Source organism: Kribbella sp. CA-293567 (assembly GCF_027627575.1).
Classification (GTDB): domain Bacteria; phylum Actinomycetota; class Actinomycetes; order Propionibacteriales; family Kribbellaceae; genus Kribbella.
This window is the reverse complement of record NZ_CP114065.1, coordinates 3,879,910-3,994,163: the sequence shown is the minus strand read 5'-3', so window position 1 is coordinate 3,994,163 and position 114,254 is coordinate 3,879,910. Positions and strand designations below refer to the sequence as shown.

Sequence of the window (114,254 nt, the reverse complement as noted above, 5' to 3'; positions counted from 1 at the left end):
ACGGCCCCTGCGCATACTGCGGCTGCGGCTGCGGCGGCGCGTACTGCTGCTGGTTGTACTGCTGCTGGTTGTACGGCGGCGGCGCGTACTGCGGCGGCTGTTGCGGTTGCCCGTACTGCCCACCCGGCCCGTACTGCGGGAACTGCTGCGGCTGACCCGGTTGCGGCTGCCCAGGCTGCGGCTGACCCTGCTGCGGGTACTGAGGCTGCTGGTACTGCGGCTGGCCAGGCGGGGGAGTGAAGCCGCCACCGCCCGGCTGGAACGGAGGCGGCTGCGGCGGCTGCGGGGGCGTAGTGGTCACGAAGGATCCCGTTACTCGATTTTGGGCAGAACCGAACACCGCACCCTACTCATCCGAAAAGGCTTCACCGCCCCGCCGGTATGAAACGGTGACCAAACCACCAGGGTCGCCCACCAACCGTCATCGACCAGTCCGCATGCGTCACCGATTCCAGCGGGAGCATCTTTGTCCGGCCCCACCAGTCTCACCATCGGCTCGCTCCAGCGCGGCGACCGCAGTACCTGGCAGCACCTCTTCGCGGGCTACAACGAGTTCTACGGACGCACGATGCCGGACGAGTTCTTCGACCGATCCTGGGCAGAGTTCACCGCCGCCACCCGAATGCACGCACTGGCCGCCAGGATCGACGGCAAGGTGGTCGGCATCGCCCACTTCCTCACCCACCCCAGCACCACCTCGGCCGACTCCTGCTACCTCCAAGACCTCTTCACCGACCCCGAAGCCCGCGGCCGAGGCGTCGGCCGCGCCTTGATCGCCGCAGTCACCGACTGGGCCCGAGCGCAGGACTGCGGGCGCGTGTACTGGGCGACACACGAGTCCAACACCACCGCGCGCCGGCTCTACGACCAGGTCGCCGAGAACCGGGGATTCATCATCTACACCGCGCCGCTGTAACGGGTCGCCAGCTCGGTCCCGAGGCGCGCGAGCTCGGCCTGCACCGACGGCGGATCCAGTACCTCGATCATGCCGCCCCAGCCGGCCAGGTGCTGCGCGATCATCAGGGGAGTGGGCGCGGTCAGCCGCAGCTCGATCCGGCCGTCGGCGATCGGCCCGACCACCTCGACATGGCGGCCGTGCCGGTCCTGCATCACCCAGACGAACCGCTCCTCGATCAACAGCGTCGCCGCCAGCAACGACCGCTGCTGCTCCATCTCCTCCACCACACGACTCCACGCCCGCGACAGATCGAAGTCCGCGGGTCGCACAGCCGCTACGTCGGTGATCTCGGCCGCCGTGACCCGCTCGACCCGGAACGTCCGCTGCCCCTTCTCGGTCCCGGCGATCAGATACCAGATGTCGTCCTTGTCGACCAGGCCCAGCGGATCGACCAGCCGCTCCGACTCGACCCGCCCGCGACCGGCGTACCGGAGTCTGACCTTCACCCGGCGCACGACGGCGTCCTGCAGCCGCCGAACCATCTCGGGCCGCTCCTTCACGTGCTCACCCCAGCGCGCCGGATCGATCACCACCGCCTCGGCAGCGGCCTCCGCATCGGCCCTGAACGTGTCCGGCAGCGCCCGCACTAACTTCCGCAACGCCGCCTTGGCCTCCGGCGCCACCGAGGCCGCCGGCCCGACCAGCAAGAACAACGCCTGAGCCTCGGTCGCGTTCAACCCGCTGAGATCGGTCCGCGCCCCACCGAGCAACGACCACCCACCATTGCGCCCCGGCTGCGGATACACCGGAATCCCCGCTGTCGACAACGCCTCCAGATCACGCCGTGCGGTCGCCACCGAGATCTCCAGCTCCGCCGCCAACTCCGCCGCGGTCACCCGCCCCCGCGCCTGCATCAGCAGCAAGGTCGCCACCAACCGATCAGCCCGCATCCCGCCATCCTCCCAAACAAACCGCTCACCCCCTGACTACTTTCGGACTTATTGTCGGTGCGGGTTCCTAGGGTTGGGGTCGTTGGCAATCGAGTGGCGAGGGAGACCGTGATGACGACGCTGGACGGGCGGCCTGGGTCGGCGCTGGTGGTGATCGACGTGCAGAACGACGTGGTGAGCGGCGCGCACGAGCGGGATGCCGTGGTCGCGAACATCACCGCGCTGGTCGACCGGGCCAGGGCCGAAGAGGTGCCGGTGATCTGGGTGCAGCACTCCAGCGAGGGGATGCCGATCGACAGCGACGGCTGGCAGTTCGTGCCCGAGCTCAAGCTGGGGGAGTCGGAGCCGGTCGTCCACAAGCGCTACGCGGACTCCTTCGAGGAGACCGACTTCGAGTCGGTCCTCGCCGAGCGTGGCATCGGCCGGCTGATCGTCACCGGCGCGCAAACCGACGAGTGCATCCGCTCGACCCTGCACGGCGCCCTCGTCCGCGGGTACGACGCACTTCTGGTCAGCGACGCCCACACCACCGAGGACCAGTCCGAGTGGGGAGCGCCGACACCCGACAAGGTCGCCCACACCAACCTTTACTGGACCTACCACACAGCACCCGGCCGCCAGGCCGGCACCGCCACCACAGCCGAGGTAGACCTCCGTGGAGCTGGCTAAGTGACGCTGGATCAACGGCAACAAGAGCTACTGACGAGCTGGCTCCCGCGGGCGGAGGTCGTCAAGGACCACAGTTGGGGGCTGGTCGGCACCACCGTTCTCGAGATGCTGGACGACGGCGTCCGCTACATCGTCAAGGCGGGCGACGCCGCCGACACGCACATCGCGCGCGAGTTGCAGGCGCACCGCGCGTGGTTGGGTCCATGGACGCGGACAGGTTCCGCGCCCGAACTGGTGAACGGTGACGACAACGCCAAGCTGATCGCGACTCGCTACCTGCCGGGGGAGTTGGTGGAAGGGACCGATCACGAGCACCGTCCGGACACCTACCGTCAGGCCGGCGAGCTACTCGCGCGGTTTCATCGCCAGTTGTCGATCGAGGACGCCGACTACGAGGCGAACGAGAAGGCGAAGACACTCGGCTGGCTGGCGAAACCACACCGGATCGCCCCAGAACTCACCGAGCAACTCCGGGCGATGGTCGAGGTCTGGCCCACCGATCCCGTCCTGCTGGTACCGACGCACGGCGACTGGCAGCCACGCAACTGGCTCTGCCATGAGGGCATGGTCAGAGTGATCGACTTCGGGCGAGCCGCCCTGCGACCGGCGTACACGGATCTCGGGCGCCTCGCGGCCCAGCAGTTCCGCACCGATCCAGCTCTGGAAGCGGCGTTCCTGGCCGGGTACGGCGCCGACCCTCGCGATCCCGCGTCCTGGAAACGTCAACGCCTCCGCGAAGCCATCGGCACGGCGGCGTGGTCGTACCAGGTGGGCGCCGAAGATTTCGAGCAACAAGGCCATCGGATGATCGCCGAGGTTCTGGCGGAGGACACCCCCAGGATCTAATCGTTTGCGTCCAGGGGGAGCGGGCCTCTAGCGTCGCTGGATGAGTTCTCACCTGGTTTCGCTGTCCTTCGATGCGAAAGATCCCGTCAACCTGGCCAGGTTCTGGGCCGGCGTACTGCGTCGCGAGGTCGCCGCCGACGGCACCACGATCCTGCCGGCCGAGGGCACCGGCTTCCCGATCCGGTTCCTCTCCAGCACGGCGGAGAAGACCGGGCCGAACCAGATGCACTTCGACCTGACCAGCCAGTCGCCGGAGGAGCAGGACGCGACGGTGGCCCGGGCCCTCGAGCTCGGCGGCCGCCACCTCGACATCGGGCAAGGCCCGGACGAGACGCACGTGGTGATGGCTGACCCGGAAGGCAACGAGCTCTGCGTCATTGCTGCGGGCAACAACTTTCTGGCCGGCACCGCGGCGATCGGCGCGCTGTCGTCGGACGGCACCCAGGCGGTCGGCTATTTCTGGAGCAAGGCGCTCGGCTGGCCGCTGGTCTGGGACCAGGACGAGGAGACGGCGATCCAGTCACCGGCGGGCGGCTCGAAGATCAGCTGGGGCGGTCCGCCGGTGAACCCGAAAACCGGAAAGAACCGCCTGCGCCTTGATCTCGCCGCCGACGGTGACCGGGACGCCGAGCTCGACAGGTTGATCTCGCTGGGAGCCAAGCGGCTGGACAACGGGTCACAAGACGGGGAGTGGATCGAACTCGTCGACCCTGACGGCAACGAGTTCAACCTCTCCGAGCGGGGTTGAATCCGCAGTAGTTGACATAATGTCAGTTATCGGACATTCGCTGTAAGACTCAGAAGAGGGGTCGCAAGCGCGGATACCGGGCGTCTGCAGATCAGATCTGTCAACGAACAACGGTTCTGTCAGCGGCATCCTAAGCGAGCTGGAGAATCAGCGGCCCGGCGAGAATCTGCTCGCCGGGCTCCTGATGAGGGTCAAGATCGGCTCCGCCGGCCCATTGAACGAAACTCGCGCGAGACTCCGGCGATGCCGCCTGCCAGGTAACACTAAGTGACGACGTGCGCGTCAGCGTCCCGACGACTCGCTGGCGTCACCCTGCCGAGGCGACGATGGGCTAGCCGTACGGGCAATCAGCTCCCGACGGGATGCCGCGAAGCCCCTTAGATCGCCGCTGACAGAACCGATTGCTCCAGGCATCCCCCAAGGTCTCCGCCCCTCCTCCCAGCCCAGCCCGGTCATGCATAATCACCATTATGCAGCAGTCGTGAAATACGGCAGTTGCTAGAGGCAACTAAACGCATCGGGGGAGTCGACCACCCTGCCGGAAACTGTCGGTGGCTCTCGATACAACTCCCCTATGAAGGTTCTCGCAGCTCAGTCGGCGTTCTTCGCTGCCCGGCGTCCCCGCAAGGACTCCCCCCACACCACCGACGCCTACCGCCGCGACCTGGCCGGCATCACCACCCTGCTCTGCGCCAACCTCGCCGTCGACCTCGAAGAGCTGACCGTCGACGATCTCACCGCCCATGCCCTCCGCGCTGCTTTCGGTGCGTTCGCCGACGACCACGCCAAGAGTTCCGTACTGCGCGCCTGGTCCACCTGGAACCAGTTCCTCACCTTCTGCGTGTCCGACAACCTTCTGGCCGGCAACCCGATGGGAGCAGTGGCCAGACCCAAGACCCCTCCCCTCTCCCCCAAGCCCCTGCGCGGCGACGACACCCCGGAGGTCCTGCTGCGCTCGGTGGCCGACGGCGCCCGGCAAGCCCGCGATCCCTGGCCGGAGCGCGACGTCCTGGTCATTGCGCTCGGCCTCGTCGCCGGGCTCAGATCGGCCGAGATGCGCACCCTGACAGCCGATTCGCTGGCCGGCCGCCCGGGCGAGATGCGTCTGCACATCCACGGCAAGGGCAGCCGTGATCGCTCGATCCCGGTCGAGCCGATCATGGAGCGCATCATCGACACGTACGTCGAATCCTGCGCGCAACGCTTTCCCCGGAAGCGATTCGGCCGGTCCACCAAACTGCTGGTGGACCGCAACGGTGAGCCGATCGGCCGTGGCGGCCTCGAGTATCTGGTGAAGTCCTGCTACCGCTGGGCCGGCCTGCACGACCGGGTGCCGGTGGGCGCCAACCTGCACGCCTTGCGGCATACGTTCGCCACCAGGCTGGCCGAGGACGGCGCCACCGCGTCGGAGATCATGAGGCTGCTCGGTCACGCCAGCCTCGCCACCAGCCAGAACTACATCGAAGCCACCGGCCGGGAGCAACGTGCCGCCGCCGCCAGCAACCGCACCTACCGCTCACTCGACCAGGTGATCGGTCCACCTTCTGACAATCAGCTGCCAGTGGACTGATCAATCGGTCCCGACTCTCCGAGCAGCCGGACCGACTGACCGCCGTACTGCGTACGCTGGCCCGGCGGGCGCTGGGGGCTCAGTGCGATCACCAGATGGTCGCCGCCTGCGGACCAGTGCTGTGAGGAGACCCGATGTACCGAAGGCTTGTCATGAAGTTGTCCGGTCAGGCGATCGCGGGATCGGCCGAGTTCGGATTCAACAGCGACAGCCTGACGCATCTGGCCCGTGAGGTGCTGGCCGTGCACGACACCGGAGTACAGGTCGCCGTGGTGGTCGGCGGCGGCAACGTGTTCCGGGGAAACCGGTCCGAGGACTGGGGTATCGACCGGGTCGAGGCCGACAACATCGGCATGCTCGGCACGGTGATCAACGCGGTGCTGCTCCGCGGCCGGCTCGCGGCGCTCGGCGCGGACGACGTCCGGCTGATGACCGCGATCCCGATCAACAACCTCGCCGAGCCGTACATCCGGCTGCGAGCGATGCGGCACCTGGAGAAGGGCGGCATCGTACTGCTGGCCTGCGGCAACGGTCAGCCGTTCCACACCACCGACTACCCGTCGGTGCAGCGCGCGGTCGAACTCGGCGCGGACGCGTTGCTGGTCGCGAAGAACGGCGCCGACGGCGTGTACGACGCCGACCCGAACAAGGTCACCGACGCCCGGCGGTTCGACCACCTCAGCTACCAGGAAGTGATCGACAAGGGCCTCGGCGTGATGGACCAGAGCGCCTTCATCCTCGCCCGCGACCACGCCCTCCCCCTGCACGTCTTCGACATCGAGCGCCAGGGCGCCGCCGCCGCCATCAGCTCCGGCACCCACATCGGCACCCTCATCAACTGACCCGATTTAGTTGCCCCAGGCATAGATCTCCTGGGCACTCCCCCACATCCACACTCCCCCGATGCCGCGGCCCCCCGAGCCCGTGCTTTCAACCGCACTCAAGCGGACTCAGCCTCGACGGGCCCGGCGTTGACAAGCTGGTCCGCGTCGGCGGTACCGAAGATCTCGTCGTTCTTGCCCCCACCCGACGAGGCCACGGCTGCCCGCTCAGGTCTGGTTCTCGCCTCCGTCGACGGAGAAGTTCGCGCCGACGACATAGCTGCTCTGCTCGGTGGCGAGGAAGGTCGCGACGGCGGCGGCCTCTTCGGGCCGGCCCATGCGTCCCTTGGGCACTGTCGCGGCGACGTGCGCCTTGATGGCCCGAGCGGACTCCTCGTCGCCGAACGCCGCAGTGCCTCCCGGCGTTTCGATCCAGGCCGGTGAGACGACGTTGACCCGAATGCCGCGGCCCTTCAGCTCGGCGGACCACGTCCGTGCGAACGAGCGCACCGCTGCCTTGGATGCGGCGTACGCGCCGAACCCCTCCATTCCGCGTTCAGCGGCGGTCGACCCGACCAGCACGATCGAGGCGTCGTCGTTGAGCAGCGGCAACGCCTTCTGCACGGTCAGCAGCGTGCCACGGACATTGATGGCGAAGGTGCGGTCGAAGTGCGCCTCGGTGGTCTGCTCGAGGGTCGCGAACTCACCGATCCCCGCGTTCGCCACCAGGATGTCCAGACCCTTCCCATGAGCGCGGACCGAGTCGTAGAGCTGGTCCAGGTCCTCAGGGTCGGAGACGTCCCCGACGATGCCGGTCGCCTGATCCGCCCCGATGGTCTCGACGGCGGCCTTCACCTCGGCCTCGCGACGGCCGGTCACGAAGACGTGCGAGCCCTTCTCCGCCAGTTTTACGGCCGTCGCCAGACCGATCCCGCCGTTTCCTCCTGTGACGACCGAGGTCTTGCCATCCAGCTCTCGCATGCGTGCTTCCCTCTTCTGTGCTCATGTGGAACTTCTCGACCTCGGGTGCTGCTCCACGTGCGGCTCGTGCGACCTGTGGTCATCGAGACCCGACGCGATGTTGCGGCCAGCGGTGTGGGTCGTCCTCCAGGCTGTGCCGGTCCCAGCCACCGAGGTCGGCGGCCGCGCGGTAGGTGCTGTGCAGGAACGCCGCCAGGTCCTGGTCGGGGTTCTCGGCCTCGGCCACCGCCTCGTACGGCAGCAGGAACTGGCCGTTCTCGACGCTGTAGTACGCCGCGTCCGGTCCGATCGGGTACTCGGCGAAGCTGGGGGGCTCCGGGTAGGCGTAGGCGTAGAAGGCGCCCTCTTCACCTCCGCCGGGCCAGAACCCGGCACTGCTCAGCTCGCGGGAGTACCCCTCGACCATCACCCAGTCCCCACAGTTGGGCGCACCGCCGGGGTGTGCTGGGGCCGCGCGCCCGGAGAAGCGAGTGCACGCCAGGTCCATCGCACCCCAGAAGAAGTGCACGGGACTGACCTTCCCGACGAAGTGAGAGCGGAACTCACCCATCACCCGCTCCGCCTGCACGAGCTGGCGCCAGAAGAGCTGCGCCGCCTCGGAATCGTAGCTGCCGTGCTGGTGGTCCTCGGCGAACGGGATCGCCGGCTCCACCTCGTTGGGCCGAGGGTCGATCGTCACCTCGATGCCCAGCTCCTGCAGCGCCCTCATCGTCTCGCCGTAGAAGTCGGCGACGGGCCGCGACGACAAGGGCACGAGGCGCTCGCCGCCGTCGCTGCTGCGTACCCTGAGACGGTGCTCGACGAAGTCGAGTTCGAGATCGAAGAGGCCGCCGCGGTGCGGGACGGCGCCGGTGGTCAGGCCGCGTGGGCCGACGTAGAGCGTGACCTGCCACCAGTGGTTGAGCAGCGGCGCCTGTGAGAGCCGGATCTTGCCGACGATCTGGGTCCACATGTGCACGGTGTCGCGGGTCTCGGTCCAGTCGTCCACTCGCAGCCGCGGCCACGGGTTCTGTGCACTGAGGTGCTTCGTCACGCGTTCTCCATCTCGGCAGAGAGCTACCGGTACTCGGGGTTGGTCTGGTCAGGGGCGCAGCCGGCGTCCCACTCGCTGCGCCTGTTGCCGTACGCCGGTACGCCGCCGGCGGCGCGCAGCATCTGCGCGAGGTGCATCAGGTTGTAGGTCATGAACGTGATGTTCCGGTTGGTGAAGTCGCTTTCGGGGCCGCCCGAGCCGGGATCGAGGTAGGACGGTCCTGGCCCGACCGGCCCGATCCAGCCCGCGTCGGCCTGCGGCGGGATGGTGAAACCGAGGTGCTGCAGGCTGTAGAGCAGGTTCATGGCGCAGTGCTTGATGCCGTCCTCGTTGCCAGTGACCACACAGCCGGCGACGCGGCCGTAGTAGGCGTACTGACCCTCTTCGTCGAGCGTGCCGGAGCAGCCGTAGAGCCGTTCGACGACCCGCCTCATCACCGAGCTGTTGTCTCCCAGCCAGATCGGCCCGGCAAGAACCAGGATGTCCGCGGCCAGGACCTTCGCCAGGACCGGGGGCCAGTCGTCGACCTCGGCGCCGTGCTGGGTCATGTCCGGCCACACCCCGGTGGCGATCGCGTGGTCGACCGCCCGGATGATCTCGACCTCGACCCCGTGCTCCGCCATGATGCGAGTGCTGACACGCATCAGCCCGTCGGTGTTGCTGGGCTCCGGCGAGCGCTTCAGCGTCGCATTGACGAAGACGGCCTTCAGTCCGTCGAACCGGGGCGGAGCCGCGCCGTCCATCGTTGCCTTCGGCATGTCTGCCCCTAGTCGCTGACCTTGGACGGGGGCGCGTTGAAGAGCAGATCCTGGTACTCGGGGTGCTTGCGCAGCCAGCCGAAGATGAAGGGGCAGAGCACCAGCGCCTTCTGCCGACGCTCGCGGATGTCGTCCAGGGCAGCGCGGGCGAGTGCGCTGCCGATCCCCCGGCCCTCGTAGGTCGCGCCGACCTCGGTGTGGGTCAGCACGACCAGCTCGCTGGTCTCCTGGTACTCGACGTAGCCGGCGACTGTCGCCTCGTCGACGACCGCCTCGTAGCGCTGCCGGTCCGGGTTCTTGGTGACGGTGACGTCGGTCGACATGGAAACTCCTCTGTGTAGGTGCGTACAGCATCGCCGGTCCTCGAGCGGAACGACGGCCTACAACACGTTGCGAACGACCCAATACTGCGGTGGCAGGCAGTGCCTTCGCGTCGGTGAACATCACTGAGTGCCGACGAACCGGGGTGGAGTCGGTGGTGGTACTGCGCGCCGATGGCCTTCAGGCGAGCCGTAGATCCTTCAGCTGGCGACGCGACGTGATACCGAGCTTGCGGAAGATGTTGCGCAAGTGGGTCTCGATCGTGCGGGGACTGAGGAACAGTTGCGCGGCCACTTCCCGTGTGGTGGCACCGGTGGCGACGAGACGGGCGATCTGCAGTTCGTGAGGGGTGAGGGCGTCGGTGGGCTGCGCGGAGCGCTTGCGGGGGTGTTCGCCAGTGGCGCCCAGTTCACGGGCGGCGCGTGCGGCGAACGCGTGCGCACCTATGTCGGTCAGCAGTACGTGGGCGGTGCGGAGCTGTTCGCGGGCGTCCTGGCGGCGGCCCTCGCGGCGCAGCCACTCGCCGTAGACGAGGTGCGCCCGAGCGGTCTCGCCCCTCATCCGGGACTGGCCGAGCTGCTCGATCGCCTCGCGGTAGTTCTTCTCGGCGACGGCCTCCGCGCTTGTCAGCGCGCGGGATCGAGCAGCGAGACCTAGCGCCCAAGGGGTGTCGCAGGCGAGCGCAAGCGCGTTGAACTGTTCGAGCGCACTCATCGCGACGTCCGGGTCGTCGGCACGGACCGCCGCCTCGATGAACTCCGGCAGGGCGACGCTGGGAAGCCCGAGCTCATCGCTGTGACAAGCGCGTGCAGCCGCTGCCTGAGCCTGTGCATAGTTACCGAGCCCGTTGTGCAGCACCGCCATCGCGTACTGCGCCACGGCGACCTCTCCGCCGCCGTCGGGGTTCGCGACGTCCTGGAGCGTGAGGTCCTTCAGGTGGGCGGCGACGGTCCGGTCACCGCACCAGGCAGCGAGCATGACGGCGCCGTGTCGTAGCTGAACCGCGCCGATGGCCTCGCTGATCGCCGTCGACTCCGCGGCCAGCTCGCCGGCGCGGGCGAGCTCGCCGGTAAGGGTCAGGACGGAGGTCATGAAGCTCAGGGCCGCGGGTAGCGTCGCCAGCGCGCCGGTCTCGCGAGCCAGCCGGACGTGACGGCTCGCCAGGACGTACACGAGCTCGTCGTCGAGAAGCCCGACGGCGTTACGACCCGCCAGCCACAGCCACCGGTTGCTCTGGCCATCAGCCAACCGGCCGCTGTCCGGCTCGTCGCGGAACGCCCCGAGAGCGACTCGGAGCATCGGTACCCCCGCCTCGTAGCCCGCCGTGAACGTCTTCACCAGGCCGTCAAGGAGGAGGTCCGAGGGCCGCGGTGGTGAGGCCGCGTCGGGAGCCGCCTGTGCAGTGCGGGCAACAATGACCGCCTGCCCGCCGGTGATGAGCGCGGCATCGAAGGCGTCCAGGTAGGTATCGCGGGCCAACGCAGGATCCAGCGGGGCCAGTGCCTCGGCCGCATCGAGCAGCATCCGCGGCACCTGGCCGCCGCGTGAAAGGTGGAAACTGATCTGGGCGCGCAGCAGCTCGGTGCGGGCGTTCCGCAGGGCGTCCAGTGGTCCGGAGTCAGCGGTCGTCAGCAGCTCCAGGGCCGTCTCGGACGCACCGGCGGCGTGTTTGGCTTGCGCGGCGCTGAGTGCCCGGCTCGCGCGGTGGGCAGGGTCGGGAGTCAGTTCGGCTGCCTGCTGCATGAACGCCGCCGCGGCGGCTTGGCCACCACGACAGCGCGCCCGGTCGGCCGAGCGTTCGAGCTCGGCGGCAACTTCCTCGTCGGTGCCCAGCACTGCCCGCGCGCGGTGCCAGGCGCGCCGGTCAGGGTCCGACTGTGGATCGGTCGCGGCGGCGAGCGCGCCGTGAACGCGCCGCCGGTCCGGCTCCGTGCAGGCCCGGTAGACCGCCGAGCGCACCAGCGGGTGCCGGAACCGCACTCGGTTGCCGATCTGCAGCAACCCGGCCGTCTCCGCGGGGCCGGCTGACTCAGGATCGATTCCCAGTATGGCCGCCGCGCGCCACAACATAGCCGCGTCGCCGGTCGGCTCAGCGGCCGCGAGCAGCATCAGCAACTGCGTCTCAGTGGGCAGATCCTTGGAGCGCTGTCGAAAGCTGTCCTCGACGCGGCGCGGCACGCTCAGCGCGTCGGGCGACTCGAAGCCGCCGGCAAGACGCGCGGGCGGCGTACTCCGAGGCAGCTCCAACAGCGCGAGCGGGTTGCCCCGCGCCTCGGCGACGATCCGATCGCGTACGTCGTCGTCGAGCGGCATGGGTACTGCTGCGCCCAGCAGCGCCCGGGCATCGCTCTCGGTCAGCCCGCTCAGCCGGACCTCGGGCAGTCCTGCGAACGTGCGGAGATCGCCGCCGTCGGGGTCGCGCAAGGAGAACACCAGCGCTGCTTCCTCCGCCGACAGGCGACGCGCCACGAAAGCCAGCACCTGTGCGGACGCCTCGTCCAGCCACTGGGCGTCGTCGACGATGCACAGCAGTGGCTTCTCCTCGGCGGCCTCGGCCAGCAAGCTCAGGACGGCCAGCCCGATCAGGAAGCGGTCCGGCGAGGCGCCGGCCTGCTGCCCGAACGCCACCCGGAGAGCGCTCTGCTGGGGCTCGGGCAATGCGTCCAGCCGGCTCAGGAGCGGCGTACACAACTGGTGGAGAGCGCCGAGTGCGAACTGCGTCTCGGCCTCCAGCCCGACCGAGCTCTCCACCCGGAACCCCAACAGCTCCGCCGTCGTGCGGGCATGCTCGAGCAGCGCCGTCTTCCCGATTCCGGCCTCGCCGACGATCGCGAGCGCCCCGCTTCGACCGGCGCGCGCTTCGGCGAGCAGCTGTTCGATCGTCTCGCGCTCGCCGCGCCGGCCCACCAGCTCCGCCACTGCTCCTCCGATCCCACTTCAACCGGACCAGGTGACAGTCACCGATGCAGACCACCTCCGGCTGGCCTGGACACAGTACCGAAGCGTGCCGCGAGGGCTGGAGATCAGTGCATTTCACCGACGCGAGGGCGCCGCGTCCTGCGCGAACCTGAGGACACGGCACGATCCGCCGACCGGTCTGCCGGCCCTTCGGCCGAGGAGCGGACCACCCGCGAGACACCTGCGCTCGTGAGCGCGAAAGGAACTTGTCCATGTCTACGTCGCCCATCATCGACGTCGAAGGGCTCTTCGTCACCTACGGTGAGTTCACGGCCGTCCGGGACGTGTCCTTCCAGGTCCAGCCCGGTGAGCTCTACGCGCTGCTCGGTACGAACGGTGCCGGAAAGACGTCCACGCTCGAGGTCGTCGAAGGGCACCGCCGGGCCACCTCAGGCACGGTGCGGATCTTCGGGGAGAGCCCGCGCGACGGGCGCGCTGTGCGCGCACGGATGGGGATCATGCTGCAGGAGAGCGGCTTCTCCCCGGACCTGACGGTCCGGGAGTCGGTGGGTCTGATCGGCTCGCTGAGCGGCCGGCGCGATGACGTCGACCGCGTGCTCGGTATCGCCGGACTCTCCCGCAAGGTCGACACGCTGGTCTCCCAGCTGTCCGGTGGCGAGAAGCGCCGGCTGGACTTCGCCACCGCCGTCTACGGCAGTCCCGAGCTGGTGATCCTCGACGAGCCCACCACAGGGCTGGACATCCAGTCGCGCGACGCACTGTGGGCCGCTGTGGACAGACTGCGCGAGGAGGGGTCCACCGTCGTGCTCACGACCCACTACCTCGAGGAGGCGCAGCAACGCGCCGACCGCATCGGACTCATGCACGGAGGGACGCTCCACCGCGAAGGCACTGTCGCGGAACTCACCCGGACCCTGCCGTCGGTGATCACCTTCGCGTTGCCGCCCGGCGCGCCTGAGCCGCCGACCGTGGGAGCGCTGAACGGCGCCTTCCACGTCGAGACCTTCCATCTTCAGGAAGACCTCCACCGGCTGCTGGCGTGGGCCCACGACCGCGGCGTGGAGCTGCGGGACCTGCAGGCCGGACCGACCCGCCTCGACGACGTCTTCCGCGCCCTCGACGCCACCTGAACCACGAGCCGAGCCGACCACGGCGCCCGCGAACGAAAGGAACCACGACCATGTTGGCGATCGCTCGCAGTGAGCTGATCCAGATCTTCCGGAACCGGTTCGTCCTGGTCACCGGTCTCGTCATCCCGGTCGCCATCAGCGGCTACTTCGTCCACCAGCACGACAGGTTCGCGGACCTGGGCAGCCTCGGCTACATCGCGGCGATCGTGATGTTCACCGTGCTGGCCTTCGGGCTCTACACCACCGCGGTCACCACCCTCGCCTCACGCCGGCAGACTCTGTTCCTGAAGCGGTTGCGTTCCACCGCCGCGGGCGACGTCGGCATCCTCACCGGGCTGGTGCTTCCAGTCACGGTCATCGCACTCGTCCAGGTGGTCGCGATCCTGGTGGTGCTGAGTGTTGTCACCACCGAGCCGGCCCAGCTCCTGCTCCTCGCGGTGGCAATCCTGGCCACCACCGCCATGATGGTCGCGTTGGCTCTGGCCACCGTCGGGCTGACGAACTCTCCCGAGCACGCGCAGGTGACAACGCTTCCCGTGAGCCTGTTGGTGATCGCCGTGGCCACCTGGGTGGGAATCACCGGCACGGAGGACCTGGGCCTGCTGAAGAGAGCGCTTCCCGGTGGCGCTGCCACCGAGATGGTCGTCAACGCCTGGAACGGCGGGGTTCCACTGACCGAGTCGCTGCCCCTGCTGGCCAGAACGCTGGGATGGGTCGTCGTCGCCGTCGTCATGGCCGTTCGCCTGTTCCGCTGGGAACCCCGTCGATGACCGCACCGCACAACCACGAAAGGAGTCACACCATGGGGTTCATCACCGTCGGAGAAGAGAACAGCACCGCGATCGAGCTCTACTACGAGGACCAGGGCGAGGGACAGCCTGTCGTCCTCGTCCACGGCTATCCGCTGAACGGCCACAGCTGGGAGCGCCAGACGCGCGAACTGCTTGCCGAGGGCTACCGGGTCGTCACCTACGACCGTCGCGGGTTCGGGAAATCGTCGAAGGTCGGGTCCGGCTACGACTACGACACGTTCGCCGCCGACCTCCATATCCTCCTGGAGACGCTCGATCTCCGCGACGTCGTCCTAGTCGGCTTCTCGATGGGCACCGGCGAGCTCGCCCGCTACGTCTCGCGACACGGCCACGAGCGTGTCGCGAAGCTCGCGTTCCTTGCCTCGCTGGAGCCCTTCCTCCCGGTCCGGGACGACAACCCCGACGGAGTGCCGCAGGAGGTCTTCGACGGGATCGAGGCAGCGGCGCGGGGCGACCGGTACGCCTGGTACTCGGAGTTCTTCGCCAACTTCTACAACCTGGACGAGAACCTCGGTCAGCGGATCAGCCAGGAAGCCGTCACCGCCGGCTGGAACGTCGCCATCTCCAGCGCCCCGATTGCCGCCTACGCCGTGGTGCCGTCGTGGATCGAGGACTTCCGTGCCGACGTCGAGGCGGTCCGCGAGAGCAGGAAGCCCGTGCTGATCCTGCACGGTACGGCGGACAACATCCTCCCCATCGACGCCACGGCTCGACGGTTCCGCAAGCTCCTGCCCGACGCGACCTACGTCGAGATCGAGAACGCTCCCCACGGGCTGCTCTGGACCCACGCCGACGAAGTCAACGCGGCCCTGCGCGCGTTCCTCGGCCAAGTCGGATGAACACTCAGATCCGCGCGACTCAGCGGGTGCGCCACCGACGATGGTTCCGGGTCGTCACCGTCGTCGTTGTGGTGGTCGTGAGCACCGCCGGGATGGCTACGGCGGTCTTCCATCTCAGTCTGCCCTGGTGGACCGACGAAGGCAATCACCGTCATGTCTACGAAAGTGACATCGGCACCCAGCGGTACCAGGTGCACGTCCCGCCGCAGTACGACGGAAAGACCCGGCTGCCGGTCGTCATGGCGATCCATGGTTGCGGGATGAGCGGTTTCGGATGGAACTCGATGAAGTCCACGACGCAGTTCGACGACCTGGCCGACCGTGAGGGCTTCATCGTCGTCTACCCGACCCAGCGGCTGTTCCGCAGCGCCCTCAACTGCTGGAACTCGGCCGACCCACGCGAGCAGCACCGCTACGCCGGCGAACCCGCGCTCCTCGCCGGGGTTGCCCGCGAGGTGGTCCAGACCTACGGCGCGGACCCGGACCAGGTGCACGTCGCCGGCGCGTCCTCCGGTGCGGGCACAGCGGTCATCCTCGCCGTGACCTACCCCGACGTGTTCGCGACGGTGACGTCCGTGGCGGGTGGTGAGTACGGGCTGAACCAGGTGGACCCCGACGATCCCGGGTCGACGCCCCCGGACTACACCGCACGCCAGGCGTGGTCCCAGATGGGGAACCGGGCGCGGCAGGTGCCCCTGCTCGTCATCCAGGGTGAGCAGGACGAGGTCGTCCCACCCCTCGTCGCCACCCGGCTGGTCGAGCAGTGGACAGCCGTGGGTGACCTCGTGGACGACGGTCTGCCCAACGACAGCCTGCGGGTGGTCGAGAAGACCGAAACCGTTGCAGGAAACGAGGGCAAACACGCCTACGCGCACACCACCGTCACCAGGCAGGGCGGCGCGTCGCTGGTGGAGTCCTATCTGGTCAAGGACATGGGGCACGTGTGGCCGGGCCCGTTCGGCGACGGACTGTTCACCGACCACGCCGGTCCGGACGCCAGCGCGATCGTCTGGGACTTCGCCCGGCGCCACCCGAAAGGATCCCGGGAATAGGCGCTTGTGTCGTCTCGCCTAGGCGATTCAGCCCGAGTCACCGTCGTCGGCAACCTCGTCGACCGACCCCAGTTGGTTGCCTCAGGCATAGATGTCCTGGCTGCCTCCCGGCGGAAAACCGATTGCCGCGGGGCCGCAGGTTTGCTGTACTGCCGAAGGTCAGCACAGCCACAGGTCAGGGAGCACGTTCGATGCGATCTCAGCTCATGTCCAACCGCGAAGGTCACAACTCCTCTTCAAGGGACATGTTGCTGCGTGCGAACACTCAACCTAGGAATCCTGGCGCATGTCGACGCCGGTAAGACCAGCCTGACCGAGCGGCTGCTCTACGCCGCCGGGGTGATCGACGCGGTTGGCAGCGTCGATCACGGCAGTACTCAGACCGACTCGCTCGCGCTGGAACGTCAGCGCGGGATCACGATCAAGTCCGCGGTCGTCTCGTTCGCGATCGACGACGTCACGGTCAACCTGATCGACACTCCCGGCCACCCGGACTTCATCGCCGAGGTGGAGCGGGCGCTCAGCGTGCTCGACGGCGCGGTGCTGGTGGTGTCGGTGGTCGAGGGCGTCCAGGCGCAGACGCGGGTGCTGATGCGGACGCTACGCCGGCTGCGGATCCCCACGCTGATCTTCGTCAACAAGCTCGATCGCCGGGGAGCGCAGTCGCGGGAGCTGCTGGCGCGGATGGCGGAGCGGTTGCCGGCCGACGTCATCGCGATGGGTACGGCGTCCAACCTCGGCGAACGCGGCGCGCAGTTCACGCCGTACGGGCGAGACGATGCCGAGTTCGCGTCCGCGATGATCGAGTTGCTCGCCGAGCACGACGAGCAACTGCTGACGACGTACGTGGAGAACGAGGAAGCGCTCTCTTACGGCGCGTTGCGGACGCGGCTGGCCGAGCAGACGCGGCAGGCGCTGGTGCATCCGGTGTACTTCGGCTCGGCGATCACCGGTGCGGGTGTCGACGAGCTGATCGCGGGCATTCGCGAGTTGCTGCCGGCGACACAGGGCGATGCCGGCGGGCCACTGTCCGGCTCGGTCTTCAAGGTCGAACGTGGACCGGCAGGCGAGGAGGTTGCGTTCGTGCGGCTGTTCTCGGGGTCGATCCGCACCCGGGACCGGCTCTGTTTCCAGGGTGACCGGGAGGCGAAGGTGACTGCGATCAGCGTCTTCGACAACGGTGCGGTGCTGAGCAGGCCGGAGGTTTCGGCCGGGCAGATCGGCAAGCTGTGGGGACTCGGCGGGATCCGGATCGGTGACGCGATCGGCGCCGGCGCCAGTCCGGCAGAGAGCGCGTTCTTCGCTCCCCCGACGCTGGAGACGGTGATCGCGCCGGTCAGGCCGTCGGACAAGGGGAATCTGCAGGTGGCGCTCTCTCAGCTGGCCGAGCAGGATCCGCTGATCAACCTGCGTCAGGACGATCTCCGCCAGGAGACCTTCGTGTCGCTGTACGGCGAAGTCCAGAAGGAGGTCACCCAGACCACCCTGGCGGTCGAGTACGGCATCGAAGTCACCTTCCGGGAGACGACGACGATCTGTATCGAGCGGCTGAACGGCAGCGGGGCTGCGGTCGAGTTCAACAAGCAGGACCCGAATCCGTTCCTCGCGACGATCGGCCTGCGGGTCGAGCCGGCACCGGTGAAGTCCGGGGTCACGTTCCGCCTGGAGGTCGAGCTCGGTTCGATGCCGTACGCGTTCGTCAAGGCGGTCGAGGAGACCGTCCACGAGACCCTGCGCCAAGGCATCCACGGCTGGCAGATCCCCGACGCGATCGTGACGATGACGCATTCGGGGTACTCCGCCCGCCAGAGCCACGCCCACGCGGTCTTCGACAAGAGCATGTCGAGCACCGCCGGCGACTTCCGCAATCTCACCCCACTCGTCCTGATGGCCGCTCTCCAGGAAGCCGGCACCACGGTCCACGAGCCGATGCACCACTTCCAGCTCGACCTGCCGACCGACACCGTCCGCGCCGCTCTGGCCGCGCTCTCCCGCCTCCGGGCAGTCCCTCGGGTGCCCGCACTGGCAGCCGAAACCTCGACTCTCGAAGGAGAGATCCCAGCCGCGGCCGTGGACCGACTGGAACGGCAACTCCCGGCTCTCACCCGCGGCGAAGGCGTCCTCGAGTCGGCCTTCGATCGCTATCACCCGGTCACCGGCGCGGTTCCCAGCCGTCCTCGGACCGATCACGACCCGCTCAACCGCCGCGACTACCTCCTCCATGTGCTGCGGAGGGTCTGATCAAATGCATCCGGATTCATTCGAGGGGATCCTTCCTGCACGTACGACGTTTTCTGGCCGCCGCGCTCACCGCGACCGGTATCACCGCCGCGCTGCTGACTGCCGCCGCCGTACCCGCGAACGCCGCGACCAAGGACTGTCCCGCGGGCCACTTCTGCATGTTCGAGGACAGCAACGGAAACGGCTGGCTGCTCCGCGCGGCCGGCGGTTTCCCGACCTCGGACCGGGACCTGGAGAACCGCGGGATGGGCGACGCGGCGTCGGCCTACTGGAACCGCACGGGGGCGTACTTCTGCGTCTTCGAGCACGACAACTTCGGCGGCCGCTCGTTCAGGATCTCGCCGAACGGCACGTCCAAGTCCTTCGACATCGCCGGCGCGCCCTGGGCCGACAACGAGATCAGCTCGTACAGCATCATCGCATCCAACAAGCTCTGCAGCAGCTTGCGCTGACCCCCATGGCAGTGCCGGTGCCAGGTGCTGGTGCCGGCGCTGCCCTGCGTCAGAGGTCGTTGGCCAGAACGACTGAGGCGGGTTTGAAGCCCCGGCTCTGATACAGGCGCTGCGCGGCTTCGTTCGTCGCGTACGCCGTGACCTGGAGGCGGACCGCGCCACGTGCTCGCGCCCAGATTGTGAACGCGTCGACCAACTGACCTCCGAGACCGCGACCGCGGACAGGAGGTCGGACGAACATGCTCACCAGTTCCGCCCGAGGAACCAGCCACATGTCCGACGGGGGTTCGTAGATCGCGATCAGGTGGCCGACCACCTCAGCGCCATCAGCGGCGACGAAGATCCGGGCGGCCGGGTTGCTGTGGAGGTCTGCGATCCACTGCTCGCCGTGGGCCGCGGGCCAGGCCTGGTTGCGAAAGGGGTCGCGCTGGCCGGCGTCTTCGGCGAACAAGGCGGCGCTGGTGGCCGCGATGCCGGGGAGGTCGGCGGTGGTGGCTGGGCGGATCTCCACGGGGCTAGTCCTTTGTGCCGATGATGACGGTGGCGTAGAGGTCGGCGGAGGTGCTGATTCGTGGGGTCAGGCCGTCTGCCGCGAGGATGGCGGCTGCCGTGGAGGCTTGGTCCTCGCTGGTTTCGGCGAGCATGCTCCCGCCGGGAGCGAGCCATTGGGTGGCTTCGGCGCTGACGCGTCGGAAGATGTCCAGGCCGTCGGTGCCGCCGTCGAGGGTGACGAGTGGTTCGTGCAGGCGGGCTTCGGCCGGCAGGAAGCGGACTTCGTCGGTCGGGACGTAGGGGACGTTGGCGAGCAGGACGGAGATCTGGCCGCGCAGGGAGTCTGGGAGGGCGGAGTACAGGTCGCCCTCGTGCACCTGGCCGCCGAGCGGTTCGACGTTACGGCGGGCGCAGCGGACCGCGGCTGGTTCGAGGTCGGCCGCGTGCAGGTCGACCGGCTGTGGGGCTGCGACCGCGACGCCGAGGGCGCCGGAGCCGCAACAGAGGTCGACGACCACGGCGTGCGGGCGAGTGAGCGCTCTCGCCTCGGTGACCAGATGCTCCGTACGCCGCCGCGGCACGAACACGCCGGCATCCAGCAGGATCCGCAACCCGCAGAACTCGGCGAACCCGATCACCTGCTCGAGAGGCAACCCGGCGACGCGTTGCTCGACCAGGCGCTCCAGGTCGAGCGACGCGTCGTCGCGGGCTGCGGAGATCAGCAGCGCCGCTTCGTCCTCCGCGAACACGCACCCGGCGGCGCGAAGGGCGCCGACCACAGCGCCGACGGCCGGGCAGGAGGGGGCCGGGTACGAGGCGGCCGCGATCAGGCTGGCCGCGCCAACGGCCGGATACGTGGGGGCCGCGCTCGGACTGGCCGCGCCATCGGCCGGGCACGAGGGGGCCGCGCTCGGACTGGCCGCGCCAACGGCCGGGTGGTGTTGACGACGCGGCTCAGTCGGGTGCTGAAGGTCTGAAGTAGTGATGCCATCAGGCTACTTGCTGAACGCGTCCACTCCGGTGAGCTCTGCGGACAGCGTCCACAGCCGGGCGGCCGAGGCGGGGTCGACGGCGTACGGGCGGACGCCGGGGGCGTCGTCGGTGGACAGTTCCGCGATCTCGCAGTCCTCGCAGAAGACACCGCCCTGGCCGTCGAGCTGCGGCGAGGTGGCAGCCCAGACCTGAGTGGCGGCACCGGCCTCGGGGCTCTTGAACACGTCCGGTTGCAGTGGGTTGCCGTCTTCGTCGATCCAGCCGAAGCCGACCATCTCCTCGCGAGGGAGGTGACGCTGCAGCGGGGTCAGGATGCCGCCCGGGTGCAGCGCGAACGCGCGCACGCCGGAATCCTTGCCCAGAGCATCGAGCTGGACCGCGAACAGCGAGTTGGCGGTCTTGGCCTGCCCGTACGCCGCCCACTTGTCGTAGCCCTGCTCGAACTGCGGGTCGTCCCAGCGGATGTCGGAGTTGCGGTGTCCCGACGAGGAGACCGACACCACTCGGGCGCCGCCGTCAGCGGCGAGGGCCGGCCACAACCGGTTGGTCAGAGCGAAATGACCGAGGTGGTTCGTCGCGAACTGTGCCTCCCACCCGGGGCCGACCCGGGTCTCCGGGCAGGCCATCACGGCGGCGTTGTTGATCTGCAGGTCGATCGATCGGCCGGTGGCCAGGAACTCGTCCGCGAAAGCGTGCACGCTCGCCAGGTCGGCGAGGTCCAGTTCACCGACCTCGACACCGGCCAGGCCGGAGAGCGCTTCCTGAGCTGCCTGCGGACGCCGTGCCGGTACGACGACCCGCGCGCCCGCCTTGACCAGCGCGCGAGTGGTCTCCAGCCCGAGTCCCGAGTAGCCGCCTGTCACGAGCGCGAGTTTGCCGGTCAGGTCGAGGCCTTCGAGGACCTCGTCCGCCGTGCTGCCGTGGCCGAAGCCCGAGCCGATCTTGTGCTGTGGGGTGCTCATGACTCGACCCTAGGAGCTAGAGCCGACTCTAGGTCAAGCGTCGAGGTGCGGATCGGCCTTCAACGACTCGGCCAGCCGCTGGAGAGCGGGGTTCGGGCTGTCCGGGCTCCAAGCCGCGTGCAGCGTCACCGAGTGAGCGTCTGCCGCGTCGAGTTCGCGGTAGCGGACTCCCTGCACGCCCATCGCCATGATCGAGCGCGGCACCAGAGCGCAGCCGAGCCCGGCCCGAACCAGCGCGAGCATCGTCGGGACCTGGGAGGCGAGCTGGCTGACGGCGTACCGGTTCATGCCGATCATCGCCGCGCAGATGTCGTGCAGGTACTGCGACCCCTCCGGGCTGTAGCCGATGTAGTCGTCGGTCACGTCCGCCAGAGAGACCGCTCCCTCACCCGAGGCGAGCTTGTGGTCGTCCGGTACGGCGAGCACCAGGTCCTCGGAGTGCACCAGCACCGAGTCGAACTGCTCGGGGATCGGCGGCCGGACCAGCCCGAGATCGATCTCCAGGTTGGCCAGCGCCTCGAACTGGTCGGGACTCACCAGTTCGGTCAGCTCCGAGGTGACCGCCGGGGTCCGTTTGCCGACCATCGTCAGGAAGTCCGCCAGTACGGCGTACGCCCCGATCGCGGTGAACGCGATCCGCAGGGTGCCGGTCTGCCCATCGGCCGCCCGCCGCGTCGCTTCGGGCGCGACGTCGAGCAGCGCCAGCACTCGCCGGGTGTGCTCGAGGAAGACGTCGCCGGCGGCGGTGAGCCGCACTCCCCTGCCGGTCCGGTCGAACAGGGAGACGCCCAGAGAGCGCTCCAGCCCCTGGATCTGCCGGGTCAGCGGCGGCTGGGTCAGGTTCAGGCGCTGGGCGGCGCGGCCGAAGTGCTGCTCTTCGGCGACCGCGACGAAGCCACGCAACTGCTGGAGCGACAGATCCATTCGATGCCCTCACGGTATCGGTCGATGCGGAAATGGGCTTGGACGAGCATAACGGAAAACCCTTACCGTCGGGCATACCAAGATCCGACCTGAGGAGTCAGCTTGTCCAAACTAGCCGTGGTGATGACACCGGAACGAGCCGACGACGTCTGCAGCCCGCAGACGCGCGCGCTGCTGGCCGAGCGGTTCGAGGTGACCTGGGCGGGCGCCGACCTCAACCCCGAGGTGGTCGCCGACCTCGCGTCCGGCAGCGACGTACTGCTGACCAGCTGGGGTACGCCGCCCCTGGACAAGGCGCTGTGGGCGGACGGCAACGGCCCGAAGGTGGTGGCGCACGCGGCCGGCACGGTCAAGAAGCTGATCGATCCCACCATCCTGGACCAGGGCGTCGCCGTGTTCTCCGCCGGAACGCGGATCGCCTGGTCGGTCGGCGAGTACTGCCTGGCGTCGATGCTCACCTTGGCCCGCCGGCTCCCCCAGTTCGATCAGGCGCTGCGCGCGGGCGGCTGGAAGCAACCACAGCTGCGCGGCGGCGAGTTGGCCGGTCAGCGGGTCGGCATCCTCGGGGCCAGCTCGACCGCCCGGGCGCTGATCACGCTGCTCAAGCCGTTCGGCTGCGACATCGTGGTCTACGACCCCTACCTGACTGCCGAGCGGGCGGGGCAGCTCGGCGTCCGGACGGTGGAGCTGGAAGAGGCGCTGCAGGCGAAGTTCGTGTCGATCCACGTTCCTGACGTGCCGGAGACCCGCGGACTGGTCACCCGCAAGCTGATCGAGCAACTGCCGGACCACACGATCCTGGTCAACTCGTCTCGCGGTCCGGCCGTCGACCAGCCGGCGCTGCTGGAGCACTGCCTGGACGGCCGCTTGTTCGCGGCGCTCGACGTCTACGACCCGGAGCCGCCGAAGTTCGGTCCGGACGTCCTGGCCGCGCCGAACCTGTTGCTGACACCGCACATCGCGGGCGACACGGTCGAGGGTCACCTCGCGCTCGCGGGCTACGTCCTGGAGGACGTCCTGAAGTGGCTCGACGACGGCGTACGCGGTCCGAGCTTCGTGGATCCCGCCGTCTGGGCGATCGCGGCATGAGCAGGATCAGGTCGGTCGAGGTCTTCCCGGTCGCGGTGCCGTTCGCGCGGCAGTTCGTGCTCGGCAGCGGCGCGGTCGGCTCCCCCGACCAGACACCGGACCAGGCGGCGGCCGTGGTGTTCGTGAAGCTGACCACCGAGGACGGCGTGGTCGGCTGGGGTGAACAGAGAGCGCTCCCCAGCTGGAGCTACGAGACCGCCGAGACGATCGCCGTCGTGATCAAGCGGCATCTCGAGCCGATCCTGCTGGAGCTGACTCCGTTCGAGGTCGAGCTGTTCCACCAGCGGGTGACGAAGCGGCTGAGCCCGTCGGTGTCGAACGGATTCCCGTTCGCTCGCGCGGCGGTCGATCTGGCGATGCACGACGCGGCGGGCAAGCTGGCCGGCGTACCGGTGCACGCGCTGCTCGGCGGCAAGGTGCACGACGAGATCGCGCTCTGTTCGGCGATCGGGGTCGGTGCTCCGGAGGTGGTCCGCGAGCACGCGCGGCAGTCGTCGGACTATGCGGCGTACAAGGTGAAGATCGGGGGTGATCCGGACTCCGACGCGGCCGCGATCGAGGCGGTCGCGGAGGTGGCCGGAAGCAAGCCGCTGTGGCTGGACGCGAACCAGTCGTACCGGCCGAGCGCGCTCAAGCAGCTGCTCGACCGGACCGCTGAGGTCCGCACGATCCATTGCGTCGAGCAACCGGTACCGAGTACCGACACGCTCGCGATGCACCGGCTGCGCGAGTTGATCGACCTGCCGATCGCGATCGACGAGGGCAGTTTCACCGCGCAGGACCTGGCCCGGGCGATCCGGCTCGACGCCGCCGATCTGGTGGTGGTGAAGATCTGCAAGTCCGGTGGTCTGCGCAACGCGCTGAAGACCGCTCAGGTCGCCCTCGCGTCCGGGGTGGAGCTCCTGGCCAGCGGGCTGACCGACTGCGGGATCGGGTTCGCGGCCTCGCTGCACCTGTTCAGTCAGCTCGAGCTGGCGCTGCCGGCCGAGCTGAACGGACCCGAGCTGCTGTCCGACCTGTACGTCGAGGGACTGACCATCACCAAGGCCGTCGCGACGGTCCCCACCGCGCCCGGTCTGGGCGTCCAGGTCGACGAGGAGCGCATCCGCGCCGAGTCGATCACCTTGCTCTTCTCCTGAGGAGTCGACCATGTCCCCTGAGCTGTCCCGCCGCGGCTTCCTCAAGTACACCGGCCTGGCCGGTGCCGCCGCGGCCTCCACCGGACTCCTGTCCGCCTGCTCGTCGACTCCCTCAGGTGCCGCCACCTGGGCGATGTGGTCGAGCAGTCCCGCCGAACGCAAGGTCTGGAGCGACTTCAGCAACTACGTCGAACGCCAACTGCAGGTCGAGTCGATCCCGACCCTCACCCCCTCCGGCGGCTACCCGACCAAGCTCGACCTCCAGCTGGTGAGCGGAACGGCCGGCCTGGTGACCGCGCTGAACGGCACCCTGATCCCGACGTACGCCGCCCGCGGCGCGCACCGGCCGCTGGACGACCTGATCGCCGCCGACCCCGACTTCGACCCGGCCGACTTCTATCCGGCGATCCAGAAGATCTCCACCTTCAACGGCCGCACCTACGCGATCGGTTTCGACGTCGCGCCGACCGTCCTCTACTACAACAAGACCCTGCTGGCGAAGGCCGGGATCGCGGCGCCGTCGCCGACCGAGCCGATGTCCTGGGAGACCTTCCGCGATCTCGCGAAGGAGCTGACCAGGCCGCCGGACCAGTACGGGTTCACCTGTGCGCCGGCGATCGACGATCTTGTCTCGTGGATCTACTGCGCCGGCGGCAACGTGATGAGCCAGGACGGCAGCCGGAGCATCCTGAACGCGCCGGAGGCGGAGAGCGCGATCCAGTTCGTGATCGACCTGTTCGTCAGGGACAAGGTGACGCCGCCGATCCGCAACCTGGTGACCGAGAGTTCGTTGTCCAACTTCATGGAGGGCAACGTGGCGTTCATGCAGAACGGGCCGTGGCAGGTGGTGAACGTCCGGAAGGCGAAGTTCGACTGGGACGTGATCCCGTTCCCGGCCGGTGCGGCCGGCAGTACGCCGCGGGTGTCCGGCTCGTCGTTCGCGATCCCGGCCGGGGTCAAGGGCGAGAAGCTGGACCTGGCCTGGCGGCTGCTCAAGACGCTGACCAGTGCCGGTGCGCTCGACATCTACGCGAAGGCGGGCCGCAACAACCCGGCTCGTCGTTCGGCGGGGAGCGCGTTCAAGCCGCCGCCGGACAACCTCGGCGTGGTGCAGGACATCCTCGCCGGGAAGGTCGCGGGCGGGCACCCGTACGACGTGACGACGAACTGGAACCAGGTCAGGCAGTTGCTCGGTCAGGACCTGCCGCGGACGTTCCTCGGGCAGGTCGCGGTACCGGAGACGCTCGACGGGCTGACGCCGCGTCTCGACGTACTGATGAAGCAGCACCAGGACAACGTCCGCCAGGCCGAAGCCAGGAAGGGGTGATCCGGATGGCCGTCGAAACCCTTCCCGCCCGTACTCCGGTCCGGCCGGCGCCCACCAGGTCCGGTCCGACCCCGCGCTGGCGCAGCAAGGAGACGCTCGCCGCCTGGCTGTTCATCCTGCCCAGCCTGATCGGCTTCCTCGTCTTCACCGCCGGCCCGGTGGTCGCGGCCGGGGTCATCTCGCTGCTGAACTGGAACCTGTTCAGCTCCCCGACCTTCGCCGGGCTGAAGAACTTCGCCCGGCTGGGGCCGGACCCGACGTTCTGGTCGGCGCTCGGCAACACGGTGTACTTCACCTTCGTCAGCGTGCCGCTGACGATCCTGGTCAGCCTCGCGCTGGCGTTGCTGCTCAATCAGGGCCTGCGGCGGATCGCGGTCTTCCGGTCGTTGCTGCTGTTGCCCTACGCAACGATCACGGTGGCGGTGGCGTTCGTCTGGATCTGGCTCTACATCCCGCAGGACGGTCTGGTGAACGCCGTGCTCGGCTGGTTCGGGATCAGCGGGCCGGCCTGGCTGATCAGCGACGACTGGGCGATGCCGGCGCTGATCGCGATGAGTGTCTGGAAGAGCTTCGGCTTCGGCATGGTGGTCTTCCTGGCCGGGTTGCAGGCGATCCCGCAGCAGCTCTACGAGGCGGCGAAGGTGGACGGCAGCTCGGCCTGGCAGACCTTTCGCAGCGTCACGCTGCCGATGCTGTCGCCGTCGCTGTTCTTCGTCGTGGTGACGTCGATCATCGGCTCGTTCCAAGTCTTCGACCAGGCACTGATCATGACGAACGGTGGCCCGGGATCGCGGACCACGACGCTCGTCATGTACATCTACCGGACCGGCTTCGAGAACTACGACCAGGGGTACGCCGCGGCGCAGTCGCTGGTGCTGTTCGGGTTCATCGTCGTCATCACCGCAGCGCAGTTCGTGCTGCAGCGGAGGCTCGTCCACTATGACAACTAACGCCCTTGGCCCGGTCCTGAGAAGTCCGGTCCTGAAGAGCCCGGCGGTGACCCGCAAGCTGGTCGTCTTCGCCTGTTTCGTGGTCACCGCGGTGACCCTGGTGCCGGTGGTGATGATGGTGCTGGTCGCGTTCCAGTCGGATGCGGAGTCGATGGCCGCGCAGCCGTCGTTCTGGCCGGGCAGCTGGCACCCGGAGAACCTGACGCGGGCCTTCGAGCTGGTACCGCTCGGCCGCTATCTGCTCAACACGATCATCTTCGCGGCCGGTACGACGCTGCTGGAGACGGTGACGGCCGCGCTGGCGGCGTACGCGTTCGCACGGCTGGACTTCCCCGGCCGGACCTGGTTGTTCGGGATCTATCTGGCGACCCTGATGATTCCTTCGCAGGTCACGCTGATCCCGCAGTTCGTCCTGGTGGCCAAGCTGCAGGGCATCGACACCTGGCCGGGGATGATCCTGCCGCACGCGTTCACCGCGCTCGGGGTGTTCTTGCTGCGGCAGTTCTTCCTCGGCATCCCGCGCGACTACGAGGAGGCGGCGCGGCTGGACGGTGCGAACCGGTGGCAGGCGTTCGTCCGGGTGATCGTGCCGCTGGCGGTACCGGCGATCGCGACGCTCGCGGTGTTCAAGTTCATCGGTCAGTGGAACAACCTGTTGTGGCCGCTGGTGATCTCCAACAGCGATTCGACCCGTACGGCGGCCGTCGGGCTGCAGGTGTTCCAGGACACCAACGGCACCCAGTGGAACCTGCTGCTGATGGCCGCCACCATCACGACCGTTCCGTTGATCGTGCTGTTCTTCCTGACCCAGCGCTGGTTCGTCCGAGGTATCACCATGAGCGGGCTGGGAGGCCGCTGACCCATGAGCTATCACTGGTCCGTCTTCACCAAGCCCTGGTCGCCACTGCCCGGTGACGAGCTGGGCAAGCTCGTCGCCGGTCTCGGCTTCACCGGTGCCGAGATCCCGGTCCGCGACACCGCCTACGTCACGCCGGCCACAGCCGAGGCTGAGCTGCCGGCCTTCACCGAGCAGCTCCGTGCCGAGGGGGTCGAGCCGATCAGCATCGCGAGCGACCTGTCGGAGAGCGCGTTCTCGGCCTGCGCCAAGGCGGGTGTCCCGATGATCCGCATCATGGCGCCGATCGGTCCGGACGGGTACGCCGCCTCGGTCCGCCGGATCCGCCTGGAGCTCGAGGCCGCGGCGCCGCTGGTCGGGCAGTACGGCGTACAGGTCGGGGTGCAGCCGCACCACGGCAAGTTCGTCACGTCGTCGCTCGGTGTCCTGCAGCTCCTGGACGGGCTGCCCGACGAGTTCAGGGTCGTCTGGGACGCCGCGCACGACGCGCTCGCCGGTGACGACCCCGCGATCACTCTGGAGCTGGTCCGGCACCGGCTCGGCATCGTCAATCTGAAGAACGCCAAGTACGTCGAGGCCGACGGTGGCTGGAAGACCTGGTTCGGTCAGGCGGACGAGGGCCTGTCCGACTGGGCGGCCGTCTTCGCGAACCTGAAGGACTACACCGGCCCGATCTGCCTCACCGGCCAGTACTCCGATCCGTCGGTCCCGGTCGAGGACCGGCTGGTCTCGGACCTGGCTACTGCCCGATCGCTGGTCTGAGCGGGATCATGTCGAAGTGGCGCCGGGGGTTCCGACGTCCCCGGTGTCCGCTTCGGCAAAGGAGTCAGATGTGAAGTACATGGTGCTGATCTACGGCAACCCGCAGATGTGGGACGCGATGGCGGCCGACGGGATCGAGGGCGTGCTCGACGTCCATCGCGAGATCGTGGCCGAGACGCGCGCCAGTGGCGAGCTGCTGGCGGCGGACGGGCTGACCACCGAGAACGCGCGGGTGGTGCAGGTCAGGGACGGCCTGCCGGCCGTGACGGACGGGCCGTTCACCGAGGCGAAGGAAGTACTGGCGGGCTACTACCTTCTCGACTGCACCCTCGAGCGGGCGACGGAGCTCGCGGCGAGGCTGCCGGAGGCCCGGTACTCCCCCGTCGAGGTGCGGGCACTGTCGCGGCCCCTCGACGGGTGAACCGTGTTCCAGGGACTTGCCGGTCTCAGCTCGGCGTTGACCTGAGACCGGCGAGTCACTGAATTCAGCTGGGTCGGCTCGGCGCGAGGGTGACCCCACCTGAGGCGGGCTGATCGCCCATCCCAAGGCCACCCTGGACGAACACTGTCGTCCCCGGTTCGGGCGCCTGCACGCCGTCACCCAGACGCAGCGTGGTGGTGAGGCCGTTTCCGAGCCTCAGTACCGCCACACGGCGCGGCTGCCTGGACGCGATCGACGAGTTGACCTCGTGGATCCCGGTGCAGACCGCTGGTTGGATCGCAGCCCGGCCGAGTCGTGACGTGCCGTGACTCCTCACACCACGGCACTGCTCGGCGAGCGCTTTCATCGCTGACACACATCCCCCTCTCTTGGTTACCCAAGGAACAGTTGCTGACGGGACAACTGTTTACCACTGTGCAACGGTCCTCATTGCGCAGCCGCGCACAGTTGCCGCACTTGTGCATCGGACGGCGCACAAGTGATCCCGGCAGCTTTGCTCACAGTGACGGCGTTTTCAAGGGATGACCGCTGGAATCCCGCCTGCCGGAACTTCTGTCCAGGATCTACTGCCCGCCGAAACCGGTGGTCGCGATCCCCTTGATGATCTGCCTTTGGAAAAAGAGGAAAACGACGACCAGTGGCAGGGCGGCCAGGATCGCCGAGGCCATGTTCTGCGCATACTGCAGCCCGTAGGCACTTTTCACCGTCTGCAGGCCGACCGGCAACGTCATCAGGCCGGCGTCGGTGGTGACGATGAACGGCCAGAGAAAGTTGTTCCAGGCACCGATGAAGACGAAGATCGCCACCGCCGCGAGGATCGGCCGTGACAATGGCAACACTATCGACCAGAACACCCGCAACCGATTCGCGCCGTCCACCCGGGCGGCCTCTTCGAGTTCTCTGGGGATCTGGTCGAAGAAGCGCTTCAGAATCAGCACCATCGCGGGTGCGAACGCCTGCGGAAGAATGATTCCCCAATAGGTGTCCACCAGGTCGAAGGCGAGCATCTGGCGGAACAACGGCACGATCAGCAACTGCGGCGGGATGATGATCGCCGCGATGATCGCGGCGTACAGCCAGCGACGGCCGCGGAAGTCCAGCCGGGAGAACGCGTAGCCGGCCAGCGCCGACGTCGCGACGGTGATCACGGTGATCGCCACCGAGGTGATCAGGCTGTTCCACGCCCAGGCCGGGATCTCGCCGGCGGTCAGCACCTTGCGGTAGGCGTCGAAGCTGAAGCCGTCGGGCGGCGACAGGCTGAGGTTGGTGGCCCCGGCGTCGGCCTCGCTCTTGAGCGACGTCAGTACCGCCCAGCCGAAGGGCACCAGCCAGGTCGCGGCCAGGAACGCCAGGATCAGCAGCGCGATCATCCGCGAGACGCTCCAGGGGTTCTCCCCGGGCTTGTAGGCCTTCCTGTTGAGGCCCCGCGACAACGTGTGGGTGCTCATCGGCCACTCCGGCGGTTGAGAAGTCGGTACTGCGCCAGCGACACCAGCACGATGATGGCGAAGAACAGGTACGAGATCGCCGAGGAGAACCCGAACCGGTAGCCGGTGAAGCCGGACTCGTAGATGTACTGCACGATCGACCGGGTGGATCCGGCCGGGCCGCCGTTGGTGAGCATGTAGATCTGGTCGAAGACCTTCAGCGACGCGAGCACCTGCAGGGTGAGGATCAGCGCGGTGGTCGGCGCCAGTTGCGGGATCACGATCGCGAACAGCTGCCGCCACTTGCCGGCGCCGTCGATGGCGGCCGCCTCGAACTGCTGCTCGGGGATGTTCTGCAGCGCGGCCAGGTAGAGCAGGAAGTTGAAGCCGATGGTCCACCACAAGGTGGTGATCACCACCGAGAACATCGCCACCTTCGGGTCCTGCAGCCAGGCCACCGGCGCGATCCCGAGCTCGGCCAGGACGCCGTTGATCAGGCCGATCTTCGGGTTGTACATCCAGGACCAGAACAGCACGACGACGGTCGAGGCCAGCAGGTACGGCAGGAAGAACGACAACCGCCACAACCAGCGGCCCGGCAGCCCCAGGTTCACCAGCAGCGCGAAGGCCAGCGACAGCACGACCAGCGGCACCGTACTGAGGAACGTGAACCACAGCGTGTTGCCCAGCGACCGCCACATGTCCGGGTCGGTCAGCGCCTCGGTGTAGTTCGCGAAGCCGACCAGATCGCTGTTCGCGCCGGTCAGCGTCTCCCCGGTGAAGCTCAGGTACAGCCCGTAGATCGCGGGCACCACCAGGAACAGCACGAACAGCACCGCGAACGGCGCGGCGAAGGCCCAGCCGGTCAGCGTCTCACTGCGCCGGGCCCGGAGCTTGCCTTCAGCAACTACCGCGGTGGCGGCCGCGGGACTGTCGATGGCAGTCGGCATCGTCGATCTCCGTTCCGGGCTCAGACCGGCTGCGGCCGGTCGAGCAGCACGTTCAGCCGCTGGACGAATCCGCCGAACCCGGCCGCGGGATCGCCGCTGCCCAGGTAGACGTTCTGCACGTTCTCCGCGAAGTACCGGTGGAAGTCGCTGCCGGCACCGCCGAACCAGGCGTCCGGGTCGTAGTTCACGTACTGCGGGATGCCGGCGTAGTTCGACTGCGGTTTCAGCGCCTGGTACTCCGGGCTCCGGATCACCGGCTGGTACGCCGGGATGTGGCCGCCGCCCTCGGCCCACTTCGCCGAGCGCTTCAGGATCTCCGCCACCATCCGGTAGACGTGCCGGCGGCGTTCCGGGGACACCTTCGACTGCCGCGGCAGCACGAACGTGTGCGAGTCGGCGTACGCGGCCTCGGTGCCGAACAGGGTCGGGATCGGCATCGCGTCGAACGGCAGTTTCGCGTCCTTGAGGACCGGCAGCTCCCAGACGCCGCCGAAGAACAGTCCGCTCTCACCATGGAGGAACTCGCTCGTCGCCGTTCCGCCGTCGCCGCTGCGCGAGGCGACGGTGTCGTCGAGCAGCGACCGGACGAAGGTCAGTGCCTTCACCGCGGCCGCCTCGTCGACCTCCGCCTGCCGGCCGGGAACGAGCTTCATCTCGGCGTTCTGCTGGCGGTAGAGCGTGTAGAACAGGCGCCACATCTGGGAGCCGTCGCCGAGATAGCCGTAGGACAGGCCGTGCTTGCCGGTCACCCGCTGCAGCTTCGCTGCCACCTCGGTGAACGCCTCGGGCGACCTGACCGACCGCAACGCGTCCGTGACACCGGCCTTCTCGGCAAGCTCGGTGTTGTAGTAGAGGACGAACGGGTGGGTGTCGAGCGCGATCGAGTAGAGCTTGCCGTCGTAGCGGCCCTTCTGCCAGACCAGTGGCGGGAAGTCGCGCTCGTGGATCCCGAACTCGGCCAGCAGATCGGTGTCCCAGGGTTCGAGCAGGCCGCCCGGCGCGTACCCCGCGATCCGGGAGGCGTGCATGACCGCGACGTCGGGCGCCCGGCCGCCGGCCGATGCCATTGCGAGTTTCGTGTAGTACGGCGGGCCCCAGGCCAGCACTGTCTGGGTCGCCTGGAAGCCGGCGCCGAGACCGTTCACCGCATCGACCAGCCCGGCCATCACGATGCCGTCGCCGCCGCTCATCAGGTGCCAGTAGCTCAGGTCGTCGGCGGACTTGCCACCGCCGGGCGAGCAACCGAGCAGGAGGCCGCCACCGGCCGCGGCAGCTGCTCCGGTGAGCAGCCGGCGCCGGGACAACGGGCGATCGAACAATGTCATGAGTTGCTCCTTCGCAGGCCGCAACGATCATTACATCGTTGAAATATGGTGACAAGGGTTCGAGGATCTTGATTTTTGTGCGAGTTTGCGTCAGCGAGCGGTACTGGCGCGGGACACGATGCGGTGCGGGATCATCACCCGGCGCGGTTTCGCGCCCGGGTCGGCCAGTTGCTCGGCGAGCAGATCCAGCGCCGACTCCACGAAAAGCCGCCGGTCGAAATCCACCGTGGTGAGCGGCGGCACGGCGTACCGGCTCTCGAGGAGGTTGTCGAAGCCGGCGACCGCGCAGTCCGCCGGTACGGCGACTCCTGCCGTCCAGAGCGCCGACAGCGCGCCGACGGCGATCGTGTCGGTGAAACAGAAGAGTGCATCCGGTGGTTCGTGGCTCTCCAGGTAGCGGCTCACAACCGTCGCGGCGCCTTCCGGGCTCCAGCGGTCGAGCGCGATCTCCAACTCGGGGTCAGGACCGACACCGGCCGTGGTGAGGGCCTCGCGATAACCGCGGGTGCGGAGGCGGGCGGCCGCAGTACCGGCTGAATCGGTGGCGCCGCCGACCCGGCCGATGCCGCTGGAGCCGCTGGAGCCGCCTTGCAGCTCCGGCGTACCGACCGCGGCGATCCGCCGGTAGCCCTGGTCCAGCAGATGCTTGGTCATGTCCCGCGCGGCCGAGACGTTGTCGATCGCCACCTGGCTCACCATGTCCTGGTCGACATCGCCGATCAGCACGACCGGCGGCAGCGGTCCGGCCGTCGTCACCGCGCTGTCGTCGAGGTTGACCGGGTTGAGGATCAGTCCGTCGACCAGGTGCGCGCGAGCCTTGGAGAGCAGTTCGAACTCACGCTTCGGCTCGGCCGCGGTCTGCTCGATCTGCACTCCCCACCCGCGCTGGTGGGCCAGCTCCACGACGAGGTGGGTGATCTCCGCGGAGTACGGCCGGAGCAGGTCGGGCAACGCGAGCCCGATCATCCCGGACCGTCCGTTGCGCAGCCCGCGGGCGCTCATGTTCGGCACGTAGTCGAGCTCGGCCAGCGCCTGCTCGACCCGCTCCCGGGTCTCCGGCCGGACGAACACGACGCCGTTGATCACGTTCGACACCGTCTTCGGTGACACCCCGGCCAGCTTGGCGACGTCCTTGACGGTGGCACGCATGGGCTCATTGTCACCGACGCCCCTCACGACCGTGCGACGCCTTCGTTGTCACCGGCGCGGATTGCACCGGCGGTTTCACCTGCCGATATAAGGTTGAGTCGAGGATGCAGGCTCAATCACCAGGCGTAGCCGGGTAAAAGTTGCTACGACTGGCTCAATGAGAAGCTGGAACGTATGCCTGCTTCGTTATCTGCTCTCGAAACCGCCGACAGCCACGACGTCATCCAGGTCCGGGGAGCTCGCGAGAACAACCTCGCCGGCGTCTCCGTCGACATCCCCAAACGCCGCCTGACCGTCTTCACCGGGGTCTCCGGATCCGGCAAGTCCTCGCTGGTCTTCGACACCATCGCCGCGGAGTCGTCCCGGCTGATCAACGAGACCTACACCGCGTTCGTCCAGAACTTCATGCCGAGCCTGGCCCGTCCGGACGTCGACGCGTTGCGCAACCTGAGTGCCGCCATCATCGTCGACCAGGAGCGGATCGGCGCCAACGCCCGGTCCACGGTCGGTACCGCGACCGACGCGCACACGATGCTGCGGGTGCTGTTCAGCCGGCTCGGTACGCCGCACGCCGGGTCGCCGTCGGCCTTCAGTTTCAACCGGGCCGAAGGGATGTGCCTGGCCTGCGAGGGGCTGGGGAAGGCGTCCGAGATCGACCTGGACGAGTTCGTCGACCGGTCACTGAGCCTCGACGACGGCGCGGTGAAGGTGCCGGGGTACGGCGTCGGCACGTGGTACTGGCAGTTGATGGCCGGCTCGGGCCTGTTCGATCCCAGCCTGGCGCTGAAGGACTATCCCGCTGACGTGTGGGAGCGGTTCCTCTACCAGCCGGCCACGAAGGTGAAGGTCGGCACGAGCAACCTCACCTTCGAGGGGCTGGTCACCCGGGTGAAGCGGCAACTGCTCACCAAGGACCGCGAGTCGCTGCAGAGCCACGTCCGGGCGTTCGCGGACCGCGCGGTGAAGCTCACCCGCTGCCCGGACTGCGACGGCGCGCGGCTCAACGCGGCGGCCCTGGCGGTGCGGATCGACGGGGTCGGCATCGCGGAGTGCTCGCGGATGCAGATCAGCGAGCTGGCCGGGTTCGTCCGCGGTATCCAGAGCGCCGCGGTCGGGCCGATGCTGGAGGGACTGCGCGGAACACTGGAGTCGATGGTCGACATCGGGCTGGGATACCTCAGCCTGGACCGGGAGTCGTCGACGTTGTCCGGGGGCGAGGCACAGCGGGTGAAGCTGGTCCGGCATCTCGGGTCCCCGCTGACCGATGTCACCTACGTCTTCGACGAGCCGACGGTCGGGCTGCACCCGCACGACATCCAGCGGATGAACGAGCTGCTGCTCCAGCTGCGGGACAAGGGCAACACCGTCCTGGTCGTCGAGCACAAGCCGGAGACGATCGGGATCGCCGACTACGTGGTGGATCTCGGCCCTGGGGCCGGGCAGGCCGGTGGGCGGCTGTGCTACGCGGGCGACCTGCCGGGGCTGAAGAAGTCCGGGACGCTGACCGGGCGGTACCTCGATCACCGGGTCGCGCTGCGCGACCAGGTCCGCCGGCCGACCGGCTGGTTGCCGATCGTGGGAGCGTCGCTGAACAACCTGCGAGAGGTCAGTGTCGAGATCCCGCTCGGGGTGCTGACGGTCGTCACGGGAGTAGCGGGGTCGGGAAAGAGTTCACTGATCCACGGCTCACTGACCGGACGCGAAGGGGTGATCGTGGCCGGGCAGGAGCCGATCCGGGGGTCGCGGCGGAGCAACCCGGCGACGTACACGGGGTTGCTGGATCCGATCCGGGCGGAGTTCGCCAAGGCCAACCAGGTGAAGGCCGGATTGTTCAGCGCGAACTCGGTAGGTGCCTGCCCCGGCTGCAAAGGGCTGGGCGTGGTCTACACGGATCTGGCGATGATGGCCGAGGTCGCGTCGGTCTGTGAGGACTGCAACGGCGAGCGGTTCACCGCCGAGGTACTGGCCTATCAGCTGCGTGGCAAGAACATCAGCGAAGTACTGAGTATGTCGGCGGTCGAGGCGCGGAGCTTCTTCGAGCGCGGGTCAGCGCGGGCGATCCTCGACCGGCTGGTTGCCGTCGGCCTCGGCTATCTGGGCCTGGGGCAACCGTTGACGACCCTGTCGGGCGGGGAGCGGCAGCGGTTGAAGCTTGCGATCCATATGGGCAAGGGTGGGACGACGTACATCCTGGACGAGCCGACGACCGGGCTGCACCTCGCGGACGTCGACCAGTTGCTCACCTTGCTGGACAGGCTGGTCGACGACGGCAACACGGTGATCGTGATCGAGCACCACCAAGCGGTGATGGCGCATGCCGACTGGTTGATCGACCTCGGTCCCGGTGCCGGGCACGACGGCGGTCAGATCGTCTTCACCGGTGTCCCGGCCGACCTGGTCGAGAGCAGCGCCTCGCTGACCGCCGACCATCTCCGCCGGTACGTCGGAGCTCAGCCCGCGCTGGTCTGAGCCGCCAGTCCGGCCGCCAGTTCCTCGATCACCTCACGCCAGGGGGCGAGGTACTGGGCGGCCGGCCCGCTCTGGGTGAGCACGAGCCGCGCTCCCCCGTTGCCGTCCCGCAGGCGCCACGTCACCACTCCGTGCTGCCATTCGAAGCTCAGCTCGGTCGGCTCGACGGCAGTCCTGGCCGGTCCAGCTTCGATGCCTTCGGCAACCAAGCCGTGCAGTGCGGGCCAGACCTGTTCCTTCGGAGCGGTCAGCTGTCGCTCGAAGCGCAGACTGCCGTCGGTCAGCACTTCGCCGGCGTCCAGGCCGTACGTGCGGACGAAGTACTCGTGGAGCAGCGCGTAGTGCGCACGCGGGACGGGCGAGCCGCCCAGTGCTTCGTTGAGGGCGTCGAGGCAGAGGGTCCAGCCGGCGGTGAAGCTGGCCGAGCCGGGACGGTCGTCGTACGTCGCGGTGAGCGTGAGCAGGCAGCCGTCCGCGGTCGGGATCAGCTCCCAGCGCTGGATCTCCTCACCCCAGGTGAACTCGAGCAACCGGGGCGGGTCGTAGGCACGGATCACGCCGCTGTCGGAGTCCTCCTCCCCCTCGAAGGCGAAGGTGATCCGGCCGCTCAGCTGCAAGTCCAGCTCGACCGCGGCCGGGAACCAGGCGGCCAGCTCCGACGGCTCGGTGAGCGCGCGCCAGACCTTCTCGGCCGGATGGCGCAGGGCTCGCTCCATCCGCAGTACGGTCCGGCCGTTCTCGCTGGTCAGCTGCTCGGTCATGAGTCATATATACCCGATGCGGCATATACAGGGCAAGAAAAGGCCCGGCGGACGGATCCGCCGGGCCTTTCCGGTGACCTACTCCGAGCAGGTGTAGATGGTGGCGTTGTCGAGCCACCAGTTACCGGGGATCAGGTCGGCGAAGTCGGCGCCGTTCCCGTTCCAGCGGAACTTCACCAGTTCGCCGCTCAGCTGCGAGACGTCCAGCCGGCTGGTCTCCCAGCCGCCCGAGCTGCCGTGCCAGGCGGCCGGCTCGTCGTCGAAGTTCGGGTCGACGGTCGGCCCGTTCTTCCACGGCAGCGCCGAGCTGTCCTGCCAGGTCGTCCCGTTGTCGATCGAGTAGTCCAGCGTCGCGGTACCGGTGCGGACACCGAAGATGATGAAGACGTTGTAGAAGTTGTACGCGTGCGTGAAGCGCAGGTACGTCTTCTCGTTCTTGATCTTCATCGCGTTCTTGGTCTTCACCGTGATCGACGAGGCCGGGTCGGTGATCTGGCCGTACATCGAGTCGTTGCCGTCCGAGGTGTACGCCGTGTCGACACCGGCGTTCGGGTTGCCCTCGGCCTTGCCGAGCACCCAGCCCGCGCTCCGCTCGACGACGCCGTCCGGGTACTGCTTGAAGCTGGTCGTGATCAGGTTCTTGACCCTGGCGCCGGTGGTGTCGCAGACCGGGGCCTGGGCCGGCTTGCCGACCGTGGGCTCGAGGTCCAGCTCGGTGGCCTTGATGCCCTTCTCGACCTCGGCGCAGTCGGCCTTGGTCATCCCGCGGACGTCGTGCTTCTGGAGCACGTTGCAGACCGAGCGCAGGCCCTCGGCGAGGTCACCGTAGTCGGCGCCGCTGGTCAGCATCTTCTGGGTCTCGTGCCACAGCGCCTCGGACTTCGCGACACCGATCCCGGCCATGGTCTGGCCGTTGAAGGTGCCGCCGTCGGCGATCAGGAACGCCGCCTTGTTGCCGACGCCGGAGTTGAAGTGCACGCCGCCGTTGTCCTGGAAGAACTGGTCGTCGAACCAGTTGGCACTGGTCATCTTGTCCGGGTCGCCGAACGCGGTCGGGTCCTTCATCGACCGGATCGCGCCGAGGCTGGAGCCCTCACCCATCAGCCAGCGGTTGGCCTGGGTGTCGTCCGCGGACCCGTTGGTCAGGTCGACGAACTCGCCCATGATGTCGGACAGCGACTCGTTGATCGCGCCGGACTCCCACAGGTAGGCCAGGGCGGAGGTGTTCTGGGTGACGCCGTGGGTCAGCTCGTGACCGGTGATGTCGTCGGTGCTGACGCCTTCACCGAAGGCCATCTGCTCACCGTTCCAGAACGCGTTGGCGAACGGGCAGCCGCCGTCGACGCAGATCCGGACGGTACCGCGCAGCGCCTTGCCCAGACCGTCGCCGTAGTCGACGCCGATCAGGTCGGTCAGGTCGGTGCCGATACCGGTGAAGGTGTCGGAGGTGTCACCGAAGAACTCGAAGACCTGGTTGACGTCCGGGACCGAGGAGACCGGGCCGCCCTCCACCCGGGAGGCCGCGAAGACGCCGCCACCACAGCGGACGTCCTCGGCGCCGGTCTGGATGATGGTGCGGTTCGCGTCGCAGACCACGCGCTTGATGTGCTCGGTCATGTCCCAGGCGAGCAGGGTCTTGCCGGCCGACGCGTGCACCATCGCCTGCCAGCGGGTGTCGTTGGGGCCGGTCACGTCGTACAGGTAGACCGGGATCGCGACCGAACCCGGCTGCCGGGTGACGATGCTGAGGTCGAACCAGCGCGGTCCGTCCAGCTTCGCGGTGAGCTTCGACGCGTCCAGCTTGCCGCGGTCGGCGACCGACTTGACGGCGGCGTCCTGCGCGGTGGCCTTGGCGGCCTCGACCGCGCCGGCCTTCGGGAACGCGCCGTACGTCGCGAGCGCGACCTCGCCGTTGGCCGAGGACAGGGCGCCGGTCTTGTCCAGGTTGGTGACGATCTCGCCGCCGTAGACCTGGACGCCGTCGATGGTCTGCTGGAACCGGACCTGCGAACCGAGCTTGCCGAGCGAGCTCGACTTCGCGACCAGGTCGGCCGGGCGGGCCCCGAAGTACGGGGCGATCGCGGTGACCTGCGCCTTGGCGACGGCCACGGCGTCGGTCTTGCTGGTGGCGGAGCGGCCGGCCTTGGCGCCGACCGAGGCCGGTGCCTTCAGCGGGGCCGCGGGCCGGATCGAGTGGGCCCGGCCGGTCGCGTCGCGCTTGGTGACCAGGCCTTTGCCGCCGGCCTTCGGAGTTCCGACAGTGCGGATCTCCGGGCTCTTGGCGGCCGTGCTGCTGTCAGCGGACGGGACCGGCGCGCTGTTCGCGAGCCCCGGAGCCGTCAGGCTGAGTGAGACTGCGCCGACCGCGAGGCCGGCGAGCCAGGTGCGAGCTTTCACGAATGTTCCTCCCCTTGCCGTTATTACGCTGAGCGGGCGTAATCGCTGCAATCTGTCATCCGGTGAATCCCACGCGCGACCCGACGTGACGCATCTCACACCCAACCGTTTTCACGTCTCACGGACGGTCACTACAGCGTTGAAACACCCGCTCAGCAGGGCCTACGGAGAGTGCTGGCACTGCTGCGCCGCGACACCAGAAGGTCAATGACGGCAGGCCGCAAAGGGAGGCAGCCCTGCCCGGCGGACGACACCGGCCACCCCTCCGGGGTCGGCCTCGCGCACCGGACAGACCGCTGCGGCACCCCTGCATGACATCACGTCCAGGGGCGCCGCGCAGGTCGAGCCGGTTTCGCGTTCTAGGTCAGGTGGTCGTCGACGAGGTTGGCGAAGCCCGCCTGGCCGGTGGTGTTGGGGTGGTAGGACTCGCTGACCGGGTTCGACAGTCCGTTGATCCATTCGGGGCTGCCGCAGACCGCGTGCCCGACGAAGGCGGCGGTCGGGTTCACGAAGGTGTAGCCGGCCGCACTGGCGGCGGCCGCGATCTTGGAGTTCAGCAGATCGGCGGTCGCGTTCAGCCTGGTCATCTCGTCGGGACTGAAGAAGGTGGCCGCGTTGCAGTCGGTGCCGTTGAACAGCCGCGGGTAGCCGACGATGATCACCTTCGCCGTGGTCGCCCGCGAGCGCACGGTGGCGTAGAGGGTGTTGAGGCGGCCGGGGATCGTGTTGTTGATCGTTGCCTGCGCGGTGGTGACGGCACCGGTGCAGTTGCCGAGCCAGGACGGTTTGGCGCACTCGGTGATCACCGACGAGAAGCCGGCGTCGTTGCCGCCGACCTGGAGCGTGACCCACTTGACGCTGCTGTTCAGCGGGCCGAGCTGCTTGGCCGTGACGTCGGCGACCCGGGCGCCGGAACAGGCGACCGAGGTGAGCGCAGCACCGACGCGAGCCGCGTCGACGTACGGGTAGGACTTGGCCGAGCGCTGGCAGGCGCCGCTGTCGGCAAGGTAGGTGCGGGTGCCGACACCGGAGGCGTACGAGTCGCCGAGGGCAACGTAGACCGGCGCCGCCGCGTGGGCGGGAACGGAGGTGAGCAACGCAGTACCGAGAACTGTGGCGCCGACAAGACCGGCGAACTTCTTCTGCATGGGGCGGACCGCCTTTGCGATGGTGTGGGAGGAGACCAAGGCAGGGTGAACTGAGAGTCACCATCCACCACCGGTGAGTAACACGCAAGAGGTCGGTAAGAAATTCACCACGCCTTGCCCTGCGAGGTAACCAGCGTTGGCCCGGTCCTCTTCGTTCCTCGACCCCGCTGGCCTCGACTCGGCGACCTTTCAACTGCGAAGATCCGGGCTTCCCTGCCCAGACTTCAGGAGCTGACGATGGACGACGAGATTCAGCTGATCAGCGACGGCGACGGACTGGCGGTCATCGGGGAGCCGACGGCGGTCGAGCGCTTCCTCGTCTCGGAGGGACTGCCGTCGAAGGACCTGGGACTGCAGCGGCTCGGATCTGTTCTCAGCGCCGGGTCGGCAGCCGCACAGGCTGGTTCCGAGATCGCGGCCAACTCCGGTCGCTGGGTGAAGCTGACCAAGGAGTCCGCCGCGGCTGTCGACAAGTTCGGCCTGATGAAGGGGTCGGGCTCCGGGGTCAGCCGGGCTGTGGTGACCGACCGCGGCAAGATCAAAGGACTGGTCGAGTTCACGAAGGGGCCCGGGACGCTGCTGACCAACCCGGCGATGCTGGCTGGTGCTGCCGGGATCATGGCGCAGCTCGCGATGCAACAGGCCATGGACGAGATCACCGACTACCTGGCCGTGATCGACGAGAAGGTCGACGACGTACTCCGCGCCCAGAAGGACGCTGTGCTCGCCGACATGATCGGAGTGGACCTGGTGATCGAAGAGGCGATGACCATCCGCGAGCAGGTGGGCCGGGTTTCCGAGGTGACCTGGTCCAAAGTGCAGAGCACTACACTGATGATCGCCCGCACTCAGGCATACGTACTGCGGCAACTCGACGCGCTCGCGGAGAAGCTGGAGCGCGAGACCAAGCTCGGTGAGCTCGCCAGGACCTCGAAGGACGCGGAGTCCAAGGTCCAGGAATGGCTGGCTGTCCTGGCTCGGTGCTTCCAACTGCAGGACGCGATGGCCGTCCTCGAGATCGACCGGGTGCTCGACGCGGCTCCGGATGAACTCGACCGGCATCGCCTCGGCCTGCGGACCGCCCGGCACAACCGGTTGGAACTCATCTCTCGTAGCACTGAACGCCTGATGACCCGCATGGACGCGGCCGCCGGAACGGCGAATGCGAAGGTGCTGCTGCAACCGACCACGGCCCGTGAGGTGGTTCGGTCGAGCAACGTGGTGGTCGGCGCCGTCGCCGACTTCCGCGGGCGGCTCGGGATCGAGCACGAACGACAGTCGCTGGAGGCTCGGCGATGGGCTGACGCCGCCACGGAAGCGAAGGACAAGGCGCTCGAGACGGGAGCAGACGGCGTCGACGCCGCCAAACGCCTCGGCACCGAGACCTTCGGTCTGGCCAAGTCCGCAACGGGCAAGTTTTCCAGTCTGATCGCCGAGCGAGCACTCGGCCGACGCAAGGACGACAAGCCCGACCAGGATGGCTGAGCGAGCATCCAGCGGCTCACACCCGTCAGCACCTCTCTGAAGCCGGCTCCTGTCTTCGAGGCACCAGTTCAGTGCTCGGGGCCTGGGACGGAGAGGGGGTTGAAGCCGTAGGGGAGTTCGAGGCGGTGGGCTGTCATCAGGTCGGCGTTGCCGAGGAGGTCCCGGGTCTTGCCGTCGGCGACGATGCGGCCGGCGTCCATCAGGAGGCTGCGTTCGCAGAGCTGGAGGGCGTAGGGGAGGTCGTGGGTGATCATCAGCAAGGTGACGTCGAGGGACGAGAGGATGTCGGCCAGTTCGCGGCGGCTGGCGGGGTCGAGGTTGCTGGAGGGCTCGTCGAGGACCAGTACTTCGGGGCGCATCGCGAGCACCGTGGCGACGGCGACCCGGCGGCGCTGGCCGTAGGAGAGGTGGTGCGGGGCGTGGTCGGCGTGGTCCTGCATGCCGACCTGCAGCAGCGCCTCGTGCACGCGGTCGTCGAGTTCCGGGCCGCGCAGGCCCAGGTTCGCGGGGCCGAAGGCGACGTCGTCGCGGACCGTCGGCATGAAGAGCTGGTCGTCGGGGTCCTGGAACACCAGCCCGACCTTGCGGCGTACTTCGGGGAGGTGCTCGCGGTGCAGGTCCGAGCCGCCGATCTGGATCCGGCCGCTGCCACTGCCACCGGCGACCGAGCCGAGGATGCCGTTCAGGTGCAGGACGAGCGTGGTCTTGCCGGCGCCGTTCGGGCCGAGCAGGGCGACGCGTTCACCGGGCTGGATGGTGAAGTCGACGCCGTACAGGGCCTGGCGGCCATCGGGGTAGGCGAAGACGAGACGCTCGACATGGATCGATGGACCGCTCACAAACCCGCAAGCCTAGCCGCGACCGCGATCAGGACCGCGAGCAGGGAGATCGTCAGTCCTTCGACCCACTGGTTGCCGGCCGCGCCCGAGCTCGCGAGCTGCGGCATCCGGCCGGTGTAGCCACGTGACTGCATCGCCAGGTGGACCCGTTCGCCGCGCTCGAAACTCCGCACGAACAACGCGCCCACTCCCCCGGCGACGGCCTTCAGGTGACCGATCCTGCCACCGGCGTACCCGCGGGACTCCCGGGCGATCCGCATCCGGTGCAGGTCATCGGAAACCACGCTCAGGTAGCGCACCATGAAGGAGAGGATCGCGACCAGCGTCGACGGCAACCGCAAGCGCTCCAGGCCGGCGAGCAGGTCACGCGGTCCGGTCGACGCCGACAGCACGATCGCCGCGATCACGCCGAGGGTGCCCTTCGCCAGCACGTTCCACGCGCCGAGCACGCCGGACTCGGAGAGCGACAGCCCGAGTACTTCGACTCGCGGGCCCGTCGCGACGAACGGCAGCACCAGAGCGAAGACGATGAACGGCGTCTCCACCGCGAGACGGCGGACGACTGTTGTCACCGGCAACTTCGCCAGTACGACGGCGCCGGCCAGCAGCGCGGCGTACAGGGCGAAGGCCCAGAACACCGCGGCCGGAGTGGAGACGACGGCCAGCACGAAGACGAACAAGGCGACGATCTTGACCTGCGCCGGCAACCGGTGGATCCGGCTGTCGACCAGGACCAGCAAACCGTCTCCGGCCGGACCGCTCACGACCGTTGCGAGCGGAGCGAGGCGATCTTCGCGACCGCCAGGCCGACCACGATCGTCACCAGTACGCCGATGATGCCCGCCAGCGCGCCGGAGACCTGGCTGTTGCCGATGCCGCTCACCCCGTAGTCGGCCAGCGGGCTGCCGGCCACGGCCGAATCCTTGGCGGCGCTCTCGAAGCCCAGGGTCGCTCCGACGAACTCGAGGCCGTCGGGATGCGCGCTGGCGAACAGGCTGATCACCCCGGCGACCAGCAGCGTGGCCGCGACGGCGACCCCGTAGGACCGGCCGGCCGGCTTGGCCGCGACCGGACGGTCGGGTGAGACGGTCGAACTGTTGCCATCGGCATCGACCAGGACGAGATCGGCCTGCAGGTGCCGGGCCACGTAGACCAGGTCGGGCCGGGTCGCGACCACCGCGCTCAGCACGGCGGCGGTGATCACGGCCTCGCCGAGACCGACCAGGAGATGCCAGCCGACCATTGCCGTCGCCAGCTTGCCGATCGGGATCTCGACCGCTCCCCCGACCGCGTAGAGGCCGGTGAAGCACAGTGCCGCGACCGGCACCGAGATCAGTGCGCCGACGGTGGTCGCGGGCACCACGCTGCCGACCCGCTTGGGCATGACCTGCAGCAGCGCGCGGGTGACGAAGTACCCGACGATGACGGTGACAACTCCCATCAGGGTGATGTTCGTCCCGAGGGCCGTCAGCCCGCCGTCGGCGAACAGCAGACCCTGCACGAGCAGCACCGTCGACATCACCAGCACGCCTGTCCACGGGCCGACCAGCGCCGCGGCGAGCGCGCCGCCCAGCAGATGACCGCTGGTGCCGGCGCCGACCGGGAAGTTGACCATCTGGACGGCGAAGACGAAGGCGGCGGTCAGCCCGGCCAGCGCGGGGCCGGTCTCACGGATCTCCCGGTTCGCGCGCCGCAGGCTGAAGCCGACCGCGCCGGCGGCGATCAGGCCGGTCGCGATCGAGGTGGGCGCGTCGAAGAACCCGTCAGGTACATGCATGAGCACATTCTTGATCTTGCTGCGACCCGATCGCAACAAGGGTGCGATTACGGATGGTTACAGCTCCTGGAAGCCGCCGATCAGAGGATTCGGGAGGGTCCGGGCGTTGACCGGCGCGAGACTGTCGAAGGCCAGAGCGAGGTAGCGGCGCCAGGCTTCGGGGTGGGTGTCGAGGATCGGGGCCGCGGTCTGGTGGATGCCACCGAGCAGCAGGACGATGTCGGTGCCGGTGACGTCGTTCCGGATGGCGCCCTGCTCGCGGGCGCGGGCCGTCAGGACCTCGACGGCGCCGGCGAACCGCTCGATGCCCGCCCGGACCTCGACGTTCTGTAGCGACGGCCTGCCGACCACCTCGCAGAACGCGCGGTCGGCGGCGAGCGCTTCGACGCCGTCGGTCATCAGCTCGTGCAGGGCCTCCCCCGCGTCGGTCGCCTCCTGAAGCCTGTCCGCCGTCTCGATCAGCCGGGCGAGCAGCTCCAGCATGATCGCGGCCAGCAGCTCCTCCTTGGTCGCGAAGTGCCGGAACACCGTGCCCTTGGCGACCCCGGCCCGCTGGGCGATCTCGCCGATCGACACGTCGACTCCGCCATCGGCGAAGGCCGTCCGGGCCGCCTCGATCAGCAGGCCCCGGTTGCGCACCATGTCCGCCCTCATGGAACAACGGTACCAGCCAATATGACCAGGCGGTCAGGTTGTGCGTATGCTGAAGATGACCACACGGTCACTTTTCGGTTCGATCGAAGGAAGTCAGATGAACAGCACGCTGGAAGGCAGAGTCGTCCTCGTCACCGGGGCCTCGTCGGGAATCGGCCGGGCCACGGCGCTCGCGCTCTCCGGGGCCGGGGCCAGGGTCGCGGCCGGAGCGCGCCGGGTGGACCGGCTGAAGCTTCTCGCCGAGGCCGCGCCTGGTGAGGTCCTCCCCCTCGACCTGGATGTCGCCGACCAGCAGTCGGTCCAGGCCGCGGTGGCGGCGACCGTCGCCCGGTTCGGCCGTCTCGACACGCTGGTGAACAACGCCGGCCTGATGCTGAACGGCGCGATCCTCGGCGCGGACACCACCCAGTGGACCCGGATGGTCGAGACCAACCTGCTCGGCTCGATGTACGCCGTCCACGCGGCCCTCCCGCACCTGATCGAGGCCAAGGGCGCCGTGGTCCAGATCTCGTCGACCTCGGGCCGGACGTCGTCGGCGATGAGCGGCGCGTACTCCGCGACGAAGTTCGGCGTCAACGCCTTCGCCGAGGCGTTGCGGCAGGAGGTCACCACCCTGGGCGTGCGGGTGGTACTGATCGAGCCGGGCTTCGTCTCCACCGAACTGGCCGGCCACACCACCGACCCCGCCCTCCAGGCCATGGCCAAGGCGATGGCCGAGTCGATGCGGACCCTGCAGCCCGAGGACGTCGCCGGCGCGGTCCTCTACGCGCTGACCCAGCCTGACCACGTCGCGGTCAACGAGCTGCTCATCCGCCCGACGGATCAGGAGCGCTGACATAGGTTGGGTTCATGTATGTGATCGCGCACCTCAGTGACCCCCACCTCGACGGAACCGCCGCGGCGCGGGACCGGCTGCGCGCTGTCGCCGACTACCTGCGAGCGTTCTCCCGGCCTGTCGACGTGGTGCTGGTGACGGGCGATCTGGCCGATCACGGCCTCCCCGCGGAATACGCCGAGGTCGCGGCCGAGCTCGAGCTCGGCGTACCCGTGCTGATGCTGCCCGGCAACCACGACGTCAGCGCGCCCCTGCGGGAAGGCCTCGGCGTCGACTCGCCGGGCGAGGGTCATCCGGTGCACCAGGTGCGCTTCGTCGGGGCGGCCCGGTTCGTGCTGCTGGACACGTCCGTGCCGGGTGAGGATCACGGGCTGCTCAGCGCGGAGTCGCTCGAGTGGCTCGCCAAGGTGCTCGACGAGCCGGTGGACGGTCCGCTGTTCGTAGCGTTCCATCACCCGCCGAACGAGTTGCAGCATCCCGTGCTCGACCAGTGGATCCTCAAGGACGCCGAGCCACTGGCCGCCGTACTGCGGGACAAGCCGATCACCGCGATCCTCACCGGTCACGTCCACAACGGTGTCGCCACCACGTTCGCCGGCCACCCGCTCCTCGTTGCCCCCGGCATCAGGTCGACAGCGCCGCTGCCGTTCGAGCCTGCCGCGGCCAAGGCCCTGACCGACACCGACACCCCGCCTGGGCTGGCCCTCCACGTCGCCGCGGAAGGCCAGCCGCTGGTCACGGTCTACCGAGTCCTGCCCTCCTAGGCCTCACTGGCCCAGCCGCAGCTGAGGCCATGCCTCCGTGTCCCGGCGAAGCTGCCGGTCGTGGGTCGCGAGCACCACAGCCGCTTTGGTGAGCTGCAGCGCCTCGGTCAGCTCGTCGACCAAGGCGATCGACAGATGGTTGGTCGGCTCGTCCAGGAGCAGCACGTGCGGCCGAGCCGCCAGTGCCACAGCCAGGTCGAGCCGTCGCTGCTGACCCATCGACAGCTCCCCGATCGGCTTGTCGAGATCCCTGGCCGCCAGCAGTCCGAGGGAGACCAAGCCGTCCTGGTGAGACCGCAGCACGTCCCGCGCCCGGCCAGTTCGCGCCTGCGGCGACTCCTGCTCCAGCAACCGCACCCGAGCCGACGGCGACGCGTGAACCGAGCCGCTCGTCGGGTCGAGCCCTCCGGCCAGTACCGACAGCAGCGTCGACTTGCCGGACCCGTTGGGTCCGCTGACGACCAACCGCGCCCCAGCTTCGAGGTACACGGTCACCGGCTTCCGCAGCCGACCCTCGACCGTCACCTGCTCGGCCTGCAGAAGCGTCACGCCGGGTCGTGCCGGCAGCTCCGGCATCCGGAACCGTCGTGGTGGGGCCGGTACGGGAAGCGCGTGTTGCTCCAGTTCGTCGCGGCGGCGATTCACCGACCGTACGAGCGCCGGCGCACGAGTCGCCCGCTCGTGCCTGCCGTGCCCCTTCTCCGGCCGCCACCCCGACGACAGGCGATTCTGCGCCGCCGAAAGGTCCTGAGTGAGCCGGGCATGCTCCGCCTGTTGCTGCTCGTACTCCGCTGACCAGCGTTCGCGCTCGGCCAGGCGGCCTTCCTGGTAGCCGGGGAAGCCGCCGCCGTACACCCGTGGCTTGCCGTCCCAGCTCGGGTCGAGGTCGAGCATGGTCGGCGCCACGTCCGACAACAGCGCCCGGTCATGACTGACCAGCACCACACCACCGGGATAGGCCTTGAGTTGGGTGGTGAGGAACTCGAGCCCGGCCAGGTCCAGGTGATTGGTCGGCTCGTCGAGGAGCAGGAAGTCGTGACCTGCGCCGAGCAGGCACGCGAGCCGGACCCGGTAGCGCTGACCGACCGACAGTTCGGCCAGTCGCCGGGACCGGTCGGTGGCCGCACCGAGGCTTTCGAGGGCCAGGTCGACCCGCCGGTCGGCGTCCCACGCTTCGAGGACCTGGGCCGCGTCGAGGGCGGCCGCGTACGCCTCCGCCGCGCCCGGCGAATCTTGCGCGAGTGCGCTGGAGGCGTCGTCGAGGGCCCGCAGTACGGCGCGGACGTCGGCGAGTTCGAGGTCGATGACGTCGCCGACCGTGCGGTCGCCGACCGTGGACATCTCCTGCTCCGCGACGCCGACCGTGCCGACCCGCTGAACAGTCCCGGCATCCGGCTCGAGGACGCCGGCCAGGATGTGTAGCAGCGTGGACTTGCCCCGCCCGTTCTCGCCGACAACGCCCCACCGCGACTGCGGTGAAACGGTCAGGTCGATGCCGGAAAGGACGGTCCGGCCGCCTCTGACGCTGTGAATGCCGCTGGCTGTGAGCTGTGCCCGGGCGCGCGCGGGCAGGGTGATCTGAACAGACATCTCTTCTTCTCTCTCCGAACGGACTGATAGCCGGTGCGGAGAGTGCTCAGACGAAGAAGAAGTAGTGCATGCGGCAACGGTAGCAACGAAAAGGAGGCAGGTCAGGCGAATTTCCGCCTGCCCTGCCTCCTGGTGCCGTGATGGCTCAGAAGTTGATCATGTGCCCTTCGAGACCGTGGAAGGCCTCCTGCAACGCCTCGCTCAGGGTGGGGTGGGCGTGCACGTTGCGGGCCAGTTCCTTGGTGGTCAGGTCCCACTTCTGTGCCAGGGTCAGCTCGGGCAGCAGTTCGGTGACCTCGGGGCCGATCAGGTGCGCGCCGAGCAGTTCGCCGTACTTCGCGTCGGCGATCACCTTGACGAAACCGTTCGGGTCGCCCAGGCCGTGCGCCTTGCCGTTGGCGGTGAAGGGGAACTTCGCGACCTTCACGTCGTAGCCCTTCTCCCGGGCCTGCTCCTCGGTGTAGCCGAAGCTGGCGATCTGCGGCTGGCAGAAGGTCGCCCGCGGGATCATCACGTGGTCGAGCTCCATCGTCTCGACCCCGGCGATGGTCTCGGCCGCGATCACGGCCTGCGCCTCGGCGGCGTGGGCCAGCATCAGCTTCGCGTTCACGTCACCGATGGCGAAGATGTTCGGCACGTTGGTGCGCAGCACCCCGTCGGCCTCGATCGCGCCGCGTTCGGTCAGCTTGACGCCGATCTTGTCCAGTCCGTAGCCGTCGACGCGGGGCTGGAAGCCGATCGCCTGCATCACCTTGTCGGCCTCCAGCGTCTGCTGGTTGCCGTCCTTGCCGGTGACGGTGACCTTGACCTTCTCGCCGGAGTCGTCGATCGAGTCGACCCGGGTGGAGGTGAGTACGTCGACGCCGAGCTTCTTGTACGCCTTGGCGAGCTCCTTGGAGACCTCGACGTCCTCCAGCGGGACCATCCGGTCGAGGAACTCGACGATGGTCACCTTCACGCCGTAGTTCGACAGCACGTAGGCGAACTCGACGCCGATCGCGCCGGCACCGGCGATGATGATGCTGCCCGGCAGCTCCTCGGTGAGGATCTGCTCTTCGTAGGTGACGACCTTGTCACTCAGCTGGGTGCCCGGCAGCAGCTTGGTGGTCGCGCCGGTGGCGATGATGCAGTTGTCGAAGGTGACGGTTTCGGAGTTGCCGTCGTTCAGCGACACGTCCAGGGTGTTGGCGTCCACGAAGGAGCCCCACCCGTCGAACTCGGTGATGTTGTTCTTCTTCATCAGGAAGTGCACGCCCTTGACGCGGCCGTCGGCCACCTTCCGGCTGCGCTGCACCGCCGTCGGGAAGTCGAAGCTCACCTCCCCGCTGATCCCGAAGGTCTTCGCCTCCTTGCGGAAGATGTGCGCCAGCTCCGCGTTCCGCAGCAGCGCCTTGGACGGGATGCAGCCCACGTTCAGGCAGACACCGCCCCAGTACTTCTTCTCGATGATGGCGGTTTTGAGCCCGAGCTGGGCGGCGCGGATCGCCGCGACGTACCCACCCGGGCCGGCGCCGAGGACAACAACGTCAAAGTGCGAGGCCATGGCCGAAATCCTAGTCGCTGGCACCAGCCTTTCCCGCCCCGGGTTCCGTAAGGACCGTCGGGCGCCTACGCTGGGGCAGGCACGGGGGTGGTCCTCTTTCCGTGCGCGCGTGAGGCGCCCGTCGGTCGGGATTCGGTCACGAGGACATGGGGGGCTCGATGCTGGGCAACGGCCGCAGACTGCGCCTCGCCGCACTCGGCGCGGTAGTGGCAGTCCTCGCGTTGCCCACGTACGCCGCCTTCGCCGACCCGCCTCCGCCCCCGCCGGCCTCCGTGACGGACGTGAACCGGTCGCTCGAGCAGTTGCAGGCCGAGGCCGCGGCCATCCAGATCGACGTCGCCAAGGCCACGGTCGCCTACACCAACGCCCTGAAAGTCTCGCAGACCGCCGAGGTCGCCGCCAAGAAGGCGGAAGCGTTCGCGAACAGCACCCAGAACAAGTCGCAGGACGAGCGCCGTCGCCTCGGTCTGCTCACCGCGCAGGCCTACCAGCTGGGCATCCCGACGGTGCTGGGAACCGAGTCGATGCTGTGGTCGCTCGCGCCGATCGCCGACAACCTGCAGGAGATCGCCGACCGCCAGACCGCGATCAGGCAACTCGGCAGCACCCAGGTCGCGCAGTACAAGGCAGCCACGGCCGCCGAGTCGACAGCCGGTACTGCGACCGCCGACGCGGCGGCCAAGCGTGCTGCGGCCGACAAGGCGACGCAGACCGCCAACGAGCTCGGCAAGACGGTCCGCGAGAAGGCAGCCAGCGCGGCGATGGCCATGGAGGGCCAGCTGGCCGACCTGGCCGGCGCGACGCAACTTTCCAAACAACTCCAGGCCACGCGCAACCAGCAGGCCCAGGCCGGCTGGCAGACCTATCTGGCCGAGCTGACCGCCGCCAAGGTCAAGCCGCCGGCCGCCGCCACGATCAAGAACCCGTTCGACCTGCCGGCCGGGCTCGCGCAGTACAAGATCGCTGGTCAGCCTGTCCCGGGCACGGCCGCCATCGCCGCCGGAGGGCGAGCCCTCCGAGTCCTGCCGGCCGAGACGATCCGCGCGGTCAACCAAGCCTTCTCACTGATGGGCAAGCCGTACGGCGTAGGCGGCACCGGCCCGGACAAGTACGGCTGTCTCGGAGCGGCACGAGCCGCTTGGCAGCCCTACACGACCCTGGCGGGCCTCGCGACGTCGGTGTACAGCGGCTATCAGAAGGTCCCCAACGCGCTGGTTCAGCCGGGAGACATCCTGCTGATCGGCAGCCGCTCGGTCGGCCTCTTCCACGTGGGCATCGCCCTCGACAACGCCGAGATGATCGCCGCGGACGAGGCCAGAGGCTCAGTGGCCGTCAGCTCCATCCCCGACAGCCTGTACGCCGCCCTGCGGCCGACCCTCGGCAAGCCGGCCAAGGCGCAGGTCGCACCGGCCACCACCGCCAGCGCCGCGTCCTTCCGCTGCGGCAACACCGCCACCACCGTCGATGTCGGCACCGGCGCGTGGACCTGGCCGCTGGCCGAGGGCACCTACGAGATCGGTACTCCGTTCGGCCAGTCCGGCGCGCTGTGGTCCAGCGGCATCCACACCGGCCAGGACTTCCCCGCAGCCATGGGTACGCCGGTCCGCGCCGTCACCGCCGGCACCGTCCGGGTCGAGCACCCGGCCTGGGCGGGCAACCTGGTCCGCATCGACCACGGCAACGGGCTAGAGACGCTCTACGCGCACCTGAGCGCGGTCGACGTCGCCGACGGCGCTACCGTCACGGCAGGCCAGCGCATCGGGGCAGTCGGTTCGGAAGGCAACTCGACCGGCGCCCACCTGCACTTCGAGGTACGCCTCGGCGGAGACACGGTCAACCCGATGCCGTTCCTCGCGACCGGTGGCACGAGTGCCGGCTGGGGTGGCTACAGCAACGGTCTGATCCCGCAGTCGCAGCTGTGCGGTCTCGCCAACGGACACATGCTGCGGTGCGACGCCGCCACGGCGTACCAGCAACTCTCCACCGCGTACCGCCAGGCCTTCGGCAAGAGCCTGTGCATCACCGACTCCTACCGCTCCTACTCCTCGCAGGTCGGCCTGTACGGTCGCAAGCCGTCCCTGGCCGCTCTGCCCGGCACGTCGAACCACGGCTGGGGTGTGGCCGTCGACCTTTGTGGCGGCGTGGACAAGTTCGGTACGGCGCAGTACCGGTGGATGGTCGCGAACGCGGGCACCTACGGCTGGGTGAACCCCAGCTGGGCCAGGCAGGGCGGCAATCGCGAGGAGCCCTGGCACTGGGAGTTCGGGAACCCTCGCACCTAGTAGTCGGGCCGGAAACCACGGCAAACCTTCAGGGTTCCGGCCCACTCAGGACGTAGGCTGGGCCCGTGGCCGAGCAGACCAGTCCCGACCGCACGGACGACAACATCACGCTGGACGCCCAGGACGATCGCTGGGAGTGGCGGCGCAAGATCCGTGCGAATCCGCGCAAACACCTGATCTACCGGATCGGTGTCGGCGTCGTCGGCGGCATCCTGGTGATCGCCGCACCGCTGACCGGGTGGCTGCCCGGCCCGGGCGGCATTCCCTTATTCATCGCCGGTCTGGCGGTGCTGGCCAGCGAGTTCGAGTGGGCCCAGCGCCTGCTCTACCGGGTCAAGGACTGGGTCAAGACGTTCACCACCTGGACCGGCAAGCAGCCGGCCTGGCTCAAGGCACTCGGCACGCTGTTCCTGTTCCTGTGCGTGCTGGTGGGAATGTGGCTCTACATGGGCGTCCTGGGAGTGCCGGGCTGGCTGCCCGACTCGTGGGAGACGTTCCTCCACAAGCTCCCCCTGCTCGGCTGAGCCTGCCGAGGGCGGCGCCGGTCAGCACTAGAGCAGCGTGGGCAGCAGTTCGGCGAGCCGCCGGTAGTCCTGCGGGCTGTTGTAGGCGTGCGCCGAGAGCCGGACGAAGACGCGGGTGTCGAACGCCGTCAGGGTGATCTCCGCCTTGAGGTCACGCGACACCTTCGTCTTGAAGGCCTCCCCCGCCTCGGGTGACGGGATGCCGTCGAAGGGCAGCTCGACCAGGCGCATCGTGGCCGCGGGGTGCGCGACCTCGGCGACCGAGGTCCCGACCGCCTTGGCGACCACCCGGGCTCCTTCGTCGATCATCGCCGACAGCTCCGAGCGGCGGCGTGGCCACTCCAGTTCGGCCAGCACCCGCAGCGATTCCGGCGCGGCGATCCAGGGCGCGTAGTCGGCGGTGCCCTGCTGGTCGAACCGCTCCGGCAGCCGCTCGTCGTGCTCCGACCAGCTGACGATCAGCGGCAGCGTCGCGGTACGCCACTTCTCGGCCACCACGAAACCGGCGGTCGCGCGCGGCGCGGCCGGCCACTTGTGGAAGTTGCCGGTCCAGAAGTCGGCGCCGTCCTCGGCAGGAGCGTCCAGCAGCGCGGGCGCGTGGGCGCCGTCCACGATCGACGGGATCCCGCGCGACCGGCACAGGTCGGCGATCCGGCGGATCGGGAAGACCATCGCGGTCGCCGAGCTGATCTGGTCCACGACCAGCGCCGCGGTCCGGTCGTCCAGCGCCGCCTCCAGGGTGGCCAGAACCGAGTCGTCGTCGGCCTCGAGCGGGACGTCGACCATCACCACCTCGGCCTGGTTGGCCCGGGCGAACCGCTCGGCGGCGTACCGGACGGCGCCGTAGGCGTGGTTCGTCAGCACGATCCGGCTGCCGGGCGGGATCGGTACGGTGGCCAGCGCCGCGGTCACCCCCGCGCTCGCGTTGGAGACCAGCGCGAAACCGGCCGGGTCGGTCCGCAGAAAGGAGGCGAGCTCCAGCCGGCCGGCGGTCAGGCGCTCGGCGACCGAGCGGAACCAGCGCATCGGGTTGGCCTCGGTCTCGGCCCGGAGCGCGGCCAGCAACTCCTGCGTACGGCGCGGGACAGCGCCGTACGAGCCGTGGTTCAGGTGCAGCAGGTCAGGGTCGAGGGTCCACAGGTCGGGGCGGGGGCTGAGTACCGTCACCATCGCAACGGTACATACTTCTCGGCGTGTATCCCTACCTCGACCACGAGGGGCCGATCGCGATGGCCCACCGCGGCGGCGCTCTGCACCCGGCGAACCTCGGCTACGAGAACTCGATGCACGCCTTCGAGCACGCGGCCGGCCTCGGCTACCGCTACCTCGAGACCGACCTGCACGCCACCAGCGACGGCGTCGTCGTCGCTTTCCACGACCACCGGCTGGACCGCGTCACCGACCGGACCGGGGTGATCTCCGAGCTGCCCTGGTCGGAGGTGCGGCAGGCGCGGATCAACGGGCACGAGCCGATCCCGCTGCTGTCCGACGTGCTGGAGCGCTTCCCCGGCATCCGGCTCAACCTGGACATCAAGGCCGACAACGGCGTGCTGCCGGCCGCGAAGGTGCTGCGCGACCACGACGCGATCGACCGGGTCTGCGTCTCGTCGTTCTCCCAGGCCCGGGTCGAGCTGATCAGGCGGGAACTGGGCGAGCGGCTCGCCACCGGCTTCGGGCAGCGCGAGATCGCCCGGCTGCGCTTCGCGCCGTACCGGATGGCGTCGGCGGGCGCGTGCCTGCAGATCCCCGAGTACTACGGCCGCGTGCGCGTCCTGACCCCCGGGCTGCTGCGGCGCGCCCACGCACGCGGCAAGCAGGTGCACGTCTGGACCGTGGACGACCCGGCCACGATGCGGCGACTGCTCGACGCCGGCGTCGACGGACTGATCACCGACCGGACCGACCTGCTGCGCGACGTGCTGATCGAACGGGGCCAGTGGGTCACACCGTGACCACGATCAGGTGTCCGGCTCGACCTCACACCTGCCACACTCCTCCGCATGGGAATTCTCTCGGCTCCGGCAGGTGTCGACAAACGCGAGTACTGGGGCTTCAGCCTCTATGACTGGGCCAACTCCGGCTACGTGACCACGGTCGGCACGGTGCTGTTCGCGCCGTACCTGACCTCCGTGGCCGAAGAAGCCGCCTGCGGCCGGGTCGGTACCGCGGAGGACCCCTGTACGACGAACCTCCAGGTGCTCGGCCTCGGCATCGCCCCGGGCTCCCTGGCGTTCTACGTGGTCACGATCGCGACGCTGCTCTCCGCGCTGGTGCTGCCGATCGTCGGCGCCGTGGCCGACCGGTCGCCGCGCAAGAAACTCCTGATGTGCGGCTTCGCCTGGTCCGGCTCGCTGGCCGCCTGCTGCATGGTCTTCGTCGCCGACGGCCGCTGGGCACTCGGCGCGTTACTGCTGTTCCTCGGCAACCTGTGTCTCGGCTCGTCGATGGTCGTCTACGACTCGATCCTGGTCGACATCGCCGGGCCGGACGAGCGCGACGACGTGTCCTCCCGGGCCTGGGCCTTCGGCTACCTCGGCGGTTTCGTCCTGCTGGCGATCAACCTCGGTGTGGTCACCGGCCACGAGGCGCTCGGCCTCGACACCACCACCGCGGTGCGGCTCAGCCTGCTGAGCGCGGGACTGTGGTGGGGCCTGTTCACCCTGGTGCCGTTCTTCAAGCTACGGAACCGTCCACCGGCCAGCGTCGTACCGGTCGGTGACGGCAGCCTGGTCAAGCAGAGCTTCGGGCAGCTGTTCGCGACGCTGCGGCACTTGCGGACCTACCCGATGACGATGCTGTTCCTGGTCGCCTACCTGTTCTTCAACGACGGCATCCAGACCGTCATCTCGGTCTCGTCCACCTACGGCGAGAAGCAGCTCGGGTTCGAGACCCAGGTGCTGATCATGACCATCCTGCTGGTCCAGTTCATCGCGTTCTTCGGCGCGCTCGCCTTCGGCCGGTTCGCCCGCCGCTTCGGCACCAAGCGCACCATCATGGGCGGCCTGGTGGTCTGGATGCTGATCGTGGTCGCGGGCTTCCTGCTGCCGGCCCGGCAGATCGTCCCGTTCCTCGCGATGGGCGCCGCCATCGGGATCGTGCTCGGCGGCACCCAGGCGCTGTCCCGCTCGGCCTTCAGCCAGCTGATCCCGAAGGGGCGCGAAGCGGAGTACTTCAGCCTGTACCAGGCCGGAGAGCGCGGCACCTCGTGGCTCGGCACCCTCGTCTTCGGCCTGGTCCATCAGCTCACCGGCTCCTACCGTCCGGCGATCGTTGCTCTCGGCCTGTTCTTCGTGGTCGGTCTGGTGCTGCTCAGCCGCGTCGACATGCGTCGCGGGATCGCGGAGGCCGGCAACGCCCAGCCGACCCTGATCTGATCCCGGTCCGCGTTCCTAGGTCGCGTTCGGGCCGACGTCGGCCGCGGTGAGCGGGCGGCGTACGAGGGTGGCGGTCGAGTACTCGTCGGCGCCCACGTCGTACGGCGCTGTCCGGGGCTGGCCGTCGACATCGTCGGTGACGCGGGACGAGTGGTTCATGCTGGTCGCGTTGATCGCCGCGCTGCCGCTGCCGAGCCGGTACACGCCGTCCGTGCCAGCGGAGAGTTTCGGGTCGGCACGGGTGAAGCCACCGGACGGGATGTTGCCGTTGGACGCCGAGCCCCACAAGATGTTGCCCGACCAGGTGATTCCACCCAGGTACGGCATGTCGACCAGGTCGCCGCTGGAGCCGACCAGCAGGTTGTCCGAGATCCGGCAGGCCAGCGGAGCGAGCGCGCGCTGGCTCTCGCCGACGAGTCCCTTGCCGTTGTCGCGCAGCGTGTTGAGCACGATCGTCACCCGGTCGGGCGCGTCGTTGCCCTTGCGCGAGGTGCTCGACTCGCCGTCGAAGTGGTCCCGGACCGAACCGCTGCCGAGCACGATGCCGGCGTCGTCGACCCCGTCGACGTAGTTGTTCACGATCAGGTGGTCGTTGCCGTAGATCCGGATCCCGTTGCCGCCGGCCAGCAAGTGGTTGCCTTCGACCCGGTTGTTGTTGCCGTGCCGCAGCACGATGCCGCCGGTGGACGAACGCAGCGTGTTGTAGCGGACCGTGTTGCCGGACGACTTCACCGAGATGGCTTCGGGATCACCGTTCGCCCGCTCGAACAGGTTGTACTCGACCGTCGCGCCGGCGCTGCTCAACGCCCGGCCGCTGTCCCCGAGCCGGATCGGCTCACCACCGTTGTCACCGCCGAACGAGTGGTCCCGGAAGTGGTTTCGCAGGATGTGGGTCCGCTTCGCCATCACCGTGCTCGAAGGGCCGTCTATCACCAGGTAGCAGCCGGCCGTGGACTTGTCGTGGAAGACGTTGCGGTCGACCTTCACGTCGTCGCCGCGGACCACCAGCGAGTGGCTGGCAGCCGAGCCGAGCTGGAAGTCGTTGCGGGTGATCCGGATCCGGGTGCAGCTGGACGGCAGGTCGAACGAGCTGGTCTGCTGGAAGACGAACCCGGAGACCGTGACGTACGACGAGTTCGACATCACGAAACTCTTCGAACCGGTCAGTGTCACCCCGCCGCGGGTCTCGGCCTGGATGGTGATCGGCGCCGAGCTGGTGCCGTTGCGGCCGCTGACCGTGATCGCGGACGACACGGCGTACGTGCCGTTCGCGAGGGTGATCGTGGTGCCGGCCGTGGCGGAGTTGATGGCCGACTGGAGCTGGGAGATCGAGGTCACCAGGGCGGTCGTCTTCGCGACGGCCGTCCCGGGTCCGGCCAACTGCAGGGTGACGGCAGCGGCGCCGATGCTGCCGAGAAAGGTACGACGATCCATGACAAGTCTCCTCAACCGTTGGGGCGGTACAGCTTCCGGTACTCGCTCGGCGTCACCGAGCTGACTTGACGGAACACCTTGGAGAAGTACGACTGGTCCATCCCGACCTCCGCCGCGATCTCCTCCATCGGCCGGGTGGTGGACGCGAGCTCGCGCTGCGCCCACTCGATCCGGACCCGCTTGATGTACTGCTTGGGCGACAACCCGAACTCGGTCCGGAACCGCCGGACGAAGGTGGCCAGGTCCTGACCGAAGTGCGCGGCCAGTTCCTCCACGGTCAGCGGCGTCCCGAGGTTCTGCTGGATGTACTGCGCGACGCTCGACTCACTGGTCTGCTGGGTCGCGAGCCGCACCGAGCCGGGCGGCGCGCTGTCCAGGTAGTGCGCGAACAGCGCCGTGAGCGCCGACCGCAACCGCAACGGGGTCGCCAGACCGGGCGGATCGCGATCGGCCGCGCCGACCTGCTCGAACAGCGCGCCGGCCTCTTCTGGGGCCTTGCTCTTCACGATGTACGGCAGCGTCAGCACGTCGCCGATGTCACGGTCGCCGATCAGCGCCGAGAAGTGCAGCCAGTGCTTGCGGAACACGTTGTCGCTGATCGTCTCGTAGGAGATCGGCACCTCCGCCGGCAGGTAGCACAGGTCCCCGGGCTCGGGGTAGAGCTCCTCCTCCCCGACCACCAGCCGCCCCTCGCCTTCGAGGATCAGGTACAGCCGCGAGAACGGGTCGGGTTGCAGCGGCCGCGACCACTCCCGATGCACCCGGGTGATGCGCGCGGCGACCACCAGATCCAGCCGGAGCCGATCGAGTTGGGTGCGGATCAGTTCGTCCTCACGCCGGGTGGTGGCGGGAGCCTGGGTCCGGATCATCGGGCGTTCGGTCCGACGTCGGCAGGCGTCAGCGGGCTCAGTCCCGGGCGTCGTCGCGAGAACTCGTCGGCCCCCACGTCCACCCGCCCGGTACGACGGTCGCCGTCCAGGTCGCAGTCGACGTCCCGGTAGGACTGGCTGGCAGCGTTGATCGCCGGGCTGCCCGCGGTGAGCCGGCGGATACCGTCGGCCCCGGCGGCCAGTCTCGGGTCGACCCGTCTAAAGCCGCTGACCGGGGCGTTCCCGTCGGTCGCCGTACCCCAGTGGATGTTGCCGGCCCAGCTGATTCCGTCCTGGAAAGGCATGTTGACCAGTTGACCGGTGCTCGCCTGCAGGAGATTGTCAGTGATGGTGCACCCCAGCGGCGGCAGGGTCCGGTGGCTCTCACCGCTGATCGCGGTCTCGCAGTCCAGCACGGTGTTGAGCGCGAGCTGGACCCGGTCGGGCGCGTCGTTGCCGCGCCGCGACGCCGGGGTCTCGCCGGGGAAGTGATCGCGGACGTTGCCGCTGCCGAGCACGATCCCCGAGCCGGCCACCTGCTCGATGTAGTTGTTCACGATCCGGTGGTCGTCACCGTAGATCCGGATCCCGTTCCGGCCGGACAGCAGGTAGTTGCCCTCGACCCGGTTCGCGTTGCCGTGCCGCAGCACGATCCCGCCCAGGCTGTCGCGGATCGTGTTGTGCCGGATCACGTTGCCCGACGACTTCACCGAGATCGCCTCGGGGTCGCCGTTGGCGCGCTCGAACAGGTTGAACTCGACCACGGCACCGGCCGTCGACAGTGCCCGCGGGCTGACGCCGAGCCGGATCGGCTCACCGCCGTTGTCGCCGGGGAAGCTGTGGTCGCTGAAGTGGTTGCGGTAGACGTGGACGCCGGTGGCCATCGCGTCGGTGCCGGCGCCCTCGATGCCGAGGTAGATGCCCAGCGTGGTCTTGCCGTGGAAGGCGTTGTGGTCGACGGTCGAGTGGTCGGCCCGGACCATCAGCCAGTGCAGGCCCTCGACATCGGCCAGCTGGAAGTCGTTGCGGGTGAGGCGGATCCGCTTGCAGTCCGGCGGCACCTCCAGCGTGGTGCTCTGCCGGAACGCGAACCCGCTCAGAGTGAGGTCCGACGACCCGGTCAGGACGAAACTCTGCTCCCCGGTCAGCACCACTCCACCGGGGCACTCCGCCCGGACGGTGATCGGCCGGCTCGGCGTGCCGCGCTTGCCGGTGATCGCGATCGGCGTACCGGCCGGGACCGGGTAGTGGCCGTTGGCAACGGTGATCAGAGTGCCCGGGCCCGCGGTCGCGAGCGCACGCTGCAGCTCGTCGAGCGATCGGACGTACCGGCGGTCCAGGGAACGCGCGGAGGCGGGCAGTCCTGCGGTCAACGACACTCCAGCCAGTCCGGCAGCGACAGTGCCGGCGGTGATGAACTTGCGGCGGTTCATGAGTTCTCCAGTCGGGCGGATGCAGCTCAGGCGGATGGAGTCAGGAACAACTCGATGACGGGTACGGCGACCTCGGGGCGGCGTACCGGCAGTTGGAGGGTGAGCGTGCCGGGCGGCTGACCGCCCGGCTGGGTGTTCTCGTGCAACCGGCTCGGGTCGGGCTCGACCAACTGGATCTCCGAAGCGTCCGACAGCAGTTGCGCGTAGCCGACCCGGCCGGCGAGTCCGGGCAGATGCACGTGCTTGAACGGCCAGCTGAGCAGGTGCAGATAGAGCCGGTCACCGGCTTGGGTGTAGCGGCAGTCCGGTGGCGCGACGAACGCCGATGCGCCGCACCCCCGGATCGACCGCTCGTGCAGCCGCATCCACTCGCCGATCGCGGCGAGCGTGGCCTCGGCCGACGGATCGATTCGACCGCGTCCGTTCGGTCCCACGTTCAGCAGCAGATTGCCGTCCTTGGAGACACCGTCGATCAGCATCCGGATCAGCAGGTCCGGAGTCTTGTAGTCGAAGTTGTCCCGGTCGTAGCCCCAGCTCCCGTTGAGCGTCTGGCACGCTTCCCACGCGATCGGCCCGTCAGGGCCTGCCATCGGCCCGGCGGGCTGGTACTGCTCCGGCGTCACGAAGTCGCCGGGCAGCCCGGTCCGGTCGTTGACCAGGATGTCGGGCTGCAACTCGCGGACCATCGCGAGCAGCTCCGCGGCACCCCACTCCTCAGCGCCCTTGCCGCCCCAGGTGTGCGAGCGGCCGGCGTACGAGAAGTCGAAGAAGAGGTAGTCGATCTGGCCGAAGCCGGTCAGCAACTCCCTGACCTGACCGTGCAGATACTCCCGGTACTCCGCCAGGTCCCGACCGGCTGCCTGCGCCTTGTAGTTCTCGTCGTCGCGCTGCGGGTGCAGCCCGTCGACCGGGAACGACGGGTGGTGCCAGTCGATCAGCGAATGGTAGAAGCCGACGTTCAGCCCCTCGGCCCGGCACGCATCGACGAACGGCTGCAGCAGGTCCCGCCCGTACGGCGTGTTGGTCACCTTGTAGTCGGTCAACGCGCTGTCCCACAGGCAGAAACCGTCGTGGTGCTTGGTCGTCAGTACGACGTACCGCATGCCGGCGTTGCGTGCCGACCTGGCCCACTCACGCGGGTCGTAGAGATCCGGGTCGAAGTGCTCGAAGTACCGGGCGTACTGCTCGTCGGTCATCCGCTCGCGGTTCTTCACCCACTCGTGCCGGGCCGGCAGCGCGTAAAGACCCCAGTGGACGAACATGCCGAACCGGTCGTGCCGGAACCAGGCGTTGGACATCGCAATCAGCCTTTCAGGGCGCCGGCGGTCAGACCGCGGGCGAACGAGCGCTGGAAGAACAGGAACACCATCACCGACGGCAGCAGCGCGAGCAACGAGGCGGCCATCACCACGCCGGGCGTGACGACCGGGTCGATGCGCAGCGTCCGCAACGCCAGCGGCAGCGTGTACGAGTCGGAGTTGGTGGCCACCAGCAACGGCAGCAGGTACTGGTCCCAGATCATCGTGAAACCGAAGACACCGATCACGCCGAGGGCCGGCTTGCACAGCGGCAGGATGATCTGCGCGAAGATCCGGAACTCGCCGGCGCCGTCGATCCGGGCCGCCTCCTCGAGCTCCTTCGGGACGTCCTTCATGAACTCGGTCATCACCAGGATCGAGAACGCCCAGGCGCCCAGCGGCACGATCATGCCGGCCAGCGTGCCCATCAGGTTGAGGTGCACCAGCGGCAGGTCGGCCAGGACCAGCGTCAACGGCAGCGCCAGGATCTCCTCGGGCAGCATCATCGTGGCCAGGATGGCGACCATCACCAGCGTCATTCCGGGGAAGATCTTGCGGGCCAGGGCGTAGCCGGCAAGAACCGAGACGGCGACCTGGAGCAGCAGCCCGAAGCCGACCACGAAGAACGAGTTGAACAGGTACTTCAGCACTCCGTGGTCGAAGGCGATCCGGAAGTTGTCCAGCGTCGGGCTCTTCGGCACGATGCTCAGCTGGGTCGGGTCGGACACGTGGTTGAACGAGCTCACCAGCAGCGCCAGCAGCGGGCCGGCGAAGACCACGAACAGGCCGGCGTACACGACGAACTTCACGGCCTTGGCGACGGCGCCCTTGCTCTCGGTGAGACCGAGCGCGGTCTCGGTGGCGGCGCTCATACGGCCCTCCTCTTACGCAGCAACTGGACGCAGACGGTCAGGATCAGGGTGGCGACGAAGAGCAGGACGGCACCGGCCGACCCCACTCCCAGCCGGTTCTGTTCCAGCCCCAGTTTGTAGATCAGGGTCATCACGACCTCGGTCGAGCCGTTCGGCCCGCCGTTGGTGAGCAGGAAGACCTCGGTGAAGCTGCGGAACCCCCGGACGGCGGCCAGCACGAACAGGATCGCGAAAACCGGCCGCAGGCCAGGCAGCGTGACGTGCAGGATCCGCTGTTTGGTGGACGCACCGTCGACGGTGGCGGCCTCGTACAGGCCGCGGTCGATCCCGGCCAGTCCGGCCAGGAAGATCATCATGTCGTACGGCGCGCCGCGCCAGATGCCGGTGACCGCGATCGAGGCCAGCGAGGTGTCCGGGTCGTTGATGAACCCCGACGGGCCCAGCCCGATCAGGCCGATCACCTGGTTGAGCAGGCCGTCGCTGGTCGGGTGGTACATGATCCGCCACAGCTCGGCCACCACCGCGATCGGCACCACCACCGGCAGGAACGCGGCCGACCGGATGAAGGTCAGCTTGCGGGTCTGGCCCTCCACCAGCAGAGCCAGCCCGAAACCGAGCGCCATCGAGCCGAACGTCTGCCCGATCGCCAGCAGGATCGTGTTCCAGGTCGCGGACCGGAAGCCCTCCGACGACAGGATCTCGACGTAGTTCGCCGTACCGACCCAGGTGTTGCCGAGGTAGGGCCGGACCTCCTGCACCGACATCGAGACGGCCTGCGCCATCGGGATGAACTTGAAGTACACGAACAGGATCAGCGCGGGAGCCAGGAACAGCCACGGGATCCACCACTTGCCGCTGCGCTTGCGAGCCCCCGACCTGGCACCGCTCCCCCGCCGCCGCGCGCCCGAAGGCGGAGCGGCGGGTGGCGGGACCGGCGGCGCGGCTTCTTTCAGGCTCATGAGGCGGCGATTCCCTGCTGACCGAGCATCTCTCCCAGCTTGCCGTCGAGCTTGGTCAACTCGGCCGGGACGTCCAGGCCACAGTCGGCGATCAGGGCGTTGACCGTGTCGGCGGTCGCCTGCCGGATCGGCGTCCAGTTCGGGATGGACGGCGCGTACCGGCCGCTGTCGCGGTAGACGTCGGCGTACACCTTCCAGCGCGGGTCCTTGCGCACCGAGGTGACGTCGACGGTCTTGTTGACCGGCAACTGCACGTTGAAGGCCTTTTCGCCTTCCATACCGAGCTTCTGCGCCTCGGGTGAGATCACGTAGGACGCCCAGCTGTTCTGTCCGGCCTCGTTGGCCGACCCGGCCATCAGGTACGCGCTGCCGCCCTCGGCCAGCACGGTCGCGTCCTTGGCGCCGGCCGGAACGGGGACGACCTCGTACTTGTCCTTGCCGAGCGACTTGTCGAAGCGCGGCATCAGGTACGGACCGACGACGTACAGACCGGTCTTCCCGGCCTCGAAGGTCTCGTTGGTCGGCGGGGTGTCCATCGTCGCGGCACCGGGCTGGACGACCTTGCTGGTGCAGGCGAGATCGCGGAACCACTTGGTGGCCGCCACCGACTCCGGGGTCGACATCGCGGGCTTGTACTTGCCGTCGGCCTGCTTGGCGATGAAGTCGCCGCCGGCTCCCCAGAGGAAGTTCGAGAAGTACCAGGAGGCGTAGCCGCGTTTGGTCGAGCCCGGCACCGCCAGCCCGAACGTGTCGTTCTTGCCGTTGCCGTCGGGGTCCTGGGTGGTGAACGCCTTGGCCAGCGCGGTCAGCTCGTCCCACGTCTTCGGTACCGGCAGGCCGGTCTTGGCGCGCCAGTCCTTGCGGATCAGCAGCGCGCTCGCCTGGGCGGAGTACGGGACACCGTAGGTCTTGCCGTCACCGGCCTTGGCCACCGTCAGCGCGGACTCGATCAACTGGTCGCTGCCCTCGATCTTGCTCAGATCGACCTCACGGGCGATCCCCTGGCTGACCATCGTGCCGAGCTGGGACGAATCGTTCATCACGATGTCCGGCAGGTCCTTCTGCGCGGCGCGCTGCGACAACTTGGTCTCGAAGTCGTCGAAGATCGCGGTCACCTCGATCTGCTGGCCGGTCTTCGCCTCGAAGGCGGCGGCCAGCTTCTTCATCCCCTTCTCGCCGTCCCCACCCGGCGTGGTGCGGGTCCACAGCTCCAGCGGCGCCTTGGCGTCCTGCTCTACCTTCGGTGCCCCGGAGGTGCCGCAACCGGCCACCGCCAGCACCGCTCCCAGCCCCAGAGCAGCCCATCTCAACGACTTCGCCATGCCTTCTTCTCCTGTCGACGAAGAGGCGATTTGTACTTTTTGCGCCTCATTTCGTCGGAAGATAGCGCTTTCCAAGCGAGCCCGTCAATGATTCATCCGATCACCGGAGGTCACGATCCCGGCGATCAGGAGTGAGAGCGCGACCACGCCGCGCGCTACCGCGTGCGGTCGTCGAAGACCGGCTGCGGCGCTGTCAGGCCTGCTCGATACTGCTGACCAAGCCCAGAGCGAGGCCTCCGGCGATCAGGACGGCGCCGAGTACGACGCGGTACCGCAGTGCGTAGACCAACCCTGCGACGGTCAGGATCACGGCGAGAATCCAGAACAACAGGTCTGTGCGCATCGCGCGAATCTAGCGGCCGAAAACCGCGCCCGGAGCTTCTCTCACAGGCTTCTAACAGCGATCACGTCGCCGCGGTGGCATCCTGGCCGGCTGATTCACCTGTCCGAGGTGGGTACCGATCCACGGTAGGGTGGTCCACGGTGCGCCGGGAAGTCTGGTCGGCAGTGGTCCGACCGATCCCGAAAACAGGAGCTTCCATGGCCGACGAGCCGCGCCGTACGCCGACCTTGTTCTCTCGCGGTTCCTGGGGTGAGACGAGCCGCGTCGCCGACATCCTCCGCAAGGAGACGATCGGCGGGGCGTTGCTGCTCGCCGGGGCGGTGGCCGCCATGGTGTGGGCCAACTCCCCCTGGGCCGATTCCTACGAAGCGCTCCGGGCCTGGAAGATCGGCCCGCACGCGCTGCACCTGGATCTGAGCCTGGCCACGTGGGCCGCGGACGGTCTGCTCGCGATCTTCTTCTTCGTCGCGGGGCTGGAGCTCAAACGGGAGTTCGTCGCCGGTGACCTCCGGACTCCGCAGCGCGCCGCAGTACCGATCGCGGCGGCCTGCGGTGGTGTCCTGGTTCCCGCGCTTCTCTACACCGTGGTGAACCTGCAGGACGGTGGCGCGACCCGGGGATGGGCGATCCCGACCGCGACGGACATCGCCTTCGCCCTGGCGGTCCTCGCGATCATCGGACGCAGTCTCCCGTCGGCCCTGCGAACCTTCCTGCTGACCCTCGCGGTCGTCGACGACCTGCTGGCCATCGTCATCATCGCGATCTTCTACACAGCCCAGCTCTCGGTCGGACCGTTGCTGCTGGCCCTGATCCCGCTCGGACTGTTCACCTTCCTGGTGCAACGCCGCGTGCGTTCCTGGTGGCTGCTGCTCCCCCTCGCAGCCGCGACCTGGGCGCTCGTCCACGCTTCCGGGATCCACGCGACCGTGGCCGGCGTCCTGCTCGGCTTCGCGGTGCCCGTGATCCGCAGCCGGGCCGCGGGTGGACCGGACGCCGGACCTGGGCTGGCAGAGCATTTCGAGCACCGGTTCCGGCCGCTGTCGGCCGGCCTGGCCGTCCCCGTCTTCGCCTTCTTCTCGGCCGGTGTGGCGATCAGCGGCGCGGGCGGCGGCCTCGGCGCCGTCTGGTCCGATCCGGTCGCGATCGGGATCGTCGTCGGCCTGGTGCTCGGCAAGCCGATCGGGATCCTCAGCGCCACCTGGCTGGTGGCCCGTTTCACCCGCGCCCGCCTGGACCCCGACCTGGCCTGGGTCGACGTCTTCGGCCTATCGATTTTGGGCGGTATCGGCTTCACCGTGTCGCTGCTGATCGGCGAGCTCGCCTTCGGTTCCGGCAGCGGGCGCGACGATCACGTCAAGGTCGCCGTACTGGCCGCCTCCGTCCTCGCCGCGCTCCTGGCCTGCGTCGTACTGCGGCTGCGCAACGGCGTCTACCGCCGCATCCACGCGGCAGAGACGTCCGACCGCGACAGTGACGGCATCCCGGACGCCTGGGACCGCGACTGAGCTCAGCCGAGGTCGAGATCGCGATGCCGGAACACCGCCCTGCCCACACCGGCCAGGCTGACGGCGATCACCACCAGCGCGATCAGCGGTAACACCTCGAGCTGGGCCAGCGGCATCACCGTCAGGTGGGCGAACGGGGAGATCTCGGCGACGACGTCGGGCAGATCCAGCAGGGCACCGAACATGCCGAAGAAGAAGGCATAGCCGACCAGTAGCCACGCCCCGACGGACCAACCGGACCGGATTCCGAAGAGTGCGGCGGCGACGCCGACCACCACGAGCACCGGGGGCAGGAAGGCAAGCGTGGCAACCGTCACCTCGCCGACGACGGAGGCTCCGGCATCGCCGCTGAGGGCGCCCAGTCCGATACCGAGTCCACTCACCGTCAGCAGGAAAGCGGACGCCAGGACGGTGAACGCCAGCCAGGACGAGATCCACCGGCTCCGGCTCACCGCTGTGGCGAGGACGGCTTCGGTATGCCCGCTGCGTTCCTCGGCGCGCAGCCGGAGTACCGACGTCACCCCGAAAGCGGCGACCAGCAGGGCGAGGAACAACGCCATGGTCGCGAAGAAGCCGTCCGTCGGGTCCTGGCCGGTGGCAGCGAACATCTCGCCCATCGCAGGGTTCTCGGCCACCGCTTCGGTGACCGAGTCGCTCAGCGATCCGCTGGCGACCGCGAAGACGAACAGCCCGGCCGCCCAGCCGGCGACGGAGGCGCGCTGCTGGCGAAACGCCAGGCCGAACGGCGTCGACAACGACGGCGACGCCTCCGCCCGGCCGAGTCGCGCCGGCATCAGGCCCGCACCGACATCACGCCGGCCGGCGAGCGCATAGGCGACCGCGACAGCACCCAGGACCAGCGCACTCGACAGCAGTAGCGGCCACCAGCGCAGATCGACGAACGGACGCAACTGCTGGCCCCAGGCCAGCGGCGAGAACCAGGACACAACGCTGCCGCCGGGCTCCGCGGCATCGCCGATCGCGCGCAGCAGGAACGCGGCACCGACAACGGCCATCGCCAGGCCGGACGCCGATCGAGCGTGCTCGGTCAGTTGAGCCGTGACGGTCGCGACGCCCGCAAAAACCAGGCCTGTGGTCCCGATGCCCACACCGACCGCGAGTGAGTCCGCGACCGCGAGGTCTCCGCTCGTCATCGCCAACGCGGTCACCACCGCCACGCCGGTGTTGGCGATCAAGGCGACGACGAGCGCGGCCACCGGGGCGGCATACCGCCCCACCACGGCCGACCGGATCAACTCGGCCCGGCCGGTCTCCTCCTCGGCGCGGGTGTGCCGGACGATCAGGAAGATGCTCATCATCGCGGCCGGTACCGTCAGCCACAGCACCATCTCGTTGCTGATCATGGCGCCGAGGGTGTAGTCGTCGAGACCGTAGCCGGGGCCGGACATCATCGTCGCGGCGGGCGAGCTCATCAGGTCGGCCCGCACCTGGCGTTCCTCGGGTGTCGAGTAGACGGTGGGCAGCGCGGACACGGCGTACAGCATGCCCAGGCCGATCCCGAAGACCCAGAAGGGCAGCTTGACCCGGTCCCTGCGGAGCGCGAAGCGGACCAGGTCGCCGGTGGCGGTGAAGTTCCCCCGGTGAGTTGTCATGCGGACACCTGCTCGGAAACCAGTTGGTCGCCGTACTGACGCAGGAACAGTTGTTCCAGAGAGGGCGGCGCGCTGGTGAGCGTTCGGACGCCGAGGGGCGCGAGAGCCTGGACAACAGCGGCCAGCTGATCGTGGTCGACGTCGAACGTCACGGTGCCCTGGTCGGCGACGAAGTCGTGAACACCCGGCAGGTCGGCCAGCCGCCCAGGCGGAGCGGTGAGCGAGGCCGTTATGGTCGTGCGGGTCAGGTGGCGCAGTTCGGCGAGAGTGCCCGACTGGACCGTACGGCCGGCCCGGACGATCGTCACGCTGTCGCAGAGTTTCTCCACCTCCGCCAGGATGTGACTGGACAGCAGCACCGACCGGCCGGCTGCCTTGGCTTCCGCGATGCAGTCCTGGAAGACGGTCTCCATCAGCGGATCGAGGCCCGACGTCGGCTCGTCCAGGACGAGCAGTTCGACATCGGCCGCCAGGGCCGCGACCAGCGCGACCTTCTGCCGGTTCCCCTTGCTGTACGTGCGGCCTTTCTTGGTCGGATCGAGCTCGAACCGGTCGAGCAACTCCGCCTTGCGGGTCTTGTCCGCGCCGCCGCGGAGGCGGCAGAGCAGGTCTATGGCCTCTCCCCCGGTCAGGTTCGGCCACAGGCTGACGTCTCCCGGCACGTACGCCAGGCGGCGGTGCAGCTCGACCGCGTCCTTCCAGGGGTGACCGCCGAGGACTTCCACCGATCCCGAGTCGGGTCGCAGGAGGCCCAGCAGGACCCGGATCGTGGTCGACTTCCCGGCGCCGTTGGGGCCGAGGAAGCCCGTCACCTGACCGGTCTGCACGGAGAGGTCGAGGCCGTCGAGGGCCCGCACCTGACCGAAGGACTTGTGGAGTTGGCGGATCTTCAGGGCAGCGCTCATCGCTGATCCTCATTCTGGTGTTCCGGAGGTTCCCGGGTGATGTCGTCTGGTTCGGGCGCCCGTGGAAGGGGGCGCGTCTCCGCTACGGAACGGCGGGGTCGCCGGGCGGATCGGGGACGTGCATCAGGTAGGCGTCCAGCATCGTGCGGTCGACGAACAGTCCCTGGGTGAACAGTTCGAGCGCGGGCAGGGTGATCTGGTCGGAGATCTCGCGCAGCGCGGACCGGAAGTCGTCGACCGTCACCATCTCCGGGTGCAGCGAGATCCACAGCATCAGCGACCCCATCCCCTGGAAGGTCAGGTAGCGCGCCCGTCCCACCGGGTCTCTGCTCGGCCGGATGGTGCCCGCCTCCACTCCCGCCGCCAGGTACGCCTCGGCGTCGCGAATCATCTGCGCCACGAAGTCTGTCGCGAGCTGACCGCCGGCCTGGAGACTGCGTACGGCGTACAGGGCCAACGGGCCGTACTGCTCGATCTCGGCCAGTTGCGCGAGCATCCCGGTCGCGGTTCCGGACGTCGCCGTCCGAATTTTCTCGGCCCGAATCACGCCGAGGACGTAGGCATCGCACTCGCGGCGCAAACCCTCCTTGGAGCCGAAGTGATGGATGACCAGGCCGGCCGTCACTCCCGCATCCGTGGCGATCGTCCGCAGGCCGGCGGAGAAGCCGTCGCGGCCGAAGCGTGCGACGGCGGCCTCGCGGATGCGCTCCCGGGTCGGCAGCACGGTGTCCTCGGTTGAACGCATGTTCAAAGACTAAACAGGTGTTCAATCCATGGCAAGGGGTAAGGCCTGGCGGTTTGGAATGTTAGTGGCTAACATTCTGGGATGGTCTCGAAGACCGAGAAGACTCGGGAACGGCTACTGAAGGCATCGCTGGAACTGTTCGCCGTCCATGGGTACGACGCGACCAGCGTGAGCCAGATCGCCGGGCGGGCCGGGGTCACCGAGATGACCTTCTTCCGGCACTTCCCGACCAAGGCCAGCTTGCTGGTCGACGATCCGTACGACCCGCTCATCGGCGCCGGGATTCGGGAGCAGCCGGTGGATCTCGATCCGATCAGCCGGATCACCCGCGGGATCCGCTCAGCGTGGCGGCAACTGCCGGCGCCCGCGACCGCCGACGTACGGGAACGGCTCCGGATCGTCGCCAAGACCCCCGCTCTGCGAGCCGGCCTGGCAGGCGGGACGGCCGCCACCGAGGCCGTCATCGCCGAAGCGCTGGTCGAGGGCGGCACGGGCCACCGCGAGGCGGCGATTGCTGCGAGCGCTGTGATGGCCGCCCTCAACACGGCGTTGCTCGAGTGGAGCCTGACCGAGGACGAAGACCTCGGTCGCGCGATCGACTCGGCGCTCGGCGTACTGGAGGACCGCCATGGCTGAGTACGCGATGGAGGCGCGCGGCCTGGTCAGGATCTTCGACGACGGAACTGGAGTCGCCGCCGTGGACCTCACCGTCGCGCCCGGTGAGATCCACGCGCTGGTCGGGTTGAACGGCGCCGGCAAGTCGACGCTCATGCGCCTCCTGCTGGGAATGCTCGCTCCCACCGCGGGCATGGTCAGGGTCGGTGGACGCGACCTGCGGCAGACGGACTGGGCGGCAGTCGGTCATCTCGTCGAGTACCCATTGGCCTACCGGGAACTCACCTGCCGCCAGAACCTCGTGCTCAGCGCACGTCTGCACCGGGTCCCGGCATCACGCATCACCAGTACGGTCGAGTCGGCGCTGAGCGAACTCCGGCTGACGCAGTACGCCGATCGCAGAGCAGGCAAACTCTCGCTCGGCAACCGACAACGCCTCGGTCTCGCGGCCGCGCTGCAACACGATTCGCGGCTGATCGTGCTGGACGAGCCTACGAACTCCCTCGACCCAGCCGGCGTGATCCTCCTTCGCGAGGCGATCACCCGGCGGGCCGCGGCGGGAGCGGGTGTCCTGGTTAGCAGCCACCATCTCGACGAGGTGGCCCGGATCGCCGACCGCATCTCGGTGCTGAACGCCGGCCGGATCATCGGCTCCCTCGATCCCCACGGCGTCGACATCGAGCGCTCGTTCTTCGCCCTCGTCCTGGCCGACGACGCGGTCGACTCATGATCGCGGCGCTCGCGACGGAGTACACGAAACTCGTGCACGCCAGCGTCGTCCGCGCGACCACAGTCATCCTGGTGCTCGGCATCGGCCTGATCTGCTCGACGATGCTACTGGCCACCAACACCGAAGATCCCCAACTCGCCGCCAAGCTCGGCGCCCTCATCGACCCGGGCGGCTGGGCCGGCTACCTCACCACAGCCGCCCAGGTAACCGGAGCCGGCGGCCTGCTCGGCACCGGCGTCGTACTGAGCTGGATCTTCGGCCGCGAGTTCACCGAAGGCACGATCACCGGACTCTTCGCCATCCCCGTCCGGCGCACCACGATCGCCACCGCCAAACTGCTCGTCTACTTCACCTGGTCCGTCGCAACCAGCACCGCCCTGCTCACTGCCCTACTCATCCTCGGCCTGCTCTTCGGCCTAGGCCCCATCCCCGCAGAGGCCCTCCCCGCAATCGGCCGCCAATTCGCCCTGACCGTCCTCACAGCAGCTATCGCCATCCCAGCCGCATGGGCCGCCACGCTCGGCCGCTCCATCCTCGCCGGCATCGGCACAACGGTCGGAATCCTGATCCTGTCGCAGCTCACCGTCATAACTGGCGCAGGAGCGTGGACCCCGTTCGCGGCCCCCGCCCTCTGGGCAATCAGCGCCGGGACAGAGGTGTCAAACCTCCAACTCGCCCTGATCGCACCCACTGTGCTCGCGGTCGCAGGGTTGACCGCACACACCTGGCACCGCCTCCAACTCAACCGCTGACCAGTCGCGAGATCGCTACCACCGGGCTCCTGACCTGAGCACCGACTGCGAGCCGTCCCGCGCTGCCTAGCCACAGCGAGCCGCGACGGAGGAGCGGCGGACTTGGGTGGGTGGGAGCGCCGACGAAGGAGGTGCGTGGGTGCCTGAACCTGAGCCGAGGCGCCAACATCAAACTCGGTCTTGGTAGTTCCTACTATCTGTCCGCATGCCTGAGATCGCGCGGGATATGACCAGCCGCTGCATCTCCGGGGCACCCCTTGAAGATGGTGGTGTAGTTCTTCTCCCGTTGGGCGGGCCATTGCTGATGGAATGTCGAAAGCACACTCTGACCTGCGATTTGTGTGTCACCACCGCTCGATCATGACCATCGTTCGCCAGCCTCCCCCGGAGCTGTGATGGAGTTGAAGTTGCATGCGGCTCACTCCCCCGAGGCTCGCAGTTCACCATGGCGGCGGCGAGGTCGCTAGACGGACGGTCGTGTGGGCCCAACGCGGGTTCTCGGAGCGGCGTCGATGCGGTGTACCCGGCCGCGTGTCAAACGCCTCTCCGACCGAGGGCCCCGGATCCATCCCGGCGCCGAGGAGCCGACCGTTCCACTGCGCGACGCGCAGGAATCCCAAGTCAAGGCGACCCCAAGAAATCAGGAGCACCACTACCGCTCCCGCGGCAATCGCGCCCCTCACGGAGGCGACCTCCTCACCGCGTACGTCGCCGGGCCTGACCAGTACGGCGGCGAGGTACGTCAACGCCACCCGGACTGACCCATCTCGCCTTTGCGTGGAAGGGGGAAACTAACTCTCTTTCGTGAACTCGAACTCATCTGCGTCACCAAGCGCGACGTACAACTCCTTCGCCCGAGTCAGCGCCACGTACAGGATGCAAGCCCGCGCGTCGATCAGCCCAGGCCGCCCAGTAGGCCGTCTGGGTAGGCGAAGGCGCCAGAATCCCAAAGTCTGGATCTCGTTCAGGAGAACAAGCCAAGACAAGTCAGGACTTTCTCGTACCGTCGTTCAAATTGAGGAGCTGAATCAAATGCTTGACTCAACATCCGTCGGAGACTCCTCGGAGTGTCGATTCTGCACTCGTCGTCGGACGGGCATACGCTCTTGCGCGTTCGAAAGAAGGCATCGCGTGCGTATCGCAAGAGTTCAAGTAGAGAACTTCCGCTCGATCCGGCAACTGGATTGCCAGATCGACGACATCACGACATTCGTAGGGCCGAACGGTTCTGGCAAGTCCACCATCCTCAGGGCCCTCGACTGGTTCTTCAACGGGAACCGCGGCGTCCTCGAAGACGACGACGTCCATTTCGGCGCATCGGACCCGAGGCGAGTCCGGGTCACCGTCGAGTTCACCGACCTCTCGTCAGCCGATCGCGCTGCCCTCGGTCCCAAGTATGCCGCTCAGCCGGGCTCCACCTTCACCGCGTGGCGAACCTGGGAGGACGGTGAGGACAAGCTCACCGGCAAAGCGCTGGCCTTTGCACCGTTTGAGGAGATCCGCAAGTTCGCCGGCGCCATGGACAAACGGACCAGCTACGCCAAAATTCGGGCCGAGAACCCTGACTATGCTCTTCCCCCGTGTAAGTCCGCGCCTGAAGTCGAGGCCGCGATGGATGCTTGGGAACTCGGTCACCCGGAGCTCCTCGCCGAGGCCGAGGTGTCCGATACTCACCTGTTCGGGTTCAACGGCCGGGGGAAGCTTGCTGAACTCTTCGACTTCATCTTCGTGTCCGCTGATTTCAGGGCTGGCGACGAAGCCATCGACACGAAAGACAGCATCTTCGGGAAGATCCTTCAGCGGGTCCTCGACCGCTCAGAGCTGCAAGAAGCAGTCACGGTTCTGACAGAAGCCTTCGAATCCGAGTACGACAAGCTCAACCAGCAATATCTCGCCACGCAGCTACAGACACTAGGAGACGAGCTCACCGCGGAGATGGGCATCTACACCCGCGCGAGGTCGGTAGCGCTCAGCGCGGCCTTGCCGAGCATTCGACCCCAGTTCCCACGGATAGACGTCCAGGTCTCAGATTCCGTGGTCAGTACAGCGGTCGACCGCCAGGGGCACGGCCTGCAGCGAACCTTGCTGGTAGGGGCGCTCACAGTCTTGTCGCGCAGATCGCGGCAGACAGATTCGCCGGCCCAGATGTTCCTGGCGATCGAGGAGCCCGAACTGTTCCAGCATCCGACCCAGGCCCGCGCATTTGCCTCCGTGCTCCGTTCGATCGCGACCGATGCGTCACAGGCCGTCCAGATCGCCTACGCGACTCACAGCCCGTACTTCGTCGAACCTCGATTCTTCGACGAAGTACGACGCGTCACCACCTGCAAGCTCTCGGGTGAGGTGTGCGCATCCACGCGGATCACCACCGCCACGGTCGAGTCGGTGTGCAAGCGGCTCGACGGCTATATAAAAGCCGACAGCATTCAACGCAGATGGGATCAAGTGTGTCTGAAATACCTCCCGGAGGCTCTCTTCGCCGAGACTGTGATCCTCGTCGAGGGCGATGAGGATGCAGCAATCCTTCAGGGCCTGGGTGGACACACCAACGAACTTGCGCTCGCGGGGATCTGTGTCGCTCCGGTCAGCGGCAAGAACAACATGATGCTCCCCTTCACGATCCTGCGAGAGCTGGGTATTCATGCCCTCATGGTCGTCGACAACGACTCCGGAGCAGAAGGACGGATGCGCAAACTCAAGCGCGACGAAAGCGACATTGCCCAGGCCATCGCCAAGAACGCCTCCGACAACCGAATGCTCTGCCGACTAGTCGGCGCAGCCGAGGAAGACTTCCCAGTAGGCGAAGTCTCTCCACTGCTCGCCTTCATCCCGGACACACTCGAGACCCTGCTCTCATCAGATCTACCAGAGTGGGACCAGAAGCGACACGAACTCATCGACACCGGCCGCGGAGTCGACGGCAAGAACGCCGCAACCTACGAGATCGCCGCCCGCGAATGCAAGGTCAAACCGGGAGAGGACCTCTCAGGAATCATGGACTTCGTACTACGCAAGGCGGCCTAGACCGTCTTGCGTCAGTCGGCGACCCGGTAGCGTGCCTTGGTAAATGCGGTGGGCAGAGCCGAGAGCCTCGGCAGCGTCGTCCGGCGGATGGCGAAACCTGGAGACACGCGGCGCCCGGGCGGCAGCCGGCCTGTGCGGGTCGAGCTCTTCAGACTCACCGCAGACGACATGGGACGAAGCCGACGCTGGCGTGCTCGAGGTGGTAGCTCCCTCTGGCATCTCATGCCTATCTGTAAACACCTGCGGTACGGGCCCGTCTCCTGGCGGCGCAGCAGTAATCACGCCCTGCCGATAAGAATGTTCAGTATGGCGCTGACTGCGCCTAGGGCCTAGGATCACGCTCCGTAGGGATGCTTCCAGGGGTGGAGGCGACGCTAGGAACGGCGGGGAACCTTTGTCAGAGATTAAGCGCCAAGAAGCTCCAAGGCTACCGTTCACGTATGACGAATTCCTGGAATGGTATGAGCGTCGCACACGAGTGGCGTACGAGCCAGCAAGAATAACCTTCGAAAGACTCCTCGCCGAACAATTAGCACAACAGATTGGCGAACTGGACAAGCATCGAATCAAGGTCTCATCCAGTCGAGTCAAAGAGCCGATTCGAACTTGGAAAAAACTTCAGAAACCTAAGTACCTCTGCGCTGGCATCGACTCACTTGATGACATTGAACGTCATATTGACGACCTTGTCGGTGTTCGTATCGTCTGCAACAATAAGTCCGACATAGACGCAGTGCGTGATTTGCTGTTCGCGTTTCCATCTAGCACATCTTCAGAACCGTTCGGGCTGGCAGTGGAAGTAGATTCCGAAAAAGAATATGTAGATAATCCAAAAGAATCTGGCTACCGCGCATACCACTTGAATCTCGTGACGAAGGTTCCGTGCCCAACAGGACTGATTGATGTTCGAGGTGAACTGCAGGTTCGAACACTCCTTCAAGACAGCTGGGGAGACCTCACCCATGAGGACACCTACAAGCCTGGCGCTCCCCTGCCTGCGCTAGTTACGACTATCTCCCGAAGGTTGGCAGACCTTCTAGCGACGGTGGATGACCTCGCTCAGGATCTCCGAGAAGAACTCGACCGCTTGGCACAGAGCGCGGTCGAAGATGAGATCGGCGGGCTGGATAATAACGTTGCTGTTCTCCCTATGGTCGCCGCGCCCCCCGGGAGCGAGTTCGCATTAGAACGCGATCTCATATTGGAGGAGACACGTAAGATAGTTCACAGCCTCAACCGACCGACACCGTTAGCGACTATCGCGTCCCGGTTGCAGGCGACGTTCGGCACTGGCATTCGACCAAACTGGCTTGGATGGGGTTCTTTTAAGGCGTTGTTGTTGGCTGCGTGCCCCGATGTCAGCATCGCAAATTATGGACCAGGCTACGTGATCCCAGCTGGGTCATTTCCGGACAAAACCTGGCCTGAAATTCTTCTAGACAATCTTCCGTAGTACGCGACCCCGCGCTCCAGAAACTGCACCGTCTACCGGGATACCGATCATCAGACTCGGGCAACCTCACGACTTTCGCCGATCTTGCATGTGACCGCCGACCCAATGCCTCAGGCAGTCCCGGCGGTTAGGGATTGCCCAGAGGATTCAGAATCGAGTTCCAGGCGTGTGGTTAAGGGTGTGCGTCGCTCCTCGGACACGCACCATAAGGCTGCGCAACCGCGGCGTCGACATCCGTCGCGCATCAGAACCCGGGCCCGGCAGACTAGAAGCAGATCAACCGGTGGCCTCAGTTGAGCTGTCGCCCAGGCCCAAATTCGAGCGCTGCGGACGTTTCGTCGCCTAGCCATTGAGCCAGTCCGGGCGTGCGAGGATCGCCGCATGGAGCGATGAGGTGGTGCTGCGGATCGTGGAGTGCCACCCAGCGCAGTACCGGCCGTTGGCTGTTGTCGGTGCTGCGTTGTGGTTGCTGCAAGGTGAGATTTTCGGGCTGCCGGAGGAGGACATCGACTTCGACAAGATGGTCATTCACGTGCGCCGGCAGGTGAAGACGCTCGGTCGGGACTTTGTCTTTGCTCTGCCTAAGAACGACACCGAGAGAGATGTGCCGATGCCCGAGGGCGCCGGGCTCGTGCTGCAGGAGCACACCGCAGCCGTCAAGCCCAGACCGTACACGCTGCCGTGGGAGAAGGTCGACGGGCGGCCGCGCACGGTGAATCTGTCCCGGTGGACGGATGACAAGCCCATCCAGGCGCGCGCGTACGACGAGATGGTCTGGAAGGCAGCGCTCGCCGAAGCTGGCGTTATACCGATGCCGACGAAGGACGCGAGGGGCCGCCGTCAGTACAAGCTGCGCGCGATGCCGGCATGCATGCGCTGCGCCACTACTACGCAAGCATCACGCTTGCCGACGGCGTCAACATCAAAGAACTGGCGGAGTACTTGGGCCACGGAGATCCTGAATATACTCTCCGGCTGTACACGCACATGCTGCCGTCTTCGCATGAGCGGGCACGGGAGGCGGCGGACTCCAGGTTGTCCCGTCTATTCTCCGCCACAGCTCACGGAGCTGTGACGGAGCCGCGCGCAGACGGCCCCCGATCCACCTTCGGGAGGTTGAACCCCACCCAGGTACTTCAACCCCTGGAATAGGCATCCGACCTGCGGAAACGTCAGCGAATGCGCATCCCCGAGATCGCGCGTGAGATGACAAGCCGCTGGATCTCCGAGGTGCCCTCGAAGATCGTGTAGATCTTCGAGTCCCGATGCATCCGCTCCACCGGGTACTCCCGCGTATACCCGTTCCCACCAAGAATCTGGATGGCTTCTTCGGTCACCTTCACCGCGACCTCACTCGCCTTCAGTTTGGCCATCGAGCCTTCGCCGTGCCGGTAGTCCGGCTGCTGGCCGCGCATCAGCGCCGCGGACATGAAGCCGGCGCGCCAGACCAGGAGGCGGGCGGCGTCGATTTCCATCGCCATGTCGGCGAGTTTGAAGGCGATGCCCTGGTTGTCGATGATCGGGCGGCCGAACTGTTCGCGGCCCTTGGCGTACTCCAGCGCGAACTCGTACGCCGCCCGCGCGATGCCGATCGCCTGGGAGCCGACGATGTGGCGGGTCATCTCGAAGGTGGCCATCGACGCGTTGCCGCGGGTGGCTGTGCCGTTCTTCTCGCGAGCCTTGGCCAGGCGGGCGTCGAGCTTCTCCTTGCCGCCGAGCACGTTCGCGGCCGGGATGCGGACGTTGTCGAAGAACACGTCGGCCGTGTGCGAGGCGCGCAGGCCGTGCTTCTTCAGCTTGGTGCCCTGCTCGAGACCCGTCACCTCCGACTTCGGTACGACGAAAGCCGCCTGGCCACGGCTGCCCAGCGACGGGTCGACCGTTGCGACGACGACGTGGATGTCGGCGATGCCGCCGTTCGTGGCCCAGGCCTTCTGGCCGTTGATGACCCACTCGCCGGTCTTCTCGTCGTACGTCGCCTTGGTGCGGATCGCGGAGACGTCCGACCCGGCGCCGGGCTCCGACGAGCAGAACGCCGCCACCTTCACGTCGTCCGCGGTGCCGTAGCAGCGCGGCAGCCACTGGCTCCACTGCTCAGGGGTGCCGTTGGAGAAGACCGCGGAGCTCGCCAGGCCGGTGCCGACCAGCGACATGCCGATGCCGGCGTCGCCCCAGAACAGTTCCTCCTGGACCAGCGGCATCAGCAGCCCGGACGGGTCGATGAACAGGTTGATGCTGGCGTCCATTCCGTACAGCCCGATCTTCGCGGCCTCCTGGATCACCGGCCACGGCGTCTCCTCGCGCTCGTCCCACTCCGAGGCGGCCGGCCGCATCACGTCGGCGGCGAAGGTGTGGGCCCAGTCGCGGATCTCCCGCTGCTCCTCGTTGAGGTTCAGGTTGAAGCTCTGCCACTCCGGCTTCGAGCGCTCGGCCGCCAGCTCGCCGGCCAGGGCCATCACGTCGGACGAGACGGCGGGCGGCTCGGTGGGTACAGAAGTGGTCATCGGTTCCTCCGGAGCAAACTGCAGGGGTGGTCGTACGGGAGTGATGTTACCCACGAGTGTAACTATCGTTTGCACCCAGCGGTACCGGTGTGACTAAGATCGGACCATGAGCTCCGCGCTGCTCGCGATCGGACGCCGCCGGACCACGGCGGAGCGTCGGCGCGACCGCGAGCGCGACATCATCCGGGCCACCCGCGAGCTGTTCGACGAGCGCGGCACGATCGACGCCCAGATCGACGACATCGCCAAGCGGGTCGGCATCAACAAGGCCCTGATCTACCGGCACTTCGCCGGCAAGGAAGAGCTCTTCGCGCTGACCCTGGTCGACTACCTCGGCGAACTGGACGAGCGCCTGCAGGCCGTCGACGGGCCGCGCAAGGCGCCGATGAACCGGCTCAGGTCCCTCAGCGAGGTCTTCGTCGACTTCTGCCTGGAGTACCCCGCCTTCGCCGACTGCGCGATGAGCCTGCTGCGCCGGACCGGCGAGCAGCTGTTCGGCGAGATCACCGAGCCGGTGATGATCAAGCTCGGCAACGCGATGGCGGCCGCGCTCGACCGGATCTCGGCCATCCTGAAGGCCGGCCAGCGCTCGGGCGTCTTCGACGAGGTCGACACCGACTACCTCGCCAACCACCTCTACACCCAGACCCTCGGCGCGATGCACATGGCGAGGATGGGCCTGATCGTGTCCCGCCAGGACGTCGGCAAGGACGACGTACCAGGCCATCCCGTCGTCCATCACGCCGACATCGCCACCGTCCGGGAGACGGCCATCACGGCGACGCTCGCCACGGCGGTGGGCCGCAAAGCACTGACCGGTACCACGACCCGTACTCCGGTGCAGTCCCGCAAGACCGGCAAGGCCACCGCCCGGCGCTCAACCTCATCAAGTACCGCAGGAGAGAACCAGTGACCGAGATCCGCAAGGTGGCTGTCGTCGCCGGCAACCGCATCCCGTTCGCCCGGCAGGACAAGACCTACCGGCACGCGTCGAACTCCGACATGCTCACCGCTGCGCTCAACGGTCTGGTCGACCGCACCGGCCTCGGCGGCCAGGAGCTCGGCGAGGTCGTGGCCGGCGCCGTCCTGAAGCACGCCCGCGACTGGAACATGGTCCGCGAGGTCGTCCTCGGCTCGAAGCTCGCGCCGACCACGCCCGCGTTCGACCTCCAGCAGGCGTGTGGCACCGGCCTCGAGGCGGCGATCCTGGTCGCCAACAAGATCGCGCTCGGCCAGATCGACTCCGGTATCGCCGGTGGCGTCGACACCGCCTCGGACGCGCCGATCGCGGTCAGCAACGAACTGCGCAACGTGCTGCTCGATCTCAACCGGGCGAAGTCGGTCCCGGACCGCCTCAAAACCCTCGCGCGGATCCGGCCGAAGGACATCGTCCCGGAGATCCCGCGCAACGCCGAGCCGCGCACGCGCAAGTCGATGGGCGAGCACGCGGCGCTGACCGCGCTCGAGTGGGGCATCACCCGCGAGGCGCAGGACGAACTCGCCTACCGCTCCCACGTCAACCTCGCGGCGGCGTACGACCGCGGCTTCCAGCAGGACCTGATCACGCCGTACCTCGGTCTCGAGAAGGACCAGAACCTCCGCCCGGACACGACGATCGAGAAGCTCGCGAAGCTCAAGCCCGTGTTCGGCAAGGGCGAGACCGCGACGATGACCGCCGGCAACTCCACTCCGCTGACCGACGGCGCCTCCGCGGTCCTGCTGGCCACCGACGAGTGGGCCGCCGAGCGCGGTCTGCGGCCGCTGGCCTACCTGACCCACTCGCAGACCGCCGCGGTCGACTACGTGAAGGGCGCCGAAGGACTCCTGATGGCCCCCGCGTACGCCGTACCGCGGATGCTGGCGAAGGCCGGTCTCACGCTGCAGGACTTCGACTACTACGAGATCCACGAGGCGTTCGCCTCCCAGGTGCTGGCCACCCTGAAGGCGTGGGAGGACCCGATCTTCTGCAAGGAACGGCTGGGCCTGGACGCCCCGCTGGGCGAGATCGACCGCGCCAAACTGAACGTCAACGGCAGCTCGCTGGCGGCGGGTCACCCGTTCGCCGCGACCGGCGGCCGGATCGTCGCCGCGCTGGCCAAGCAACTGGACGAGAACGGCGGCGGCCGCGGGCTGATCTCGATCTGCGCCGCCGGTGGCCAAGGCGTCGTCGCCATCCTCGAACGGTGATTTTGATGACGAGGAGCAAACCGAAGATGACGGATCGCTACCAGACCTTCACCCGTACGCCGCTGGGCCGCGCGCTGGTGAAGAACCTCGGCCTCCCCGACCCGGCGCCGCTGCCGCGCTGGACCGAGGGCTCGGCCGTGATCGACGGCCAGGTGGTCTTCGGGGCCATCACCGAGACCGACGCGGGCAAGGCGATCCAGGCCTTGCTGCGCGACATCGGCGCCTCCTTCAGTACGGCGGCCGAAGGCGTCGCGTCGAGCACGTTGCGCCCGAAGGCCCTCGTCTTCGACGCCACCGGCGCGACCTCGACCGCCGACCTCAGCTCGCTGCAGCGCTTCTTCTCCCCCGTCATCCGCCAGCTCGGCGCCGCCGGCCGCGTGATCGTGGTCGGCCGGACGCCGGAGCTCGCCGCGACGCCGGAGCAGCAGATCGCGCAGCGCGCGCTCGAGGGCTTCACCAGGTCGCTCGGCAAGGAGGTCAAGCGCGGCGCCACCGTCAACCTCGTGTACGTCGCGCCGAACGCCCACGAGCAGCTCGACTCGACCCTGCGCTTCTTCCTCTCCCCCAAGTCGGCGTACGTCGACGGCCAGGTCGCCCGGATCGGCACCGGCCCGCTGGCCGGTAACGACCCCGCCGCTCCCCTGGCCGGCAAGGTCGCCCTGGTCACCGGCGCGGCCCGCGGTATCGGCGCCGCGATCGCCGACACGCTGGCCCGCGACGGCGCGACCGTGCTGGGCGTCGACGTACCGCAGAACGCGAACGACCTGCGCAAGGTGATCAGCAGGATCGGCGGCAGCGAACTGCTGCTCGACGTGACCGCGATCGACGCCCCGCAACGGATCGCGGCCGCCGGCGCCGAGCTCGGCGGGCTCGACATCGTCGTCCACAACGCCGGGATCACCCGCGACAAGCGCCTGGCCAACATGCGCACCGACGCCTGGGACGCCGTCCTCGACGTCAACCTGCGGGCGCCCGAGCGGATCACCGCGCACCTGCTGGAGTCCGGCGGGCTGAACGACGGCGCGTCGGTGATCGGCGTCGCCTCGATCGCCGGTATCGCGGGCAACAACGGCCAGACCAACTACGCCACCTCCAAGGCCGGCGTGATCGGCCTGGTCCAGGCGCTGGCGCCGCGGCTGGCCGACCGCAACATCCGGATCAACGCGGTCGCGCCCGGTTTCATCGAGACCGAGATGACCGCCAAGGTCCCGTTCGCGATCCGCGAGGTCGGCCGCCGGGTCAACTCGCTGCAGCAGGGCGGGCAGCCGATCGACGTCGCCGAGACGATCGCCTGGTTCGCCGACCCCGCGTCGGCGGGCGTCACCGGCAACGTGGTCCGCGTCTGCGGCCAGAGCATGCTCGGCGCCTGAGATGCCCACTCGCCGGTACGACGATTCCCCGGGCCTCGGGTCGCTCTACGCGCGGACGGTGAAGGCCACGCTGCGCAAAGCGGAGTACGAGCCGGGCACCGACGGGCTGACCCTGGAGCTGCCGCGGACGGGGGTCGACCAGGACCACCTCACGGCGTACCGGGAGGTGACGGGTTTCAGCGCCGGCCCCGCGCTGCCGGTCACCTATCCCCATGTGCTCGCCTTCCCGCTGCACCTGGATCTGATGTCTGACCCGTCGTTCCCGTACAAGCCGATGGGCATCGTGCATCTGGCCAACACGATCACCCAGCACCAGCCGCTGCCGATGCACGCCGAGCTCGCGATCAGCGTGCACAGCACCGCCGAGCGCCCGCACCCGAAGGGCACCGTCTTCGACATCGTCAGTTCGGTGACGGTGGACGACGAGGTGGTCTGGACCGACTCGACGACCCTGCTGAGCCGCTCCGCCGGCACCCCGACGGCCCACTCCGACCTGCTCCCCGACCCGGGCATCAGCCCGACCGCCGTCTGGGACCTGCGGGGCAACCTCGGCCGCCGGTACGCCGCTGCCTCCGGCGATCGCAACCCGATCCACCTGTTCAAGCTCACCGCGCAGGCGTTCGGCTTTCCCCGGCAGATCGCGCACGGCATGTGGACGAAGGCCGCCGCGCTGGCATCCATCCAGCGCGCCGGCGGCCTGCCGGACGCCTACACGGTCCGCGTCGACTTCCGTAAGCCGGTCCTGCTGCCTTCCCAAGCGACCTTCGCGCACCGCCGTACCGGTGACGTGGTCGACTTCGCCCTCTACAGCCAGGACCAGTCAGTCACCCACCTGATCGGCCAGCTCCAGCCGCGCTGACCCGCGGTTGATCCTCGACGACCTGTCGCTCGGGACGGAGCGGGTCGCACTCCGCGGCAAGTTGGTCGAGGGCTTCGGCGATCGGGAGCGGTGGCAACTGCTTCCCGTCGCGGAGCCGCAGCGCGATGGCGCCGTCGGCGGCTTCGCGAGCACCGACGACCGCCTGGTACGGCGCCAGCCGGTTCTCGCGGATGCGCGCGCCCAGGGTGCCCTCGTCCGCATGCGCGAGCTCGGCCCGCAGGCCGCGGTCCACCGCCCGGCGCGCGACCTCGGCGGCAAGCTTCTCCTCGTCGTCGGAGATCGGCAGGACGACGAGCTGCACGGGCGCCAGCCAGGCAGGGAAGGCACCCCCGTGCACCTCGATCAGGTGTGCGACGGCGCGCTCGATACTGCCGACGATCGCGCGATGGATCATCACCGGCCGATGCTTGTTGCCATCGGCCCCCATGTACTCCAGCCCGAACGCGGCCGGCTGGTGGAAGTCGACCTGGATGGTGGACAGGGTCGACTCGCGCCCCGCCGAGTCCTCGATCTGGATGTCGATCTTCGGCCCGTAGAACGCCGCCTCACCGGGCGCTTCCACGAACGCGAGCCCCGCCTTCTCCAGTACGTCGCGCAGCAGGTCGGCCGCCAGCAACCAACTCTCCGCGTCCCCGACGTACTTGCTGGACGGATCACCGAAGCCCGCATCCTCAGCAGGCAGCGACAACACGTACCCCGAAGCGCTGATCCCCAGATCGCGATGCGCCCGCTTGATCAGCTCCAGCGCGGCCAGTGCCTCGTCCGCGACCTGGTCGAGCCGGCAGAAGATGTGCCCGTCGTTCAGCTGCATCGCCCGGACCCTGGTCAACCCACCCAGTACGCCGGACAGCTCCGACCGGTACTGACCGCCGAGCTCCGACATCCGCAGCGGCAGCTCGCGGTAGCTGTGCGCCCGCGACCGGAACATCAGCGCGTGGTGCGGGCACAGGCTCGGCCGCAGTACGACCTCCTCCCCGCCGACCGACATCGGCGGGTACATGTCCTCGCTGTACTTCGACCAGTGGCCGGAGATCTCGTAGAGCTCGCGTTTGCCGATCACCGGCGAATAGACCTGCTGGTAGCCGGCTCTTCGCTCGACCTCGGCGACGTAGCGCTCCAACGCCTGCCGGATAGCGGCGCCGGCCGGCAGCCAGTACGGGAGACCCGCACCGATCAGCGGGTCGGAGTCGAACAGGCCGAGTTCCCGGCCGAGCTTGCGGTGGTCGTACATGGGTGGACTCCTCAGTCGTCAAGGAGGCGAGTGTCCACATGGCGAAGCCCCGGGGCACTCGCCCCGGGGCTTCGAAAACTCGACAGTCAGCTGTCAGCGCGCCGGGACGTACCTCGGCGTTGTCGTCTGCACTGAGCGCTGGTTCACAGCACCCAAACTAGCAGACCGGTCAATCCTTTTCCTCGTCCAGTTCCAGACCGATCGGCCGGATCAGGCCCTCCTGCGCGACCGAGGCGACCAGCCGGCCGTCCTGACTGAACAGCCGCCCGGTGGCGAACCCACGCGCTCCCGACGCCGACGGCGAGGCCTGGTCGTACAGCAGCCACTCGTCGGCCCGGAAGGCGCGGTGGAACCACAGCGCGTGGTCGATCGAGGCCGGCTGGATCCGCCGGTCGCCGATGATGATGCCGTGCGGCAGCAAGCTTGCCCCCAGCAACGTCAGGTCACTGGCGTACGCCAGAACGCAGGCGTGCAAGGCCTGGTCGTCGGAAAGCTTGCCTGCGGCCCTGATCCAGAACTGCCTGCCGGTCAGCCCGGCCAGCCGGACGTCGAGCGCGGCCCACTCCTTGTTCCAGTCCTCGGCCTTGCGCCCGCTCGCCGCCTCGAACACCGACGCGAGCGTCGGCGCCTCGTCCGGTGGCACCAGGTCACCCGGCATCGGATCGGAGTGGTCCAGCCCCGGCTCCGGCACCTGGAACGACGCGGACATGTAGAAGATCGTCTTACCGCGTTGCGACGCGACCACCCGGCGGCTGCTGAACGACCGGCCGTCACGGATCAGCTCGGGGTGGTACTCGATCGGCACGGACGTGTCGCCCGGACGCAGGAAATAGCCGTGCAGCGAGTGCACGACCCGATCAGGCCCGACCGTGCGGCTCGCGGCGGCCAGCGCCTGGCCGAGCACCTGCCCGCCGAACACGCGCTGCGCGGACGTCTGCGGCTGACGGCCCCGGAACAGGTCGGGGTCGATCTTCTCCAGGTCGAGCAGCTCGACCAGATCCTCCAGGGACTCGGGCATGTCTCATCCTGACAGCTTCCGCGCCTCCCCTGGGCGATCCGGGCGGTGGGCGGCACGAAGTACGGGTGTGTGGTTCCCCTCATCGAGCGGTTTTCGGTGAGCTTTCGGTGACACCGGGTATGTTGATGAGCGTTCAATCATCAAACGCACGACTGACAGGAGTAGCTGTGAGCGCCCTCCGCACGCTGACCCGGCCCGTCCAGGCCACGCGGGACATCGTCCTGCTGATCGCCCGAGTCGGCCTCGGCATCGTCTTCATCGCCCACGGCTGGCAGAAGTTCAGCACGAACGGTCTCGATAAGACCGCCGCCGCCTTCGACCAGATGGGCGTCCCCGCCCCGACCCTCTCGGCGTACTACGCGGCCGGGGTCGAGCTGATCGGCGGCGTGGCTCTGGTCTTCGGCGCCCTCACCACGGTGGCCGGCGTACTGCTCGCCCTCGACATGGCCGGCGCGTTCCTGTTCGTGCACCTGTCGAAGGGCGTCTTCGTCGCGAACGGCGGCTGGGAGTTCGTCGTCGTCCTCGGCCTCTTCGCCCTGACGCTGGCCTCCGTCGGCGCGGGCCGCCTCAGTGTGGACGCCGCGCTCAACCGCAGTACCGCGGGACGTGCCAGGGTCTCTGCCTGACCCGAGGAAGCAGAAGGCGGCTGGCGCACCTAGGTGCACCAGCCGCCTTCTGCTTGCTGTCCGAAGACCTACTTGTCGTCCTCGCGGTTCAGTTCGGCGAGGAACTGCTCGACCTCGGCGCCGAGCTCGTCCGCAGACGGGGTGGACCCGGCCAGCAGGCTGCCGCGGCTCAGCGAACCCGCGGCGGCGTCGTACTGCGTCTCCAGGGCGTTGACCACGGAGGCCGCGTCCTCGGACGCCTCGACCTGCTCGTCGACCAGCTTGCCGGTGACGGCCGCCTCGTCGAGCAGAGCCTTGCTGGGGAGCAGCAGGCCCGTCGCGGCGGAGACCGCGTGGACCAGTGCCAGCGCTGCGCCGGGGAAGCGGTTCTCGGCGAGGTAGTGCGGAACGTGGACCGCGAAGCCCATCGCATCCTTGCCGGCTTCGCCCAAGCGCACCTGCAACATCGTCGCCGCGCTCGCCGGCAGGCGCATCTCGCCGTCCCAGATGTTCGACCGCGTGACCAGCTCAGGCCGGGTCGCGTGGGAGGTCAGGCCGAGCGGCCGGGTGTGCGGGACGCCCATCGGGATCCCGTGCACCCCGACGGTGAGCGTCACGTTGTACAGCTCGATCAGCTGCCGGACCGCACCGGCGAAGCGGTTCCAGTGGTTGTCGGGCTCGACGCCCTCCAGCAGCAGGAACTCGACCCCGGCGTCGTCCTTGAGCAGGTGCAGCGAGAGCTGCGGCGGGCTGTAGTCGATGAACCGGTCCTCGGCGAACGTCACCTCGGGCCGGCGGGCCCGGTAGTCGTGCAGGAGGTCGACGTCGAAGCGCGCCAGCAGCCGGCTGTCCAGCACCTCGAGCAGGTGGTCGGCGGTGATCCGGCCGGCTTGGCCGGCGTCCATGAACCCGTCGAGCGAATGAACCAGCACCTTCGGCGCCGCCGCCGGGCCGGTGGCCACCGACTCGTCGACGATCTCGTAGAGGTCGTCCGGTCGCAGCATCGTCGTTCTCCTTCTCAGTGGCCTTCAGGGCGGGTCGGCCCCTCTATCCTGCCTTCTCCCTCAACAACGTCAGCGCGCCGGGCGGTAATTCCGCTCGCTGGGATCTTTCTCACGCCGTTCCTCCCCCCGCGCGTGCACTCGCTGCTCCGGGCGTCCGGTTGGAGTCAGACATGCCCTCGGACGCGCATTTCGGGAAAGCGCTTGCTAGCGTGCTCCTGTGCGCACAGATTCCGAACCGTCCGCCTCCACCGCCCAGTCGACGCCCGAAGCCGCCACCCGGCCCGGCCCGGCTCCCACCGCGGCCGCCACCGAACGGCCGACGGTCATGCTGGCGATGAACGAGTCCAGCCGTGCCCGTGTTCTGGTTCCCGCCGTCCGCGACCGGCTCGAACTGGTCGCGGCCGTCCTGCCCCTCGGTCCGGGCGGCGACCGCCGCGGGGACGCCGGGAACCCGTTCCTCGACGATCCGGCGATCCGGGCCGCGCTCGGCGAGGTCGACGTGCTGCTCACCGGCTGGGGCTGTCCCTCGATCACGCCGGAGGTGCTCGCCGTCGCGCCGAAACTGAAGGCGATCGTCCACGCCGCTGGCTCGGTCAAAGGGTTCATCGATCCGGCCGCCTTCGAGCGCGGGATCCAGGTGTCGTCGGCCGTGGTGGCCAACGCGCTGCCGGTGGCCGAGTTCACGGTGGCGACGATCGTGCTGAGTGGCAAGCGCGCGTTCCGCCTCGGAGCGGAGTACAAGCAGAACAGGAAACGGCCGGACCCGGGCGCCGTTCCGGGTAGCTACGGCAGCGTCGTAGGCCTGCTCGGCGCGTCCCGGATCGGGCGGATGGTCGCTGAGCGGCTGCGCGCGTTCGACCTCGAAGTACTGATCAGTGATCCGTACCTGAGCGCGGCCGAGGCCGCCGAGCTGGGCGCCGAACTGGTCGAGCTCGACGCGTTGTTCAGCCGCAGCGACATCCTGAGCGTGCACGCGCCGCTGCTGCCGGAGACCGTCGGCCTGGTCGACGCCCGCCTGCTGGGGCTGCTGAAGGACGGCTCGGTCCTGATCAACACTGCTCGCGGGCGGATCGTCGACGCCGCCGCGCTGGAGCAGGAGTGCGTCTCGGGCCGACTCGACGCGGTTCTGGACGTCACCGATCCGGAGCCGCTGCCACCGGAGTCTCCGCTGCTCGATCTTCCCAACGTCTTCCTCACCCCCCATCTGGCAGGTGCCGTCGGCAACGAGGTGGCCCGCCTGGGCGAACTCGCGGTCAGCGAACTCGAACGCTTCGCCGCCGGCCTTCCCCTCCAGCACGCCATCAGCTCCGCCGAACTCGGGAGAATCGCATGACCCGCCTCGTGCTACCTGACACCGACCGTGTGCTCTCGCGCCAGACCGGCTGGGTCCGCGCCCACTGGGAGACACTGGCAGACCACCTGCTCGACTCGCTGGTGCCCTACTTCTCCCCCGGCAACGCCCGGATCGTCCTGCCCGGCCGCCCGAGCCGATCCGGTACGGCGTCCGACGAGCTCGAGGGTTTCGCCCGCTCGTTCATGCTCGCCGCGTTCCGGATCGCCGGCGTCCGCGGCGAAGGCTGCGAGAAGCTGATCGAGCGGTACGCGCGCGGCGTGGCGAACGGCGCCAACCCCGACCACCCCGAAGCCTGGCTCCGCCTGACCCCGCGCTCACAGCAGATGGTCGAGGCGGCCGCGATCGCGGTCGCCCTGCACGAGTCCCGCGAATGGATCTGGGACCGGCTCGACAACCGCGCCCAGGAGCACGTCGTCGAGTGGCTCGGCGGCTTCATCGGCTCGACCACCCACGACAACAACTGGCGGCTGTTCCAGGTCGTCAGCGAACAGTTCCTCGCCTCGGTCGGCGCGCCGTACTCGCAGGAGGACATCGACGGCGGGCTGGACCGGATCGAGGACTGGTACGTCGGCGACGGCTGGTACTCCGACGGCGACGGACAGAAGTTCGACAACTACATCGGCTGGGCCATGCACCTCTACCCCGGCATCTGGGCCCGGATGGCGGCAGCAACCCCCGGTGCGCAGTACGACGATCGTCTGAAGCTCTACCGGGAGCGGCTGAGCCTGTTCCTGGAGGACGCGATCCACCTGGTCGGTAACGACGGAGCGCCGATCTACCAGGGTCGGTCGCTGACCTACCGGATGGCGGCGGCGACGCCGTACTGGATGGGGCAGCTGCTCGACGCCAGCCCGATCACGCCCGGCGCGACTCGGCGGCTGTGCTCCGGAATCGCGCGGCACTTCGTGCAGCACGGCGTACCGGACGAGCGCGGGCTGCTGACGCTGGGCTGGTACGACACCTTTCTCCCGACCACGCAGTCGTACTCCGGGCCAGGTTCGCCGTACTGGGCGTCCAAGGGCTTCATCGGTCTGCTGCTGCCGCCGGAGCACCCGGTGTGGTCGGACCCCGAGGAGGAGATTCCGCTCGACCAGGCCGACCAGGTGCGGGCGATGCCGGCGCCGGGGTGGCTCGTCCACGCGAGCCGCCACGACCAGGTGGTCAAGCTGATCAACCACGGTTCGGATCACGAGCCGTTGGAGGAGCCCGAGGGCATCGAGCCGGCCGCTGACCCGCACTACGACCGGCTGGCGTTCGCCAATCACGCTGGTCCGGAGATCTCCGACGCCGCCTCGCTGCAGCGGGTGGACAACCTCACCTCGCTCGTCGACCAGCACGGCAAGTCGAGCTACCGAGGCCGGATCCGGCGGCTCGGGGTCGGCGTACGGTCGGCGGCGTCGTGGCACAAGGCGTGGCTCGGGACCGACGGACCGTGGCCGATCGAGACCGCCTCGGTGGTCCACGCGGGCTGGGAGATCCGGTGCTCCCTGGTCGACGGGCCGGCCGGCGTCCTGGTGCGGAGCGGCGGGTACGCGGTGGCCGGAAACTCCTTGCCGACAGCAACCGTTGGCGAGGGACCGGCCTGGGCGTCGGCGCGCAACTCCGACGGGCTGATGTCGGCGGTGGTCAACCTCCACGGGTACGACGAGGCGGGGGTGCACCGCGATCTCGGGGCCAACGCGTTCGGGCCGCACTCGGCGACGCCGTACCTGACGGTGGCGCACACCGGTGGGTCGTTGGTGCTCGTGCACGCCGTGTTGCTGACCCGTGACGCGATCCGCCCCGAAGCACTTGCCGAGGGCATCCAGGTCGCTGTCGACGGTCAGGAGATCACTCTCACACTGCCCGGTGACGACACGGAGGTCGTGCGGCTGGGGAACCGCTGATCTCGTACGGTGGGGGTATGACGGAAGCGATCGAGCCCGCGGTCACCGACGAACTGTCGGCGGCCGTGGCAGCCGACCCCAGTACGGCGAACCAGGAGAAGTTGTGGACGGCAACCTTCGCGCTCGAGCGCTGGTGGTTCGTCCAGCGGGGTGAGCCGGAGAACCCGCAGCCCTTCGTCGGCGTGCATCAGGGGCAGCCGTTCCTGATGGCCTTCACCTCGGCGCAACGGGCGCGGGGATTCGCGATCGAGAACGGGCTGAGCCCGTCCGACGCGGAGGTGCTGGTGCTCGCGCTGACGCCGGACGAGGCGGTCGCACAGGCCCCGATCTGGTTGCAGCAAGGGATTGCGGCGATCACCTTCGACCACGGTGTGGCCGGCTACTTCGCGCCGCTGGGGAATCTTCCCGCGATCCGGTCGCATGTTCGCGGCGGGGCTTGACGCCGCCCCGACACCCTGTTAGGACAGCCTCGCCAACGGTGAGAATCTCGCCGCCGCGCACTACATTGGCTGTCATGAGCACGTACGCGAAACTTCTGCAAGAACAGATCCGGAACGAATTCACCGCCTCCCAGCAGTACACGGCGGTCGCTGTCTGGTACGACGACCAGGACCTGCCCCAGCTCGCCGCGCACTTCTACAAGCAGTCCCTGGAAGAGCGCAACCACGCGATGATGATGGTGCGGTACCTGCTCGACATGGACGTCCGGCCGCAGATCCCCGGCATCGGCGAGGTCGTCAACGACTTCCGGACCGCGCTGGAACCGCTGGAGCTCGCGCTGCAGCAGGAGATCACGGTCACCAAGCAGATCGAGACCCTGGCCCGGACCGCGCGCGACGACGGTGACTACATCGGCGAGCAGTTCATGCAGTGGTTCCTCAAGGAGCAGGTCGAGGAGGTCTCCGCGATGACCACCCTGGTGAACGTCGCGAAGCGGGCCGGCGACAACCTGTTCCACCTGGAGGACTTCCTGGCCCGCGAGGTCGTCGGCGACACGGGCACCGACCCGACGGCGCCGACCGCTGCCGGCGGCGCCGTCTGATCGACTGACTACCAGGAGCCGCCACCTCCGCCGCCGCCACCGCCTCCGGACGAACCGCCGCTGAAGCCGGAGGAACTGCCGCCTCCCCCACCACTTCCCGCCGGAGCAGGCGGCGGGTCGAAGGTGTTGGCCACGGTCTGGCTGATGTTGCCGGCGGCGAAGCCGGAGCTGTAGTACGACGGACCGGAGTACCAGTAGGGATCCGGGGTGATCCGGCCGGCCGCGACGAGCTGGGCGCAGACGCGCTGCCAGCGGTCGGCCAGGCCGAAGGCGATGGCCCAGGGCAGGTACTTGCTGAAGATGTCCTCGCCCTCCTCGAACCTGAGCTGGTCGGCTTCGGCCGTCGCCAGGTAGGTCCGGAAGCCGATCAGCTGGTCGGTGACCGCCCGGCCGGCCGCATTTCGTTGCCCTCGGCCCCTGACGCTGAACCAGACGCCGATGGCGACCAGGACCGCGACGACCGGGATCACGATGCTGGCCGCCCGGCCGAGGCCACCGGTCGCGGCACCGATCACGGTGCCGGCCAGCCCCGCGCCGAAGAACCAGATGCCGATCATGCCGAGACAGGCGATCTTCGCGCCGGCGGCGAAGCTGGAGCCGCCACCGGCTCGTGGCATCCGGACGTACCAGCCGCGTTGCCGGATCTGCTCACGGAGCTGCGCGACCATCGCGTCGTGCGCCTGCCGCATCGAGGTGTCCCCGGTCGGACGGCGTTCCAGCACGATCTCGGAACCGGGCTGCAGACTCGGGAAGAGGCCCTGCATCAGGTACTGCTCGTGCGGAACGGTGGCGACCGCGGGGTTCAGCAGCACGGCCTTCTGCTCGTTGCCGGTGTTGTCGATCCGGATGCCGCCGCGGACCGCGAGATCGATCAGGGTCGCGGCGGTCTCGGTGGTGTTCGCCTTGGCGTCGATCAGCAGACCGCCTTCGGCGACCGGGATCCGCGGCGGCGAGAACGCGACCGGGAGCTGACTCTCCTTCAGGTCGTCCTTCACCGGCTGCGCGGCCAGGCCGTTGGGCGGGAAGCTGCCCGGCGGCATCCCGGCGAAGCGGAGGTCCTTGTTGCCGTTCCTGCCGTAGAGCACCGCGGCCACGAGCGCGGCCAGCGTGACGGCGCCCGAGCCGAGCAGGCTCGGGATCGTCAGCCCGGAACGCTGCAGGAAGCTCGGGGCGTCGACGACGATCGGGGTGTCGTTGCTGACCACGCCGGGCGGGATCGCCGCGACGATGGTCAGCTGCTTGCCGCGGCTCAGGCTGGACTGCTCGAAGAGTCCTTTGCCGGCCGACACCGTCGCGCGGTCACAGGCCCGGTCGGGAGGGCCGGCGAAACAGGTGGTCTTCTGGACGTCGGCGCCCTTGACCTCGACGTTGACGCTGACCCTTCGCAGCACCGCGTCCCAGCCGTTGCCGGTCGCGTCCCAGTAGAGCTCGGTGTGGTCGTCGAAGTGCCGCAGGGCGCCGCGTACGTCGTACTGGATCACGTAGGTGGCCTGGCGGCCGGAGATGGTCCGGTCGGCGTCGCCGATCTTGATCTGGATGCTCTGGTCGCGATCGCCGTTCGACTTCTTGGTCGACTTGGTGAACGTGTCCGGCGCGTCCTTGCTGTCCACCCTGATGTTGGAGATCTCGTACTTCTGGTCCTTGGACCGGTCGTCGGCCCAGACCTCGCGAGTGACCAGGTTGCGGTAGATGCCGCGCCGGCCGGAGCTGCCGAAGCTGTAGTTGATCGTCTCCGTCACCTGCAGCACGCCGTCCGTGGTGACGTTGTAGTCGACCTGGAAATTGGTCACGACGTCGCCGGCTTCCGTCGTACCGGTGCTTGCCGCGGTGGCTGGAGCGGCTCCCGCGAAGCCCGCCAGGACTAGGCCGGAAAAGGCTGCTGCGACCGCTGTGAAGATTCCCCTACGCATGCCGCGACAGTACCGACGCCAGGGGTCCGGCCGGCATTGGGAGGGGTGGTGTCGGTGGCTAACTCGCTGGTGTGGGGGCTGGAGCGGTGGGTTGGGCGGCTGAGGTCGCCGGGTGGCCGGGGACCGCTTCGATGGCGGCGGCAACCAGATCGGCGGCTGTGGTGTCGCGAGTGCGGCGGCCGCGGTCGTAGTACTGGGTGGTGGCGATGGTGGCGTGGCCGACGTCTGCCTGGACGTGCTGGATGCGGGCGTCCTGCTCGAGGGCGATGGTCACGTACGCGTGGCGCAGGGCGTGGGGATGGATCTTGTCGGCAACTTCCGCCAGAGCGGGACCGGCCTGTACTGCGACCCTTCGCAGCAGGGTGTTGATGTCGAAGCGGGAGCAGCGGCCGCCGACGCGAGTGGCGATCATCGGCGAGCGGTTGGCGCTGGTTCTGCCACGCAGTGCTGGCGTCGCGGCTTCGCTGGTGCGGTCGCGCTCGGCCAGGTACTCGGTGAGAGCTGTGGCGGCGAGGTTGGTCAGGTAGACCTCGCGGTGGACACCGCCCTTGCCGAGGACTCGCAGCATGGGCTCTCCTCCGGAGAGGACGAGGCTGTCGCGGTCCAGGCCGACCAGCTCGGAGACGCGGAGGCCGAGGGTGAGCAAGCCGACTACTGCTACTGCGCGCCGGGCGTAGAGATCGCGGTATCTGGTGCGGTTGGGGAGGTCGGCTGCTGCGTCAAGAAGCGCCCTGAGCTGACCCGCTGTCAGCCGGATGGTCGGCGAGGCGTCTCTGGCGGTGCTTCCCAGGCCGAGGCGAGCGCGATTGAGTGCCGCCGGGTTGGCCGGTACTACGCCTGCCTCGGTCAGGTGCGCGTAGAACGCCGACAAGGTGGAGAGCATCCGCTGCCGCGTCCGTTTCTCCGCGCCAGCCGCATCCAGCTGGTGCAGCCACGCCTTCACCTCGTTCCCGGTGGCTGCCCGCGGATCCATGCCGCGGCTCGCGCACCACCGGAACCACGCGAGGTGGTGCAGCACTCCCGGCCGACCTCCCGGCGGTCCACCGGCAGTCGATTCTCGGCCGATGCCGCCAGCGAGGTCATCGACCCAAGCAGCCGGCAGCCCCAGGGCGTAGCCGTAGGTCTTACGCGTCCCCGCGTTGGCGTACTGCGTCAGCCAGTCGGCGATCTGTGCCTGCAGCTCGGCCGGGTTCTCCACTCCTGGCCAGTCCGCCGCCGCCCAGTCCAGCTTCGGTCGGTCCACTTCGGCCCGATCGCGCTCCGGGGCTTCTCTGAGCGTCTCCAGGACCACCAGGGCATCCAAATCTGCGGGCATTTTCCGATCTTGCCTTGCCAACCCAGTCCAGCTCGCCCGCCTCGCCGCATGGACTAACAAAACACTGGTTTCGTTGGTTGTTAGTTTGGTTTTCGAAACACCTAACTAGTTCTTAGGTTTTAATACCGCCAACATCTACGCTCAGGCACATGAATGAGGAGTCTGGACGCTGCGGCTACAGCAAGTGCCGGGAAGAGTTGCCGGCGCCGGGGATGCAGGGCGGGAGACCGCGGAGTTTCTGCCGGGACACCCGCTGGGAGGGCGGGCGGACCTGCGCGCAGATGGCGAAGGCGGAGAAGGAAGCGCTGGGGGCGCTCGGACTGGATGCCGGGAGCAACACCTTCCGGCTGGACGCAGAACGTCTGCGGGACCACTTGGAGACGATCCGCGAGCCAGTCGATGCTCTGACAGCTGCGCTGACAGCCCTGAGCGCTCGCCTGGATGAAGTGGAGGCTGCCGCAGTCGCCTCCGTGGAGACTGCGCACCGACAGGTTGCTGAGGCCGAGAAGGCTCGGCTGGCTGCCGAAGAGGCACGGGAGCAAGCTGAGCAGAAGGCTCGGCAAGCCAACGCCGCCACGGAGCGGGCTGGCAAGGAGAAGGCCGAGGCTGTCGACCGGGCCGCCGCAGCGGCTCGACAGGCGCTCGATGCGACCGAAGCCCTTGGTGCCGCGCGGCAGCAGACTCAAGACGCGATCGATGCGCGCGAGCACGCAGTACAACGCGCGGAAGCAGCAACCGCAGTACTGGTGGCTGCCGAACAACAGGTGAGGACAGGCGAGCGAGAGCGGCAGGAGTTGGCGGCAACGCTGGAGCGGGTGTCGCTCGAACGCGACGTCGCGGCTCGTGGCGAGCAGGAGCGGCGGTCCGAGCTTGAGGTACTGCGCACCGAACTGCTGGCTGAGCGATCGCGGGCTGTAGAGGTGGCAGCTCAAGCCCAAGCTGCTCAGGAGACTGCGAAGGAGTCCGAGACGAAGCTTCGTGCCGACCTCGTTCGGGCGGAGGCCGAGCTGACCCAGGTGCGGCAGACTGCTGCCCAAGCCGAGACCGAGGTCAGCCGGCTTCGGGAAGCAGGCGCCCAGGCAGCCGCCGATGCATCAGCCGAAGCAGCACGGCTGCGCGCCGAGCTGGCCGAGAAGCCCGCCCCGCGCCTTCACCCCGACGACCTGCACGCCATGCTCACTGCGCTCACCCCCGCCCCGCTCACTCCTGCCCCGCTCCCCCAGCCGAACCCCTGACCAGCGCCTCTCTGCGCTCCGCCTGGGCCGAACCGCGACTTGGTCTTGTGCTGGCTGAGGGGTTGCGGAATGGTGGTTGGACCAGGAGGGATGTCATGGCAGACAAGGCGAATGCTTCCCAGGGTGGTGGGGCTGGTCTCGCGGTGGACAGCCCGGCCGCCATCCGCAACGTGGTGCTCGTCGGCCCCTCGGGTGCCGGGAAAACCACTCTGGTCGAGGCCCTGCTGGTGGCCTCCGGGGTACTGAACAGACCGGGGACCGTCGTCGACGGTACGACGGTGTGCGACAGCGACGACGCCGAGATCCGGCAGCAGCGTTCGGTCGGGCTAGCGCTAGCGCCGCTGCGCCACCGCAAGTTCAAGGTCAACCTGATCGACACCCCCGGGTACGCCGATTTCGTCGGCGAACTGCGAGCCGGCCTCCGAGCCGCGGATTGCGCTCTCTTCGTGGTCGCTGCCAACGAGAGCATCGACGAACCGACCAAGGCGCTGTGGCAGGAGTGCGACCAGGTCGGTATGCCGCGCGCCGTCGTGATCACGAAGCTCGACCACGCCCGGGCCAACTACGAGAACGCGCTCTCTGCCGCGCAGAACGCCTTCGGCGACAAGGTTCTGCCGCTCTACCTGCCGACCGGCGACGGGCTGGTCGGGCTGCTGTCGCAGACGCAGTGCCAGTACGCCGACGGCCGGCGTACGACCCGCGCCCCCGACCCGCAGTACGCCGGGCCGCTCGAAGAACTCCGCGGCACCCTGATCGAGGGGATCATCGAGGAGTCCGAGGACGAGTCGCTGATGGAGCGCTATCTCGGCGGCGAGGAGATCGACCAGGCGATCCTGGTCGAGGACCTCGAGAGAGCGGTCGCCCGCGGCTCGTTCTTCCCGGTCATCCCCGTCTGCAGCGGCACCGGCGTCGGTACGTCGGAGCTGCTCGAGGTCGCGACGAGCGGGTTCCCGGCGCCGCCGGAGCACCAGTTGCCCGACGTCTTCACCCCGCACGGCGTACCGCGGCCGAAGCTCGCCTGCGACCCGGACGGGCCGCTGCTGGCCGAGGTGGTGAAGACGACGTCGGACCCGTACGTCGGCAGGGTCAGCCTGGTCCGGGTGTTCTCCGGCACCATCAGGCCCGACACGACGGTTCACGTGTCGGGCCATTTCACGTCCTTCTTCGGCGAGGGCAACAGTCACGCCGACCACGACGAGGACGAGCGGGTCGGCACGCTGTCCTTCCCGCTGGGCAGACAACAGCGTCCGGCCGGCGCGGTGATCGCGGGCGACCTGTGCGCGATCGGCCGGCTCACCCGCGCGGAGACCGGGGACACGCTCTCCGACAAGGCCGATCCGTTGTTGCTCAAGCCCTGGACGATGCCCGAGCCGCTGCTGCCGATCGCGGTGCAGGCGCACGCGAAGACCGACGAGGACAAACTGTCGGTCGGTCTGCAACGGCTCGCCGCCGAGGACCCGACGCTGCGGATCGAGCAGAATCCCGAGACGCACCAGATCGTCCTGTGGTGCATGGGCGAAGCGCATTCCGACGTCGTCCTCGACGCGCTCGCCAACCGGTACGGCGTCACGGTCGACACCGTCGAGCTGCGGGTGCCGCTGCGCGAGACCTTCGGCGGCAAGGCCAGAGGACAAGGGCGGCACGTCAAGCAGTCCGGCGGCCATGGCCAGTACGCCGTCTGCCAGATCGAGGTGGAGCCACTGCCGGACGGGCTGGAGTTCGAGTTCGTCGACAAGGTCGTCGGTGGCGCGGTGCCGCGGCAGTTCATCCCGAGTGTGGAGAAGGGGATCCGCGCGCAGATGGAGAAGGGTGTCGGCGCCGGCTATCCGATGGTCGGCATCCGGGTGACGCTGCTCGACGGGAAGGCGCACAGCGTCGACTCGTCCGATATGGCCTTCCAGATGGCCGGCGGACTGGCGCTGCGTGAGGCGGCGACCGCGACGAAGGTCAATCTGCTGGAGCCGGTCGATCTGGTGTCGGTGCTGACACCGGACGAGCTGGTCGGCTCGGTGATGAGCGACCTGTCGGGTCGTCGCGGCCGGCTGCTCGGCACCGAGCGCGTCGGCGACGACCGCACCCTGGTCAAGGCCGAGGTGCCGCAGGTCGAGATCACCCGGTACGCGATCGATCTGCGCTCGCTATCGCACGGCGCCGCGTCGTTCACCAGGTCGTTCGCCCGCTACGAGCCGATGCCCGACGCCGCGGCCCAGCGAGTCAGGTCCTCGAGCAACTGAGGCGCCGGACGAACGATCAGCTGAGCCGGCGACGGATCTCCCTGCTGCGAAGGTAGTCGGCCACGTCGTCGTACCGCTCGGACTGGTTGGCGAACTCGATGTACGAGCGGACGCGGTGCAGCCAGTCCAGCGTCGACGGCTTGACCGTGGGCAGCGCGGCGGACAGGTGCTGCATCGACAGTGGCGGTTCACCACCGTTGGTCAGCGCCTCGTCGATCACCCGATCCACGCCGCGCTCGATCAAGGCGCGCAGATCCGCGCCGCTGAACATCGGGGTCTGGTTCGCCAGCGCCTTCAGATCCACACCGGCCGTCGGCACGTCCTTCACCAGCACGGAGAGGATGTCGGCGCGGGCCGGCTCGTCCGGCGGCGGAACGAAGACCACCCGATCGAAACGCCCCGGCCGCAGCATCGCCTCGTCCACGTCCCAAGGCGCGTTGGTCGCGGCGAGAACCAGGAGACCCTCGTTCTCCGAGCCGATCGCGTCCAGCTCCTGCAGCAGTACGTCGACCAGCCGTCGCGACTCCGACCCGCCGTGCTTGTGCCGCGCGAAAGCCAGCGCGTCCAGCTCGTCGATGAACAGCACACACGGCGCGTTCGCCCGCGCCCGCTCGAACGCGGCATGCAGGTTGCGCTCGGAGACGCCGAGATAGGGATCCATCACGTCCTCGATCCGGACGTTGACGAACGGCAGACCGCACTCCCCCGCCGTCGCCCGCGCGAGCAGCGTCTTGCCGCATCCCGGTGGCCCGTAGAGCATCACGCCACCGCCCGATCTCCGACCGTACTTCTGGTAGAGCTCGGGCCGGCTGAGCGGCAGGATCACCATCCGGTGGATCACCCGCTTGAGCTCCTCCATCCCGCCGACCTGGTCGAAGGTGGTGGTCTCCTTCATCGCGTCGCTGTCGAAGACCGGCTCGTCCTCCGGACCGACCTTCACCCGTACGCCGCTGCGCTCGGTGATCATCTCGTCGGCCAGCTGCTGCAGCCGCCCGGTCCCCTCCACGATGCCTGCCTGCCGGGCTGCTTCGAGACAGCTGCGCAGCAACGCGAGCCGCCCGTTGGCCGCGGCCAGCTCGCCGACCGGCACGAGTTGATCGGCCGGCAGACCTTGCTGATCGAGCAGTACGACGTACTCGTCGAGAGCGCTCTCTGTCTCCGCTGCGGCGACCAGTGTCTCGGCCAGGATGAGCCGCAGCAGGACGTCTTCAGGGCTGGCCTCGACCGCCTTGCGCAGCACGGAGATCCGGTCGTTCGTCATGCTCCCCATTTCCGGTTGATCATGCGGCGGACCAGCGGCGGCGCGACCCACGAGTAGATGCAGAACGCGAACCAGCCGATCGCGAACAGGATCGACAGCGGGCGGAGCCCGGCGAACCGCAGTGCGTAGATGATGACGACCGCGCCGATCCAGACCACCAGCGGGTTGAACCGCTGGAAGGGCCGCAGCGGCCGCAGCAGCGGGTGGCTGATCAGCTTGGCTTCGCGGGCCGCTCCGCGCAGGTCCTGGTCGGCCGGATTCGAGGCGGCGGCCGAGGCGAGAGAGCGGTATCCCGTCCGCGGGTCGCCGGTGAGCATCGACGCCGTACCGTGCAGCGCCTGGGCACCCGGATTCTCGGGATCGACAGAGAGCGCTTCCTGGCTGTGCCTGCGCATGTCCTTGTGGCGGCCCTGGGCGAAGGCGACCTGCGCTCGCGCCGCGGCGACGGAAGCGCTCTCCGGGGCGTAGGACGCTGCCCGCTCGACCAGCGCGGCGGCCTTCTCGGGCTGTCCCGCCGCCAGGCAGACCAGCGCGTAGCCGAGCAGCAGGTCCGGTTCGCCGGGATCGAGGCTGAGCCCTTGCAGATAGACCGATTCGGCCTCCTGCAACTGGCCCACCGAACGAAGCGCCGAGCCGAGCAGTTGCAGCAACGGTGTGAACGGCCCGAAGTGGGTCAGCCCGTCCCGTAGTACGACGATGGCCTCGTCGTTGCGATCCAGCGCATGCAACGCGGCGCCTCTGAACAAGAAAGCGCGATAGTCGAGCGCCGCATCACCCCACAGACCTTGCAACTCGTCGAGAGTCCGCTCCGGATGACCGATCTGCAGCCAGTGGCCGGCCATCTGCAACCTGGCCTCGGTGGGCTCGTTCATACCGCCGTCACCACCAGGGCGAGCAGCCCGATCTCGAGCAGCCCGCAGCCGATCACGGCCGCGATCCCCGGGCCCCACAGCGACCTGTACTCCGAACCACGCAACTGGAAGGCACGATCCATCGGCTGCTGGATCCGCATCTGCGCCAGGCAGGCCAGCACCGCGATGATCCGGATCGCCAGCCGGGTCCCCGACGAGGCGGTCAGCTCGTCGGTCAGCATCACCATCGCGATCGCCGCCAGGACGAGACCGCCCAGACCGGAGAGCGCGATCAGCCGCTGCCCCTGCGCCGGTACGCCGAGCCGGCGCGCGTTGAAGAGGGCGACCACGGTGGTCGCGATCACGCCGCCGAAGAACGCGACGTAGGCCTGCGACATCAACCGCCAGGGTCGCGTGGTCATGTCGACGTCCGCGCCGATGGTCGGGCGCAGCAGGTCGTCGGGCATGGGGCTCCCTCGGGGTCGGGTCGGGGCTCGCGCAGTTTAACCTGGCCCGATGACCGAGAACTGCCTCTTCTGCGGGATCGTGGCCGGCACCATCCCCTCCCAGCAGGTCGCCGAGAACGAGCGGGCGATCGCCTTCATGGACATCAACCCCGCCACCCGCGGCCATCTGCTGGTCGTCCCGCGGGCGCACTCCACCGATCTGCGCGAGACCACCGCCGAAGATCTCACCGCCACCACCCTGCTCGCACAGTCCCTGGTCAGCCGGGTGATCGACCGCCTCGATGCCGACGGCGCCAATCTGCTGAGCTGCATCGGCGCCGACGCCTGGCAGAGCGTCTTCCACACCCACCTGCACGTCGTACCGCGCTACAAGGACGACCCCCTGCAGCTCCCCTGGCACCCGGCCCCCGGCGACTTCGACGAGATCGCGGCCACCGCGACCGAGCTGCGCTGATCCGACCACCGAAGCACAGCGCTGGTACGGCGAACTAGCGGCGAGCTACCAACTCGTAGACCGCGACCAGTTCGCCGACCAGAGTTCCCCAGTCGTACCGCGGTACTGCGGCGCGACCTGCCGCCCGCACCTTGTCCCGTTCATCAGGCGAGCCCAACAGCCGGATGGCCTGCGTAGCCAGCGCATCGGAGTTCCCTGGCTCGAACAGTTCACCCAGCCGTCCACCGTCGAGCACCTGGCGAAACGCGGCAAGGTCGCTCGCCAGGACGGGCGCGCCTGCCGCCATCGCCTCCAGCAGCACGATGCCGAAACTCTCGCCGCCGAGGTGCGGAGCGACGTACAGGTCCGATCCGGCCAGCATGTCGGCGCGCTCGTCGTCGTCGATCGTGCCGAGGAAGAGCACGTTCTGGCGGCAGTGCTCGGGAAGCGAGCGACGCGCCTCGTCCGCCTGCCCGGTGCCGGCGACCAGCACCTTGACCTGTGGTCGCGCGGCCACCAGGCGTGGTACGGCGGCGATCAGTACCCCGAGGCCCTTGCGGGGCTCGTCCATCCGGCCGAGAAAGCTGATCGTGCCATGGGCGCCTTGCCACTCAGGACGGATCCGGCCGACGAAACGGCTGGTGTAGAGACCGTTCGGGATCACCACGGCCTCGCCGCCGATGTGCTGGACCATCATCGACCGCGCGTTCTCAGAGACCGCGATCCTGGCGTCCAGCTTCTCCAGCGCGGGGCGCAGCAGACCGGCGGCCGCGCTCATCGCCCGTGACCGCACCTGCCAGGTGTGGAAGGTGGCGACGAACGGGCCGTCACCGGCCCACAGCGCGATGATCGAGGCGCTCGGCGTGGTCGGTTCGTGCACGTGGACGACGTCGAACGCGCCGTCGGCCAGCCAGTTCCTGACCCGGGTCGCGGTGCGCGGCCCGAAGGTGACGCGCGCGATCGAGCCGTTGTAGGGAACGCCGACGGCATGACCGGCCGAAACGACGTACGGCGGAGCCTGGTCGTCGTCGACCGGGGCCAGCACCGAGACCTGGTGGCCGAGGGCAAGCAACGCCTCGGCCAGGTCGCGGACGTGGTTCTGCACTCCGCCCGGCGTACCGAGCGAGTACGGGCAGACCAGGCCGACCTTCATCTCGATCCAGGCAGCATCTCAGTCCAGGAAGATTCGCTGCAGCATGTGCCAGTCCTGCGGATGCGTGGCGATACCGGCAGCGAAGGCGTCGGCGCAGCACTGGGTCATCTGAGCCGGGCCGCCGGTGCGGTCGATCGGATCGTGGAAGGTGATGACGAGGTCGGGACCGTCGTAGTGCAGGGTGGCCGGGATCAGCGGGGCGCCGGTGCGCACGCTGAGCGCGGCCGGACCGGCGGGCATTCTCGACTTGCGGCCGAAGAACGTGACCGGTACGCCGCGGTCGGAGAGGTCGCGATCGGCGACCAGGCAGACGAAGCCGCCCGCTCGGAGGCGCTCGGCCAGTACTCCGAAGACGTGCTCGTCGCTGCCGGTCAAAGGCAGCACCTCCATGCCGAGTTTGGCGCGGTAGGCAACGAACCGGTCGAAGAGGGACTCGGGGCGGAGGCGTTCGGCAACGGTCGAGACCGGCATTCCGGTGCGGCCCGCCCAGGCGCCCGCGTGGTCGTAGTTCGCGAGGTGAGGAAGGGCGCAGATCACGCCCCTGCCTGCGGCGTGGGCGTCGCGGAGCACCTTCTCGTTGACCGTGCGGACCCGTCCGACGATCCGCTCGTCGTCCCATTCGGGCAGGCGAAAGGCCTCCTGCCAGTAGCGCAGGTAGGAGCGTATGCCGGCTTGCGTGAGCGCGTGCAGCTCGGCCGGAGTCGCCTCGGGACGGACGATGGCGAGGTTGGACTTGAGACGCTGGACGCCGCGCCCGTCCCGGCGTACGACGAAATCGGCGATCCGCCGGAAGACCGCCGAGACGAGTCCTTCCGGCAGCCGCCGTACCAGGGCCCAGGCGAGCGCGAAAGCCAGATCGACGATCCGCTGCCGCAGACTCTCCACGGTCAGGTGGAGGTGGGCGGCAGGCCGGAGCCGGGGCCGGCCGTCCCACCGTCCGACGACGAGGGGCCGTCGAGGCCGAGATCGCCTGGCGCTACGCCTTCGGTCGGATTGCCCGCTGCGGTGCCGCTCCCCGCGGCGCCGTTCGGGCCTGCTGCTCCACCCGCTCCTGCACCGCCCGTCGCGGCGGCGCTCGGCGCAGTATTGGCTGCCGGTGTTCCGAGTCCGGCATTGGCCGGGTCAGCCAGCACCTGCTTGCGGACCGACAGCGTCCGCTGGACGACCGTGATGGTGCTGGCGACCGCGAGAGCGCACAGGACGATCTCGAGCAGGATCGGAAGGTCGAGCACGTCGGAGAAGAATCCGACGACGAGCACCGCGACCAGGCGGTCGGAGCGCTCGGCCAGGCCACCGCTCGCCTGCAGACCGAGGCTCTCGGCCTTGGCCCGGGCGTATGACGTGGTCGCGCCCATCACCAGTGCCCACAACGTGACCGCGGCCATCCACGGGGTGTCGCCGGCGCTGCCCGCGTAGAACAGCACCAGACCGCCGAAGATGGCGCCGTCGCCGAGCCGGTCCAGCGTGGAGTCCAGGTAGGAGCCCCACTTCGACGACGTCCCGGAGGTGCGGGCCATGTAGCCGTCGATCAGGTCGGAGAAGACGAAACAGGTGATCACCACCGCGCCCAGCCAGATGTGGCCGCGCGGGAAGAAGATCAGCGCACCGGCGCAGACGCCGATGGTGCCGACCAGTGTGACGGCATCAGCGCTCACACCGAGCTTGAGCAGGAGGTTGGCGATCGGCGAGATCACCTTGGTCCAGAACTGCCGGAATCTGTTAAGCATGGCGACGCGATCGTAGACCAGGCACGCCCCGGGTGCGTGACTCGCCACCCCTGGTGACTACCGCTGAGCCCACTCTCAGGCGCACCATGGCCTCACGCCCACCTCCGACGGGAGGTCCCGATGCCCGACTCCCGGCCCCCAGCCGGCCGCCCGCCGCTGCCTGTGCTTACCCGCGCGCCGTCCACTCTGAGCCATGGGCGGACTTCCACCACTGACCAACCTCCGGTTGAAGCCGCTGAAGCGCCGGGCGTGAGCGGCGCAGATGCCGTTCCACGCTGGTTGGTAGGTGGTGCAGCTCCGCGCCTTCGCCGGGCCCTGGCAGGAGTGGCGATACTTGCGGTGCTGGCGGGCTGCTCGGTGGCTCGCCGGGCGGATGAAGCTCGACCGCTACCGCCGAAGCCGGCTGTCGTCGTGCCAGTGGTGGTGGCGCCGCCGCAGGCTGAAGGGCTGGACGGGTCGGCGGGTGAGCCGGGGCCGACCGTGTGTGCAGCGGTCACCGCGACACTCGGCAAGCAGCTCGGAGTGAAGGTGACGGCCAAGCCGTTTTCCTGGAACGACGGTGGCCTGCCGGCACTCGACCTGTGCACGTTGCTCCTCGACGGCCGGGCAGTGACGGTCGGCGTCACCGCGCTGCCGAAGCAACTGGACTCGCTGGACCGCCTCGCGGCCGGAACCGGAGCGCTCGAACTGGTGCCCGAGCTCGGACCGGAGGCTCGGATCAGCTCGTCGCGGCTGGTGTTCAGCGTGGAGGACCGTGCGGTCCGGGTGCTCTCGATCGGAGGGATCGACCGCCACCCGACCGGGATCGATCGCGCGAAGGCGGTCGCGATCAGCCGGGCGGTGCGCGCCGTCGTACCGGCGATGACGCGGGACGCGCGGCAGTCCGAGTCGATCTGTCAGCTGTCGACCGCGGCGGCCGAGCGGTTCGTCGGGACCACCACGCAACTTCGGCGCGACTACCGGGTCGACGGCGCGCTGACCTGCATCTGGGGTGGCTTCGACGCGACGGTCTCGATCGTGGAGTCCTTCCACCCCGACACCATCCCGGAGGCGAAACGAACCCCGCCGCCACCGTTCGCGCCGATCGGCAGACCTGGCTACCACCTGCCCGACCAGGGCGAACTCGTCTTCCGCCAAGGTCGCAGGGTGGTCCGCGTCACCGCTCTGACCAACCCGGCCCGCCAGGTCTCCCTGGAGACACTGCTCGGTCTGGTCGACCCGCTGATGCCGCTCTTCCTCAGATGACGCGGCACCACCGGCTCAGTCGGTCGGCCAGGACTTCGCCAGCAGCGCACGCGTGTCCGACAGCAACTGCGGCAGTACCTTCGTCTGCGCGATCACCGGCATGAAGTTGGCATCGCCGCCCCAGCGTGGGACCACGTGCTGATGCAGGTGAGCAGCGATCCCGGCGCCCGCGATCTCGCCCTGGTTCATCCCGATGTTGAACCCGTGCGCATCCGAAACGATCCGGATCACCCGCATGGCCTGCTGGGTCAATGCGGCCACGTCGGAGACCTCGGCCGGCGTCAGCTCGGTGTAGTCGGCGACATGCCGATACGGCACGACCATCAGGTGACCGGGGTTGTACGGATACAGATTCAGTACGGCGTACGCCGCGTCCGCCCGCCGGACGATCAGCGCGTCGGCATCCGGCAACGACGGCAACCGGCAGAACGGGCACTCGTGCCCCGCCGCCCCGGTGGCCGGCTTGTTCTCCCCGGCGATGTACGCCATCCGGTGCGGGGTCCACAACCGCAGGAACGGGTCCGGTACGCCGACCCCGTCCTGCCGATCCACACCTTCCAGCTCGTACGGCGTATCGCCGGGGGAACCGGTCATACCTGGACGCGCTTCTTCACGGTGTCGACGATCTCGGCGACCGCGTCGGCGATCGGGATACCGTTATTCTGAGTACCGTCGCGGTAACGGAAGGAGACCGAACCGGCCGCCATGTCCTCGTCGCCGGCGATCAGCATGTACGGCACCTTGGACTTCTGCGCGTTGCGGATCTTCTTCTGCATCCGGTCGTCGGAGGCGTCGACCTCGATCCGGATGCCCTCCGCCTTCAGTTGCTGGGCGATCTCGAACAGGTAGTCCACGTGCCCGTCGGTGATCGGGATGCCGATCACCTGGACCGGCGCCAGCCACGGCGGGAAGATCCCGGCGTAGTGCTCGGTCAGCACCGCGACGAACCGCTCGATCGACCCGAACAGCGCGCGGTGGATCATCACCGGCCGCTGCCGCGAACCGTCGGGAGCGGTGTACTCCAGCTCGAACCGCTCCGGCAGGTTGAAGTCCAGCTGGATCGTCGACATCTGCCAGGTCCGGCCGATCGCGTCGCGGGCCTGGACCGAGATCTTCGGGCCGTAGAACGCGGCGCCCTCCGGATCCGGGACCAGCTCCAGCCCCGACCCCTCGGCGACCTCGCGCAGGGTGTTGGTGGCTTCCTCCCAGACCTCGTCGGAGCCGACCGACTTCTCCGGGTTCCTGGTCGACAGCTCCAGGTAGAAGTCGTCCAGGCCGTAGTCGGCCAGCAGCCCGAGGACGAAGTTCAGCAGGTCGCGCAGCTCGTCGCGCATCTGCTCGCGGGTGCAGTAGATGTGCGCGTCGTCCTGGGTGAAACCGCGGGCCCGGGTCATCCCGTGGATGACGCCGGACTTCTCCAGCCGGTACACGGTGCCGAACTCGAACAGCCGCAACGGCAGCTCGCGGTACGACCGGCCGCGCGAGTCGAAGATCAGGTTGTGCATCGGGCAGTTCATCGGCTTCAGGTAGTAGTCCTGACCCTGCTTGCGGATCTCACCGTCCGGCCCGCGCTCCTCGTCCAGGTGCATGGGCGGGTACATGCCGTCGGCGTACCAGTCGAGGTGACCGGACGTCTGGAAGAGCTGCGCCTTGGTGATGTGCGGGGTGTAGACGAACTCGTAGCCGTCCTCGACGTGCCGCTGCCGCGAGTAGTCCTCCATCACCTTGCGGAGCACGCCGCCCTTGGGATGGAAGACCGCCAGACCGGAGCCGATCTCGTCGGGGAAGCTGAAAAGATCCAGCTCGGTGCCCAGCTTGCGATGGTCGCGCTTGGCGGCCTCCTCCAGGCGGGTCAGGTACGCCTTCAGCTCGTCCCGCGAGTCCCACGCGGTGCCGTAGATGCGCTGCAGCTGCGGGTTCTTCTCGCTCCCCCGCCAGTACGCCGCCGCGACGCGCATCAGCTTGAAGTTGCCGAGGTACCCGGTCGCCGGCACGTGCGGCCCACGGCACAGGTCCTTCCACGCCACCGAGTCGTCGCGCCGGATGTTGTCGTAGATCGTCAGCTCACCGGCGCCGACCTCGACCGAAGCACCCTCCGCGGCGTCGGCCGAGGCGGACCCCTTGATGCCGATCAGCTCCAGCTTGTACGGCTCGGCGGCCAGTTCGGCGCGCGCGTCGTCGTCCGAGACCACCCGGCGGCTGAACCGCTGCCGCTCCTTGATGATCTGCTGCATCTTCTTCTCGAGCTTGGTCAGGTCCTCCGGGGTGAACGGAGTGGCCACGTCGAAGTCGTAGTAGAAGCCGTTCTCGACCGGCGGGCCGATCCCCAGCTTGGCGTCGGGGAACAGCTCCTGGACGGCCTGGGCCAGCACGTGCGCGGTCGAGTGCCGGATGATGGCCAGGCCGTCGGCGGAGGAGGCCAGCACGGGCTCGATCTCGTCGCCGTCGGCGACCACCCGGGCCAGGTCGACCAGCTCGCCGTTGACCTTGGCGGCGATCGCGGAGCGGTCCTGGCCGAAGATCGCGGCGAACAGTTCACCGACGGTCGTCGTCTCGGTCACGCTCCGCTCAGCCTCGCCCTCGACGCCGACCAGATGGACCTTGACTTCCGACACGTTCGCTCCTCGAGTACACCGCCCCGCCGTGCGCGGGCCGTCACATCGCAGATCGTAGCGAGTCCACCCCTGGGCTGATGCAAGCCCGTCCACAGGGGGACTCGGGCATGACGAAAGTCAGGGGTAGGTGGCGCCCATAGTCCGATGTGCCGGGGTACCCGCGTTTTCTAGGTTCGTAGGGACACTGGCGAACCGGAAGGCCCCCGCGTGATCACCCTCGAAGCACTCAGCAAACGCTACGGCGAGACCACCGCGGTGGACACCCTCGAACTGGCCGTCGCCCCCGGCCGGGTGACCGGGTTCCTCGGCCCCAACGGCGCCGGCAAGTCGACCACGATGCGGATGATCCTCGGCCTCGACACCCCCACCGAGGGACAGGCCCTGGTCGACGGCCGTCCGTACGCCGACTGGCCGCGCCCGCTGACCAAGGTCGGCGCGTTGCTGGAAGCCAAGGCGCTGCATCCCCGGCGGACGGCTCGTAACCACCTGATCGCGATGGCCCGCAGCAACGCCGTGCCGGTCAGCCGGGTCGACGAAGTCCTGAACCTGGTCGGCCTCGACGAGGTCGGCCGCAAACACGCCGGCCAGTACTCGCTCGGCATGGGGCAGCGGCTCGGCATCGCCGGTGCCCTGCTCGGCGATCCCGAGGTACTGATGTTCGACGAGCCGGTCAACGGCCTCGACCCCGACGGCGTCCGCTGGGTCCGGCGGCTGATGCGCAAGCTGGCCGCCGAGGGCCGGACGGTCTTCGTCTCCAGCCATCTGATGAGCGAGATGCAGCTGACCGCCGACCAGCTCGTCGTGATCGGTCGCGGCCGGCTGATCGCGGACGCCCCGATCGCCGACGTGATCGCCGGCTCCTCCCGCACCACCGTGCGGGTCCAGGTGCCCGACCGGACCGAGCTCGCGCTGCTCAGGGAGCGCCTGGTTCCGGAGGCCGAGCAGGTCGAATCACTCCCCCACCAGTTGGTCGTCGCCGGCGTACCGGCCGAACGGATCGGTGATCTCGCGCACGAGCTCGGGGTCCGGCTGCACGAACTGCACACCGAGCGCGCGTCGCTCGAGGAGGCCTACATGGAGCTCACCGCGGACAGCGTCCAGTACGGGGTGGTGGCCTCGTGACCGACGCGATCCTGCACTTCACCGAAGAACTCATGTCGTCGTGGTGGATCTACCTCGCCCTCTTCGGCTTCGCCGCGCTGGACGGGTTCTTCCCGGCGATCCCGAGCGAGACGCTGGTCGTCACGGCCGGCGTCTTCGCGGCCACCGGCGAGCCCAACCTGTACGTCGTGATCGCGATGGCCGCCGCCGGCGCGTTCCTCGGCGACCACGTCTCGTACGCCCTCGGCCGTGGTGCGGGCGGCCGGATGCTCGACCGCTTGGAGCCGGGAACCAAGCGGCACAAGATGAGCCTGTGGGCGCGCAAAGCGCTCGAGGAACGCGGCGGGCTCGTACTGATCGTCGCTCGCTACGTCCCCGGCGGCCGGACCGCCGTGACGCTGACGATGGGCGCGGTTCGCTACCCGCTGCGCAGCTTCTCCTTCTTCGCGGGACTGGCCGCGGTCAGCTGGGGTCTGTACTGCTCACTGGTCGGCTATCTCGGCGGCAAGGCGTTCGAGGACAACCCGCTCAAGGGAGTCGCGCTCGGCATCGGTCTCGCGCTCGGCGTGACGCTGATCGTGGAGGTCGTCCGGCACCAGCGCGCGAAGCGGCGTACCCCTCAACCTCAGGTCGAGGCTGAGCCCGAACTGGTCGAGGCAGGCGAGCGATGAGCACCGCAACCATCACCGTCCAGCAGAGGTCGAGCGGTCTGCGCAACGCGGTGGAGTCGGAGTGGACGAAACTCTGGACGGTTCGGTCGAGCTGGCTGAACATCGTCGCCGCCGTCGCACTGACCGGGTTGCTGGCGATGCAGTTCGGCTTTTCCACGGCGTACGAGAACACGCATCTGGCGCCCGGCGAGCTGGCCGGGAAGTCGGCGGTGGGCGGCGTCGCGGTGTCGGCGATGACGATCGCGCAGGTCGTGGTCGCGGCGTTCGCGATGCTGCTGGTGACCTCGGAGTACGCGACCGGCAGCATTCGTTCGACCCTGCAGTGGACCCCCGTACGCCGCAACGTGGTCCTCGCGAAGGCGATCGTGCTGACCCCCGTGCTGTTCGCCTACGGCCTCTTGCTCGGAGTGATCGCCGCCGTCACCGGCGGCCTGACGATGGGCGAATGGGCCGACTGGGATCTCGCCACCTTGGTGATCGACCTGCTCTCGGTCGCCGCCTATCTCACCCTGGCGGGCCTCTTCACCACCGGGATCGCCTTCCTGATCAGGAGCACCGCCGGCACCCTCACGGCGGCGTTCCTGCTGCTCATCGTCATTCCCATGATGATGTCGCAGAGCAGCATGCGGGCCCTCGTCTGGCTGGCTGCCCTGCTCCCGGGCGGCGCGGGCCAGAACTATCTCGCCGGCTCCACGGATCCGCTCTCCCCCACCGCGAGCTTCGTCGTGCTGGCGCTGTGGGCCGGCGGAGCACTGTTCGCCGCGACGATGGTTCTCCAGCGCCGCGACGCCTGACGGGCCCTCGCGATAGTTAGCCCTTGCGCTAACTATCGCGAGCGGATAATACTTAGCCGCATGGCACAGCATTTGGCGCAGCTCGACGGCGTCTTCGTCGCCCTGGCGGACCCGACACGGCGCGCGGTCATCCACCGCCTCGGGCGTGGCCCGACCAGCGTCGGCGATCTCGCCTCGGCCTTCCCGATCACCCTGCCCTCGTTCATGAAACACGTTCGCACCCTGGAGTCGAACGGGTTGATCCGCACGGTCAAGACCGGCCGGGTGCGCACCTGCGTGCTCAACCGCGAACGCCTGGCGCTGGTCGACGACTGGCTCGCGAACGAGCGCCGGAGCTGGGAAGAACGCACCGACCGGCTGGAAGCCTTCGTCACCGACCCGAAGGAGAAGCACCGATGAATCCCGAGCTGGACCTGGTCCTGGAGCGCGTCATCCGCGCTCCCCGCGCGACCGTCTGGAGCGCGTGGACCGAGCCGGCCAAGTTCGAGCAGTGGTGGGTGCCGGCGCCTGCGCTGTGCCGGGTCGAGCGGCTGGACGTCCGGTCCGGAGGCGCGCTGGTGACGACGATGAGCGAGGACGGCGCGAAGTACGTCCCCCATCTCGACGCGACCTTTCTGGTCGTCGACGAGCAGGAGCGGATCGTCTTCACGAACGCGATCGACAGCGACTGGCGCCCGACCCGCCCGGATCCGATCGCGATGACCGCCGAGATCCTGCTGGCCGATCACCCGGACGGCACCGACTACCGGATCATCGTCCGCCACGGCGATCCGGCCTCTCGTGCCCTGCACGCCGAGCTCGGCTTCGCCGACGGCTGGGGGTCGGTCACCGCTCAACTGGCCGGCGTCGCCGAGGCCGGGGACGCCCGATGAAGCTCGTCCTGACCGAGTTCGTCAGTCTCGACGGTGTCAGCCAGGGTCCCGGTTCACCGGACGAGGACACCAGTGACGGTTTCGTCCGCGGCGGCTGGCTGGTGCCGCACCTCGACGAACTCTTCGTACGCCGTACCTCCGAGTGGCTGGACCTCGCCGACGGCCTGCTCCTCGGACGCCGGACCTACCAGGCGTTCGCGCGTGACTGGCCACGGATCACCGACCCCGACGACCCGTACTCCGAGCGGATGAACGCGCTGCCGAAGTACGTCGTGACCAACACCCTGGCCGAAACCTCGTGGCACCCCACGACGATCCTCAACGGCGACCCGATCGACACAGTCGCCAAACTCAAAGCCGAACCCGGCCGAGAACTCCAGATCCACGGCAGCGCGCGGCTCGGTCAGGCGCTGTTGTCAGCCGGTCTGGTCGACACCGTTCGGCTCACGGTCGCCCCCACCATCGTGGGCTCCGGCCGGCAGTTGCTCGGTCATCCCGGCGCCGCGACCGGCCTCCGGCTCGTCAACCACGAAAGCACCTCAACGGGCTTGCTGCTGCTCGAGTACGAGTGCAGCGGCGTCGCTCCCGTAGCCGCCTACGAAGGCGTCACTGCCTTCGTCCAATAGCCGGCCCGGCGACTCCTACCCGAGCGGCCAGCACCAGGGGCTCTCGTTCCAGTACCGCGTCTGGCTACCGTCGGGCAGGCCCGTCACTCAGTGCGTGCACTCTGACGACAAATCGCGGCGGCGACAGCCGATAGGCCGTCGCCGCCGCGGTCGATCTGTTCTAGCGCGGGACGTTCAGCGCGATGGTGATCTGCTCGGCGACCTTGGCGGCCAGATCGAGCGCCGCACGGCGGGTGGCCGGCTGCAGCGCCGAGTGGTCGAGCGGGCCCTCCGCCGCGATGTGCGGGTCGGTCGGGATGTCGACGACGGCGGCGGCGCGCGACTCGAAGTACGGGCGGAGCTGCTTCTCGACCTCCTTGTTGACGTCGCCGGGACCGTTGCTGACCGCAATCACCGCGCGGCGGATCAGGCGCTGCGCGTCCGGGCCCTGGTGGTCGAGCTCCTCCAGCATCTGCACGGCGGCAGCGCACGAGAGGCTCTTCCACTTGATCGGGATGACCAGGACGTCGGAGGCCTTCATCGCCTCGCGCCAGTTGCTGGAGCCCTCGTTGTTACCGGTGTCGATCACCAGCACCTTGTAGAAGCGGCTCAGCAGCCGGTGGATCTGGTCGAAGTCCTTCGCCTCGATCTGCGCGTACGTCGTGGTGGCCGACGTCAGTACGTCGTACTGCCCCGACACCTGGTGCCGCAGGTAGGCGCCGACGTCACCCAGTCGCGCGTCCGGCTGCGTGAGCATCTGCATCGCCTGCAGCAGGTCGGTCACCGTCGAGCGGCTGTTGGTGTCGTGCGTGCGCAGGTGCATGTTGCCGCGCAGCTCGTTGTTGTCCCACGCGACGACGCCGCCACCACGCGCCTGACCGAGCGCACCCGCCAGCAGCAGCGTGGTCGGCGTCTTACCCGAGCCGCCCTTGGGGTTGGCGATCGTCACCGTGACCGGCCGCCGGAAGGCGGTGGCTGCAGTGGCGCGGGCAATACGCTCGAGCCGCTCGTTGGTGCCGGGACGCAACCGCAGCACGCTACGGACGCCCTTCTCGGCAGGAGCTTCCCGCGGCAACGGCAGAGCCTGCAGCAACTCGTCCGCGCGGTAGGAGACCTGACGGTCGGGCTGCTGACCACCCTGCCCGGGAATGCCCTGCGGGAAGAACTGCTGGGCAGCAGGTGAGAGCTGTGGCGACTGCATGTCGCGCGCAGGGGCCTGCTCATGAGCAGGCTGGCTCCACGGGTCGGCGGCGGGCTCCGGCGTACCGGTCCTGCTCCACGATTCCCCTGCCGGCTCCTGCGCGGCCGCCTTGCTCCAGGACTCACTCGCCGGCTCGCTTGCTGCCGACTTGCTCCACGGGTCGGCAGCGGCCTCCTGAGCCGGCTGCTTGGTCCACGGGTCGGGCGTGGGCTTCGGCGTCTCGGCCGGCTGGGACCACGAGTCGCCCGGGTAGTCCTTGGACAGCGCGTCCGGCTTCGGCTCCTCGGTCGGCTCCTCGGCCTCTTCCGGGTCAGGAGTCTCCTGGCTGCCCTTCGGTGCCGCCGAACCGCCGGACGGCGGCTGCTGGGCGGGAGGGTTCTGGGCAGGAGGGGGCGGAGGCGGCGTGGTGGCCGGCGGGTTCGGGTCCGGCTGGGTCCAGGACGGGGTCGGCTGCCACATCCTCCGGACCTCGGCCGCTGCCGCTTCCCGGTCCTTGTGCTGTCCGGAGTTGTGCGAGTCGGTCACGACCTAGATCCCCCGATTCTGTGAGAGGGGGCGGGGCTGCCGCTCCCCTGAGCTTGCAGGATGTCCCAGGCACAGTCCACCCGGGAGGTCCACTATCCCATGACCGGGTGTCCAGGCGATGTCACCCGCCGGAGCGTCGGAGGACCGCCCGGCTGCTGCCCGCCGAAGCCCGCCGGGAGCGGCGCCGCCCGAATCCGATCAGACGAAGGTTCGTGGGCCAAGCCGGGTCAGACCGGATCGGCGACTCCGCCCTGCCGACGAGCGATCGACCACTGAGCAGAGCGTCGCCGAAGCCGAGGCCGCAGGTCGTCAGACCAGGCCGGCTTCGTAGGCAACGATCGCGGCCTGGACCCGGTTCTTCACCGCCAGCCGGGTCAGAATCGCGCTGACATAGGCCTTCACCGTGCCCTCCACGACGAACAGGCGGCCCGCGATCTCCGCGTTCGAGAGACCGGCGCCGACCAACGCGAGCACTTCACGCTCCCGCGGGCTGAGCACCTCGATCTGCTCCTTCGCTGCCGTCGCTCGCGCCAGCCGACCGCCGGTACCGGTGCCGAGCTCCGCGATCACTCGCTGAGCGATTTTGGGCGACAGGTACGCCGCGCCGTCGGCGACCGCCTTGAGGCCCGCGATCAGCTCGTGCGGGTCCCCCGACTTCAGCAGGAAGCCACTCGCCCCGTCGCCCAGCGCCTTCGCGATGTAGGCGTCCTCGGAGAAGGTCGTCAGGATCACCACCGCGGTCTCCGGCACGGTCCGTTTGATCTCGGCACCGGCCGCCAGCCCGTCCATCCTCGGCATCCGGATGTCCAGGACGGCG

104 protein-coding genes and 2 pseudogenes (2 of these 106 only partly in view) are annotated in these 114,254 nt (G+C 68.4%); 54 read left to right on the top strand and 52 right to left on the bottom strand.

Translation table 11 applies throughout. The features are described 5' to 3' along the window. Positions 1–301 carry the 5' portion of an LppU/SCO3897 family protein gene (locus tag OX958_RS18350; protein WP_270129973.1) on the bottom strand. Its footprint begins 596 nt before the window's first position, so 301 of the gene's 897 nt are visible here — the first part of the coding sequence; its start codon is at positions 299–301; the stop codon falls past the left edge of the window. Positions 302–466: 165 nt separating this feature from the next. On the opposite strand from OX958_RS18350, the gene OX958_RS18345 reads away from it, so the two are divergent. Next, complete coding sequence (locus OX958_RS18345; RefSeq protein WP_270129972.1) at positions 467–916, top strand: GNAT family N-acetyltransferase; 450 nt, start codon at positions 467–469, stop codon at positions 914–916. Here the strand turns inward: OX958_RS18345 and OX958_RS18340 are convergent. After that, positions 898–1,848, bottom strand: coding sequence for a helix-turn-helix transcriptional regulator (locus OX958_RS18340; protein WP_270129971.1), 951 nt, complete (start codon positions 1,846–1,848; stop codon positions 898–900). The two genes, OX958_RS18345 and OX958_RS18340, sit on opposite strands and share 19 nt — an antisense overlap. 111 nt (positions 1,849–1,959) lie before the next feature. Here OX958_RS18340 and OX958_RS18335 point away from each other — a divergent pair, with 111 nt between their 5' ends. The 5 genes from OX958_RS18335 to pyrH all read left to right on the top strand — a co-directional run bounded on the left by OX958_RS18335 (position 1,960) and on the right by pyrH (position 6,523). Then, complete coding sequence (locus OX958_RS18335; RefSeq protein WP_270129970.1) at positions 1,960–2,517, top strand: cysteine hydrolase family protein; 558 nt, start codon at positions 1,960–1,962, stop codon at positions 2,515–2,517. Beyond that, entirely contained in the window at positions 2,518–3,363 is an 846-nt protein-coding gene (locus tag OX958_RS18330) for a phosphotransferase family protein (protein WP_270129969.1), read from the top strand. It begins immediately after the preceding gene. A gap of 40 nt (positions 3,364–3,403) precedes the next feature. Further along, positions 3,404–4,111 carry a VOC family protein gene (locus tag OX958_RS18325; RefSeq protein ID WP_270129968.1) on the top strand — a complete coding sequence of 236 codons (708 nt, stop codon included), beginning with the start codon at positions 3,404–3,406 and terminating at the stop codon, positions 4,109–4,111. 574 nt (positions 4,112–4,685) lie between these two features. After that, a complete protein-coding gene (locus OX958_RS18320) occupies positions 4,686–5,681 on the top strand; it encodes a tyrosine-type recombinase/integrase (protein WP_270129966.1) in 996 nt (331 codons plus the stop codon). A gap of 134 nt (positions 5,682–5,815) precedes the next feature. Further along, positions 5,816–6,523, top strand: a complete 708-nt coding sequence (gene pyrH, locus OX958_RS18315) for a UMP kinase (protein WP_270129965.1) — start codon at positions 5,816–5,818, stop codon at positions 6,521–6,523. Positions 6,524–6,730: 207 nt separating this feature from the next. On the opposite strand, the gene OX958_RS18310 is transcribed toward pyrH, so the two are convergent. The 5 genes from OX958_RS18310 to OX958_RS18290 form a co-directional block, all read right to left on the bottom strand. Then, on the bottom strand, positions 6,731–7,483 hold the full coding sequence (locus OX958_RS18310; protein ID WP_270129963.1) for an SDR family NAD(P)-dependent oxidoreductase: 753 nt from the start codon (positions 7,481–7,483) through the stop codon (positions 6,731–6,733). Between the two features lie 79 nt (positions 7,484–7,562). Further along, positions 7,563–8,516 (bottom strand): DUF5996 family protein, encoded by a 954-nt coding sequence (locus OX958_RS18305; protein WP_270129962.1) that lies wholly within the window; start codon positions 8,514–8,516, stop codon positions 7,563–7,565. A 23-nt stretch (positions 8,517–8,539) separates the two neighbouring features. Then, positions 8,540–9,274, bottom strand: coding sequence for a flavodoxin family protein (locus tag OX958_RS18300; RefSeq protein WP_270129961.1), 735 nt, complete (start codon positions 9,272–9,274; stop codon positions 8,540–8,542). A gap of 8 nt (positions 9,275–9,282) precedes the next feature. Next, positions 9,283–9,597, bottom strand: a complete 315-nt coding sequence (locus OX958_RS18295; RefSeq protein WP_270129960.1) for a GNAT family N-acetyltransferase — start codon at positions 9,595–9,597, stop codon at positions 9,283–9,285. A gap of 178 nt (positions 9,598–9,775) precedes the next feature. Beyond that, positions 9,776–12,514 carry an ATP-binding protein gene (locus OX958_RS18290; protein WP_270129959.1) on the bottom strand — a complete coding sequence of 913 codons (2,739 nt, stop codon included), beginning with the start codon at positions 12,512–12,514 and terminating at the stop codon, positions 9,776–9,778. A gap of 251 nt (positions 12,515–12,765) precedes the next feature. Between OX958_RS18290 and OX958_RS18285 the strand changes: the two genes are divergently transcribed. The 6 genes from OX958_RS18285 to OX958_RS18260 all read left to right on the top strand — a co-directional run bounded on the left by OX958_RS18285 (position 12,766) and on the right by OX958_RS18260 (position 19,040). Beyond that, entirely contained in the window at positions 12,766–13,644 is an 879-nt protein-coding gene (locus OX958_RS18285; protein ID WP_270129958.1) for an ABC transporter ATP-binding protein, read from the top strand. Positions 13,645–13,694: 50 nt separating this feature from the next. Beyond that, positions 13,695–14,414 (top strand): ABC transporter permease, encoded by a 720-nt coding sequence (locus OX958_RS18280; RefSeq protein ID WP_270129956.1) that lies wholly within the window; start codon positions 13,695–13,697, stop codon positions 14,412–14,414. Between the two features lie 32 nt (positions 14,415–14,446). Next, entirely contained in the window at positions 14,447–15,295 is an 849-nt protein-coding gene (locus OX958_RS18275) for an alpha/beta fold hydrolase (protein ID WP_270129955.1), read from the top strand. After that, complete coding sequence (locus OX958_RS18270; RefSeq protein WP_270129954.1) at positions 15,292–16,347, top strand: extracellular catalytic domain type 1 short-chain-length polyhydroxyalkanoate depolymerase; 1,056 nt, start codon at positions 15,292–15,294, stop codon at positions 16,345–16,347. The genes OX958_RS18275 and OX958_RS18270 overlap by 4 nt, the downstream gene beginning before the upstream one ends. A 255-nt stretch (positions 16,348–16,602) precedes the next feature. Then, positions 16,603–18,588, top strand: coding sequence for an elongation factor G (locus OX958_RS18265; RefSeq protein ID WP_270129953.1), 1,986 nt, complete (start codon positions 16,603–16,605; stop codon positions 18,586–18,588). A 158-nt stretch (positions 18,589–18,746) separates the two neighbouring features. Then, complete coding sequence (locus OX958_RS18260) at positions 18,747–19,040, top strand: peptidase inhibitor family I36 protein (RefSeq protein ID WP_270129952.1); 294 nt, start codon at positions 18,747–18,749, stop codon at positions 19,038–19,040. A 49-nt stretch (positions 19,041–19,089) separates the two neighbouring features. Here OX958_RS18260 and OX958_RS18255 read toward each other — a convergent pair whose 3' ends face one another. The 4 genes from OX958_RS18255 to OX958_RS18240 form a co-directional block, all read right to left on the bottom strand. After that, positions 19,090–19,551, bottom strand: a complete 462-nt coding sequence (locus OX958_RS18255) for a GNAT family N-acetyltransferase (RefSeq protein ID WP_270129951.1) — start codon at positions 19,549–19,551, stop codon at positions 19,090–19,092. 4 nt (positions 19,552–19,555) lie between these two features. Next, complete coding sequence (locus OX958_RS18250) at positions 19,556–20,311, bottom strand: putative protein N(5)-glutamine methyltransferase (protein WP_270129949.1); 756 nt, start codon at positions 20,309–20,311, stop codon at positions 19,556–19,558. A gap of 216 nt (positions 20,312–20,527) precedes the next feature. Continuing rightward, positions 20,528–21,487: an SDR family NAD(P)-dependent oxidoreductase gene (locus OX958_RS18245; protein ID WP_270129948.1), complete on the bottom strand. Its 960-nt coding sequence runs from the start codon at positions 21,485–21,487 to the stop codon at positions 20,528–20,530. A 33-nt stretch (positions 21,488–21,520) separates the two neighbouring features. After that, entirely contained in the window at positions 21,521–22,411 is an 891-nt protein-coding gene (locus OX958_RS18240) for a LysR family transcriptional regulator (protein ID WP_270129947.1), read from the bottom strand. A 102-nt stretch (positions 22,412–22,513) separates the two neighbouring features. Between OX958_RS18240 and OX958_RS18235 the strand changes: the two genes are divergently transcribed. The 7 genes from OX958_RS18235 (at position 22,514) to OX958_RS18205 (ending at position 28,955) form a co-directional block, all read left to right on the top strand. Next, the gene (locus OX958_RS18235) at positions 22,514–23,500 is read left to right on the top strand and encodes a hydroxyacid dehydrogenase (protein ID WP_270129946.1); all 987 of its coding nucleotides are present in this window, start codon (positions 22,514–22,516) and stop codon (positions 23,498–23,500) included. Then, the gene (locus OX958_RS18230) at positions 23,497–24,639 is read left to right on the top strand and encodes a mandelate racemase/muconate lactonizing enzyme family protein (RefSeq protein WP_270129945.1); all 1,143 of its coding nucleotides are present in this window, start codon (positions 23,497–23,499) and stop codon (positions 24,637–24,639) included. Before OX958_RS18235 ends, OX958_RS18230 begins: the two co-directional genes overlap by 4 nt. A 10-nt stretch (positions 24,640–24,649) precedes the next feature. Further along, positions 24,650–25,966 (top strand): extracellular solute-binding protein, encoded by a 1,317-nt coding sequence (locus OX958_RS18225; RefSeq protein ID WP_270129944.1) that lies wholly within the window; start codon positions 24,650–24,652, stop codon positions 25,964–25,966. 5 nt (positions 25,967–25,971) lie between these two features. Beyond that, on the top strand, positions 25,972–26,916 hold the full coding sequence (locus OX958_RS18220; RefSeq protein ID WP_270129943.1) for a carbohydrate ABC transporter permease: 945 nt from the start codon (positions 25,972–25,974) through the stop codon (positions 26,914–26,916). A gap of 46 nt (positions 26,917–26,962) precedes the next feature. Beyond that, positions 26,963–27,775, top strand: coding sequence for a carbohydrate ABC transporter permease (locus tag OX958_RS18215; protein ID WP_270129942.1), 813 nt, complete (start codon positions 26,963–26,965; stop codon positions 27,773–27,775). Positions 27,776–27,778: 3 nt separating this feature from the next. Beyond that, entirely contained in the window at positions 27,779–28,534 is a 756-nt protein-coding gene (locus tag OX958_RS18210) for a sugar phosphate isomerase/epimerase family protein (protein ID WP_270129941.1), read from the top strand. Between the two features lie 79 nt (positions 28,535–28,613). Continuing rightward, complete coding sequence (locus tag OX958_RS18205; RefSeq protein ID WP_270139086.1) at positions 28,614–28,955, top strand: YciI family protein; 342 nt, start codon at positions 28,614–28,616, stop codon at positions 28,953–28,955. A gap of 584 nt (positions 28,956–29,539) precedes the next feature. Here OX958_RS18205 and OX958_RS18200 read toward each other — a convergent pair. From OX958_RS18200 to OX958_RS18185, 4 genes are all read right to left on the bottom strand, one after another. Then, complete coding sequence (locus OX958_RS18200; protein ID WP_270129940.1) at positions 29,540–30,424, bottom strand: carbohydrate ABC transporter permease; 885 nt, start codon at positions 30,422–30,424, stop codon at positions 29,540–29,542. Continuing rightward, on the bottom strand, positions 30,421–31,353 hold the full coding sequence (locus OX958_RS18195; protein ID WP_270129939.1) for a carbohydrate ABC transporter permease: 933 nt from the start codon (positions 31,351–31,353) through the stop codon (positions 30,421–30,423). Before OX958_RS18195 ends, OX958_RS18200 begins: the two co-directional genes overlap by 4 nt. A gap of 20 nt (positions 31,354–31,373) precedes the next feature. After that, positions 31,374–32,678 (bottom strand): extracellular solute-binding protein, encoded by a 1,305-nt coding sequence (locus tag OX958_RS18190; RefSeq protein WP_270129938.1) that lies wholly within the window; start codon positions 32,676–32,678, stop codon positions 31,374–31,376. A gap of 90 nt (positions 32,679–32,768) precedes the next feature. Next, complete coding sequence (locus OX958_RS18185; protein WP_270129937.1) at positions 32,769–33,827, bottom strand: LacI family DNA-binding transcriptional regulator; 1,059 nt, start codon at positions 33,825–33,827, stop codon at positions 32,769–32,771. A 174-nt stretch (positions 33,828–34,001) separates the two neighbouring features. Here OX958_RS18185 and OX958_RS18180 point away from each other — a divergent pair, with 174 nt between their 5' ends. Then, the gene (locus tag OX958_RS18180) at positions 34,002–36,296 is read left to right on the top strand and encodes an excinuclease ABC subunit UvrA (protein WP_270129936.1); all 2,295 of its coding nucleotides are present in this window, start codon (positions 34,002–34,004) and stop codon (positions 36,294–36,296) included. Here the strand turns inward: OX958_RS18180 and OX958_RS18175 are convergent. The 3 genes from OX958_RS18175 to OX958_RS18165 form a co-directional block, all read right to left on the bottom strand. Further along, positions 36,278–37,057 carry an SRPBCC family protein gene (locus OX958_RS18175; protein ID WP_270129935.1) on the bottom strand — a complete coding sequence of 260 codons (780 nt, stop codon included), beginning with the start codon at positions 37,055–37,057 and terminating at the stop codon, positions 36,278–36,280. The two genes, OX958_RS18180 and OX958_RS18175, sit on opposite strands and share 19 nt — an antisense overlap. A 78-nt stretch (positions 37,058–37,135) precedes the next feature. Beyond that, positions 37,136–39,454, bottom strand: coding sequence for a M4 family metallopeptidase (locus OX958_RS18170; RefSeq protein WP_270129934.1), 2,319 nt, complete (start codon positions 39,452–39,454; stop codon positions 37,136–37,138). 359 nt (positions 39,455–39,813) lie between these two features. Beyond that, on the bottom strand, positions 39,814–40,602 hold the full coding sequence (locus OX958_RS18165; protein WP_270129933.1) for an SGNH/GDSL hydrolase family protein: 789 nt from the start codon (positions 40,600–40,602) through the stop codon (positions 39,814–39,816). A 237-nt stretch (positions 40,603–40,839) separates the two neighbouring features. Here OX958_RS18165 and OX958_RS18160 point away from each other — a divergent pair, with 237 nt between their 5' ends. Beyond that, positions 40,840–42,087, top strand: coding sequence for a hypothetical protein (locus tag OX958_RS18160; protein ID WP_270129932.1), 1,248 nt, complete (start codon positions 40,840–40,842; stop codon positions 42,085–42,087). A 68-nt stretch (positions 42,088–42,155) separates the two neighbouring features. Here OX958_RS18160 and OX958_RS18155 read toward each other — a convergent pair whose 3' ends face one another. The 4 genes from OX958_RS18155 to OX958_RS18140 are packed head-to-tail and all read right to left on the bottom strand — an operon-like array spanning position 42,156 to position 45,357. After that, positions 42,156–42,926: an energy-coupling factor ABC transporter ATP-binding protein gene (locus OX958_RS18155; RefSeq protein ID WP_270129931.1), complete on the bottom strand. Its 771-nt coding sequence runs from the start codon at positions 42,924–42,926 to the stop codon at positions 42,156–42,158. After that, a complete protein-coding gene (gene cbiQ, locus OX958_RS18150; protein ID WP_270129929.1) occupies positions 42,923–43,690 on the bottom strand; it encodes a cobalt ECF transporter T component CbiQ in 768 nt (255 codons plus the stop codon). The genes OX958_RS18155 and cbiQ overlap by 4 nt, the downstream gene beginning before the upstream one ends. After that, positions 43,687–44,703 carry an energy-coupling factor ABC transporter permease gene (locus OX958_RS18145; protein WP_270129928.1) on the bottom strand — a complete coding sequence of 339 codons (1,017 nt, stop codon included), beginning with the start codon at positions 44,701–44,703 and terminating at the stop codon, positions 43,687–43,689. The genes cbiQ and OX958_RS18145 overlap by 4 nt, the downstream gene beginning before the upstream one ends. A 57-nt stretch (positions 44,704–44,760) precedes the next feature. Next, on the bottom strand, positions 44,761–45,357 hold the full coding sequence (locus tag OX958_RS18140; RefSeq protein ID WP_270129927.1) for a TetR/AcrR family transcriptional regulator: 597 nt from the start codon (positions 45,355–45,357) through the stop codon (positions 44,761–44,763). 97 nt (positions 45,358–45,454) lie between these two features. Here OX958_RS18140 and OX958_RS18135 point away from each other — a divergent pair, with 97 nt between their 5' ends. Together OX958_RS18135 and OX958_RS18130 are read left to right on the top strand one after the other, a co-directional pair. Next, entirely contained in the window at positions 45,455–46,192 is a 738-nt protein-coding gene (locus OX958_RS18135; RefSeq protein WP_270129926.1) for an SDR family NAD(P)-dependent oxidoreductase, read from the top strand. A gap of 14 nt (positions 46,193–46,206) precedes the next feature. Next, positions 46,207–46,956, top strand: a complete 750-nt coding sequence (locus tag OX958_RS18130; protein ID WP_270129925.1) for a metallophosphoesterase — start codon at positions 46,207–46,209, stop codon at positions 46,954–46,956. A gap of 3 nt (positions 46,957–46,959) precedes the next feature. Here the strand turns inward: OX958_RS18130 and OX958_RS18125 are convergent, their stop codons facing one another. Both OX958_RS18125 and lpdA read right to left on the bottom strand, forming a co-directional pair. Further along, positions 46,960–48,546: an ABC-F family ATP-binding cassette domain-containing protein gene (locus tag OX958_RS18125; RefSeq protein WP_270129924.1), complete on the bottom strand. Its 1,587-nt coding sequence runs from the start codon at positions 48,544–48,546 to the stop codon at positions 46,960–46,962. A 145-nt stretch (positions 48,547–48,691) separates the two neighbouring features. Next, complete coding sequence (gene lpdA, locus OX958_RS18120) at positions 48,692–50,089, bottom strand: dihydrolipoyl dehydrogenase (protein WP_270129923.1); 1,398 nt, start codon at positions 50,087–50,089, stop codon at positions 48,692–48,694. Positions 50,090–50,235: 146 nt separating this feature from the next. On the opposite strand from lpdA, the gene OX958_RS18115 reads away from it, so the two are divergent. Both OX958_RS18115 and OX958_RS18110 read left to right on the top strand, forming a co-directional pair. Then, on the top strand, positions 50,236–52,371 hold the full coding sequence (locus OX958_RS18115; protein WP_270129922.1) for a peptidoglycan DD-metalloendopeptidase family protein: 2,136 nt from the start codon (positions 50,236–50,238) through the stop codon (positions 52,369–52,371). 65 nt (positions 52,372–52,436) lie between these two features. Continuing rightward, positions 52,437–52,895, top strand: coding sequence for a PGPGW domain-containing protein (locus tag OX958_RS18110; RefSeq protein ID WP_270129921.1), 459 nt, complete (start codon positions 52,437–52,439; stop codon positions 52,893–52,895). A gap of 27 nt (positions 52,896–52,922) precedes the next feature. Here the strand turns inward: OX958_RS18110 and OX958_RS18105 are convergent, their stop codons facing one another. Further along, positions 52,923–54,065, bottom strand: coding sequence for an aminotransferase class V-fold PLP-dependent enzyme (locus OX958_RS18105; protein ID WP_270129920.1), 1,143 nt, complete (start codon positions 54,063–54,065; stop codon positions 52,923–52,925). 23 nt (positions 54,066–54,088) lie between these two features. Between OX958_RS18105 and OX958_RS18100 the strand changes: the two genes are divergently transcribed. Continuing rightward, positions 54,089–54,847, top strand: a complete 759-nt coding sequence (locus OX958_RS18100) for a glycerophosphodiester phosphodiesterase (protein WP_270129919.1) — start codon at positions 54,089–54,091, stop codon at positions 54,845–54,847. Positions 54,848–54,895: 48 nt separating this feature from the next. Further along, on the top strand, positions 54,896–56,269 hold the full coding sequence (locus OX958_RS18095; protein ID WP_270129918.1) for an MFS transporter: 1,374 nt from the start codon (positions 54,896–54,898) through the stop codon (positions 56,267–56,269). Between the two features lie 15 nt (positions 56,270–56,284). Here OX958_RS18095 and OX958_RS18090 read toward each other — a convergent pair whose 3' ends face one another. The 8 genes from OX958_RS18090 to OX958_RS18055 all read right to left on the bottom strand — a co-directional run bounded on the left by OX958_RS18090 (position 56,285) and on the right by OX958_RS18055 (position 64,799). After that, complete coding sequence (locus OX958_RS18090; protein ID WP_270129917.1) at positions 56,285–57,703, bottom strand: polysaccharide lyase 6 family protein; 1,419 nt, start codon at positions 57,701–57,703, stop codon at positions 56,285–56,287. Positions 57,704–57,714: 11 nt separating this feature from the next. Then, a complete protein-coding gene (locus tag OX958_RS18085; RefSeq protein WP_270129916.1) occupies positions 57,715–58,572 on the bottom strand; it encodes an AraC family transcriptional regulator in 858 nt (285 codons plus the stop codon). Further along, positions 58,569–60,005 carry a polysaccharide lyase 6 family protein gene (locus OX958_RS18080; protein WP_270129915.1) on the bottom strand — a complete coding sequence of 479 codons (1,437 nt, stop codon included), beginning with the start codon at positions 60,003–60,005 and terminating at the stop codon, positions 58,569–58,571. The genes OX958_RS18085 and OX958_RS18080 overlap by 4 nt, the downstream gene beginning before the upstream one ends. Positions 60,006–60,031: 26 nt before the next feature. Next, positions 60,032–61,303 (bottom strand): alpha-L-fucosidase, encoded by a 1,272-nt coding sequence (locus OX958_RS18075; RefSeq protein WP_270129914.1) that lies wholly within the window; start codon positions 61,301–61,303, stop codon positions 60,032–60,034. A gap of 5 nt (positions 61,304–61,308) precedes the next feature. Then, the gene (locus OX958_RS18070) at positions 61,309–62,175 is read right to left on the bottom strand and encodes a carbohydrate ABC transporter permease (RefSeq protein WP_270129913.1); all 867 of its coding nucleotides are present in this window, start codon (positions 62,173–62,175) and stop codon (positions 61,309–61,311) included. Beyond that, the gene (locus OX958_RS18065) at positions 62,172–63,134 is read right to left on the bottom strand and encodes a carbohydrate ABC transporter permease (protein ID WP_270129912.1); all 963 of its coding nucleotides are present in this window, start codon (positions 63,132–63,134) and stop codon (positions 62,172–62,174) included. Before OX958_RS18065 ends, OX958_RS18070 begins: the two co-directional genes overlap by 4 nt. After that, on the bottom strand, positions 63,131–64,456 hold the full coding sequence (locus tag OX958_RS18060; protein ID WP_270129911.1) for a sugar ABC transporter substrate-binding protein: 1,326 nt from the start codon (positions 64,454–64,456) through the stop codon (positions 63,131–63,133). The genes OX958_RS18065 and OX958_RS18060 overlap by 4 nt, the downstream gene beginning before the upstream one ends. A 193-nt stretch (positions 64,457–64,649) precedes the next feature. Beyond that, the gene (locus OX958_RS18055) at positions 64,650–64,799 is read right to left on the bottom strand and encodes a hypothetical protein (protein WP_270129909.1); all 150 of its coding nucleotides are present in this window, start codon (positions 64,797–64,799) and stop codon (positions 64,650–64,652) included. Between the two features lie 197 nt (positions 64,800–64,996). On the opposite strand from OX958_RS18055, the gene nhaA reads away from it, so the two are divergent. Continuing rightward, the gene (gene nhaA, locus OX958_RS18050) at positions 64,997–66,304 is read left to right on the top strand and encodes a Na+/H+ antiporter NhaA (RefSeq protein ID WP_270129908.1); all 1,308 of its coding nucleotides are present in this window, start codon (positions 64,997–64,999) and stop codon (positions 66,302–66,304) included. A gap of 2 nt (positions 66,305–66,306) precedes the next feature. On the opposite strand, the gene OX958_RS18045 is transcribed toward nhaA, so the two are convergent. From OX958_RS18045 to OX958_RS18035, 3 genes are all read right to left on the bottom strand, one after another. Then, the gene (locus OX958_RS18045) at positions 66,307–67,917 is read right to left on the bottom strand and encodes an ABC transporter permease (protein WP_270129907.1); all 1,611 of its coding nucleotides are present in this window, start codon (positions 67,915–67,917) and stop codon (positions 66,307–66,309) included. Then, positions 67,914–68,822 carry an ABC transporter ATP-binding protein gene (locus OX958_RS18040; RefSeq protein WP_270129906.1) on the bottom strand — a complete coding sequence of 303 codons (909 nt, stop codon included), beginning with the start codon at positions 68,820–68,822 and terminating at the stop codon, positions 67,914–67,916. The genes OX958_RS18045 and OX958_RS18040 overlap by 4 nt, the downstream gene beginning before the upstream one ends. A gap of 82 nt (positions 68,823–68,904) precedes the next feature. After that, positions 68,905–69,567, bottom strand: coding sequence for a TetR/AcrR family transcriptional regulator (locus tag OX958_RS18035; RefSeq protein ID WP_270129905.1), 663 nt, complete (start codon positions 69,565–69,567; stop codon positions 68,905–68,907). Between the two features lie 81 nt (positions 69,568–69,648). Between OX958_RS18035 and OX958_RS18030 the strand changes: the two genes are divergently transcribed. The 7 genes and pseudogenes from OX958_RS18030 (at position 69,649) to OX958_RS18005 (ending at position 77,293) form a co-directional block, all read left to right on the top strand. Beyond that, positions 69,649–70,203, top strand: a complete 555-nt coding sequence (locus OX958_RS18030; protein ID WP_270129904.1) for a TetR/AcrR family transcriptional regulator — start codon at positions 69,649–69,651, stop codon at positions 70,201–70,203. A gap of 49 nt (positions 70,204–70,252) precedes the next feature. Next, a pseudogene (locus OX958_RS35370) lies at positions 70,253–70,621 on the top strand (ATP-binding cassette domain-containing protein); the annotation flags it as partial. A gap of 3 nt (positions 70,622–70,624) precedes the next feature. After that, positions 70,625–70,912: pseudogene (locus tag OX958_RS35365) on the top strand (ABC transporter ATP-binding protein); the annotation flags it as partial. Continuing rightward, complete coding sequence (locus OX958_RS18020) at positions 70,909–71,664, top strand: ABC transporter permease (protein ID WP_270129902.1); 756 nt, start codon at positions 70,909–70,911, stop codon at positions 71,662–71,664. The pseudogene OX958_RS35365 and the gene OX958_RS18020, both read left to right, overlap by 4 nt. Before the next feature lie 1,131 nt (positions 71,665–72,795). Then, on the top strand, positions 72,796–74,688 hold the full coding sequence (locus OX958_RS18015) for an ATP-dependent nuclease (protein ID WP_270129901.1): 1,893 nt from the start codon (positions 72,796–72,798) through the stop codon (positions 74,686–74,688). Positions 74,689–75,166: 478 nt separating this feature from the next. Beyond that, complete coding sequence (locus OX958_RS18010; protein ID WP_270129900.1) at positions 75,167–76,141, top strand: GTP pyrophosphokinase; 975 nt, start codon at positions 75,167–75,169, stop codon at positions 76,139–76,141. An 867-nt stretch (positions 76,142–77,008) separates the two neighbouring features. Further along, a complete protein-coding gene (locus OX958_RS18005) occupies positions 77,009–77,293 on the top strand; it encodes a tyrosine-type recombinase/integrase (protein ID WP_270129899.1) in 285 nt (94 codons plus the stop codon). A 20-nt stretch (positions 77,294–77,313) separates the two neighbouring features. On the opposite strand, the gene OX958_RS18000 is transcribed toward OX958_RS18005, so the two are convergent. Then, entirely contained in the window at positions 77,314–78,645 is a 1,332-nt protein-coding gene (locus OX958_RS18000; RefSeq protein WP_270129898.1) for an acyl-CoA dehydrogenase family protein, read from the bottom strand. 106 nt (positions 78,646–78,751) lie between these two features. On the opposite strand from OX958_RS18000, the gene OX958_RS17995 reads away from it, so the two are divergent. Genes OX958_RS17995 through OX958_RS17980 form a run of 4 tightly spaced genes read left to right on the top strand, consistent with a single transcriptional unit; the run spans position 78,752 to position 83,061 of the window. Next, positions 78,752–79,558: a TetR/AcrR family transcriptional regulator gene (locus OX958_RS17995; protein ID WP_270129896.1), complete on the top strand. Its 807-nt coding sequence runs from the start codon at positions 78,752–78,754 to the stop codon at positions 79,556–79,558. After that, positions 79,555–80,832, top strand: coding sequence for an acetyl-CoA C-acetyltransferase (locus OX958_RS17990; protein WP_270129895.1), 1,278 nt, complete (start codon positions 79,555–79,557; stop codon positions 80,830–80,832). Before OX958_RS17995 ends, OX958_RS17990 begins: the two co-directional genes overlap by 4 nt. Before the next feature lie 5 nt (positions 80,833–80,837). Continuing rightward, a complete protein-coding gene (locus OX958_RS17985) occupies positions 80,838–82,202 on the top strand; it encodes a 3-oxoacyl-ACP reductase (RefSeq protein WP_333486369.1) in 1,365 nt (454 codons plus the stop codon). A gap of 1 nt (position 82,203) precedes the next feature. After that, complete coding sequence (locus OX958_RS17980) at positions 82,204–83,061, top strand: MaoC/PaaZ C-terminal domain-containing protein (RefSeq protein ID WP_270129894.1); 858 nt, start codon at positions 82,204–82,206, stop codon at positions 83,059–83,061. Here OX958_RS17980 and thrS (OX958_RS17975) read toward each other — a convergent pair. Then, positions 83,027–84,313, bottom strand: a complete 1,287-nt coding sequence (thrS, locus tag OX958_RS17975; protein ID WP_270129893.1) for a threonine--tRNA ligase — start codon at positions 84,311–84,313, stop codon at positions 83,027–83,029. The genes OX958_RS17980 and thrS (OX958_RS17975) overlap by 35 nt on opposite strands. 169 nt (positions 84,314–84,482) lie before the next feature. Further along, a complete protein-coding gene (locus tag OX958_RS17970; RefSeq protein ID WP_270129891.1) occupies positions 84,483–85,331 on the bottom strand; it encodes an acyl-CoA thioesterase in 849 nt (282 codons plus the stop codon). Positions 85,332–85,498: 167 nt separating this feature from the next. Here OX958_RS17970 and OX958_RS17965 point away from each other — a divergent pair, with 167 nt between their 5' ends. After that, positions 85,499–85,957, top strand: coding sequence for a DoxX family protein (locus OX958_RS17965; RefSeq protein WP_270129890.1), 459 nt, complete (start codon positions 85,499–85,501; stop codon positions 85,955–85,957). Between the two features lie 68 nt (positions 85,958–86,025). Here OX958_RS17965 and OX958_RS17960 read toward each other — a convergent pair whose 3' ends face one another. Beyond that, positions 86,026–86,940, bottom strand: coding sequence for a proteasome assembly chaperone family protein (locus OX958_RS17960; protein ID WP_270129889.1), 915 nt, complete (start codon positions 86,938–86,940; stop codon positions 86,026–86,028). A 217-nt stretch (positions 86,941–87,157) separates the two neighbouring features. Between OX958_RS17960 and OX958_RS17955 the strand changes: the two genes are divergently transcribed. The 4 genes from OX958_RS17955 to OX958_RS17940 all read left to right on the top strand — a co-directional run bounded on the left by OX958_RS17955 (position 87,158) and on the right by OX958_RS17940 (position 91,222). Next, on the top strand, positions 87,158–88,273 hold the full coding sequence (locus tag OX958_RS17955) for a hydroxyacid dehydrogenase (RefSeq protein WP_270129888.1): 1,116 nt from the start codon (positions 87,158–87,160) through the stop codon (positions 88,271–88,273). After that, on the top strand, positions 88,270–90,180 hold the full coding sequence (locus OX958_RS17950) for a DUF2264 domain-containing protein (RefSeq protein ID WP_270129887.1): 1,911 nt from the start codon (positions 88,270–88,272) through the stop codon (positions 90,178–90,180). Before OX958_RS17955 ends, OX958_RS17950 begins: the two co-directional genes overlap by 4 nt. Before the next feature lie 17 nt (positions 90,181–90,197). Continuing rightward, entirely contained in the window at positions 90,198–90,620 is a 423-nt protein-coding gene (locus OX958_RS17945) for a hypothetical protein (protein WP_270129886.1), read from the top strand. A gap of 74 nt (positions 90,621–90,694) precedes the next feature. Further along, a complete protein-coding gene (locus OX958_RS17940) occupies positions 90,695–91,222 on the top strand; it encodes a ferritin (protein WP_270129885.1) in 528 nt (175 codons plus the stop codon). Between the two features lie 8 nt (positions 91,223–91,230). Here OX958_RS17940 and OX958_RS17935 read toward each other — a convergent pair whose 3' ends face one another. Both OX958_RS17935 and OX958_RS17930 read right to left on the bottom strand, forming a co-directional pair. Further along, positions 91,231–93,132, bottom strand: coding sequence for a DUF2207 domain-containing protein (locus tag OX958_RS17935; RefSeq protein ID WP_270129884.1), 1,902 nt, complete (start codon positions 93,130–93,132; stop codon positions 91,231–91,233). Positions 93,133–93,190: 58 nt separating this feature from the next. After that, positions 93,191–94,447: a tyrosine-type recombinase/integrase gene (locus tag OX958_RS17930; RefSeq protein ID WP_270129883.1), complete on the bottom strand. Its 1,257-nt coding sequence runs from the start codon at positions 94,445–94,447 to the stop codon at positions 93,191–93,193. Between the two features lie 149 nt (positions 94,448–94,596). On the opposite strand from OX958_RS17930, the gene OX958_RS17925 reads away from it, so the two are divergent. Both OX958_RS17925 and OX958_RS17920 read left to right on the top strand, forming a co-directional pair. Then, positions 94,597–95,682 carry a hypothetical protein gene (locus OX958_RS17925; RefSeq protein ID WP_270129882.1) on the top strand — a complete coding sequence of 362 codons (1,086 nt, stop codon included), beginning with the start codon at positions 94,597–94,599 and terminating at the stop codon, positions 95,680–95,682. Positions 95,683–95,777: 95 nt separating this feature from the next. After that, positions 95,778–97,916 (top strand): elongation factor G-like protein EF-G2, encoded by a 2,139-nt coding sequence (locus tag OX958_RS17920; RefSeq protein ID WP_270129881.1) that lies wholly within the window; start codon positions 95,778–95,780, stop codon positions 97,914–97,916. Positions 97,917–97,932: 16 nt separating this feature from the next. On the opposite strand, the gene OX958_RS17915 is transcribed toward OX958_RS17920, so the two are convergent. The 3 genes from OX958_RS17915 to OX958_RS17905 are packed head-to-tail and all read right to left on the bottom strand — an operon-like array spanning position 97,933 to position 100,495. Further along, complete coding sequence (locus tag OX958_RS17915) at positions 97,933–99,177, bottom strand: ATP-binding protein (protein ID WP_270129880.1); 1,245 nt, start codon at positions 99,175–99,177, stop codon at positions 97,933–97,935. Further along, positions 99,174–100,049 carry a tetratricopeptide repeat protein gene (locus tag OX958_RS17910; protein WP_270129879.1) on the bottom strand — a complete coding sequence of 292 codons (876 nt, stop codon included), beginning with the start codon at positions 100,047–100,049 and terminating at the stop codon, positions 99,174–99,176. Before OX958_RS17910 ends, OX958_RS17915 begins: the two co-directional genes overlap by 4 nt. Beyond that, complete coding sequence (locus tag OX958_RS17905) at positions 100,046–100,495, bottom strand: hypothetical protein (protein ID WP_270129877.1); 450 nt, start codon at positions 100,493–100,495, stop codon at positions 100,046–100,048. Before OX958_RS17905 ends, OX958_RS17910 begins: the two co-directional genes overlap by 4 nt. A 49-nt stretch (positions 100,496–100,544) precedes the next feature. On the opposite strand from OX958_RS17905, the gene OX958_RS17900 reads away from it, so the two are divergent. Further along, positions 100,545–100,949 carry an HIT family protein gene (locus tag OX958_RS17900; RefSeq protein ID WP_270129876.1) on the top strand — a complete coding sequence of 135 codons (405 nt, stop codon included), beginning with the start codon at positions 100,545–100,547 and terminating at the stop codon, positions 100,947–100,949. A 34-nt stretch (positions 100,950–100,983) separates the two neighbouring features. Here the strand turns inward: OX958_RS17900 and OX958_RS17895 are convergent, their stop codons facing one another. From OX958_RS17895 to pgsA, 3 genes are read right to left on the bottom strand one after another with little or no spacing between them, the layout of a single operon-like run. Next, the gene (locus OX958_RS17895) at positions 100,984–102,081 is read right to left on the bottom strand and encodes a glycosyltransferase family 4 protein (RefSeq protein ID WP_270129875.1); all 1,098 of its coding nucleotides are present in this window, start codon (positions 102,079–102,081) and stop codon (positions 100,984–100,986) included. An 18-nt stretch (positions 102,082–102,099) separates the two neighbouring features. Further along, positions 102,100–102,966: a phosphatidylinositol mannoside acyltransferase gene (locus OX958_RS17890; RefSeq protein ID WP_270129874.1), complete on the bottom strand. Its 867-nt coding sequence runs from the start codon at positions 102,964–102,966 to the stop codon at positions 102,100–102,102. 2 nt (positions 102,967–102,968) lie between these two features. After that, complete coding sequence (pgsA, locus tag OX958_RS17885) at positions 102,969–103,808, bottom strand: phosphatidylinositol phosphate synthase (RefSeq protein ID WP_333486367.1); 840 nt, start codon at positions 103,806–103,808, stop codon at positions 102,969–102,971. Between the two features lie 411 nt (positions 103,809–104,219). Between pgsA and OX958_RS17880 the strand changes: the two genes are divergently transcribed. Further along, on the top strand, positions 104,220–105,053 hold the full coding sequence (locus OX958_RS17880; protein ID WP_270129873.1) for a hypothetical protein: 834 nt from the start codon (positions 104,220–104,222) through the stop codon (positions 105,051–105,053). 15 nt (positions 105,054–105,068) lie between these two features. Here the strand turns inward: OX958_RS17880 and OX958_RS17875 are convergent, their stop codons facing one another. Further along, positions 105,069–105,647 (bottom strand): HIT family protein, encoded by a 579-nt coding sequence (locus tag OX958_RS17875; RefSeq protein WP_270129872.1) that lies wholly within the window; start codon positions 105,645–105,647, stop codon positions 105,069–105,071. Next, the gene (gene thrS / locus OX958_RS17870) at positions 105,644–107,668 is read right to left on the bottom strand and encodes a threonine--tRNA ligase (protein ID WP_270129871.1); all 2,025 of its coding nucleotides are present in this window, start codon (positions 107,666–107,668) and stop codon (positions 105,644–105,646) included. The genes OX958_RS17875 and thrS (OX958_RS17870) overlap by 4 nt, the downstream gene beginning before the upstream one ends. A gap of 207 nt (positions 107,669–107,875) precedes the next feature. Here thrS (OX958_RS17870) and OX958_RS17865 point away from each other — a divergent pair, with 207 nt between their 5' ends. The 6 genes from OX958_RS17865 to OX958_RS17840 are packed head-to-tail and all read left to right on the top strand — an operon-like array spanning position 107,876 to position 111,732. Continuing rightward, positions 107,876–108,790 carry an ATP-binding cassette domain-containing protein gene (locus OX958_RS17865; protein WP_270129870.1) on the top strand — a complete coding sequence of 305 codons (915 nt, stop codon included), beginning with the start codon at positions 107,876–107,878 and terminating at the stop codon, positions 108,788–108,790. Further along, positions 108,787–109,440, top strand: coding sequence for a DedA family protein (locus OX958_RS17860; protein ID WP_270129868.1), 654 nt, complete (start codon positions 108,787–108,789; stop codon positions 109,438–109,440). The genes OX958_RS17865 and OX958_RS17860 overlap by 4 nt, the downstream gene beginning before the upstream one ends. Continuing rightward, positions 109,437–110,234 (top strand): ABC transporter permease, encoded by a 798-nt coding sequence (locus OX958_RS17855; protein WP_270129867.1) that lies wholly within the window; start codon positions 109,437–109,439, stop codon positions 110,232–110,234. Before OX958_RS17860 ends, OX958_RS17855 begins: the two co-directional genes overlap by 4 nt. 60 nt (positions 110,235–110,294) lie before the next feature. Further along, positions 110,295–110,633, top strand: a complete 339-nt coding sequence (locus OX958_RS17850; protein ID WP_270129866.1) for an ArsR/SmtB family transcription factor — start codon at positions 110,295–110,297, stop codon at positions 110,631–110,633. Continuing rightward, positions 110,630–111,106 carry an SRPBCC domain-containing protein gene (locus OX958_RS17845; protein ID WP_270129864.1) on the top strand — a complete coding sequence of 159 codons (477 nt, stop codon included), beginning with the start codon at positions 110,630–110,632 and terminating at the stop codon, positions 111,104–111,106. The genes OX958_RS17850 and OX958_RS17845 overlap by 4 nt, the downstream gene beginning before the upstream one ends. Further along, complete coding sequence (locus OX958_RS17840) at positions 111,103–111,732, top strand: dihydrofolate reductase family protein (RefSeq protein WP_270129863.1); 630 nt, start codon at positions 111,103–111,105, stop codon at positions 111,730–111,732. Before OX958_RS17845 ends, OX958_RS17840 begins: the two co-directional genes overlap by 4 nt. A gap of 160 nt (positions 111,733–111,892) precedes the next feature. Here OX958_RS17840 and OX958_RS17835 read toward each other — a convergent pair whose 3' ends face one another. Continuing rightward, positions 111,893–113,437 (bottom strand): MinD/ParA family ATP-binding protein, encoded by a 1,545-nt coding sequence (locus OX958_RS17835; RefSeq protein ID WP_270129862.1) that lies wholly within the window; start codon positions 113,435–113,437, stop codon positions 111,893–111,895. Between the two features lie 309 nt (positions 113,438–113,746). Then, on the bottom strand, positions 113,747–114,254 hold the 3' portion of the coding sequence (locus OX958_RS17830) for a response regulator (RefSeq protein WP_270129861.1). It continues 152 nt past the right edge of the window; only the last 508 of its 660 coding nucleotides appear in the window; the start codon falls outside the window, past its right edge; it ends in the stop codon at positions 113,747–113,749.

Coding starts and splice junctions, on each gene's coding strand:
- pyrH (WP_270129965.1), top strand. CDS start 5,816: ATGTACCGAAGGCTTGTCATGAAGTTGTCCGGTCAGGCGATCGCGGGA.
- OX958_RS18175 (WP_270129935.1), bottom strand. CDS start 37,057: ATGACCGAGCAGCTGACCAGCGAGAACGGCCGGACCGTACTGCGGATG.
- OX958_RS18325 (WP_270129968.1), top strand. CDS start 3,404: ATGAGTTCTCACCTGGTTTCGCTGTCCTTCGATGCGAAAGATCCCGTC.
- OX958_RS18125 (WP_270129924.1), bottom strand. CDS start 48,546: ATGTCTGTTCAGATCACCCTGCCCGCGCGCGCCCGGGCACAGCTCACA.
- OX958_RS18275 (WP_270129955.1), top strand. CDS start 14,447: ATGGGGTTCATCACCGTCGGAGAAGAGAACAGCACCGCGATCGAGCTC.
- OX958_RS17930 (WP_270129883.1), bottom strand. CDS start 94,447: ATGCCCGCAGATTTGGATGCCCTGGTGGTCCTGGAGACGCTCAGAGAA.
- OX958_RS17940 (WP_270129885.1), top strand. CDS start 90,695: ATGAGCACGTACGCGAAACTTCTGCAAGAACAGATCCGGAACGAATTC.
- OX958_RS17875 (WP_270129872.1), bottom strand. CDS start 105,647: ATGACCGGTTCCCCCGGCGATACGCCGTACGAGCTGGAAGGTGTGGAT.
- OX958_RS18225 (WP_270129944.1), top strand. CDS start 24,650: ATGTCCCCTGAGCTGTCCCGCCGCGGCTTCCTCAAGTACACCGGCCTG.
- OX958_RS18105 (WP_270129920.1), bottom strand. CDS start 54,065: ATGGTGACGGTACTCAGCCCCCGCCCCGACCTGTGGACCCTCGACCCT.
- OX958_RS18340 (WP_270129971.1), bottom strand. CDS start 1,848: ATGCGGGCTGATCGGTTGGTGGCGACCTTGCTGCTGATGCAGGCGCGG.
- OX958_RS18230 (WP_270129945.1), top strand. CDS start 23,497: ATGAGCAGGATCAGGTCGGTCGAGGTCTTCCCGGTCGCGGTGCCGTTC.
- OX958_RS18040 (WP_270129906.1), bottom strand. CDS start 68,822: ATGAGCGCTGCCCTGAAGATCCGCCAACTCCACAAGTCCTTCGGTCAG.
- OX958_RS18280 (WP_270129956.1), top strand. CDS start 13,695: ATGTTGGCGATCGCTCGCAGTGAGCTGATCCAGATCTTCCGGAACCGG.
- OX958_RS18000 (WP_270129898.1), bottom strand. CDS start 78,645: ATGACCACTTCTGTACCCACCGAGCCGCCCGCCGTCTCGTCCGACGTG.
- nhaA (WP_270129908.1), top strand. CDS start 64,997: ATGGCCGACGAGCCGCGCCGTACGCCGACCTTGTTCTCTCGCGGTTCC.
- OX958_RS17995 (WP_270129896.1), top strand. CDS start 78,752: ATGAGCTCCGCGCTGCTCGCGATCGGACGCCGCCGGACCACGGCGGAG.
- OX958_RS18220 (WP_270129943.1), top strand. CDS start 25,972: ATGGCCGTCGAAACCCTTCCCGCCCGTACTCCGGTCCGGCCGGCGCCC.
- OX958_RS18115 (WP_270129922.1), top strand. CDS start 50,236: ATGGGGGGCTCGATGCTGGGCAACGGCCGCAGACTGCGCCTCGCCGCA.
- OX958_RS17895 (WP_270129875.1), bottom strand. CDS start 102,081: ATGAAGGTCGGCCTGGTCTGCCCGTACTCGCTCGGTACGCCGGGCGGA.
- OX958_RS17935 (WP_270129884.1), bottom strand. CDS start 93,132: ATGCGTAGGGGAATCTTCACAGCGGTCGCAGCAGCCTTTTCCGGCCTA.
- lpdA (WP_270129923.1), bottom strand. CDS start 50,089: ATGGCCTCGCACTTTGACGTTGTTGTCCTCGGCGCCGGCCCGGGTGGG.
- OX958_RS17925 (WP_270129882.1), top strand. CDS start 94,597: ATGAATGAGGAGTCTGGACGCTGCGGCTACAGCAAGTGCCGGGAAGAG.
- OX958_RS18240 (WP_270129947.1), bottom strand. CDS start 22,411: ATGGATCTGTCGCTCCAGCAGTTGCGTGGCTTCGTCGCGGTCGCCGAA.
- OX958_RS17970 (WP_270129891.1), bottom strand. CDS start 85,331: ATGCCCGAGTCCCTGGAGGATCTGGTCGAGCTGCTCGACCTGGAGAAG.
- OX958_RS18140 (WP_270129927.1), bottom strand. CDS start 45,357: ATGAGGGCGGACATGGTGCGCAACCGGGGCCTGCTGATCGAGGCGGCC.
- OX958_RS18095 (WP_270129918.1), top strand. CDS start 54,896: ATGGGAATTCTCTCGGCTCCGGCAGGTGTCGACAAACGCGAGTACTGG.
- OX958_RS18045 (WP_270129907.1), bottom strand. CDS start 67,917: ATGACAACTCACCGGGGGAACTTCACCGCCACCGGCGACCTGGTCCGC.
- OX958_RS18205 (WP_270139086.1), top strand. CDS start 28,614: ATGGTGCTGATCTACGGCAACCCGCAGATGTGGGACGCGATGGCGGCC.
- OX958_RS18295 (WP_270129960.1), bottom strand. CDS start 9,597: ATGTCGACCGACGTCACCGTCACCAAGAACCCGGACCGGCAGCGCTAC.
- OX958_RS17840 (WP_270129863.1), top strand. CDS start 111,103: ATGAAGCTCGTCCTGACCGAGTTCGTCAGTCTCGACGGTGTCAGCCAG.
- OX958_RS18200 (WP_270129940.1), bottom strand. CDS start 30,424: ATGAGCACCCACACGTTGTCGCGGGGCCTCAACAGGAAGGCCTACAAG.
- OX958_RS17950 (WP_270129887.1), top strand. CDS start 88,270: ATGACCCGCCTCGTGCTACCTGACACCGACCGTGTGCTCTCGCGCCAG.
- OX958_RS18260 (WP_270129952.1), top strand. CDS start 18,747: ATGTTCGAGGACAGCAACGGAAACGGCTGGCTGCTCCGCGCGGCCGGC.
- OX958_RS18065 (WP_270129912.1), bottom strand. CDS start 63,134: ATGAGCCTGAAAGAAGCCGCGCCGCCGGTCCCGCCACCCGCCGCTCCG.
- OX958_RS18195 (WP_270129939.1), bottom strand. CDS start 31,353: ATGCCGACTGCCATCGACAGTCCCGCGGCCGCCACCGCGGTAGTTGCT.
- OX958_RS18245 (WP_270129948.1), bottom strand. CDS start 21,487: ATGAGCACCCCACAGCACAAGATCGGCTCGGGCTTCGGCCACGGCAGC.
- OX958_RS18035 (WP_270129905.1), bottom strand. CDS start 69,567: ATGCGTTCAACCGAGGACACCGTGCTGCCGACCCGGGAGCGCATCCGC.
- OX958_RS18320 (WP_270129966.1), top strand. CDS start 4,686: ATGAAGGTTCTCGCAGCTCAGTCGGCGTTCTTCGCTGCCCGGCGTCCC.
- OX958_RS17945 (WP_270129886.1), top strand. CDS start 90,198: ATGACGGAAGCGATCGAGCCCGCGGTCACCGACGAACTGTCGGCGGCC.
- OX958_RS18070 (WP_270129913.1), bottom strand. CDS start 62,175: ATGAGCGCCGCCACCGAGACCGCGCTCGGTCTCACCGAGAGCAAGGGC.
- OX958_RS18055 (WP_270129909.1), bottom strand. CDS start 64,799: ATGCGCACAGACCTGTTGTTCTGGATTCTCGCCGTGATCCTGACCGTC.
- thrS (WP_270129893.1), bottom strand. CDS start 84,313: ATGTACGACCACCGCAAGCTCGGCCGGGAACTCGGCCTGTTCGACTCC.
- OX958_RS18270 (WP_270129954.1), top strand. CDS start 15,292: ATGAACACTCAGATCCGCGCGACTCAGCGGGTGCGCCACCGACGATGG.
- OX958_RS18085 (WP_270129916.1), bottom strand. CDS start 58,572: ATGATCCGGACCCAGGCTCCCGCCACCACCCGGCGTGAGGACGAACTG.
- OX958_RS18005 (WP_270129899.1), top strand. CDS start 77,009: ATGCATGCGCTGCGCCACTACTACGCAAGCATCACGCTTGCCGACGGC.
- OX958_RS17985 (WP_333486369.1), top strand. CDS start 80,838: ATGACGAGGAGCAAACCGAAGATGACGGATCGCTACCAGACCTTCACC.
- OX958_RS18180 (WP_270129936.1), top strand. CDS start 34,002: ATGCCTGCTTCGTTATCTGCTCTCGAAACCGCCGACAGCCACGACGTC.
- OX958_RS17845 (WP_270129864.1), top strand. CDS start 110,630: ATGAATCCCGAGCTGGACCTGGTCCTGGAGCGCGTCATCCGCGCTCCC.
- OX958_RS17905 (WP_270129877.1), bottom strand. CDS start 100,495: ATGCCCGACGACCTGCTGCGCCCGACCATCGGCGCGGACGTCGACATG.
- OX958_RS18145 (WP_270129928.1), bottom strand. CDS start 44,703: ATGCATGTACCTGACGGGTTCTTCGACGCGCCCACCTCGATCGCGACC.
- OX958_RS18285 (WP_270129958.1), top strand. CDS start 12,766: ATGTCTACGTCGCCCATCATCGACGTCGAAGGGCTCTTCGTCACCTAC.
- OX958_RS18165 (WP_270129933.1), bottom strand. CDS start 40,602: ATGCAGAAGAAGTTCGCCGGTCTTGTCGGCGCCACAGTTCTCGGTACT.
- OX958_RS18160 (WP_270129932.1), top strand. CDS start 40,840: ATGGACGACGAGATTCAGCTGATCAGCGACGGCGACGGACTGGCGGTC.
- OX958_RS18130 (WP_270129925.1), top strand. CDS start 46,207: ATGTATGTGATCGCGCACCTCAGTGACCCCCACCTCGACGGAACCGCC.
- OX958_RS18075 (WP_270129914.1), bottom strand. CDS start 61,303: ATGTCCAACGCCTGGTTCCGGCACGACCGGTTCGGCATGTTCGTCCAC.
- OX958_RS18185 (WP_270129937.1), bottom strand. CDS start 33,827: ATGCGTGCCACCGTCAAGGACGTCGCCAAGCTGGCCGGGGTGTCACCG.
- OX958_RS18190 (WP_270129938.1), bottom strand. CDS start 32,678: ATGACATTGTTCGATCGCCCGTTGTCCCGGCGCCGGCTGCTCACCGGA.
- OX958_RS18135 (WP_270129926.1), top strand. CDS start 45,455: ATGAACAGCACGCTGGAAGGCAGAGTCGTCCTCGTCACCGGGGCCTCG.
- OX958_RS17980 (WP_270129894.1), top strand. CDS start 82,204: ATGCCCACTCGCCGGTACGACGATTCCCCGGGCCTCGGGTCGCTCTAC.
- OX958_RS18300 (WP_270129961.1), bottom strand. CDS start 9,274: ATGCCGAAGGCAACGATGGACGGCGCGGCTCCGCCCCGGTTCGACGGA.
- OX958_RS18020 (WP_270129902.1), top strand. CDS start 70,909: ATGATCGCGGCGCTCGCGACGGAGTACACGAAACTCGTGCACGCCAGC.
- pgsA (WP_333486367.1), bottom strand. CDS start 103,808: ATGCTTAACAGATTCCGGCAGTTCTGGACCAAGGTGATCTCGCCGATC.
- OX958_RS17915 (WP_270129880.1), bottom strand. CDS start 99,177: ATGACGAACGACCGGATCTCCGTGCTGCGCAAGGCGGTCGAGGCCAGC.
- OX958_RS18090 (WP_270129917.1), bottom strand. CDS start 57,703: ATGGATCGTCGTACCTTTCTCGGCAGCATCGGCGCCGCTGCCGTCACC.
- OX958_RS17900 (WP_270129876.1), top strand. CDS start 100,545: ATGACCGAGAACTGCCTCTTCTGCGGGATCGTGGCCGGCACCATCCCC.
- OX958_RS18310 (WP_270129963.1), bottom strand. CDS start 7,483: ATGCGAGAGCTGGATGGCAAGACCTCGGTCGTCACAGGAGGAAACGGC.
- OX958_RS18210 (WP_270129941.1), top strand. CDS start 27,779: ATGAGCTATCACTGGTCCGTCTTCACCAAGCCCTGGTCGCCACTGCCC.
- OX958_RS18335 (WP_270129970.1), top strand. CDS start 1,960: ATGACGACGCTGGACGGGCGGCCTGGGTCGGCGCTGGTGGTGATCGAC.
- OX958_RS17920 (WP_270129881.1), top strand. CDS start 95,778: ATGGCAGACAAGGCGAATGCTTCCCAGGGTGGTGGGGCTGGTCTCGCG.
- OX958_RS17855 (WP_270129867.1), top strand. CDS start 109,437: ATGAGCACCGCAACCATCACCGTCCAGCAGAGGTCGAGCGGTCTGCGC.
- OX958_RS18060 (WP_270129911.1), bottom strand. CDS start 64,456: ATGGCGAAGTCGTTGAGATGGGCTGCTCTGGGGCTGGGAGCGGTGCTG.
- OX958_RS18030 (WP_270129904.1), top strand. CDS start 69,649: ATGGTCTCGAAGACCGAGAAGACTCGGGAACGGCTACTGAAGGCATCG.
- OX958_RS18080 (WP_270129915.1), bottom strand. CDS start 60,005: ATGAACCGCCGCAAGTTCATCACCGCCGGCACTGTCGCTGCCGGACTG.
- OX958_RS17850 (WP_270129866.1), top strand. CDS start 110,295: ATGGCACAGCATTTGGCGCAGCTCGACGGCGTCTTCGTCGCCCTGGCG.
- OX958_RS17910 (WP_270129879.1), bottom strand. CDS start 100,049: ATGAACGAGCCCACCGAGGCCAGGTTGCAGATGGCCGGCCACTGGCTG.
- OX958_RS17960 (WP_270129889.1), bottom strand. CDS start 86,940: ATGCTGCGACCGGACGACCTCTACGAGATCGTCGACGAGTCGGTGGCC.